This is a genomic window from Deltaproteobacteria bacterium RBG_16_64_85, from assembly GCA_001798885.1.
GTDB lineage: Bacteria > Desulfobacterota > Deferrimicrobia > Deferrimicrobiales > Deferrimicrobiaceae > FEB-35.
Genome location: MGQW01000086.1, coordinates 1 through 88,207 on the forward strand (window position 1 = coordinate 1; position 88,207 = coordinate 88,207).

95 protein-coding genes are annotated in these 88,207 nt (G+C 63.1%); 93 read left to right on the forward strand and 2 right to left on the reverse strand.

Annotation, left to right across the window (positions count from 1 at the left end; translation table 11 throughout):
• Positions 1–131 precede the first annotated feature (131 nt).
• From A2Z13_00615 to A2Z13_00760, 30 genes are all read left to right on the forward strand, one after another.
• Positions 132–440, forward strand: a complete 309-nt coding sequence (locus tag A2Z13_00615) for a 30S ribosomal protein S10 (GenBank protein OGP76429.1) — start codon at positions 132–134, stop codon at positions 438–440.
• Positions 441–484: 44 nt separating this feature from the next.
• Positions 485–1,123: a 50S ribosomal protein L3 gene (locus A2Z13_00620; protein ID OGP76344.1), complete on the forward strand. Its 639-nt coding sequence runs from the start codon at positions 485–487 to the stop codon at positions 1,121–1,123.
• Complete coding sequence (locus A2Z13_00625) at positions 1,123–1,746, forward strand: 50S ribosomal protein L4 (protein ID OGP76345.1); 624 nt, start codon at positions 1,123–1,125, stop codon at positions 1,744–1,746. The genes A2Z13_00620 and A2Z13_00625 overlap by 1 nt, the downstream gene beginning before the upstream one ends.
• Positions 1,743–2,030 carry a 50S ribosomal protein L23 gene (locus tag A2Z13_00630; GenBank protein OGP76346.1) on the forward strand — a complete coding sequence of 96 codons (288 nt, stop codon included), beginning with the start codon at positions 1,743–1,745 and terminating at the stop codon, positions 2,028–2,030. Before A2Z13_00625 ends, A2Z13_00630 begins: the two co-directional genes overlap by 4 nt.
• 28 nt (positions 2,031–2,058) lie before the next feature.
• On the forward strand, positions 2,059–2,880 hold the full coding sequence (locus A2Z13_00635; protein ID OGP76347.1) for a 50S ribosomal protein L2: 822 nt from the start codon (positions 2,059–2,061) through the stop codon (positions 2,878–2,880).
• 21 nt (positions 2,881–2,901) lie between these two features.
• Positions 2,902–3,183, forward strand: coding sequence for a 30S ribosomal protein S19 (locus tag A2Z13_00640; GenBank protein ID OGP76348.1), 282 nt, complete (start codon positions 2,902–2,904; stop codon positions 3,181–3,183).
• A gap of 24 nt (positions 3,184–3,207) precedes the next feature.
• Positions 3,208–3,540: a 50S ribosomal protein L22 gene (locus A2Z13_00645; GenBank protein OGP76349.1), complete on the forward strand. Its 333-nt coding sequence runs from the start codon at positions 3,208–3,210 to the stop codon at positions 3,538–3,540.
• A 19-nt stretch (positions 3,541–3,559) separates the two neighbouring features.
• The gene (locus tag A2Z13_00650; GenBank protein ID OGP76350.1) at positions 3,560–4,213 is read left to right on the forward strand and encodes a 30S ribosomal protein S3; all 654 of its coding nucleotides are present in this window, start codon (positions 3,560–3,562) and stop codon (positions 4,211–4,213) included.
• 18 nt (positions 4,214–4,231) lie between these two features.
• Positions 4,232–4,642 carry a 50S ribosomal protein L16 gene (locus A2Z13_00655; GenBank protein OGP76351.1) on the forward strand — a complete coding sequence of 137 codons (411 nt, stop codon included), beginning with the start codon at positions 4,232–4,234 and terminating at the stop codon, positions 4,640–4,642.
• A gap of 6 nt (positions 4,643–4,648) precedes the next feature.
• Positions 4,649–4,858, forward strand: coding sequence for a 50S ribosomal protein L29 (locus tag A2Z13_00660; GenBank protein OGP76352.1), 210 nt, complete (start codon positions 4,649–4,651; stop codon positions 4,856–4,858).
• A 19-nt stretch (positions 4,859–4,877) separates the two neighbouring features.
• On the forward strand, positions 4,878–5,141 hold the full coding sequence (locus tag A2Z13_00665; protein OGP76430.1) for a 30S ribosomal protein S17: 264 nt from the start codon (positions 4,878–4,880) through the stop codon (positions 5,139–5,141).
• 24 nt (positions 5,142–5,165) lie between these two features.
• Positions 5,166–5,534, forward strand: a complete 369-nt coding sequence (locus tag A2Z13_00670) for a 50S ribosomal protein L14 (GenBank protein OGP76353.1) — start codon at positions 5,166–5,168, stop codon at positions 5,532–5,534.
• A 21-nt stretch (positions 5,535–5,555) separates the two neighbouring features.
• Complete coding sequence (locus A2Z13_00675) at positions 5,556–5,894, forward strand: 50S ribosomal protein L24 (protein ID OGP76354.1); 339 nt, start codon at positions 5,556–5,558, stop codon at positions 5,892–5,894.
• Positions 5,895–5,936: 42 nt separating this feature from the next.
• Positions 5,937–6,476: a 50S ribosomal protein L5 gene (locus A2Z13_00680; GenBank protein OGP76355.1), complete on the forward strand. Its 540-nt coding sequence runs from the start codon at positions 5,937–5,939 to the stop codon at positions 6,474–6,476.
• 18 nt (positions 6,477–6,494) lie between these two features.
• The gene (locus A2Z13_00685) at positions 6,495–6,680 is read left to right on the forward strand and encodes a 30S ribosomal protein S14 type Z (protein ID OGP76356.1); all 186 of its coding nucleotides are present in this window, start codon (positions 6,495–6,497) and stop codon (positions 6,678–6,680) included.
• 10 nt (positions 6,681–6,690) lie between these two features.
• Positions 6,691–7,089 carry a 30S ribosomal protein S8 gene (locus tag A2Z13_00690; protein ID OGP76357.1) on the forward strand — a complete coding sequence of 133 codons (399 nt, stop codon included), beginning with the start codon at positions 6,691–6,693 and terminating at the stop codon, positions 7,087–7,089.
• Positions 7,090–7,122: 33 nt separating this feature from the next.
• Positions 7,123–7,656: a 50S ribosomal protein L6 gene (locus A2Z13_00695; protein OGP76358.1), complete on the forward strand. Its 534-nt coding sequence runs from the start codon at positions 7,123–7,125 to the stop codon at positions 7,654–7,656.
• 49 nt (positions 7,657–7,705) lie between these two features.
• The gene (locus A2Z13_00700; protein ID OGP76359.1) at positions 7,706–8,074 is read left to right on the forward strand and encodes a 50S ribosomal protein L18; all 369 of its coding nucleotides are present in this window, start codon (positions 7,706–7,708) and stop codon (positions 8,072–8,074) included.
• Positions 8,075–8,106: 32 nt separating this feature from the next.
• Positions 8,107–8,607, forward strand: a complete 501-nt coding sequence (locus tag A2Z13_00705) for a 30S ribosomal protein S5 (GenBank protein ID OGP76360.1) — start codon at positions 8,107–8,109, stop codon at positions 8,605–8,607.
• The gene (locus tag A2Z13_00710) at positions 8,604–8,798 is read left to right on the forward strand and encodes a 50S ribosomal protein L30 (protein ID OGP76361.1); all 195 of its coding nucleotides are present in this window, start codon (positions 8,604–8,606) and stop codon (positions 8,796–8,798) included. Before A2Z13_00705 ends, A2Z13_00710 begins: the two co-directional genes overlap by 4 nt.
• Positions 8,795–9,244 carry a 50S ribosomal protein L15 gene (locus A2Z13_00715; GenBank protein ID OGP76362.1) on the forward strand — a complete coding sequence of 150 codons (450 nt, stop codon included), beginning with the start codon at positions 8,795–8,797 and terminating at the stop codon, positions 9,242–9,244. The genes A2Z13_00710 and A2Z13_00715 overlap by 4 nt, the downstream gene beginning before the upstream one ends.
• Positions 9,238–10,545 carry a preprotein translocase subunit SecY gene (locus A2Z13_00720; protein ID OGP76363.1) on the forward strand — a complete coding sequence of 436 codons (1,308 nt, stop codon included), beginning with the start codon at positions 9,238–9,240 and terminating at the stop codon, positions 10,543–10,545. The genes A2Z13_00715 and A2Z13_00720 overlap by 7 nt, the downstream gene beginning before the upstream one ends.
• Positions 10,546–10,552: 7 nt before the next feature.
• Complete coding sequence (locus A2Z13_00725) at positions 10,553–11,200, forward strand: adenylate kinase (GenBank protein ID OGP76431.1); 648 nt, start codon at positions 10,553–10,555, stop codon at positions 11,198–11,200.
• Positions 11,197–11,946 (forward strand): type I methionyl aminopeptidase, encoded by a 750-nt coding sequence (locus tag A2Z13_00730; GenBank protein ID OGP76364.1) that lies wholly within the window; start codon positions 11,197–11,199, stop codon positions 11,944–11,946. Before A2Z13_00725 ends, A2Z13_00730 begins: the two co-directional genes overlap by 4 nt.
• 27 nt (positions 11,947–11,973) lie before the next feature.
• A complete protein-coding gene (locus A2Z13_00735) occupies positions 11,974–12,192 on the forward strand; it encodes a translation initiation factor IF-1 (protein ID OGP76365.1) in 219 nt (72 codons plus the stop codon).
• Positions 12,193–12,354: 162 nt separating this feature from the next.
• A complete protein-coding gene (locus A2Z13_00740) occupies positions 12,355–12,738 on the forward strand; it encodes a 30S ribosomal protein S13 (protein OGP76366.1) in 384 nt (127 codons plus the stop codon).
• Between the two features lie 45 nt (positions 12,739–12,783).
• A complete protein-coding gene (locus A2Z13_00745; GenBank protein OGP76367.1) occupies positions 12,784–13,173 on the forward strand; it encodes a 30S ribosomal protein S11 in 390 nt (129 codons plus the stop codon).
• A gap of 34 nt (positions 13,174–13,207) precedes the next feature.
• On the forward strand, positions 13,208–13,834 hold the full coding sequence (locus A2Z13_00750) for a 30S ribosomal protein S4 (protein OGP76368.1): 627 nt from the start codon (positions 13,208–13,210) through the stop codon (positions 13,832–13,834).
• Between the two features lie 28 nt (positions 13,835–13,862).
• Entirely contained in the window at positions 13,863–14,870 is a 1,008-nt protein-coding gene (locus A2Z13_00755) for a DNA-directed RNA polymerase subunit alpha (GenBank protein OGP76369.1), read from the forward strand.
• A gap of 26 nt (positions 14,871–14,896) precedes the next feature.
• A complete protein-coding gene (locus A2Z13_00760; protein ID OGP76370.1) occupies positions 14,897–15,454 on the forward strand; it encodes a 50S ribosomal protein L17 in 558 nt (185 codons plus the stop codon).
• An 11-nt stretch (positions 15,455–15,465) separates the two neighbouring features.
• Here the strand turns inward: A2Z13_00760 and A2Z13_00765 are convergent, their stop codons facing one another.
• A complete protein-coding gene (locus tag A2Z13_00765; protein OGP76371.1) occupies positions 15,466–16,200 on the reverse strand; it encodes a transposase in 735 nt (244 codons plus the stop codon).
• Between the two features lie 22 nt (positions 16,201–16,222).
• The gene (locus tag A2Z13_00770) at positions 16,223–17,386 is read right to left on the reverse strand and encodes a carboxylate--amine ligase (GenBank protein ID OGP76372.1); all 1,164 of its coding nucleotides are present in this window, start codon (positions 17,384–17,386) and stop codon (positions 16,223–16,225) included.
• 214 nt (positions 17,387–17,600) lie between these two features.
• Between A2Z13_00770 and A2Z13_00775 the strand changes: the two genes are divergently transcribed.
• From A2Z13_00775 to A2Z13_01085, 63 genes are all read left to right on the forward strand, one after another.
• Complete coding sequence (locus A2Z13_00775; GenBank protein ID OGP76432.1) at positions 17,601–17,972, forward strand: hypothetical protein; 372 nt, start codon at positions 17,601–17,603, stop codon at positions 17,970–17,972.
• Positions 17,969–19,948: a ferrous iron transport protein B gene (locus A2Z13_00780; GenBank protein OGP76373.1), complete on the forward strand. Its 1,980-nt coding sequence runs from the start codon at positions 17,969–17,971 to the stop codon at positions 19,946–19,948. Before A2Z13_00775 ends, A2Z13_00780 begins: the two co-directional genes overlap by 4 nt.
• Positions 19,949–20,146: 198 nt before the next feature.
• Positions 20,147–20,794 carry a hypothetical protein gene (locus A2Z13_00785; GenBank protein ID OGP76374.1) on the forward strand — a complete coding sequence of 216 codons (648 nt, stop codon included), beginning with the start codon at positions 20,147–20,149 and terminating at the stop codon, positions 20,792–20,794.
• 142 nt (positions 20,795–20,936) lie between these two features.
• Positions 20,937–22,028, forward strand: coding sequence for a hypothetical protein (locus A2Z13_00790; GenBank protein ID OGP76375.1), 1,092 nt, complete (start codon positions 20,937–20,939; stop codon positions 22,026–22,028).
• Positions 22,029–23,324 (forward strand): hypothetical protein, encoded by a 1,296-nt coding sequence (locus tag A2Z13_00795; GenBank protein OGP76376.1) that lies wholly within the window; start codon positions 22,029–22,031, stop codon positions 23,322–23,324.
• Between the two features lie 4 nt (positions 23,325–23,328).
• Positions 23,329–23,679, forward strand: coding sequence for a hypothetical protein (locus tag A2Z13_00800; GenBank protein OGP76377.1), 351 nt, complete (start codon positions 23,329–23,331; stop codon positions 23,677–23,679).
• Positions 23,633–25,768, forward strand: coding sequence for a hypothetical protein (locus tag A2Z13_00805; protein OGP76378.1), 2,136 nt, complete (start codon positions 23,633–23,635; stop codon positions 25,766–25,768). Before A2Z13_00800 ends, A2Z13_00805 begins: the two co-directional genes overlap by 47 nt.
• A 91-nt stretch (positions 25,769–25,859) precedes the next feature.
• Positions 25,860–26,063, forward strand: coding sequence for a hypothetical protein (locus A2Z13_00810; protein OGP76379.1), 204 nt, complete (start codon positions 25,860–25,862; stop codon positions 26,061–26,063).
• Between the two features lie 106 nt (positions 26,064–26,169).
• Complete coding sequence (locus tag A2Z13_00815; GenBank protein OGP76380.1) at positions 26,170–27,834, forward strand: arginine--tRNA ligase; 1,665 nt, start codon at positions 26,170–26,172, stop codon at positions 27,832–27,834.
• Positions 27,831–28,505 (forward strand): hypothetical protein, encoded by a 675-nt coding sequence (locus tag A2Z13_00820; protein ID OGP76381.1) that lies wholly within the window; start codon positions 27,831–27,833, stop codon positions 28,503–28,505. Before A2Z13_00815 ends, A2Z13_00820 begins: the two co-directional genes overlap by 4 nt.
• Positions 28,506–28,511: 6 nt before the next feature.
• Positions 28,512–30,002, forward strand: coding sequence for an anthranilate synthase component I (locus A2Z13_00825; GenBank protein OGP76382.1), 1,491 nt, complete (start codon positions 28,512–28,514; stop codon positions 30,000–30,002).
• Entirely contained in the window at positions 29,999–31,618 is a 1,620-nt protein-coding gene (locus A2Z13_00830) for an anthranilate phosphoribosyltransferase (protein OGP76383.1), read from the forward strand. The genes A2Z13_00825 and A2Z13_00830 overlap by 4 nt, the downstream gene beginning before the upstream one ends.
• Before the next feature lie 3 nt (positions 31,619–31,621).
• Positions 31,622–32,422 carry a hypothetical protein gene (locus A2Z13_00835; protein ID OGP76384.1) on the forward strand — a complete coding sequence of 267 codons (801 nt, stop codon included), beginning with the start codon at positions 31,622–31,624 and terminating at the stop codon, positions 32,420–32,422.
• 119 nt (positions 32,423–32,541) lie between these two features.
• Positions 32,542–33,180, forward strand: coding sequence for a hypothetical protein (locus tag A2Z13_00840; protein OGP76385.1), 639 nt, complete (start codon positions 32,542–32,544; stop codon positions 33,178–33,180).
• Positions 33,170–34,375 carry a tryptophan synthase subunit beta gene (locus A2Z13_00845; GenBank protein OGP76433.1) on the forward strand — a complete coding sequence of 402 codons (1,206 nt, stop codon included), beginning with the start codon at positions 33,170–33,172 and terminating at the stop codon, positions 34,373–34,375. Before A2Z13_00840 ends, A2Z13_00845 begins: the two co-directional genes overlap by 11 nt.
• Complete coding sequence (locus tag A2Z13_00850; protein ID OGP76386.1) at positions 34,362–35,156, forward strand: tryptophan synthase subunit alpha; 795 nt, start codon at positions 34,362–34,364, stop codon at positions 35,154–35,156. Before A2Z13_00845 ends, A2Z13_00850 begins: the two co-directional genes overlap by 14 nt.
• Positions 35,157–35,168: 12 nt before the next feature.
• Positions 35,169–36,011 (forward strand): acetyl-CoA carboxylase subunit beta, encoded by an 843-nt coding sequence (locus A2Z13_00855; GenBank protein ID OGP76434.1) that lies wholly within the window; start codon positions 35,169–35,171, stop codon positions 36,009–36,011.
• Positions 36,008–37,306 carry a hypothetical protein gene (locus A2Z13_00860; protein OGP76387.1) on the forward strand — a complete coding sequence of 433 codons (1,299 nt, stop codon included), beginning with the start codon at positions 36,008–36,010 and terminating at the stop codon, positions 37,304–37,306. Before A2Z13_00855 ends, A2Z13_00860 begins: the two co-directional genes overlap by 4 nt.
• A complete protein-coding gene (locus A2Z13_00865; protein OGP76388.1) occupies positions 37,303–39,459 on the forward strand; it encodes a hypothetical protein in 2,157 nt (718 codons plus the stop codon). Before A2Z13_00860 ends, A2Z13_00865 begins: the two co-directional genes overlap by 4 nt.
• 17 nt (positions 39,460–39,476) lie before the next feature.
• Positions 39,477–40,331 carry a dTDP-4-dehydrorhamnose reductase gene (locus A2Z13_00870; protein ID OGP76389.1) on the forward strand — a complete coding sequence of 285 codons (855 nt, stop codon included), beginning with the start codon at positions 39,477–39,479 and terminating at the stop codon, positions 40,329–40,331.
• Positions 40,331–41,269, forward strand: coding sequence for a UDP-glucose 4-epimerase (locus A2Z13_00875; protein OGP76390.1), 939 nt, complete (start codon positions 40,331–40,333; stop codon positions 41,267–41,269). The genes A2Z13_00870 and A2Z13_00875 overlap by 1 nt, the downstream gene beginning before the upstream one ends.
• Positions 41,270–41,271: 2 nt before the next feature.
• Positions 41,272–43,071 (forward strand): elongation factor 4, encoded by a 1,800-nt coding sequence (locus A2Z13_00880; protein ID OGP76391.1) that lies wholly within the window; start codon positions 41,272–41,274, stop codon positions 43,069–43,071.
• A 27-nt stretch (positions 43,072–43,098) separates the two neighbouring features.
• Positions 43,099–43,770: a signal peptidase I gene (locus A2Z13_00885; protein OGP76392.1), complete on the forward strand. Its 672-nt coding sequence runs from the start codon at positions 43,099–43,101 to the stop codon at positions 43,768–43,770.
• 188 nt (positions 43,771–43,958) lie between these two features.
• A complete protein-coding gene (locus A2Z13_00890) occupies positions 43,959–44,519 on the forward strand; it encodes a bifunctional pyr operon transcriptional regulator/uracil phosphoribosyltransferase (protein ID OGP76393.1) in 561 nt (186 codons plus the stop codon).
• A gap of 4 nt (positions 44,520–44,523) precedes the next feature.
• Complete coding sequence (locus A2Z13_00895; protein OGP76394.1) at positions 44,524–45,456, forward strand: aspartate carbamoyltransferase; 933 nt, start codon at positions 44,524–44,526, stop codon at positions 45,454–45,456.
• Positions 45,443–46,747 carry a dihydroorotase gene (locus tag A2Z13_00900; protein ID OGP76395.1) on the forward strand — a complete coding sequence of 435 codons (1,305 nt, stop codon included), beginning with the start codon at positions 45,443–45,445 and terminating at the stop codon, positions 46,745–46,747. Before A2Z13_00895 ends, A2Z13_00900 begins: the two co-directional genes overlap by 14 nt.
• Positions 46,740–47,888 carry a carbamoyl phosphate synthase small subunit gene (locus tag A2Z13_00905; protein ID OGP76435.1) on the forward strand — a complete coding sequence of 383 codons (1,149 nt, stop codon included), beginning with the start codon at positions 46,740–46,742 and terminating at the stop codon, positions 47,886–47,888. The genes A2Z13_00900 and A2Z13_00905 overlap by 8 nt, the downstream gene beginning before the upstream one ends.
• A gap of 71 nt (positions 47,889–47,959) precedes the next feature.
• Positions 47,960–48,865, forward strand: coding sequence for a hypothetical protein (locus A2Z13_00910; protein ID OGP76396.1), 906 nt, complete (start codon positions 47,960–47,962; stop codon positions 48,863–48,865).
• Positions 48,865–52,122: a carbamoyl phosphate synthase large subunit gene (locus tag A2Z13_00915; GenBank protein ID OGP76397.1), complete on the forward strand. Its 3,258-nt coding sequence runs from the start codon at positions 48,865–48,867 to the stop codon at positions 52,120–52,122. Before A2Z13_00910 ends, A2Z13_00915 begins: the two co-directional genes overlap by 1 nt.
• Before the next feature lie 6 nt (positions 52,123–52,128).
• A complete protein-coding gene (locus tag A2Z13_00920; GenBank protein OGP76398.1) occupies positions 52,129–54,213 on the forward strand; it encodes an ATP-dependent DNA helicase RecG in 2,085 nt (694 codons plus the stop codon).
• Positions 54,214–54,387: 174 nt separating this feature from the next.
• Positions 54,388–55,593, forward strand: a complete 1,206-nt coding sequence (locus tag A2Z13_00925; GenBank protein OGP76399.1) for an alanine transaminase — start codon at positions 54,388–54,390, stop codon at positions 55,591–55,593.
• Entirely contained in the window at positions 55,590–56,912 is a 1,323-nt protein-coding gene (locus A2Z13_00930; GenBank protein ID OGP76400.1) for a homoserine dehydrogenase, read from the forward strand. The genes A2Z13_00925 and A2Z13_00930 overlap by 4 nt, the downstream gene beginning before the upstream one ends.
• 19 nt (positions 56,913–56,931) lie before the next feature.
• Positions 56,932–57,987 (forward strand): threonine synthase, encoded by a 1,056-nt coding sequence (locus A2Z13_00935; GenBank protein ID OGP76401.1) that lies wholly within the window; start codon positions 56,932–56,934, stop codon positions 57,985–57,987.
• An 11-nt stretch (positions 57,988–57,998) separates the two neighbouring features.
• Entirely contained in the window at positions 57,999–59,234 is a 1,236-nt protein-coding gene (locus A2Z13_00940; GenBank protein OGP76402.1) for a cofactor-independent phosphoglycerate mutase, read from the forward strand.
• 50 nt (positions 59,235–59,284) lie between these two features.
• Entirely contained in the window at positions 59,285–60,241 is a 957-nt protein-coding gene (locus tag A2Z13_00945; protein OGP76403.1) for a fructose-bisphosphatase, class II, read from the forward strand.
• A 3-nt stretch (positions 60,242–60,244) separates the two neighbouring features.
• On the forward strand, positions 60,245–60,457 hold the full coding sequence (locus A2Z13_00950; GenBank protein OGP76404.1) for a 2-oxoacid:acceptor oxidoreductase: 213 nt from the start codon (positions 60,245–60,247) through the stop codon (positions 60,455–60,457).
• A complete protein-coding gene (locus tag A2Z13_00955) occupies positions 60,454–61,530 on the forward strand; it encodes a 3-methyl-2-oxobutanoate dehydrogenase subunit VorB (protein OGP76405.1) in 1,077 nt (358 codons plus the stop codon). Before A2Z13_00950 ends, A2Z13_00955 begins: the two co-directional genes overlap by 4 nt.
• Positions 61,527–62,306, forward strand: coding sequence for a 2-oxoglutarate oxidoreductase (locus tag A2Z13_00960; GenBank protein ID OGP76406.1), 780 nt, complete (start codon positions 61,527–61,529; stop codon positions 62,304–62,306). The genes A2Z13_00955 and A2Z13_00960 overlap by 4 nt, the downstream gene beginning before the upstream one ends.
• Positions 62,303–62,854 (forward strand): 2-oxoacid:ferredoxin oxidoreductase subunit gamma, encoded by a 552-nt coding sequence (locus tag A2Z13_00965; protein ID OGP76407.1) that lies wholly within the window; start codon positions 62,303–62,305, stop codon positions 62,852–62,854. The genes A2Z13_00960 and A2Z13_00965 overlap by 4 nt, the downstream gene beginning before the upstream one ends.
• A 28-nt stretch (positions 62,855–62,882) precedes the next feature.
• Entirely contained in the window at positions 62,883–63,488 is a 606-nt protein-coding gene (locus A2Z13_00970; protein ID OGP76436.1) for a hypothetical protein, read from the forward strand.
• 6 nt (positions 63,489–63,494) lie between these two features.
• Positions 63,495–64,547 carry a hypothetical protein gene (locus A2Z13_00975; GenBank protein OGP76408.1) on the forward strand — a complete coding sequence of 351 codons (1,053 nt, stop codon included), beginning with the start codon at positions 63,495–63,497 and terminating at the stop codon, positions 64,545–64,547.
• An 89-nt stretch (positions 64,548–64,636) separates the two neighbouring features.
• The gene (locus A2Z13_00980; protein OGP76409.1) at positions 64,637–65,035 is read left to right on the forward strand and encodes a hypothetical protein; all 399 of its coding nucleotides are present in this window, start codon (positions 64,637–64,639) and stop codon (positions 65,033–65,035) included.
• 32 nt (positions 65,036–65,067) lie between these two features.
• Positions 65,068–66,246 carry an acetyl-CoA acetyltransferase gene (locus A2Z13_00985; GenBank protein OGP76410.1) on the forward strand — a complete coding sequence of 393 codons (1,179 nt, stop codon included), beginning with the start codon at positions 65,068–65,070 and terminating at the stop codon, positions 66,244–66,246.
• A gap of 119 nt (positions 66,247–66,365) precedes the next feature.
• Complete coding sequence (locus A2Z13_00990) at positions 66,366–67,223, forward strand: 3-hydroxybutyryl-CoA dehydrogenase (protein OGP76411.1); 858 nt, start codon at positions 66,366–66,368, stop codon at positions 67,221–67,223.
• 11 nt (positions 67,224–67,234) lie between these two features.
• Positions 67,235–68,017, forward strand: a complete 783-nt coding sequence (locus A2Z13_00995; GenBank protein ID OGP76412.1) for a crotonase — start codon at positions 67,235–67,237, stop codon at positions 68,015–68,017.
• A 40-nt stretch (positions 68,018–68,057) separates the two neighbouring features.
• On the forward strand, positions 68,058–69,200 hold the full coding sequence (locus A2Z13_01000; protein OGP76413.1) for an acyl-CoA dehydrogenase: 1,143 nt from the start codon (positions 68,058–68,060) through the stop codon (positions 69,198–69,200).
• 5 nt (positions 69,201–69,205) lie between these two features.
• Complete coding sequence (locus tag A2Z13_01005; protein OGP76414.1) at positions 69,206–70,339, forward strand: acyl-CoA dehydrogenase; 1,134 nt, start codon at positions 69,206–69,208, stop codon at positions 70,337–70,339.
• A gap of 7 nt (positions 70,340–70,346) precedes the next feature.
• Positions 70,347–70,886 (forward strand): cob(I)yrinic acid a,c-diamide adenosyltransferase, encoded by a 540-nt coding sequence (locus A2Z13_01010; GenBank protein OGP76415.1) that lies wholly within the window; start codon positions 70,347–70,349, stop codon positions 70,884–70,886.
• A gap of 17 nt (positions 70,887–70,903) precedes the next feature.
• The gene (locus A2Z13_01015) at positions 70,904–72,583 is read left to right on the forward strand and encodes a methylmalonyl-CoA mutase (GenBank protein ID OGP76416.1); all 1,680 of its coding nucleotides are present in this window, start codon (positions 70,904–70,906) and stop codon (positions 72,581–72,583) included.
• 42 nt (positions 72,584–72,625) lie between these two features.
• Positions 72,626–73,054, forward strand: a complete 429-nt coding sequence (locus A2Z13_01020) for a methylmalonyl-CoA mutase (GenBank protein OGP76417.1) — start codon at positions 72,626–72,628, stop codon at positions 73,052–73,054.
• Between the two features lie 27 nt (positions 73,055–73,081).
• Positions 73,082–74,368 (forward strand): acetyl-CoA acetyltransferase, encoded by a 1,287-nt coding sequence (locus A2Z13_01025; protein OGP76418.1) that lies wholly within the window; start codon positions 73,082–73,084, stop codon positions 74,366–74,368.
• 131 nt (positions 74,369–74,499) lie between these two features.
• Positions 74,500–74,931, forward strand: coding sequence for a nucleotide-binding protein (locus tag A2Z13_01030; protein OGP76437.1), 432 nt, complete (start codon positions 74,500–74,502; stop codon positions 74,929–74,931).
• A 9-nt stretch (positions 74,932–74,940) separates the two neighbouring features.
• Positions 74,941–76,086, forward strand: coding sequence for an acyl-CoA dehydrogenase (locus A2Z13_01035; GenBank protein OGP76419.1), 1,146 nt, complete (start codon positions 74,941–74,943; stop codon positions 76,084–76,086).
• Positions 76,087–76,269: 183 nt separating this feature from the next.
• A complete protein-coding gene (locus A2Z13_01040) occupies positions 76,270–77,265 on the forward strand; it encodes a GTPase (GenBank protein OGP76420.1) in 996 nt (331 codons plus the stop codon).
• Between the two features lie 5 nt (positions 77,266–77,270).
• Positions 77,271–78,233 carry a CoA-transferase gene (locus tag A2Z13_01045; GenBank protein OGP76438.1) on the forward strand — a complete coding sequence of 321 codons (963 nt, stop codon included), beginning with the start codon at positions 77,271–77,273 and terminating at the stop codon, positions 78,231–78,233.
• Positions 78,234–78,462: 229 nt separating this feature from the next.
• Positions 78,463–79,269 carry a CoA-transferase gene (locus tag A2Z13_01050; protein ID OGP76421.1) on the forward strand — a complete coding sequence of 269 codons (807 nt, stop codon included), beginning with the start codon at positions 78,463–78,465 and terminating at the stop codon, positions 79,267–79,269.
• Positions 79,270–79,332: 63 nt separating this feature from the next.
• Positions 79,333–80,655, forward strand: coding sequence for a tRNA (N6-isopentenyl adenosine(37)-C2)-methylthiotransferase MiaB (locus A2Z13_01055; GenBank protein OGP76422.1), 1,323 nt, complete (start codon positions 79,333–79,335; stop codon positions 80,653–80,655).
• Between the two features lie 4 nt (positions 80,656–80,659).
• The gene (locus tag A2Z13_01060) at positions 80,660–81,136 is read left to right on the forward strand and encodes a hypothetical protein (protein OGP76423.1); all 477 of its coding nucleotides are present in this window, start codon (positions 80,660–80,662) and stop codon (positions 81,134–81,136) included.
• Positions 81,137–81,213: 77 nt separating this feature from the next.
• On the forward strand, positions 81,214–83,013 hold the full coding sequence (locus A2Z13_01065) for a hypothetical protein (GenBank protein ID OGP76424.1): 1,800 nt from the start codon (positions 81,214–81,216) through the stop codon (positions 83,011–83,013).
• Positions 83,014–83,024: 11 nt separating this feature from the next.
• A complete protein-coding gene (locus tag A2Z13_01070) occupies positions 83,025–84,581 on the forward strand; it encodes a hypothetical protein (GenBank protein OGP76425.1) in 1,557 nt (518 codons plus the stop codon).
• Complete coding sequence (locus A2Z13_01075) at positions 84,578–85,225, forward strand: PHP domain-containing protein (protein OGP76426.1); 648 nt, start codon at positions 84,578–84,580, stop codon at positions 85,223–85,225. The genes A2Z13_01070 and A2Z13_01075 overlap by 4 nt, the downstream gene beginning before the upstream one ends.
• Before the next feature lie 13 nt (positions 85,226–85,238).
• Entirely contained in the window at positions 85,239–85,937 is a 699-nt protein-coding gene (locus A2Z13_01080) for a hypothetical protein (GenBank protein OGP76427.1), read from the forward strand.
• A gap of 46 nt (positions 85,938–85,983) precedes the next feature.
• The coding region (locus tag A2Z13_01085) for a hypothetical protein (protein OGP76428.1) at positions 85,984–88,207 on the forward strand (2,224 nt) is incomplete at its 3' end.

Sequence of the window (88,207 nt, forward strand, 5' to 3'; positions counted from 1 at the left end):
TGATCGTTCCGGTGGCGATGGAGAAGGAGCTTCGGTTCGCGATCCGCGAGGGCGGGCGCACCGTGGGCGCCGGCGTCGTCTCGGAAATCCTGGAATAGTCGGATAGAAAGGAAGGGGGAGAACCCGTGGCGATAGAGCATCAGAAGATCCGCATCCGCCTGAAGGCCTTCGACTACAAACTCCTGGACAAGGCGACGGGGGAGATCGTCGAGAAGGCGAAGCAGACGGGCGCCAAGGTGGCGGGGCCGATCCCCCTGCCCACGAAGATCGAGCGCTTCACCGTGAACCGCTCGCCGCACGTCGACAAGAAGAGCCGGGAGCAGTTTGAGATCCGCACGCACAAGCGGCTGCTGGACATCCACGAGCCGCCCGCGGCGACGATCGACGCGCTGATGAAGCTGGATCTGCCGGCGGGTGTCGAAGTGGAGATCAAGCTCTAGTTTCGCCATCGTAACCCATTGAACGAAACGGCAAGGTGCGAGCCATGACGACCGGGATCTTAGGGAAAAAGCTGGGAATGACCCAGGTCTTCGACGCCGAGGGGAAGGTGATCCCCGTGACGGTGATCGAGGCGGGTCCGTGCACCGTGGTACAGAGGAAAACCGGCCGGAACGACGGGTACGACGCGGTCCAGATCGGGTTCGGGCCGAAAAAAGCGCACCGCGTCAGCAAGCCGATGATCGGCCATTTCCGGAAGGCGGGGAAGGGGGCGTTCGGAATGCTCGGGGAGCTCCGGATCCCCGCGGAATCCCCCCTGGATGCGGGGCAGGAAATCCACGTCGATATCTTCAAGGAAGGCGATTATGTCGACGTCATGGGGCAGACCAAGGGAAGAGGATTCACCGGAGTCATCAAGCGGTGGAACTTCAAGGGGGGACGCGCGACACACGGCTCGATGTTCCATCGCGCCCCCGGCTCGATCGGCGCGTCGGCCTGGCCTTCCCGAGTCATCAAGAACATGAAGATGGCTGGTCACTACGGGAACGAAAGGGTGACGATTCTCAACCTGAAAGTGGTCGGCGTCCAGCTCGAGAAGAACCTGCTGCTGATCCGGGGCGCCGTGCCCGGGGCCAAGAACAGCCTCGTTTTCGTCCGGCATGCGGTAAAGAAAGGAAACACATGATGGCGACGCTGGAGCTGCTCGATAAGGAACGGCAGGTGAAGGGGACGGTGGAGCTGCCGGAAGACGTTTTCGGGGCCGAGGTGAAGACGCATCTCCTCCATCACGCCGTCGTCGCGCAGCTTGCGGCGCGACGTTCCGGGACGGCATCCACGAAAACCAGAAAAGACGTCTCCGGCGGCGGGAAGAAGCCGTTCCGGCAGAAGGGCACCGGGAGAGCCCGCATGGGAAGCACCCGCTCCCCGCTGCTGCGGGGTGGAGGCACCGTGTTCGGGCCCCATCCCCGGGGATATGCAATCAAGGTGAACCGGAAGGTGATGAAGGCGGCGCTGCGCTCCGCACTGAGCGCAAAGGCGAAGGAGAACAAGCTGCTGCTGGTGGACGACCTGGACCTCTCCGCCCCGAAAACGAAGGAGTTCCTCAAGGTGGCGACCGTCCTGGGGATTTCGGATGCGCTGCTGGTGGTCGACGGTCCCCCTGGCAACCTGGGCCTTGGAATCCGGAACCTGCGATCCTTCAAGGCGCTCCCCGTGTCCGCCATCAACGTCTATGACATCCTTTCGTACGACCAGCTGGTGTTCACCCGTTCCGCCCTCGAAAAAATCACGGAGGTGCTCGGGAAATGAATCCCTCCGATATCCTCAAGCGGCCGCTGATCACGGAAAAGGCGACCCTCCTCAAGGGGACCTCGAACGCCGTGTCCTTCGAAGTCGACCGCCGCGCGAAGAAAAAGCAGATCCGGGAGGCCGTGGAGAAGCTGTTCAAGGTGAAGGTCGAGGACGTCCGGACGATGAACGTGACCGGCAAGGTCAAGCGCCGCGGCCGCACCGTGGGGCTGCGACCGGGATGGAAGAAGGCCGTCGTCACCTTGAAGGCGGGCGACAAGATCGAGTTTTTCGAAGGCGTATGACGGACAGCCAGGGAAGGAGCCGATAGCCATGGGAATCAGGAAGTTCAAGCCGACCTCTCCCGGCGTCCGGGCCATGACGGTCCTAACCAACGAGGATCTCACCCCGAAGAAGCCGGAGCGGCAACTCGTCGAGAAGAAACAGAGCACGGGAGGCCGGAACAATCGGGGATCGATTACATGCCGGCATCATGGCGGCGGGCACAAGAGGAAGTACCGGATCGTCGATTTCCGGCGCGAAAAGAAGGACATCCCTGCAAAGGTGGCGGCGATCGAGTACGACCCGAACCGTTCCGCCCGCATCGCGCTCCTGCATTACGCCGACGGCGAAAAACGGTACATTCTCTGCCCGGCGGGGCTTTCCGTCGGCGACACCGTCGTCGCCGGCGCGAACGCCGACATCAAGCCGGGGAACGCGCTTCCGATCCGCAACATCCCCGTGGGAACCCACGTGCACAACGTGGAGCTGAAGATGGGGAAGGGCGGGCAGCTTGCGCGATCCGCCGGGAGCGTCGTCCAGATCCTGGCGAAGGAGGGGCAGTACGCCCACCTGCGGCTTGCGTCGGGGGAGGTCCGGCTCGTCTTCATGGATTGCATGGCCACCGTGGGGCAGGTCGGCAACCTCGACCACGAGCGGGTCTCCCTGGGCAAGGCCGGACGGAGCCGCTGGCTGGGCACGCGTCCGACCGTGCGCGGCGTAGCGATGAACCCCGTGGATCACCCCCTGGGGGGCGGAGAGGGGAAATCCTCCGGCGGCCGGCACCCCTGCACGCCGTGGGGGAAGCCGACGAAAGGCTACAAGACGCGGAAAAACCCGTCGACCGACCGTTACATCGTCAAACGCAGGAAATAACGGACAAGGGGCGAGAGCAAAGTGGCGCGATCCGTCAAGAAGGGACCTTATATCGAGGAAAGCCTGATGCGCAAGGTGCGCCGGGCCGTGGAAACGGGAGAGAGGAAAGTCATCAAGACCTGGTCCCGGCGTTCGACGATCACCCCGGATATGGTGGGGTATACGTTCGCCGTCCACAACGGCCGGAAGTTCATGCCCGTCTTCGTGACCGAGAACATGGTGGGGCACAAGCTCGGCGAGTTCTCCCCCACGAGGACGTTCCACGGCCATTCCGGGGACCGCAAGGCCAAGGTCAAGAAGTAAGGGCGCGTAAAGGAGAAGGAAGCGATGGAAGCCAGAGCGACGGCGAAGTTTATCCGTCTGTCTCCCAGGAAGGCGCGGCTGGTGGTCGACCTGATCCGCGGGAAGAAGATCTCCGAGGCGCAGACGGTCCTCAAGCTCGCGAAGAAGGGGTCCGCAGCGGTCGTGAAGAAGGTGCTCGATTCGGCGGTCGCGAATGCGGGGCAGACGGGGGTCATCGACCTGGACACCCTCTATGTGAAGCAGGCCTACGTCAATCTCGGGGTCTCCACGAAGCGGTTCCGCCCCGCTCCGATGGGGCGGGCGCACAAGTACCGCAGGCGGTCCAGCCACATCACGATCGTAGTAGACGAAGCATAAGTTAAGAGGGGAGGCGATTTTGGGGCAGAAGACGCATCCGTACGGGTTTCGGCTGGGGATCATCAAGACGTGGCGGTCGCGTTGGTATTCCGAGAAGGAATACGCCAACTACTTGCAGGAGGATCTCCGGATCCGGTCCTACGTCAAGAACCGGCTGATCCATGCCGGCGTGTCCGCCGTGGAGATCGAGCGGAAATCCAACCGCGTACACGTTGTCATCCACACCGCCCGCCCCGGGATCGTCATCGGGAAGAAGGGGGCGGAAATCGAGAACCTCAAGAAGGACCTCCTGAAGTTCACGGACCGGGAAGTGTCGATCACGATCCAGGAGATCCGCCGGCCGGAGACCGACGCCCAATTGACGGCGGAGAATGTCGCGATGCAGCTGGAAAGACGGGTCGCCTTCCGGCGCGCGATGAAGAAGACCGTCCTCTCTTCCATGAAGCTGGGCGCGAAGGGGATCAAGATCCAGGTCGCCGGCCGCCTGGGCGGGTCGGAGATGGCCCGGACGGAGTGGTACCGCGAAGGCCGCGTTCCTCTGCATACGCTGCGGGCCGACATCGACTACGGTTTCGCGCAGGCGAGGACCACGTACGGCACGATCGGGGTGAAGGTGTGGATCTACAAGGGGGAGGTTTTACCCTCCGCCGCCCAGGCTCCGAAAACCGATTAGGCAGGAGAGGGTGGATCGATGCTGGCTCCCAAAAGGGTGAAATTCCGCAAGATGCAGAAGGGCCGGCGGCGCGGGAAGGCGCTCGCCGGGAACCTGCTCAACTTCGGCGACTTCGGGGTCAAAGCCTTGACGGCGGGATGGATCACCTCCCGGCAGATCGAGGCCGCGCGGGTCGCCATGACGCGGTTCATCAAGCGGGGGGGCAAGATCTGGATCCGGCTCTTCCCCGACAAGCCGATCACGAAAAAGCCCGCCGAGACCCGGATGGGGAAAGGGAAGGGAGCGCCCGAGGAGTGGGTCTGCGTGGTGAAGCCGGGGCGCGTCCTCTACGAGATCGAAGGGGTCGACGAGGCGACCGCGCGCGAGGCGTTCCGCCTGGCGGACCACAAGCTCCCTATCCAGACGAAGTTCCTGACGAGGGAGGGATAGGCGCCGATGAATCGAAGAGAGTTGGGAGAGCTCGCCGCGGAAGAATTGCGGCACAAGGAGACGGAGCTGCGGGACGAGATTTTTCGCCTCAAGATGAAGCGCGCCGCATCCGCACTGGACAACAAGATGCTGATCCGCAACCACAGGAAGGACCTGGCGCGAGTGATCACGCTTCTCCGCCAGAAAACGCAGACCGTAGAAGGGAAGGCAAAATAAGATGGCTTCGGAGAAAGCGATGGAGAGCCGGGGGAAACGGAAGACCAAGGTCGGAACGGTGGTGAGCGACCGGATGGACAAGACAGTCGTGGTCCGCGTGGAACGGTTGGTCCCCCACCCGGTGTACAAGAAGTACGTGAAGCGCAGGACCACGTACAAGGCCCACGACGGGAAGAGCGAGTACCGGATCGGCGACCGGGTGGAGATCGTCGAGACGCGACCCCTGAGCAAGGAGAAACGGTGGCGGGTGTCCCGGCTGATCGAGCGGCCGGTGGTCCGGTAAAACCAAGAGCGGAGAGCGTACGCCATGATCCAAATGCAAACCATGCTGGACGCGGCCGACAACTCGGGCGCGAAGCGCCTCTGCTGCATCAAGGTCCTGGGCGGGAGCAAGCGCAGGTACGCAGGCGTAGGGGACATCATCGTCGTCAGCGTCAAGGAGGCCATCCCCCACGGCAAGGTGAAGAAGGGAGACGTCTACAAGGCCGTGGTGGTGCGGACGGCCAAGGAAGTCGGACGGGCTGACGGGAGCTACGTCCGGTTCGACCAGAACTCGGCGGTCCTGATCAACCCGCAGATGGAACCGATCGGGACCCGCATCTTCGGGCCGGTGGCGCGGGAGCTCAGGGCCAAAAAGTTCATGAAGATCATATCCCTGGCGCCCGAAGTCCTGTAAGGCCGGGGGAGAGAGGAAGCGATGTCCGAGGCCACTCTGCATATTCGGAAAAACGACATCGTCAAGATCATGGCCGGGAAGGAGAAGGGGAAGGTCGGCCGGGTCCTGAAAGTCGACCGGGAAAAGGGACGCATCTTCATCGAGAAGGTGAACATGGTGAAGCGTCACGTGAAACCCGGGAAAACCCACCCCCAGGGAGGGATCGTCGAGAAGGAGGCCCCGCTGGCGTACTCGAACGTTCTCGTCATGTGCGACAAGTGCAACAAGCCGGCACGCATCGCGATGAGAGTGGACGAATCGGGCGAGAAACACCGCACCTGCAAGCGGTGCGGGGACATTTTCGAGGAAAAGAAAAAATAGCGTGCGTCCGGCCGAAAGCGGGCCGGGCTGGGGTGATCGGACATGCCAAGGCTGAACGAGCTCTACAAGTCGGAAGTCGTCCCAAGGCTCAGGGAGAAGTTCCGGTACAAGAATGCGATGCAGGTACCGAAACTGGAGAAGGTGATCATCAACATGGGGCTCGGCGAGGCGATCGAAAACATCAAGATCCTCGACTCCGCGGCAGAGGAGATCGGCGTCATCACCGGGCAGAAACCCGTGATCACGAAGGCCCGGAAAAGCATTTCGAACTTCAAGCTGCGGGCGGGGGTTCCCATCGGGATCAAGGTCACCCTCCGGCGCGACCGGATGTACTACTTTCTCGACAAGCTGATGGCCGTGGCGCTTCCTCGAGTCCGCGACTTCAAGGGGATCTCGCCCAAGGGATTCGACGGCCGCGGGAACTACACACTAGGGATAAAGGAACAGATTATATTTCCAGAGGTAAATTACGATAAAATAGATAAAATCAAGGGGATGAACATCACCATTGTAACCACCGCCCGCACCGACGAGGAAGGCATGGAACTGCTCCGGCTCCTCGGGATGCCGTTCCGGGCCTAGGGAAGAGGAGGAGAGGAGTTGGCCAAGAAGTCGATCATCGCAAAGTCAAAACGGCCTCCGAAATTCGGCGTCCGGAAGTATAACCGTTGCCCGCGCTGCGGAAGGCCGCGTGCCTTCTACCGCCGGTTCCGGCTCTGCAGGATCTGCCTGAGGGAGCTGGCGCTGAGGGGGGAACTCCCCGGCGTGATCAAGGCAAGCTGGTAGGGGAGGGGCGATGGCCATCAACGACCATATTTCGAACCTGCTTGCGCGGATCCGCAATGCACAGATGGCGCGGTTCGATCAGCTGGAGTTGCCCTCCACCCACGTACTGGAGAACGTCGTCCGGATCCTGAAGGAGGAAGGGTTCATCAAGAATTTCCGGGTTGTCGAGGAGAAGATCCAGCCCTCCCTCAAGATCTTTCTGAAGAGCGTGCCCGAGGCGGGCTATGCGATCAAGGGGATGAAACGGGTGAGCTGCCCCGGACGCAGGGTCTACGTGGGGAAGGACGACATCCCAACCGTGAAGAACGGTTTCGGGGTCGCCATCCTCTCCACCTCCAGGGGAGTCATGACCGGGGAGAAGGCGAAGAAGCTCGCCATCGGCGGGGAGCTGCTCTGCGAAATCTGGTAGGCGGTTCGCGGGTTCCATTTTCGGAGGAATGAAATGTCCAGAATCGGCAAAGTGCCAGTGGTCCTACCTTCCGGGGTGACCGTGCAGGTCCGGAACGGGATCATGATCGTTTCCGGAAAGAAGGGGAAGCTTTCCCGCCCCATCCCCGGTCCGGTGAAGGTGGACATTGCGGAGGGGCGGGTCGTATTGTCGCTCGATTCGGCGGACCGGCGGAACCTGTACGGTATGTACCGGACCTTGGTAGCCAACATGGTCAAGGGCGTGACGGAAGGATTCACGAAAACCCTGGAGATCGTCGGCGTAGGGTACAAGGCGGAAAGCCGGAAGGGAGTTCTTCACCTTTCCCTGGGGTATTCCCACCCCGTCGTTTTTCCCTTGCCGGAAGGGATCGGCGCCGAGGTGGAAGCCAGCACCGTGATCAAGGTCACCGGCATCGACAAGGAGCTGGTCGGGGAAACCGCGGCCAGGATCCGCTTGCTCCGGAAGCCGGACGTCTACAAGCTGAAAGGGATCCGGTACCGCGGAGAGAGGCTGATCAAGAAGGTGGGCAAGGCGGCCGGCAAATAACCCGGACCCACAAGATTTCAAGGAATCCACAGACGGAGCAGCACGAGCCATGAGCCAGACCCATACGCGGGAAGTTGCACGTCAGAAGCGGAAGGCAAGAGTCCGGACAAGGATCTTCGGAACCGAGCAGCGTCCGCGCCTCTCCGTTTTCCGGAGCGCGAAGCACATTTACGCGCAGATCGTGGTCGATTCCACGGGATCGACGATCCTGGCGGCGTCGACGCTCAGCCCGGAAATCCGCGGCGAGATCGAGGGGCTGAAGAAGAGCGAAGCCGCGAAGAAAGTGGGGGAGCTTCTCGGGAGGAAGGCTTCCGAGAAGAATATCCGGAGGGTGATTTTCGACAGGAACGGCTTTCTCTACCACGGGCGGATCAAGGCTCTCGCGGAAGGCGCACGGGAGTCAGGCCTGGAATTCTAACGCGTTCGACGCGAGCGTACAGGGAGGAACGTTTGAAGAGAGTGAATCCGGAAGGTCTGGAGCTGAAGGACCGTGTCGTTCACATCAGCCGTGTGGCCAAGGTGGTCAAGGGCGGCCGGAGGTTCTCTTTCAGCGCCGTGGTCGTCGTGGGCGACGGGAACGGGCACGTCGGGACGGGGTTGGGAAAGGCGAACGAGGTCCCCGACGCCATCCGCAAGGCGGTGCAGAACGCGAAGCGGGTGCTCGTCCAGGTCCCGCTGGTCAACGGCACGATCCCGTATGAAGTCCTGGGAGAGTATGGCGCGAGCCGGGTCGTGATCCGGCCGGCCTCTCCGGGGACCGGCGTCATCGCCGGCGGAGGGGTGCGTGCGGTCATCGAATCCGCGGGGATCTCGAACATTCTCACCAAATCGCTCGGTAGCAACAATCCCCACAATCTCGTGAAAGCGACCATCCAGGGCTTGCGCCAGCTTCGGACTTCCGACCAGATCGCGGGGACGCGCGGACCGAAGGAAGAAGAGGCGTCCGCATGAGCGGGACATTGAAGATCACGCTGACGCGGGGCCTGAGCGGCCGGCCCGAGTCCCATCGCCGGGTGGTCAAGGGCCTGGGGCTGACGCGCGTGAACCGGTCTGTAATCCGCAAGAACACCCCGGAAATCCGCGGAATGGTGGAAAAGGTCAAGTTCCTTCTCCGGGTGGAGGAAACGGGAGAGTCCAGATGAAGCTTTCCGATTTGCGTCCCCCAAAGGGGTCCACGAGCGCGAAGAAGCGGCTCGGCCGCGGGCAGGGGTCCGGCCTGGGGCAAACCTCGGGTAAAGGGCACAAGGGATTGCGCGCCCGCAGCGGAGGCGGCACGAAGCCGGGATATGAAGGCGGGCAGATGCCGCTGCAGAGACGCCTTCCGAAACGGGGGTTCGTCAACGTCTTCCGGAAGGAATACGCCATCATCCACGTGAAGGACCTGAACCGGTTCGACGCCGGGTCGGTTGTGGACGTCGACGCACTCCAGGCCGCCGGCCTTGTCAAGAAGGTCGTGGACGGAGTGAAGCTGCTGGCCGACGGGGACGTTGACCGTCCGTTGTCGGTGAAGGTCGACAAGGCGAGCCGCGCTGCCGCCGGGAAGGTGACCGCCGCGGGCGGGACGCTGGAGGTGACCGTTCCTTGCTGACCGGCTTCCAGAACATCACCAAGGTCCCCGAACTCAAGAAACGGATCCTGGTCACCTGCGCCTTGCTGATCGTGTATCGGATCGGCGTCTACATCCCCACTCCGGGGATCGACAACCAGGCGCTCTCCTCGATCTTCGCGAGCCAGTCGGGAACCCTCTTCGGGCTGATCGACATGTTCTCGGGGGGGGCGCTCAGCCGCTTCTCCATCTTCACCCTCGGGATCATGCCGTACATCAGCGCCTCGATCATCCTTCAACTGCTGACCGTCGTGATCCCCCAGCTGGAAAAGCTGTCCAAGGAGGGGGAGCTCGGGCGGCGGAAGATCACCCAATATACCCGGTACGGAACGATCGTCCTCTCCATCATCCAGGGGACGGGGATCGCTGTGGGGCTCGAGAGCGTCGGATCGGGCGGCGCGTCCGTAGTCTATCAACCCGGCTGGGGGTTCCGGCTGCTCACGGTCATCACGCTGACCTCGGGGACGGCCTTCATCATGTGGCTCGGCGAGCAGATCACCGAGCGGGGGATCGGGAACGGCATCTCCCTCATCATCTTCGCCGGCATCGTCGCGAGGTTCCCCAGCGGGCTCGTCCGGACCATGACGCTGATCCGCACGGGCGAAATGCCATTCTTCATCGGGCTCCTCATCCTCGCTCTTATGGTGGCGGTTGTCGGGCTCATCATCTACTTCGAGCGGGCCCACCGGAGAATCCCAGTGCAATATGCGCGCAGGATTGTCGGCCGGAAGGTTTACGGCGGCCAGAGCACGCACCTGCCGCTGAAGGTGAACACGGCAGGGGTCATTCCGCCGATCTTCGCGTCGTCGATTCTTCTTTTCCCGGCGACCCTGGCCAATTTCATCAACCATCCCGTCACCCAGTCGATTTCCCAGGCGCTGACGCCCGGCAGCTGGGCATACGAGAGCCTTTACGTCGCCTTCATCATTTTTTTCTGCTATTTCTACACTGCCGTCACCTTCAACCCCGTCGACGTCGCCGACAACATGAAGAAATACGGGGGGTTCGTCCCCGGGATCCGGCCCGGGAAGAAGACCGCCGAGTACATCGACCGGATCCTGACGCGCATCACGCTGGGCGGGGCCCTCTACGTGGCGGTCATCTGCGTGCTTCCGAGCATTCTCATCTCGCGTTTCAACGTTCCGTTCTACTTCGGCGGGACGGGGCTGTTGATCGTAGTGGGGGTGGCCATGGACACGATTCAGCAGATCGAATCCCACCTGATCACCCGTCACTATGAGGGATTCCTCAAGAAGGGCCAAATCAAAGGGAGGAGGAGCTAAGCCGATGCTGGGAATCATCCTGCTGGGGCCTCCGGGCGCAGGAAAGGGAACTCAGGCGAAAAGGATCTCCGCGCAGTTCTCGATCCCGCAGATTTCCACGGGCGATATGCTGCGCGAAGCCGTGAAGAACGGGACGGAGATGGGACGGCAGGCCAAGACGTACATGGACCAGGGCGGCCTCGTCCCGGACAAGGTGGTCATCGGGATCGTGAAGGACCGGCTGCAGGCGCAAGACTGCAGGAACGGGTTCATCCTCGACGGTTTTCCACGGACGATCCCGCAGGCCGAAGCCCTCGAACTCGCGACGAAGGACCTGAAAAAGGAGATCCGCGTGGTCCTCTCCCTCGAGGTCGACGAGAAGGAGCTGATGGAGCGGCTGTGCGGACGCAGGACCTGCACGGGATGCGGGGCCATGTATCATATAAAGTTCAACCCGCCGAAGGCCGAGGGGAAGTGCGACAAGTGCGGGACGGCCCTCATTCAGCGAGATGACGACAAGGAAGAGACGATCCTGTCGAGGCTCGTGAACTACAAGAAGATGACCGAGCCGCTGCTCCAGTACTACAAGGGAAGCGGCAAGATCCGTTCCGTCCGGGCCACCGGGGACATCGACGCGATCTACGCGAGCATCGCGAAGATCCTCCAGGTGCCATGATCATCATCAAATCGCCTCAGGAGATCGAGGCGATGCGGCGCGCGGGCGCCATCGTGGGACAGTTCTTTGAAGAAGTGAAATCGATGATCCGGCCGGGGAGCACGACGTTCGCCCTCGAGGAGTTCGCAGAGGAGTTCGTGCAGCGGCACGGTGTCAAGGGGGCCTTCAAGGGATATCTGGGATACCCCGCGATCCTGTGCACCTCCATCAACGAGGAGGTCGTCCACGGGATCCCTTCCAGGAAGAGGATCCTGCGCGAGGGGGACATCGTGAGCATCGATTTCGGGGTCGTGCGGGACGTCTACTGTGGCGATGCAGCGAGAACCTACGCCGTCGGGAGCATCCCTGAAACCTCCATGAAGTTGATGCGAGCGACGGAGGTGGCGCTCGAGAGGGCGATCGAGGCCTCCCACCCGGGGAACCGCGTCGGCGACATTTCGGCTGCCGTCCAGGAAACGGCGGAAGGCGCGGGTTTCTCCGTCGTGCGGGATTTCGTGGGCCACGGGATCGGCCGAATGCTTCACGAGGAGCCCCAGGTTCCCAACTTCGGCGTTCGCGGGACGGGCCCCCGGCTCACCTCCGGAATGGTCCTGGCGATCGAGCCCATGGTGAACGAGGGGGGATACGAGGTCGAGGTTCTCCCGGACGGCTGGACGGTGGTCACCCGGGACCGCAAGCGGTCGGCGCATTTCGAGCACATGGTCGCGGTGACGGAAGAGGGCGGTAAAATCCTGAGCCTCCCCTGAAAACGCGGGAGCGGAGCAAAGGAGAAGATGGCGAAGGAAGAAGCCATTGAAGTCGAGGGAACGGTCATCGAACCGCTTCCGAACGCCATGTTTCGGGTTGAGCTGGACAACAAGATGAAGGTGCTCGCGCACATCTCGGGCAAGATGCGGATGCACTTCATCAAGATCCTGCCCGGCGACCGGGTGACGGTGCAGCTGACGCCGTACGACCTGACGCGCGGAAGGATCGTTTATCGATCCAAGTAGAAGGGGCGAGCGATGAAGGTCAGGCCGTCGGTGCGAAAGATGTGCGCAAAGTGCAAGGTGGTGCGAAGGAAAGGCGTCGTCCGCATTATTTGCGAGAATCCAAAACACAAACAGCGCCAGGGATAGCCGCGGGGCGCCGTCCACGAACGTGAGGAGGAGAAGTTGGCACGCATAGCAGGAGTCGACATTCCGAAGAGCAAGAAGATCGTGGCCGCGCTGACCTACATCTACGGCATCGGCCCGACGACCTCGATGAAGATCCTGGAGGAAGCGCGGGTGTCCCCCGACACGAGGACGAACACCCTGACGGAGGACCAGGTTGCCCGGATCCGCGACGTCATCGACGCGAATTTCCGGGTGGAAGGGGACCTGCGAAAGGAAGTGTCGATGAACATCAAGCGGCTCATGGATCTGGGCACCTACCGGGGGCTGCGGCACCGCAAGGGCCTGCCGGCCCGCGGGCAGCGGACCCACACGAACGCCCGGACACGGAAGGGACCGCGCAAGGGCGCGGTAGCCAGGAAGAAGGAAGCCCCCAAGAAATAAGCAAGGGAACTTTTTCCCGTGGTGACGCGGGAATCCGGAGGAACGATGGCAATCCCGAAGAGAAAAGGGAAGAGGAAGGTCCGGAAAAGCGTTCCGGTGGGCGTGGCCCACATCAAGGCGACCTTCAACAACACGATCATCACGATCACGGACCCGGACGGGAACACCCTCGCGTGGTGCAGCTCGGGGTCGAAGGGATTCAAGGGGTCGAGGAAAAGCACCCCCTTTGCCGCGACGGTCGCTGCGGAGGAAGTGGCCAAGAAGGCGATGGAGTACGGCGTCAACACCGTCTCCGTCCACATCAAGGGGCCCGGTTCCGGAAGGGAAGCCGCGTTGCGGACCCTCCAGGCGGCCGGCCTGAAGATCAACTATATCCGGGACGTGACGCCGATCCCGCACAACGGATGCCGCCCGCCGAAGCGGCGCCGCGTGTGAACCAGGGCGGAACAGAGAAAGAGGAGGACAGGATTTGGCCAGGTATCGCGAGGCGGTATGCCGGCTCTGCCGGAGAGAGGGTATCGAACTCTACCTGAAAGGAGACCGTTGCTTCACCGACAAGTGCGCCATCAAGCGGAGGGGATATCCCCCCGGCCAGCACGGTCAACGACGTCCCAAGCACAGCGATTATGGCGTTCAGCTGCGGGAGAAGCAGAAGGCCAAGCGGATCTACGGGCTCCTGGAAAAGCAGTTCCGGAATGTTTTCGAAAAAGCGGATCGGATGAAGGGCAAGACCGGCGATAATCTGCTGATCCTTCTGGAGCGCCGTCTGGACAACGTCGTCTACAAGCTCGGGTTCGCGGTGACCCGGAGGGAGAGCCGCCAGATGGTCCGGCACGGCCATTTCCTGGTGGGGGGGCGCAAGGTGAATATTCCGTCCTTCCTCGTCCGCCCCGGGGACGGGATCGAGCTCCTGGAAAAGAGCCGCAAGAACCCTTCCGTCAACGAGTCGCTGGATGCGGTGGTCCGCAAGGGGATCCCGCCCTGGCTGGAGCTGGACCGGGAGAACTTCCGCGGTTCGGTCAAGGCGCTCCCCAGCCGGGCGGAGATCAGGGAACCGATCCAGGAACAGTTGATCGTCGAACTTTACTCGAAGTAAAACCTTCCGGACGGAAGAAGGGGGAAGCATGTTCCAGCGGAACTGGAAGCAATTGATCAAGCCGCGCCGCATCGAGATTCAGACCGATTCGGCGACCGCCGAGTACGGAAAATTCGTGGCGGAGCCACTGGAAAGGGGATACGGAACCACCCTGGGGAACGCTCTCCGCAGGATCCTCCTCTCCTCCCTCCAGGGAGCGGCGATTACATCGGTCCGCATCGAGGGGGTCCAGCACGAGTTCTCCACAATCGTGGGAGTGGTGGAGGACGTCACCGACATCGTTCTCAACCTGAAGGAGATCCGTCTTCGGATGCACTCGCCCGAGCCCCGCACGATCACCTTGGGGGCGAAGGGCCCCAAGCGGGTCAAAGCGTCGGATATGCAGGCCGATCCGATGGTCGAAATTCTGAACAAGGACCGCCATATCGCGGAGCTGTCGGAGAACGCGACGCTCAAGATGGAGATCTCCGTGCGGATGGGGAAGGGGTACGTTCCCGCGGAGCGGAACCTCGAGGAAAACGCGCCGATCGGGACCATCCCCATCGACGCCATCTTTTCCCCCATCCGGAAGGTCAATTTCACCGTGACGAACGCGCGCGTCGGTCAGCAGACGGACTACGACCGCCTCCTCCTGGAAGTGTGGACCGACGGATCCGTCCTGCCGGCGGATGCGGTCGCCTATGCGGCGAAGATTCTGAAGGACCAGGCGACCGTGTTCATCAACTTCGACGAAGAGGCCGAAATGCCGGACGAGCCCGCGCACCTGGAAGCGGGGGCCATCAACGAGAATCTCTATAAGCCGGTGGAGGAGCTGGAGCTTTCCGTCCGCGCCTACAACTGTCTGAAGAATGCCGACATCAAGTACATCGGCGAGCTTGTGCAGCGGAGCGAGCAGGAGATGCTCAAGACGAAGAACTTCGGGAAGAAGAGCCTGAACGAGATCAAGGAAGTGCTGCACGGAATGGGGCTCTCCCTGGGGATGAAGGTGGAAAGCTTTGCGCCGGAGAAGTTCAGTCCGCCGAGGGAAGAAGACTAAAACACTCCACGACACGAGGAAGCACCATGCGTCACGCGATCGATCACAGGAAACTGGGCCGGAATCCCTCCCATCGGAAAGCGATGTTGCGGAACCTCATGAATTCCCTGATCCACTCGGAGCGGATCGAGACCACCGTCGCGCGGGCGAAGGAGCTCCGGCGCATCGCGGACCGGCTGATCACTCTCGGGAAGAGGAACACGACACACGCGAGAAGGCACGTATTTTCCCTGCTGAGCGACAAGGAGAACACGGAGAAACTGTTCTCCGGCCTGGCAGGGCGTTTCTCGGATCGCGCGGGCGGTTACACGCGAATCGTCCGCACCGGCTTCCGCAGCGGAGACGGCGCGGAGATGGCCCTTCTGGAGTATCTCCCCGTCGAGGAGAAGAAGGCGGGGGCGCGGAAGGGAAGGAAAAAGAAACCGGTTTTGGGGAAAGAGAAGGCGGCGGCGAAAGGAAAAGCCGTAAAGGCTGCGGCCGGGAAGAAGAAAGCCGCAAAGGCATCGCCCGGGAAACCCGAAGGGGAGGAATCCCCTCGCAGGAAGGCGTCGAAGAAGAAAAAGCCGGAAGCGGAAAACCCGTAAGGCGGCAGGGGTCAGAAGCCGAGGCGGTGGAGGAAGTACGGCATCTGCCGTCGCCACCACGGCCAGTCGTGGTTCACGTCGTGTCCCCAGATGTCCACCCAGCACCAGATCTGTTTTTCGTCAAGAATTTGCTTGAGGGCGAGCGTGTCCGCAAGCATCTCGTCTTCCCACGCCCCTTGTCCTGCGCACACGACGATCCTGCTGTTCCGGTATCGGTCCAGATACCAGGGGTCGGCCAGCCCCGGGAGATAGGCGAGGGGCGTATTGAAATAGATGTTGTCGTCCATGTAGTCGCCGACAAACCGGCGGAGCTGGTAGACGCCGCTCAAGGCGATCAGGGCGTCGAAGAGATCGGGGTGGCGGAAAAAGAAATTCGCCGAATGGTATCCCCCCATGCTGCACCCCGTTGAAAGGAACCGCTTGCGGTGCCCGCGGTCACGGACGAACGGGACGACTTCTTCCACGATGTAGCGGTCGTATTCATTGTGCCGGCGGGCCCGATCCGCCGGATGGGCCTCGAAGTTGAGCCAGGATTGGCGATCCAAGCTATCCACGGCGACCAGGAAGATCTTCCCCGCCTCCACGAAGGGCCTGCAGGCTTCCACCATGCCGAAGTCCTCGTATTCGTAGAAGCGCCCTCCGGCCGAGGGGAACGCGAGGACCGGTTTACCGCCATGGCCGTACACCTTCAGCTCCATATCCTGGCCCAGGTTCCTGCTCCACCATTTGTGGTATTCGACGTTCATGCGGGTTCCTGCGGGATTCGTCTCACTTCGTCTCGTGGATGAAACGGGCAACCTCAAGAATTTCCTCCAGGCTCGCGGAGCGCGCAAGGTAACCGCAATCTCCGATTGCGGCCCGGAAAACGGAGTGGATCTCCTCGTAATGCACGATGCAATGTCCGAACGCGGCAAGGATATCCCCGTGGCTGCGTGTGTAGCTTTTCCCGCGTTTCCTGCCGATATAGCCGCAATGGTAGGGGCGGCTGGCGGTAGCGGTAAATTCGTTGCGCACCACGACGCTTGCCCACTGGTGGTAGATATCGATGTCGTTCGCGTAGTTGAACATGTCCGTGGTCAAACCTCCCGGGGGACGCAGGTTGACCTCCAGGGCGACGATGCGCGCATCCCGGTTTGTCCGGAAGAATTCGAAGTGGAAGAAACGCTCCCGCACGCCGAACGCCTTCAGCACGCACCGGCCGGCCGCCTCCAGGTCCGCGGGGATCTTCCTGAGGGAGTAGTAGTAGAGATGCTCGTCGTTGTTGACCGCTTCCATGACCCCCTGACTGTAAGCGTGGGCAGCGTAGAACACCAGGTTGCCGTCCTTGTCCGTGAGACCGTCGAAGGAGTAGATCCGCCCGTCGATGAACTCCTCCAGGAGGTAGTCCGTCGGCGGTTTCCGTGAGAAGAAACGCTCGAGCTCCGCTTCGCACGTTACCTTGTAGGTCGCGATGGCGCCGACGCCGACGTCGGGCTTGGCGACGATGGGGTAGCCCGTCTCCCTCGCGAACCGTTTTCCTTCTTCCACGGTGCGCGCGATGACGCCGCGTGCGACCGCGACCCCCGCGCTTCGGAACATGGCTTTCATCCGGGATTTCGATTTGACGGAGGCGATGTCCTCCCTCCGGATCCCGAACAGGTTGAAATCCGTGCGGAGACGGGCCTCCGTCTCCAGCCAGTACTCGTTGTGCGAGTCGATCCGGTCGAGTTTCCCGTGCCTCTGGGTGAAGTAGCCGCAGCCCCGGAGGAGCTGGTCGTAATTGTGCAGGTCGTCCACCCGGTAGTAATCGCACAGGGCCTCTCTCAACTCGGGGCGCAGCGAGTCGTGCGGCGGATCCGCAAGCCCCAGCACGTTGGCGCCGAGGCGGCGAAGGTGGACGCAGAAGAGGTAATAATTTGGGGGAAAATGGGGGGATAGATAGATAAAATTCATCGTTTTATGAAAGGTAACCCCGCAGTTTTCATCCGTCAAGTCAAGCCCACGATGGACAGATTCCGCTTGACGCTCGGGGAATGCGTCCCTATAATGAAAATGAAAATCATATTCAATATGGAGTCCATCCCTTCCCTTGGAACGTCTTTTACGGCGTATCGATAAGGAGATTGTGGCTGCGGGCGGAAAGAGAAGCAAGAGCCGCGCTCTGATCATGGAAATCTTCTTCCGGTCCGGGAGGCATCTGACTGTCGAGGAACTGGCCAGAAAAGTCCGCGCCCGGAACCGGGACATCGGCCCGGCCACGATCTACCGGACGCTCAAGCTCCTCGCGAGGCTCGGGTATGCCAAGGAACTCGATTTCGGCGAAGGAGCGAAGCGTTACGAGACCAGCCTGACGTCTCACCATGACCACTTTGTCTGCACGGAGTGCGGGAAGGTGTCGGAATTCGAGGAGCCGCGGATCGAGTCCCTCCAGGAAGAAGTGGCCAGGCAGCATGGTTTTTCTCCCACGATGCACCGGCTCGCCATCTACGGATATTGCCCCCGGTGCCTCCCCCAGGAAGGGAGGGAGTCGGGCGAATGAAGCTCCACGACGTTGCGGCGACCGCCGCGCGGATGCCCGACAAGGTCATCCTCGTGGGGAACCCCAATGTGGGGAAGAGCGTCGTTTTCGGGTACCTGACGGGACGGTATGTGACCGTCTCCAATTACCCGGGGACGACGGTCGAGGTCACGCGGGGAAAAGCTTCGGCGCGGGGCAGCACCGTCGAGGTCATCGACACGCCGGGCGTCAACTCGCTTCTTCCCATGTCCGAGGACGAGCGGGTGACGCGCGACATCCTGATTTCCGAGCCCGGGGCCCGGGTCATCCAGGTCTGCGACGCCAAGAACATGCGGCGTTCCCTTATGATCACCCTGCAGCTCGCGGAGATGGCCGTTCCTCTCGTGCTTGCAGTGAACATGGCCGACGAAGCCCGGGACCGCGGCGTCATGCCGAGATTGGAGGAGCTGGAAGTCCGGATCGGCGTCCCGGCGATTCCCACGGTCGCGGTGCGAAAGAAGGGGATCGACCGGCTCCTGGGGCTGGTCGAGCATTCCACGCCGGCCCGCGTCGAGGTCTCCTACGGGGACCGGATCGAATCCGCCATCGCCCACATGGAGACGCTCCTTCCTCCATCCGTTCTCGTTGGGAAGCGCGCTCTCGCCCTCATGCTGCTGTGCGGAGACGATTCCCTCACCCCCTGGCTCGCGGAGAACCTCCGCGGCGAACGGATACGGGAGATGAACGGAGTCCGCAACCGACTGGTGGAGGAGGTTGGTGAGGACATCGCCTACCGCGTCAACCAGATCCGCCTCCAGTGGATCGATTCCCTCCTGGACGGGATGGGAGAGGAATCCACTGACGCCCGGAGGACCGATTGGTCCCATGCATTCGGGCGGTACGCGATGGATCCTTTCTATGGAGTGCCGATCCTCCTCGCCGTCCTTTTTTTGGCGTACGAGTTCGTCGGCGTCTTCGGGGCGAAGTTCCTCGTGGACTTCCTCGAGGCCAACGTGTTTGGAAAGGGGATCCTCCCGGCGACCGCCTGGGTCGTGGAGCGCACGATCCCGTGGCCTATTATCCGGGAGTTCCTGGTCGGCCCGTACGGGATGATCTCGATGGCGCTGTCCTATGCCGTCGCCATCGTGCTGCCGATCGTGGGCACCTTCTTCCTCGGTTTCGGGATCCTCGAGGATTCCGGATACCTTCCCCGGCTGGCAGTGATGGTCGACCGGATCTTCAAGAAGATCGGGTGCAACGGGAAGGCGGTGCTGCCGATGATCCTGGGGCTGGGCTGCGACACCATGGCTACCTTGACGACACGGATCCTGGAGACCCGGAAGGAGCGCATCATCGTAACGCTGCTGCTCGCCCTGGGAATTCCCTGCTCCGCGCAACTCGGCGTAATCCTGGGGATGCTGGGCAACGTGGGACTGGCGGCTACCGTGACGTGGCTGCTGATCCTCGTCGGCATCATCCTTGCGGTCGGTTACCTCGCCTCCAAGGTGATCCCCGGGGAGTCCTCCGATTTCATCCTGGAGATACCGCCCATCCGCCTTCCCCGGATCGGAAACCTCTCCGTAAAGACGATGGCGCGGATCGAGTGGTATCTCCGCGAAGCCGTCCCGCTCTTTCTCCTCGGGACGTTCTTCCTTTTCGCGGCCGACCGGATGGGGTGGCTCCTGTGGCTGCAGAAGGCGTCGGAACCGCTGGTCGTCGGGCTGCTGGACCTGCCGCCGAAAACCTCCGAAGCTTTTCTGATCGGGTTCCTGCGTCGGGATTACGGCGCGGCGGGGCTGTTCGACATGGCACGGGCCGGCCTTCTCACGAATCTCCAGGTCGTGGTGAGCCTCGTCACGATCACCCTGTTCATTCCCTGTCTGGCGAATTTCCTCGTCATCGTCAAGGAACAGGGATCCAAAGTGGCCGCCGGAATGGCGCTGTTCATCTTTCCGTTCGCGATCCTGGTCGGCGCGCTCGTGAACCTGGCCGCCCGGAAAATGGGAATTACCTTCTGACGCAAGAGGACCCTTGAAAATACGCTGCCCACTTTGCCAATATGAGATGGACTCGGACGACAAGGGGTGCAGGACCGGCTGCCCGTTGGGGAAGAGCTGTTCACTCCTCTGTTGCCCCCGGTGCCATTATTCGTTTCCCGTTCCGGAGTCCAAGGTCGTGAACTTTTTCAAATCGCTGTTTTCGAGAGGAGCCCGTCGATGACCGAATTCGGGCAGGATGAAACCCTGGAGCTGATCTGGACGCTGCGGGAAGAGGGATGCCTTACCCGGATGCGTTTGATGGAAAAATCGGAAGAGGATCGACCCGAAGTGCTCTTGGGAGAGCTCGTGACGGACGGCCTGGTGGAGACATCGGGCGACGAGCTGCATCTGACGCTCACGGGCGAGGAACGGGCGCGCGGGATCATTCGGCGTCATCGACTTGCGGAGGTCCTGCTTCGGAATCTGTTCGAACTCGACTCCAACCAGATGGAGAGCAGCGCCTGCAAGTTCGAGCACATCCTGACCACGCCCGTCACGGACAGCGTCTGCACCTTCCTCGGGCATCCTCCCGTCTGCCCCCACGGGAGGACGATCCCTCGCGGAGATTGCTGCGATCGCATCCGGACGGAGATCCAGCCGCTGGTCACGCGCCTTTCCGAAGCGGTACTGGGAGACTCCGTCCGCATCGTTTTCATCACGCCGAAGTCCAGGAAGAGACTGGAGAAGCTGAGTTCCCTCGGGATCGTTCCGGGGAGCCGCCTGTGCCTTCTCCAGCGGAACCCCTCCTACGTCCTGCAGATCGGCGAGACCACCATCGCGGTGGACCGGGATATCACGGATGAGATCTACGTCAAGCGCGCGTAGGGCGCTTGCCCTTCTCCTTTGTCTCGCCCTGACAACGGAAGGATCAGGGGGAGCGCTGGCGCTGGCGGCGACGGAGTCTCCCGTCGAGCCTTGCCTCCTGCTGAAATATATCGCGCCCTCCGTCCCCGAAGCTTCCGCGCGTTTGCTGCTGGCGACGATCCCTTCACTCTTGCAGCGGGATCTGGGCGTCCGGTGGGTGGCGCCCCCTGCCGCAGCGCAGGGTCTCACGGACCAGAAGGACCTCTTTCCCGAGGCCGATGACGCCTCGCTCGAGCGAATCTCCGGAAAAATGGCGGAGGTTCTTCGGAGCATGGACCGGATGGAAACCCGGAAGGCCGCTGTCCTCCTCCTGGATGCGGAAGGAGAGGCGAGGAAGTTTCGATTAGGCGATGCGACCCGCCCGTTCTTCGCCGAGATCTTCCTGAGACGGGGCCTGCTTCATCTCTGGGAGGGGGACCGCGGCAAAGCGGAGGAGATGTTTGCCCGTGCCAGGGTCCTGCGACCCGACTTTTCGCCGGACCCGGGCCTGTTCTCGCCGACGTTTCGCGACGCCTGGACACGGGCGGGGGAGCGGCCCCCTCCCGAAGCGGATCTGCTGGTGCAGTCCATCCCCCCGGGCGCTTCCGTATTCCTCGACGGGAAACCGGTGGGCACGACCCCCGGACGGGTCAAGGTTTCCTCCTCCAGGCCGGTGCGAGTCCGCCTTTCGCTTGCGGGCTATCTGGACGTGGAGAAGGCGGGACAGTGGCTTCCCGGGGATTCCGCGGACATCCAGAGCGTTCTTGTCCGCGACCGCGTTGCAACCTTGGGCGAATTGTTGACGGCGTCGCCGGAAGGAAAGGGGGGCGGCGCGCTGATCGCCGAGCTGGCGGCAGGTGCGGGAGCCTTGCGGGTAGCCCTTATGGTCCTGGGAGAGCGGGAAGGGCAGCCCGTCGTCCGCGTATTTACATCGGGGAAGGGGAATTCGGACCCGGTGTTCCTGGGACAATTCGAGTGGCCTGCGGGGGACGAAGGGGCGGCGGAAGCTGCCGACAGGACGGCGAAATTACTCAGGAACGCGGGATGGCCCGCAGCGAAGGGATCCCCGAAGGATGCGGAGTCCCCGTGGATTCAGCGGTGGTGGGTCTGGCTGTTGATCGGGGCGGTCGCAATCGGCGTCGCGGCAGGCGCGGGAGGCGGGGGCGGGGGGGGAAGCTCCGGAAGTTCCACAGGTGCGATCGGCGTGACGTTTTAGATGGAATCCTCTAAGACAACCCTCCCGGATCAGGCCTCCGTCGGCGTCATCGGCGCCGGCCCCGCGGGAACCTTCTTTGCCCTCCACCTCTTGTCCCTTCTCCGTGCGAAAGGCCGAACGGCGAGTGTCACCCTGATCGACCGCAAGACGTTTTCCCACTCCGGCCCGTCGGGCTGCAACATGTGCGCCGGGGCGATCGGGCCCGCCATGGTGAGGAAGATCGGCGACTTTTCGCTGTCTCTCGATGCTCGCGTGATCCGCCGGATCGCCGACGGATACGAAATCCACGGCAGGGACGTGTCGGTCACGGTCCGGCATCCGGAGCGGAGAGAGATCTACACCGTCTTCCGCGGAGGCGGACCGGTGTTCTCCAAGGAGGAAACGAAGAGTTTCGATCAGTTCCTGCTGGACGCGGCGATCGCCCGTGGCGCGGAGTTTCTCCACGAGCGCGTTGAAAGCATCGAGAAGACGCACACGGGGTATCGTCTCGCGTTCCCCGGAGGGGCGAAGCGGAATTTCGATTTTCTCGTGGGGGCGTTCGGGGTCAATACCTCTTTGTCGTGGAAGCTCCCCTTCGATTACCGCCCTCCGAAGACCTGGCACACGGTTCAGACCGAGATTCCGGCCGGCAATGAATTCATCGAGCAGCGGCTCAGGAACCGGATTCACATTATTCCCGCGTGGGGCAAGGCCATCCGCTTTCTGGCGATCACGCCAAAAGACAATTTTCTGACGCTTACCGGGATCGGGGAGCACGTGAAGATCGCGGACCTCGAAGCCGAGAGGTCGCGGAATCACGCGCTGGCGTCCCTCCTCCCTTCGGGCGCGAAGGTCCTTTGTCACTGCCATCCCCAATTGCCCATCGGCGTCGCCGAACGTCCGTTTTCCGACCGGATGGCGATCATCGGGGATGCATTCATCTCGCGCCATCTGAAAAACGGCATCGAATCTTCCCACGACACCGCGGGCATTCTGGCAAGGGCGATTACCGCCGAGGGAATATCCGAACCGGCTCTCCGGGATCATTTCTATCGTCCCTGCCTCCGGTTGTTCCGTTATGATAATGTCTGGGGAAGAGCGTTGTTCGGAATCTACGAGAGCGTGCTTCGGAAAGGGCGTCTCTCGGATGCCTATCTCCGGTCGGTGAATCGGGAGTCGGCCGAGGCGAGATTCACCCAGGCTCGCATCCTCTGGGCCGTGTTCGCGGGAGACGCTCCCTATCGGGAAATCGCCCGGGATGCGTTTGCTCCCCGCTCGCTCTGGAAGTTGGCGCGAAACCTGTTGGGAGGAAGATGACGGGATGGGATTGGAGCCGGGATCCCGATGGAAACCGAAGCTTCCCCTGCTGGTCGCGGGCGGAATCGCCGTTCTGCTCCTTCTCTTCTCCCTCTTCCGGGAAATGGGGATCATTGGCACCTGGAAGCTTTACCGAACTCACAAGCAAGTCCTCGAGGAGAACGTAAAACTGCGCGTCGAGAATCGGCGGCTCCAGGAGGAGGTTGAGAAGTTGAGGACCAACCCCTCCTATATCGAGGAAATCGCCCGAAAGGAACTCGGCTTGATCGGCGAGAAGGAGAATGTCATCGTCCTCGACCGGAAAAAGGATGTACCCGTTTCCCCTCCTGCAAGGAAAGGATCGGGTCGTCCGTAGGTATTCCGTTCCCGCCCTTTCGCTCGTCCATCTCCTGCTGTTCCTGAATTTCCGGCGCGGGGGAGGCTGGACCGGCTGGTCCGCTCCATGGGCGGCCACCGCATTCGGCGTCCTCGCCTTCCTGTTGTTCCGGGATCTCCTCACCTCCCGGCGACGGGATCGACTGATGGACGTTCCCTCCACGCTGGCGTGGGGAGCCGCTGGCCTCATGGAACTCCACTCCCTTTATCCGATAGTGGCGGAATCCCGCCTTGTGCCGGCCATTCTGTTTCCGTCCATCGCCTTCCTTCTCCCCGCCTTCCCGGCGGCGGTCTATGCCGCAGCGGCGTTCACGTGGTTTCTTTTTTCCCCCGAAGGTCGATGGCCGGCCGAAGGCTTCCTGGCGTCGATCGGCGGATTGGGAGGGCTTGGCATTCTTGCGGGACGGGTGATACGGGACAAATTTCGGGATTCCGGGTCCGGCAGGGACATGGTTCAGGAAGCGATCAACGAAAGCCGGATGCTCGTGTTCCCCTGGGAAAACCCTGCAGCGGCGACGGAGCGGGATTTTCCCGAGGAGGTCGAGCGGTTGGGATTGCTGCGCTCCCGGGATGATCTCATGGATGGAATCCGGCGTATCCTCGAGGGGATTCTCCCCATCACGGGAGCCGACCGCATCCTGTATATCTCCCCTTCCCCTGGGCAGGGTCGGGCATTCCGGGCAGGCGCCTCTGCGTGCCGCGGAGGAGATTCCGGCGGCGTGGACCTGGCGATTCCGGACGACTACATGCCCGTGCGCGAAGCGATGCTGTTCCGCCGTACGTTCCTTTTTGAGGGGGAAGATTTCGGGAATTGGGCCATCGGCAAGGAGAGCGGAAGGGAAGGCCGCCCCACGGGCGTCGCCGCGGCGCCGGTGAGCATCGAGGGAAATGTCGAGGGGGCGATCCTCGCCCTTCGATTCGCGGAGGGAAAGTGGAGCGAGCCCATCGGGCAGGCGCTGGAGACGGCGGCGTTCCTGGCGGCGAGGGAGCTTGCGTGGGCGAAACAGCGGTACCGGGCACACCTGTACCTGGCGAGACAGGAGGGATTTCACCGGCTGATCCGGAGGATCGCCGAAGTTTCGGAGCGGGCGAGCGGCGAAAGGGGCGAGACCGTTTCCCCGCGGCGGGAGGTCTACCGGGCCACGGCGGAACAGGTTCGGCAGCATCTCGATATCGCCAGAGCCATCCTCATAGAGGCGAAAAAGGGGGGGAAGCGCGGGCGAATCGCGTGGGAGTCGGCGGGGAAAGCGTCAGGGGACCGGGAAGAGTTGGTTTCCCTGGAAGGGACGTATGTCGAGTGGGTGCTCCGGCAGGGCGTTCACCGGATCTTCTCCGGCGGGCAGGCGGACGGCGGACGGTTCCCCGTGCTCCCGGCGAGCTGGACCGGTCCACCCGGGGGAGGGTTTCTCCTTGTCCCCGTGCCCGATACCAGCGGGTTTCGCGGCGTCCTCGTCTGCGAATCCGGTGAAGGGCGCAACTTCGAGGGGCAGGACGTCCAGGCGGCAAAGGACATCCTTGCCATCATGCGGATGGGGATCTCGCACACGCTTCGCCTGGAAAATCTGGTGAAAGAGGCCAGGAACGACGGACTTACGGGGCTTCTGAACCGGAAGACATTTTGCGAGCGTCTGGAGAACGTTCTCGCCCGACTGGACGGTCGATACCCCTGCGCCGTCATCATGCTCGACCTCGATCACTTCAAGAACATCAACGATACGCATGGCCACCCGGCAGGAGACGAGGTCTTGAGAAAGGTTTCCAACGTCATCCGGAAAACCGTCAGAAAGGTCGATATGGCCGGGCGTTACGGGGGGGAAGAATTCGCCATCTACCTCCACAGCACGGACCAGACCCATGCGCGCCAAGTGGCCGAACGTTTGCGGCTGATGATCCGGCAAACATGGTTTGTCTTCAACGAGCGGGAGTTAGTTGTCACCGCCTCGCTGGGGATCGCCTGTTATCCCGAGCACGGAAAGACCGGCGAGGAACTGCTCCTGCACGCCGATGTTGCCCTCTACAGTTCCAAGCGGGACGGAAGGGACAGGACGACGGTGTATAGAAAACAGTAATTTAATTCATGTTCTTTAAAAGCAAGGGCTTATTGACAGTCTGCGACACCTTGTGAACCCTCATTCTCACATCTTTGATGGGGGTCTTGCGATGAAGCGTATCGGCAAAGTGAAGTGGTTCAACGAAACGAAGGAATACAGGTTCATTGAGCAAACCGGAGACCGGGATGTTTTCGTACAGTATTCTCCGATCCGGATGGAGGGGTACAGAACGCCGGGGGAAGGGCAGGAAGTGGAGTTCGAAGCGCTCGCAACGCCGAAGGGGCTGCAGGTTTCCGAGGTGTGCTTCAGGTAGCGGCGGCCGTTCCGCCGGGAATTACCGGGTCGTCGTTGTTGACTTCCCCCCTGTTGAATTATAAAGTATTTACTTTCTTGCCTTTTCCGCGATTTCGAGGAGCCGCGTGGACGTTCGTAAGGTCACGGAATCCCTTCTTCTTGCCGGAATAAAACGGAAATTGGCGGAATGGGGGGTGGTTTTGGAAGTCTCCGTTTCCGTGGAGATACCCCGACAGGAGGAACACGGGGATTTCTCGACGAACGCCGCCATGCAACTGGCCCGGCCCCTTGGGAAAAAGCCGCGGGAAGTTGCGGGAGAACTGACGGAGGCGATCCGCCGGGAAGACGACAGGGGCTGGATCGCCTCGCTCTCGGTCGCCGGCCCGGGATTCATTAATATCGTGCTGTCCAACGATGCTTGGAGGGAGGTCGTTGCGATTTCCCTCCGCAAGGGGGACCGGTTCGGTTCTTCCGACCAGGGAAAAGGGCAGAAGGTGCTGATCGAATTCGTGTCGGCCAATCCAACCGGCCCTCTCCACGTCGGGCATGGCAGGGGAGCAGCGGTTGGGGATGCGCTCGCGCGGATCCTGTCCTTCGAAGGGTACGAAGTCGCCACCGAGTATTACGTGAACGACGTCGGCAACCAGATGGACAACCTGGGCCTGTCGCTCTACTCGAGATATCTCCAGGAGTGCGGTGTGGACGCGCAGCTCCCGGAGGACGGGTATCGCGGGGATTACCTGGTCGAGCTTGCGCGCGAATTCCACGGGGAGGTGGGCGACCGCTACAAGGCGACCCCCCCTACGCTGGCGCTGCCCGTGTTTCGCAAGGTTGCTTGCGAACGGATCCTCAACGGCATCCGGAAGGACCTGGAAGACTTCCGGGTGCGCTTCGATCGATGGTTCCGCGAGGAAACCCTCCACCGGGCCGGCGAGGTGATGGGCGCCATCGAGAAACTGCGGAGCCGGGGGCTCCTCTACGAGTCCGAGGGAGCCGTTTTTTTCAAGAGCGAGGCACACGGAGACGAGAAGGACCGCGTTCTCGTCCGGGCGGACGGGAGGACGACCTATTTTGCCGCCGATATTGCGTACCACCGGCACAAGTTTCTGAAGGGATACGCGCGCGTGATCGACCTCTGGGGGGCGGATCACCACGGGTACGCACCGAGGCTGATGGCGGCGATGCGGGGACTGGGCGAGGACGAACTGCGCCTGGAGATCCTGCTGGTCCAGTTCGTGACCCTTCTCCGGGAGGGGAAAGCCATCCAGATGTCGACCCGTTCCGGCGAATTCACGACGCTCCGGGAAGTGCTGGACGAAGTGGGACCGGACGCGGCGAGGTTTTTCTATCTCCTGCGGAGTTTTCACTCGCACCTGGATTTCGATCTGACCCTCGCCAAGACGCAGTCCAGCGAAAACCCCGTATACTACATCCAGTATGTCCATGCCAGGATCTGCAGCATCTTCCGGGAAGCGGCAGCACGGCAAACCCCGTTGTCCGACCACCCCTCCCTTTCCTCCCTCACGCTGCCGGATGAACTCGCCCTGATGAAAAAGGTGGCGCGCTTCCCGGACGTCGTGTCGGAGGCGGCGCACCTGCGGGAGCCCCACCGGATCCCCTTCTACCTGCTCGAACTGTCGAGGGAGTTCCACGCGTTCTACCAGAACCACCGGTTTCTGGGGGAGACGCCGGAACGGACCCAGGGGCGGCTGGCGCTGGCGAAGGCGGTGAAGACCGTCGTCGGCATCGGTCTCTCACTCATCGGAGTTTCCGCACCGGAGCGGATGTGAAAAGCCTGTACAATAAAAAAGGGCAACGGCGGGGGGAGGGGGAAAGAAACCCGTTCGCCTTTTTCGCGATCGGCGCAATCGTCGTCCTTGCCGCGGTGTTCGTCATCGGGCTCCAGGTCGGGAGAGTCATCGAGAAGAGCTCTGCCGCCCCCGATGCCCAAGGGGGGAAGAACGCACCCTCCCCGGGGAGCCAGGGAGCGCCCCCCGTGGTCGCAAGCGACATCCGGAAGGACCTCGGCGCCTATTCGGAGGAAGCAGTCAAGGTTCCCATTGTCCCGCCGCCGGACGCAAAGAGCACCGTGAACGAGGTCGAGAAGAAGCTCACGTTCCAGGAAACGCTGGCGAAAAAGGAACCCACGCCGGTTCCTCTCGTACGGGCGGCGCAGAAGGACAATACCGCCTCACCGGGAGGCGAGGCGGCGAGTGCCTCCGGCGCCAGGAAATACGTCGTGCAGGCAGGAGCTTTCCGGGAGAAGAGGACGGCGGAAGCGTACCGGAAGCGGCTGGACAAGGCGGGGTATGCCGTCCGGGTGGTCCAGGCGGCGAGGAAAAACGGGGAGAAGTATTACCGCGTGCTGGTGGGGCCGTTCCCCGACATCGAGGCGGCGAAAAAAGCGGTGCGGAGGCTCAAGGACGAGATGAAGATCGACGCCTACATGATCCAGGGGTGAAGAGGGATGAGGATCTGTCCGACGAAAGAGGAGTTTCAATCCCACGCAAGGACGTTCTCCGTCATCCCCGTCTGGCAGGAGTTTCACGCCGATCTCGACACTCCGGTCTCCGCCTATCTGAAGATCTCGGCGAGGTTCCCGGACGACCACTTCCTCCTGGAGAGCGTCGAAGGCGGCGAGAAGTGGGCGAGGTACTCCTTCATCGGGTTTGATCCTTACCTTCGGGTTCGCGCGGACGGGAACAGGGTGGCGATCCGGAAGGGGGAGGTCGAGAGCGTTCGGGCGCTGGACGGGGATCCCCTGAAGGAATTGGCGGGGATCCTCTCCGGGATCCGGTACCAGCAGGCGACAGGTCTGCCGAGGCTTTCGGGAGGAGCGGTGGGCTTCATTGGCTATGACTACGTCCGGCACATCGAGAAGATCCCCGACACCCACCCCGCCGAAGGGGCGCCTGACGCGCTTTTCCTCTTCCCTTCCCGGCTGGTCATCTTCGACAACGTGAAGCACACGATCCTCATCGTCGCGCACGGCGAAGTGACGGAAACGGGGAGAGAGGAGGAAGCCTACGAACGCTGCTGCCTCTCCATCGAGGAGGTGCGCCGCATCCTGCAGGGGCCGCTCCCCTGGTCGGAGATCCCCCGCGGGCGCGATACGGGGAACCCCGTCTTCGACGTCCCACGCGATGCGTTCCTCTCGTGCGTTCGGAAGGCGAAGGAGTATATCCGGGACGGGGAGATCATCCAGGTCGTGCTCTCCAACCGGGCGCGCATGCGGACGGACCGCTCACCCTCGGAGGTCTATCGGGTGCTCCGCGCGCTGAATCCGTCGCCCTACATGTACCTGCTGAAGACAGGGGATTTGTCCATCGTCGGCTCCTCGCCGGAAATCCTCGTCCGCCTGGAAGGGGACCTGGTCCAGCTGCGGCCGATCGCGGGGACCCGCCCCCGGGGGGCCACGCCCGAGGAAGACCGGCGCCTGGAAACGGATCTTTTGTCCGACCCCAAGGAGATCGCCGAGCACGTGATGCTCGTAGACCTGGGCCGCAACGACGTCGGGCGCGTGGCGGAATGGGGAACGGTGAAGGTGGACGAGATGATGGCGGTGGAGAGGTATTCCCATGTAATGCACATCGTCTCGAACGTGGTCGGCCGGTTACGAAAGGGACTTTCCGCCTTCGACGTCCTCCGCGCCGCCTTCCCCGCCGGGACGGTGACCGGCGCCCCCAAAGTGCGGGCCATGGAAATCATCGAGGAGCTGGAGCCGTTCCGAAGGGGTATCTATGCGGGCGCGGTGGGGTATTTCGACCTCCAGGGGAGCATGGACTTCTGCATCACGATTCGCACCATCGTGATGTGGGGCGGCGAGGCCGTGATCCAGGCCGGCGCCGGGATCGTCGCCGATTCGGACCCGGAAAAGGAGTGGGAGGAGATCCGGAGCAAGGCGCGGGTCCTCTTCCGCGCGATCGGGGTCGACGAGGAGGGGAGGGGACGCGCGTGATCGCCGTCATCGACAATTACGATTCGTTCACCTACAACCTCGTGCAGTACCTGTGCGAGCTGGGAGCGGAGGTCAACGTTTTCCGCAACGACGCGATTTCCGTCCCGGACCTTGCCGCGAGGAACCCCGCCGGGATCGTCATTTCCCCCGGCCCGGGAGGCCCGGACGACGCAGGAATCTCTCTCGACGCGATCCGCGCTTTCTCGGACCGCGTTCCCATCCTCGGGGTCTGCCTCGGCCACCAGTGCATCGGGCAGGCCTTCGGGGGGAAGGTCGTCCATGCACAGGCGCTCATGCACGGCAAGACCTCCCGGATCCATCACAACGGGAAGGGGATCTTCTCCCTGCTCGAAAACCCGTTGACCGCGACGCGTTACCACTCGCTCGCGCTGGAGAGGGCTTCGCTGCCGCCCGAACTGGAGGTCAGCGCGGAGTCCTCGGACGGCGAGGTCATGGGAGTGCGCCACGTTTCGCGCCCGATCTTCGGGGTCCAGTTCCACCCCGAGTCGATCCTCACGCAGTACGGCATGCGGATCCTCGAGAATTTCCTCTCCCTCATCGACCCGCAGCAGCCGGTTCTCCGGTGCTTCCGCAACATCCGAGAGGCGATCTCGGAGACGGCGGCGGGAAAGGATCTCTCCTCCGACGGCATGCGCGACGCCATGCGGATGATCATGGAAGGGGAGGCGACACCCTCGCAGATCGCCTCCTTCCTCTCGGTACTCTCGATGAAGGGGGAAACGACCACGGAGATCGCAGCGGCCACCGACGTCATGCGGCAGAAGGCGATTCGCATCCACTCCCCTCCGGGGGAAGATGTCCTGGACACCTGCGGGACCGGCGGGGACCGCGCCGGGACCTTCAACATTTCCACGACGGTGGCGTTCGTCGCCGCGGGGGCCGGGATACGCGTGGCCAAGCACGGCAACCGGTCCGTGACCAGCAGGGCGGGGAGCGCCGACGTCCTGGAGGCCCTGGGAATGGACCTCTCCGCGTCCGTGCCCGACGTGCAGAAGGCGCTCGACGAGGCCGGGATCACCTTCATGTTCGCACCGAAATTCCACGCCGCCATGAAATACGCCATCGGACCGCGCCGCGAGATCGGAATCCGGACGATTTTCAACATCCTGGGACCTTTGAGCAACCCCGCCGGGGTGAACTGCCAGATGGTGGGGGTGTTCAGCGAGGAACTGGGGGAGACGTACGCACGCGTCCTGGCGGAGTTGGGACACCGGCGTGCATTTGTCGTCCACGGGACCGACGGGATGGACGAGGTCACCCTGTCCGCCCCCACGATCGTATGGGATGTCCGGAAGGGAGTCGTGAAGCGGTATTTATTCGACCCGAGGTCGGTCGGATTCGAATACGCCTCCCTCCAGGACTTGAAGGGGGGAGACGCGGCCACGAACGCAGGAATCCTCAAAGGGATCCTTTCGGGAGCGAAGGGGCCTGGACGCCAGGCGACTCTTCTCAACGCGGCGTTTGCCATCGTCGCCGGCGGGAAAGCCGAGGACGTCCGGGAAGGCATCGAGAAATCGGCCCTGTCGATCGACTCGGGGGCGGCGATGTCCCGGCTGAATGCGTTTCTCGATATCCTCGGGACCAAAGCGGCGTAGCGCGTGACTAGGATTTCCTTTCTGGAAAGAATCCTCAAGGGTGTCCGGGAGGAGCTGGAAGGGAGGAAAGCCGCCGCCCCGTTTGCCGACGTGGCGGAGCGCGCCCGGCGGAACGTCCGGAGACGCGACCTCCGTGAGAGGTTGAAGGATGCCCCGGGAATCATCGCGGAGATCAAGCGTGCCTCACCATCGAAGGGGTGGATCCGGAAGGACCTCGACGCGGCTGAGACGGCGCGGGCGTACGCGCGCGGAGGGGCGTGCGCCGTTTCCGTCCTGACGGAGGGCCGTTTCTTCAGGGGGTCGCTCGCGGACCTGTCGTCGGCGAGCGACGCATGCGGAACCGTCCCGGCGCTCCGGAAAGACTTCCTTCTCGACGAATACATGATCGCGGAATCCCGGGCACACGGGGCCGACCTCGTCCTGCTGATCGTGGCCGTCCTCGGGAAAGAGACCGAAAGAATGATCCGGGCTGCGGCCAAGTACGGCATGGAGGCCCTCGTCGAGGTGCACAACGAGAAGGAAATGGCGCTGGCGGCAGGCGCAGGCGCCACGATCATCGGGATCAATAACCGGGACCTTTCGACCCTGCGTGTCGATCTGGATACTTCAAGACGCCTGCTTCCCCTGGCGCCGAGGAACACCGTGAAGGTGGTGGAGAGCGGGATCTCCTCTCCCTCCGATGTGCGACGGTTTCATGCGCTGGGCGCGGACGCGTTACTGATCGGGGAAACGCTGGTCCGGTCCGGTGACCCGGGGGAAGCGGTGCAGACGATCAAGGGAATAACCAGCCGCCACTCGGCCTGAAAAGGAGCGGTTCGATGGAAACGAAGATCCTCCCCAACCTTCTGGCACCGGAATCGGCGCACGCCATCCACAGCGAGGCGCTCGGGCGCCTTCCGAAGGTGGAGGCGTAGGATTTCCCCATGTTCCGGATCAAGATCTGCGGCATCACCTCGGAAGAGGACGCGGCGATGGCGGCTTCCTTCGGGGCCGACGCCATCGGGATCAATTTCTACAAAGGGTCCCGCCGCCATGTTCCGATGTCCGAAGCGGCGCCGATGGTCGCCGCGGTGCGGGGAAAGGCCATTCCCGTGGGTGTGTTCGTGAACGAGCTCCCGGAGGTCATCGAGGAGGTGTGCCGGACGTTACGGATCGAGGTCGTCCAGCTCTCCGGACACGAGCCTCCCGCTGTCGCGCAGCGTCTGTCGTTTCAGCGGATCAAGGCGGTCCATGTGCGGGATGGCTCGGAGCTGGCCGCATACGGGAGCTACCCCTGCGAGGCCTTCCTGCTGGATGCGGCAGTGAAGGGCGAATTCGGAGGCACGGGGAAGGCTCTTGATTGGGGAAAGATCGGGGGGATCCACCCCGGGAAGCCATGGATCCTTGCGGGGGGTCTCACTGCCGGGAATGTCGCCGCCGCGATCCGCGCCTCCCGTCCCGATGCCGTCGACGTCGCCAGCGGGGTGGAAACCATCCCCGGGAAAAAGGACCCGATGAAGGTAAAGTATTTCATTAAGAACGCAACGGAAGAGTTTGATATTGCGGGAAAACATAAAATATAAATATCCGGATAGCCTCGGGCACTTCGGCCCGTTCGGCGGCCGTTATGTCGCGGAAACGCTCATGACGGCGCTTATCGAGCTGGAGGCGGCCTACCGGAAGGCCGCACGGGACCGCCGGTTCGCCGCGGAGCTTGCCGGCCTGCTGCGGGATTACGCGGGGCGTCCGACGCCGCTTTACTACGCAAAGCGCCTGACGGAAAAAGCGAAGGGCGCAAGGATCTTCCTCAAGCGCGAGGACCTCGCGCACACCGGCGCCCACAAGATCAACAACACCCTCGGGCAGGGGCTTCTCGCCCTGCGCATGGGGAAACTGCGGATCATCGCCGAGACGGGGGCGGGGCAGCATGGGGTCGCGACCGCCACCGTCTGCGCGAAGATGGGCGTCGCCTGCGCGGTGTACATGGGCACGGAGGACATCCGTCGCCAGGAGCTGAACGTGTTCCGGATGCGCCTTCTGGGCGCGGAGGTGATTCCGGTCGAATCCGGGAGCAGGACGCTCAAGGACGCGATGAACGAGGCGCTCCGGGACTGGGTGACCAACGTCCGGACGACCCACTATCTCATCGGATCGACGGCCGGGCCGCACCCGTACCCGATGATGGTCCGCGACTTCCAGACCGTGATCGGCAAGGAGGCGAAGCGGCAGTTCCGTAGGGCCGCAGGCGGACTTCCTTCCGCCGTGGTCGCGTGCGTCGGCGGGGGGAGCAACGCCATGGGCATCTTCACCCCCTTCATTTCCGATAAAAACGTCCGCCTGGTGGGCGTCGAGGCGGCAGGCCTCGGCCTGTCCTCCGGCCGGCACGGCGCGACCCTTTGCCGGGGACAGGTCGGCGTTCTCCACGGCAGCAAGTCCTTCGTGATCCAGGACGAGGACGGCCAGATCCGGGAGGCGCACTCCATCTCCGCGGGGCTCGATTACCCGGGCGTGGGCCCCGAGCACGCTTTCCTGAAAACCACGGGAAGGGCCGAATACGTCGCCGTGACGGACGATCAGGCGCTGGAAGGATTCGATCTCCTTTCGCGTTACGAGGGGATCTTGCCCGCCCTGGAATCCTCCCACGCAGTCGCTTTCGGGTTCCGTCTTGCACGCCGAATGCGGCGGTCCCAGACGATCGTCATCAACCTCTCGGGGAGGGGAGACAAGGACATCGGGATCATCGCCGGGCGATCGGGGGGGAAACGTGTCGCGAATTGACGGGACCTTCGCCTCCCTCAAGGAGCGCGGAGAAAAGGGACTGGTCGTCTACCTGACGGCGGGGGACCCGGACGGGCGCAACTCCCTTTCCTACTTCCGCGCCGCCGCCGACGGGGGAGCGGACCTCATCGAGGTGGGGATCCCCTTTTCCGACCCGATGGCCGACGGACCCACGATCCAGGCCGCCGCCCGGCGCGCCCTGAACGCGGGGATGACCACGGCGCGCGCCCTTTCCCTGATTTCCGGGTTCCGCGGGACGCACCCCACGCCGGTGGTCATCTTCGGGTATTACAACCCGTTCTTCCGGTACGGCGCCAGGCGGTTCTGCCGGGACGCGCGCGCCGCTGGAGCGGACGGGATCCTCGTCGTCGACCTGCCGACCGAGGAATCCCAGGAAATGCTGCCGGAGATCCGGCGGGCGGGTCTGGACTGGGTTCCTCTGGTTTCCCCGACGAGCGGCCCCGACCGGATCCGCCGGGCGGTCGCATTAGGTTCCGGATTCCTGTACCTTATATCTTTGACCGGCATCACGGGGGCGCGGAAGGCGCTTCCGCCGGGAATCTCCGCGTGGGCAAGAGCGGTGAAGGAGCAGACCTCCCTTCCCATTGCGGTGGGATTCGGCATCTCCACGCCCGGGATGGCAAGGGCGGCGGCGCGAACCGCCGACGCCGCGGTTGTCGGAAGTGCCTGCGTCAAGGTCGTGGAGACGCGCGGCGCGTCACGGACCGGGCCGGACGCTCTGCGGCGGTTCGTGCGATCCCTCAAAAACGAATTGAGGTGACCAAAGATGCCCATCCGGCTGTTCCGCAGAAAGGAAGAAGGGGAAAAGAAGACCAAGATCCCGGAAGGGATGTGGATCAAGTGCAACGCCTGCCTCGAGATCATCTACAAACCCGAGGTCGAGCGGAACCTGAATGTCTGCCCGAAGTGCAACTACCATTTCCGCATCCCGGCGATGGAGCGGATCCGTGCGGTGACCGACGAAGGGACCTTCCAGGAATTCGGCGAGGACCTCGAATCCGTCGACATGCTTTCCTTTACCGATACCAAGAAGTACACGGACCGGCTCAAGGAGGCCAAGAAGAAGACGGGAAGGAAGGAAGCGGTCATCACCGGAGCGGCGAAAATCAACGGGATCGACATCGTCCTCGCCGTCCTCGACTTCGAGTTCCTCGGAGGGTCCATGGGATGCGTGGTGGGGGAGAAGGTCGCCGTCGCCGCGGAGGCCGCGAAGGAACTTTCCCGCCCCCTCATCATTTTCAGCGCGTCCGGCGGGGCGAGGATGCAGGAGGGGACGCTCTCCCTCATGCAGATGGCCAAGACCAGCGCCGCCCTGGCCAAGCTCTCCGACGCCCGCATTCCGTTCCTCAGCGTCCTGACGGACCCGACCACCGGGGGAGTCGCGGCGAGCTTCGCCATGCTGGGGGACATCATCATCTCGGAACCGGGGGCCCTCATCGGGTTCGCCGGGCCGCGGGTCATCGAGCAGACGATCAAGCAGAAACTGCCGGAGGGGTTCCAGCGTGCCGAGTTCCTTCTCGAGCACGGGATGATCGACATCATCGTGGAGCGGACACGGCTCAAGCCCACGCTCACCCAGGTTCTCCGGTTCCTGACGGCGCCTCCCGGGAAATGACGGGAAGGATAGGTCCCGGGCGGCCGGAAGCGATCCAGCCGGGTCTCGAGCGGATTCTCGCGGCGTTCGAGAGGTCGGGGCATCCCGAACGCGCCTTCCGGATTCTTCACATCGCAGGCACGAACGGGAAGGGTTCGACGGCCTCTTTCCTCGAGGCGATCCTCCGGCGGCTGCCTGCGGGACCGGTTGGGCTGTATACTTCCCCCCATCTCCTTTCCCCCGAGGAGAGGATCCGCATCGACGGCGAGAACATCCCCGCCGAATCGCTGCACCATGCGCTCCGGAGGGCATCGGTGCTGTCGCGCGAGGTGGCGGAAGCCTGCGGCGGCATGCTTTCCTATTTCGAGGAGATGACCTGGGCGGCGTGCGACTGGTTCCGGAGGAGAAAGGCGCCCCTGGTGGTCATGGAAGCGGGGCTTGGGGGCCGTTGGGACGCAACGAATGCCTGCGTGCCGGAGATTTCCGTCATCACGACCGTGGGAATCGACCACAGGGAGTGGCTCGGGAAAACGATCCGGGAAATCACCGCCGAGAAGACGGGGATCTTTCGACCCGGGGTCCCGGTCCTCTTGGGCCGGCTGGCGTCCGCCGCGCGCGGTGTCGCCGTCCGAAAGGCGGAGGAGATAGGAGCACCGGTCTGGGAATTGGGGCGTCATTTCCGTTGGGAAGATTGCGGCAATAGGCGCATCCGCATCCATCTGCCCGGGCTCACGATCCCCGAAAATCGTCCAGGAATGGACGGCGATTTTCAACGCGACAACGCGGCGCTTGCCTGCGCCGCTGCTTGGCGATGGGCTTCGAATAGAGGGATGTCGGTGGAAGACTTCCGGCACGCGGCGAGAGAGGGGATCGCCTGCGCCCGCTGGCCCGGACGGTTCTCCCCGTTGCCGGGGAGAAAAAACCGTAGAGTATGGACGGACGGAGCGCACAACCCCCAGGCCGCCCGGGCCCTGGCGCGCGAACTGGTGAAGATGAAGTCGAGCGGAAAGTTCACCGGGATCATCGCGCTCTGGAGCATGCTCGGGGACAAGGATCTGTCCGGGTTCCTGCGGGAGCTATCCGGAGTCGTGGATGGATGGGTCGTTTATCCCATGGAACACGAACGTGCGGCTGCGCTGGGGGAACTTGCCGCCGCCTGCAGGAAAAGGAAGTTCCAGGCGCGGCAAGGATCCGGTTTCCGGGAGGGGTGGGAGATCGCCCGGCAGTGGGCTGGCCCCGGTGGGATGGTGATCGTTTGCGGTTCTCTGGCCGCGGTGGGGGAGGCGTTCCGGGCCCGCGTCGGGGGATTACCGTGAACATCGGTTCGGTACGCGCGGCTGCAATCCTCCTTCTTTTCCTTCCATTCGCAGTTCCCGCGTCCGCGGCGACCGCCATCCCCGGAGGGATGCTTACCAAAGCGCGCACCGGCTCCGAAGTCCTGCTCGGCGGGCCCGTGACCCTGAACGCGGACTCGCTTGCATACGACGACAATACGGGGGTCGCCTACGCCGAGGGAAACGTCGAGATCGGATTCGGCAACCGGAGCATCCGTGCGGACCGCATCCGATACGATTCCCGAAGCGGCGAGGCGGAGCTGATCGGGCGGGTTCATTACAAGGACGCCGGAGACGAGTTCTCCTTCGACCGTATCGTCCTGAACATCGATACCGAGCTCGGGGTCCTGTACAACGGAACCATACTCCTTAGCAACAACAATTATCAGATCTCCAGCGAAAGGTTCGAGAAGACCGGGGGAAGAACCTTCCGGATTCAGAAAGGGACCCTCACGACCTGCCCCTGCGACCCGGAGCCCGACTGGAAGTTCGAAGTGAGGCGATCGCAGGTCACCATGGACGGCTACGCCGTCGGAAAGGACGTGACGTTCAAGGTCCGCGGAGTCCCCGTCCTCTGGCTGCCGTGGGCGGCGTTTCCCGTAAAGCTTAGCCGACAGAGCGGTTTCCTGATGCCGAGCTTTTCCAGCAGCGGGACGAAGGGAACCTCCTTCCAGCTGCCGTACTACTGGGCGATCAACCGGTGGAGCGACGCGACCCTCACGATCGAGGACATGAGCCGGCGGGGTTTTCGGCCGGAAGTCGAGTACCGGTATATCCTGAATCCCACCTCGGAGGGCAAGGCGTACGCATCGTTCTTTCATGACAAGAAGGCGGATCACGACCGGTACCGGCTCAACGGGATCAGTACGTACCGGGACGGAGGAAGCTTCACCTCGAACGTCAAGTGGGACCTGGCTTCCGACGACCTGTATTACGTCAACCTGGTCGATGACGACATCCTGAGGACGGGAAGGCACGTTCCTTCCAGGGGGTTCCTCGCTTACGGATCCGAGCAGAGCGTGGCGGCGATGTCCGCGGTCTATGTCAACGACGTGCAGGGAACACCCGACGACAACACGGTTCAGCGACTGCCCGAATTTTCATTGACCTTCCTTCCCCGGACGTTTGGCAAGACGGCGATCGAAGCCAGTGGGGAGATGAGCGCGACCTACTTCTATCGACGTGTCGGGGATCGCGAGCTGCGAGGAAGGGGGTACGCGGAAATCTCGCGAACCTATACCTTATACCCATCGGTCACGTTCACTCCCTACCTTTCCGTCGACATGCTGGGCTCGTACCCCGCATCGAGCGAAACCGGCGCCGAGAAGGAAGGGAGGGTTCTTCCCGGCGGTGGGGGAAAGCTGGAAGCCGATTTCCGAAGGAATTTCGAGGGGGTCGCCGGGACCCGGCTGATCCACGCGGTTCAAACGACCACCTCGTTCCACTGGATCCCGGCGGTTGACCAGAAAGCCATCCCCCTCACGGACGAATGGTCCCGCGTCGGCGAACAGCAGCAGTTCACTTTTTCCGTGACCCAGAGGCTCCTGCGGGTCGACAATGTAACGGGACCACATGAGATTGCTTTCCTCTCGGTGGAGTGGGCGCTGGACGTGGGAGAGAGAAAACCCACGGGGTCTCCTTATATCGACCCCTTGGCGCCCTTCGTCAGGTCGCTGCGGGACCAGATCGACCTCGCTGCGGGACGGTCGACGGGCCGGCAAGCGGCCTCCGACATCTATACCCGGTTCCAGGTGCGGCCCGCCCCGAAATGGATCGTCTCTGGAGAGACGTTGTTCGACGCGGGTCCGGGAAAATTCACCACCGCGGCGATCGGAGGGGAGTGGAAGCAGACGGAGGAAAGCCGGGCACTCCTCGAATACCGGAAATCGCGAGATCTTGCCGAGGATGTCAACGGCCTCTTTGCGGTGCGGCTGCACAGGGTTCTAGGATTGAAGACCAACGTGAATTATTCTATGAAGAATAAGGAGTTGACCGAAGGCAAGGCCACGCTCACCCTTTACCCGCGCAGCGATTGCTGGAGCGTCGGGCTGGAAGCCGGCCGCAAGACGAGGCCCGACGAAAGCAGCTACAAGCTCCTCTTCTCTCTGAAGGGGATCGGGACGATCGGGAACTAGGAAAGTTGAAGCGAAGGATGCTCATCACCGGCGCGAACGGCCTGCTGGGGAGGGAATTGTTCGACCTCTTCCACAAGGAGCACGAGGTGCGCCCAACCGACGAAAGGGAGTGCGACGTCACGAGTCCCATGGAGTGCAGAAGGGCCGTCGGGGGGTTCCGCCCCCATGTCGTCCTGCATTGCGCAGCGTACACGGCGGTCGACAGGGCGGAAAGCGAGGAGGCGAGGGCCCTTGCCGTGAACCGCGACGGCACCCGGAACGTGGCCCGCGAGTGCCGCGAGCACGGCGCCTTCCTGGTGACCTTCGGAACCGATTATGTTTTCGACGGGAACTCCTCCCGCCCGTACGCGGAGGACGATGTCGCGCGCCCCCTGTCCGCCTACGGAAGGAGCAAGTGGGCGGCTGAAGAGGCGTTGAGGACGGAGATGCCGGAACACCTGCTCATCCGTTCGCAGTGGCTGTACGGCCCGCACGGCGGGAATTTCGTCTTCGCCATCCTGGACAAGGCGAGACGAGGGGAGCCGCTCCGCGTCGTCTCCGACCAGAAAGGGTGCCCGACCTTTGCGCGCGACCTGGCGGCGGCCACGAAGCGGTTGCTGGACGCCGGCGCACGGGGGACCTTTCACTTCTCGAACGAAGGAGAGACCACGTGGTATGAATTTGCCGCGTTCCTTCTTGCGCATGCCTGCCCGGAGCCGGTTTCCATTACCCCCGTCCCTGCCGCGGAGCTGCTGTACCCCGCACCTCGCCCGGCCTATTCCGTTCTCAATAAGGAGAAATATCGCACCGTCACGGGAGACACCCCGAGGCGCTGGGAGGATGCCGTGACGGAATTCCTGAAAAATACCTACGAAGGGGGGATCGCCGGGTAATGCGCATCCTGATCACAGGGGGAGCAGGGTTCATCGGATCCCATGTCGCTGACGCTTGTGTCGCACGCGGACACGAAGTGATGGTGATCGACAACCTCTCCTCGGGGAAAAAGGAATATGCCCCCGCCTCCGCCCGGTTCGTCCTCTGCGACGTGACCTCGGACACCGCCGTGGAGGCGGTACGGACCTTCCGCCCCGAGATCATCAACCACCACGCGGCGCAGATCAACGTGCGGGCTTCCGTTGCGGACCCGCAGTTCGACGCCCAGGTCAACATCCTCGGCTCGATCCGCCTCCTGGAGGCGGCGAGGCAGCATGGCGTCCGGAAATTTCTCTTCGCCTCTTCGGGGGGCGCCGGATACGGAGAACAGGAACAGTTTCCCGCAGAGGAGAGCCATCCGATCCGTCCCGTCAGCCCTTACGGCGCTGCCAAGATGTCCGTGGAGCTGTACCTGAACTATTACCGCGTCCAGTACGGTCTCGAGTACACCGCGCTTCGCTACTCCAACGTGTACGGCCCGCGACAGGATCCCCACGGGGAGGCCGGCGTCGTCGCCATCTTCGCCGAGCGGCTGCTGCGGGGGCAGATGGCCGTCGTGAACGGCGACGGGGAGCAGACGCGGGATTTCGTCTACGTCGGCGACGTGGTCCGAGCGAACCTGGCGGCCCTGGAACGCGGTGACGGGCTCTCCGTGAACATCGGGACCGGCGTCGAGACGAACGTCAACACGGTCTTCCGCATCCTCCGGGATCTTGCGGGCAGCCGGCAGGAGGAGGTCCACGGCACGGCCATGCCGGGGGAGCAGCGGCGCTCCTGTCTGGAAAACAGGATGGCGGCCTACGAACTGGGATGGTATCCTGAAGTGTCGTTGGAGGAAGGACTCGCCTCTACGCTGGATTTCTTCCGCGAAAAAATCCGAAACACCGGCACGTGGTAAGCATGCGCATCGAGCACATCCGCAATTTTTCCGTCATCGCCCACATCGACCACGGGAAATCCACCTTGGCCGACCGCCTGATGGAGGCTACGGGCACGCTCTCCGAGCGCGAGAGGGTGGACCAGTTCCTGGACAAGATGGACATTGAGCGGGAGCGCGGGATCACCATCAAGGCCCAGACCGTCCGCATGCGATACGTCACACGGGACGGGAGGGAATACGTCCTGAACCTGATCGACACGCCGGGTCACGTCGATTTCTCCTACGAAGTTTCCCGAAGCCTGTGCGCCTGCGAGGGGGCGATCCTGGTCGTGGACGCCTCGCAGGGGGTGGAGGCCCAGACGCTTGCCAACGTCTACATGGCGTTGGAGCAGAACCTGGAGATCCTCCTGGTCCTGAACAAGATCGACCTTCCGAACGCCGAGCCGGACCGGGTGAAGCGGGAGATCGAGGACGTGATCGGGCTGGACACGAAGGACATCATCGCCGCAAGCGCCAAAAAGGGAGTGGGCATCGAGGAGATCCTGGAGCGCGTGGTCCTGCGGATCCCTCCTCCCACGGGCGACCCGGACGCCCCTTCCAAGGGGCTCATCGTCGACTCGTGGTTCGACAACTATCAGGGGGTGATCGTCCTCGTCCGAATGTTCGACGGGATCCTGCGGACGGCGCAAAAGATCATTCTCATGTCCACGGGGAACGTCTTCGAGGTCCAGAAGGTCGGGGTCTTCTGCCCTCACCCGAAGGAGGTCGAGTCCCTCGGGCCCGGCGAGGTGGGATTCGTCATCGCCAACATCAAGGACCTCAAGGAGACCAAGGTCGGCGACACGATCACCGACGCGCGGAAACGCGCCGCGGTCCCCCTGCCGGGATTCAAGGTCGTGAGGCCGATGGTCTTTGCCGGCGTCTATCCCGTGGTCTCCGACGAATACGGCCAGCTGCGGACCGCCATTGAAAAGCTTCGGCTGAACGACGCCTCGTTCACCGCCGAGCCGGAAACCTCCGTGGCGCTGGGGTTCGGTTTCCGGTGCGGGTTCCTTGGGCTGCTCCACATGGAAATCATCCAGGAGCGGCTCGAGCGCGAGTACGGGGTCGAGCTCATCACCACCGCCCCTACCGTCGGGTACCGGGCCGTGAAGAAGGATGGGTCGGTGGAAGAGGTGGACAGTCCTGCGAGGCTGCCCGAGCCGCTGGATCTCGACTACATCGAGGAGCCGCTCATCCTGGCGACCCTCCATCTGCCGTCGGAGTTCCTGGGAGCGATTATCAAGCTGTGCGAAGAGCGCCGGGGCGTGCAGCGCCAGATGAAGTTCGCTTCCTCCAGCCGGGTCATCCTCGAGTACGAGCTCCCTCTCAACGAGATCGTCCTCGATTTCTACGACAGGCTCAAGACCGCCTCCCGGGGCTACGCCTCCATGGACTACGAGTTCCTCGTGTTCCGGCGGGCCGACCTTGTCCGCCTCGATATCCTCCTGAACGGGGAGAAGGTGGACGCCCTCTCCCTGATCGTTCACCGGGAGAATGCCTACCCGAAGGGAAGGGACGTGACCGAGCGGCTCCGGAGGCTGATTCCGCGCCAGATGTTCGAGGTGGTCATCCAGGCCGCGATCGGGTCGAAGGTGATCGCGCGGGAATCCATCAAGGCGATCCGGAAGAACGTGATCTCGAAATGCTACGGCGGCGACATCACCCGGAAGAGAAAGCTCCTCGAGAAGCAGAAGGAAGGGAAGAAACGGATGAAACAGGTGGGTACGGTGGAGATCCCGCAAGAGGCCTTCCTTTCCATCCTCAAGGTCAGGGAATAAGATGGAAACCAGGAGTCGAAAACATCCATGAAACCAACGCACCACCCGGAAGGCAGTGCGGACCGGAAAGGGAAGGTTCGCGAGTACATCGAGGCGTTCACCGTCGCCTTGTTGATCGCGCTCATCGTGCGCACACTGGTGATCCAGGCGTTCAAGATCCCCTCCAGTTCCATGGAGGACACGCTGCTGATCGGGGACCACATCTTCGTGAACAAGTTTCTCTACGGCTACCACATCCCGTTCACGAAGGGGCGAGTCCTACGGTTCCGCGCCCCCCGGCGGGGGGACATCCTCGTTTTCGTTTTCCCCGAGGACAAGAGCAAGGATTTCATCAAGCGGGCCATCGGGGTGCCGGGAGACACGGTAGAGGTCCGGGAGAAACGGGTGTTCGTCAACGGGCAGCTCTTGGAGGAAAACTACGTACGGTTTGCCGACGGGGACACGATCGACGGATTCATCCGGGCGAGGGACAACCTTCCGCCCGTCAAAGTGCCGTCGGGCAAGCTGTTCGTCATGGGGGACAACCGCGATCGGTCCTATGACTCGCGGTTCTGGGGGTTCGTCGACATGGATGCGGTGATCGGGAAGGCGATGTTCATCTACTTTTCCGTCGACTGGAACCGCGACGTCCGCTGGACCGAGGTCTGGCGCTACCCCGAGATCGTGCGGTGGGGCCGCATCGGACACCTGCTGCACTGAGGCCCTCGAAACCTGTTGACGGGGAGGCGGGACCGGGGTTATATTCGGATAGGCCTTTTAAGCTAATCCCGTGAGGTTAGCAAAGGATGTACAATCGTTGACGACCACGCCGCCTCCCCTCTCTTGCGGGGAGGTTTTTTTTTGCCCATAAAAACCCGATTACGGCCAAATTCGGAGGGACCATCGCGATGAAAAAAGCAAGCAAGAAGGTCATCCTGGACGCCAAGGGAATGGAGCGGGTCCTCTCCCGCCTGACCCACGAGATCCTGGAGAAAAACAAGGGAGCCGAGGATCTCGTTCTGGTCGGCATCATGTCCGGCGGTGTGCCGCTGTCGAAGTTCATCCGGGAGAAAGTCCGGGCCATCGAGGGGCTGGAGGTTCCTGCCGGCTACGTGGACATCACGCTCTACCGGGACGACCTGTCGCGCGCAGGATACCAACCGCGGCTGAAACGCACGGAAATCCCGTTTTCGATCGACGAGAAGAAAGTCGTCCTCGTGGACGACGTGCTGTTCACGGGACGTACGATACGGGCGGCGATGGACGCCCTGATCGACTTCGGCCGCCCCAAGAATATCCAGCTGGCGGTTCTGATCGATCGTGGGCACCGGGAGCTTCCCATCCGCGCGGATTATGTCGGCCGGAACGTCCCCACCTCCCGGAACGAGACCGTCGACGTAATGGTCCAGGGGAACCGGGAGGACTGGAAGGTCCTGCTCAACGAATCCGCACCGGCAAGGGGGGGGTGACGCCATGGATTGGAAACGCCGGCACGTGCTGGGCCTTGCCGATTTTCGCGTCGAGGAGATGGAATTCGTCATCGACACGGCCCGCTCGATGGAGGAGGTGCTGACCCGGGACATCAAGAAGGTCCCGGCGCTTCGCGGCAAGACCGCGGTGAACCTCTTTTTCGAGGCCAGCACGCGGACGCGGACCTCGTTCGAGATTGCGGGGAAGCGGTTGTCCGCCGACGTAATCAATTTCAGCTCGGCGACCTCGAGCGTCTCCAAGGGCGAGACGCTCCTGGACACCGCGAAAAACATCGAGGCGATGAAGCCGAACATCCTCATTATTCGCCACCCCGCTTCGGGAGCCGCTCATTTTCTGTCCCGCTTCGTCTCCTGCTCGATCATCAATGCCGGCGACGGGGCCAACGAGCATCCCTCCCAAGGGCTTCTGGACCTTTACACTATACTTAAGGCAAAAGGTAAAGTACTTGGTCTTAAAATTTCAATAATAGGAGATATATTGCACAGCAGGGTTGTGCGTTCGAATCTGCATTCGCTGGGGAGGATGGGCGCGAAACTGTGGCTCTGCGGACCGCCCACCATGGTCCCGAAAGAGATGGAGCGGACCGGGGCAAGGGTCACTTATGACATCCGGGAGGCGGTAAAGGACGCCGACGTCGTGATGATGCTGCGGATCCAACTGGAACGGCAAAAGACCGCATATTTCCCATCCCTCCGGGAATATTCGAGGATGTTCGGATTGAACCGGAGCCTGTTTTCCCTCGCAAAGGGCGATGCGGTGATCCTGCACCCCGGACCCATCAACCGGGGGGTGGAACTTTCCGACGAACTGGCCGACAGCGCGCAATCCAGGATCCTGAACCAGGTGGAGTCGGGCGTCGCCGTCCGGATGGCGCTCCTCTACCTTCTTGCGGGAGGGCACGATGCTTCTCATTAAGGGCGGACGGGTCATCGATCCGGCCGGCAAGCGCGACGAGACCGGGAGCATCGTCCTCGAGAACGGCAAGGTGAAGGACTTCATCCCGGGAGACCAGACTCCGAAGGGGTTCAAGGGAAGCGTGATCGACGCCTCGGGGAAGTGGGTGGTCCCGGGGTTGATCGACATGCACGTCCACCTGAGGGACCCGGGGTATGAGTGGAAGGAGGACATCCGCACGGGCACGAAAGCCGCGGCAGCGGGAGGGTTCTCCTCCGTTGCCTGCATGGCGAACACGAAGCCGGTCAACGACCATCCCGAGGTCACCCGGTACATCCGGGAAACGGCGGAGAGGAATGGCGCGGCCGACGTTTTCCCGGTGGCCGCCGTTACGAGGGGGATGGGAGGAAAGGAGATGTCCGACTTCGCAGAGCTTGCCGATGCGGGGGCGGTGGCGTTTTCCGACGACGGGAAGCCGGTCGAGAGCGCGCTGTTGATGCGGCGGGCGCTCGAGTACGCAAAGGCGTTCGATCTTTTGATCCTTTCTCACGCCGAAGACGCCGAGCTCTGCAGGGACGGCGCGGCGCACGAGGGGTGGATGGCCCACAAGCTGGGCATCCCGGGCATCCCCTCGGCCGCCGAGGAGGTGGCCATCGCGAGGGACATCCTCCTGGCGCGGCAGACCGGGGGAAAACTCCATATCCAGCACATCAGCACGAAGATGGGAGTGGACCTGCTCCGCATGGGCAAGAGGGCGGGGGTTGCGGTAACGGGGGAAACCGCTCCCCACTACTTCACGCTGACCGACGCTTCGCTCGAAGGGTACAACACGAACGCCAAGATGAACCCGCCGTTGCGCGGGGAAGAGGACCGGATGGCCGTCCTTTCCGGGCTCATCGACGGGACGATCGATGTCATCGCCAGCGACCACGCCCCCCACGAGGACTATGTGAAGCGATGCGAATTCATCGCAGCCGCCAACGGGATCATCGGGCTGGAGACGGCCCTCCCTCTTTCCCTCGGCCTCCTTGCGGGCGGCAAGATGACGCCGGCCCGGATCGTCGAGCTGTTGTGCTCCAATCCCGCGCGGATCCTCAAGCTCTCCGGGAAGGGATCCTTGCGGAAGGGGGCGGACGCCGACGTCACGGTCATCGATCCGGACGTGGAATGGGAATACAGGGAAGCCGACGTCCGCTCGAAATCCAGGAACAGCCCGTTCTTCGGGTGGAAGCTCCGGGGACGGGCGGTCGCCACGGTCCATGGAGGACGCGTTACCCACTCCCTTCTCGCAGAAGTTGCCGCAGATGTCTGAGAAGAAGGCGATCCTCGCCCTGGCCGACGGAACCGTCTTCCGGGGAGGAACCTTCGGGTTCGAAGGGGAGTGCGGCGGGGAAGTGGTCTTCAACACCGCGATGACCGGGTACCAGGAGGTGCTCACCGATCCCTCCTACAAGGGCCAGATCGTCACGATGACCTACCCGGAAATCGGTAACACCGGCATCAACCCGGAAGACGTCGAATCGAACCGCCCCTGGGTGGAGGGGTTCATCGTCCGGGAAGCCTGGCGGCTCCCCTCGAACTGGCGCCACGTGGAGACCCTCGACGGGTACCTGCGCCGGTACCACATCTGCGGGATCGCGGGGATCGACACCCGGGCGCTGACCCGGCTCCTGCGGGACCGCGGCTCCCAGATGGGGGTTATCTCCTCCATCGACCAGGACGAGCGGCGGCTTGTGCAAAAAGCCAGGGACCTCCCCTCGATCGTCGGGCGCGACCTCGTCAAGGAAGTCACCACGGACCGGGAGGTGCATTGGGACACGGGGGACTGGGACCTGGAAAAAGGATACCTCCCCGCTTCCGAGTACCGCAGCCGGTTCGGATGGATCCCCAGGATCGTCGCAGTCGATTACGGTATCAAGCAGAATATCCTGCGGATGTTGGTTTCCCACGGGTTCGACGTGACGGTGGTTCCCGCGACCGCGACCGCGGAGCAGATCCTTGCAAGGAAACCCGACGGGATCTTCCTCTCCAATGGCCCGGGCGATCCGGAGGGGGTTCCCTACGCGATCGAAGCGGTTCGCGGGCTCCTCGGCAAACTCCCGATGTTCGGCATCTGCCTCGGCCACCAGATCATGGGGCTGGCCCTGGGGGGTAGGACCTTCAAGCTGAAGTTCGGCCATCACGGCTGCAACCAGCCGGTGTCGGACCTTGCCACGGGCAGGGTCGAGATCACCAGCCAGAACCACAACTTTTCTGTGGATCCCGGCTCCCTTGGGACCACGGCCAGAATCACCCACGTCAATTTGAACGATCAGACGGTGGAGGGTCTCGCCGTCCCGTCGCGCCGCTGTTTCTCCGTGCAGTATCACCCCGAGGCCTCCCCCGGGCCCCACGACTCCCGGTATCTGTTCACGCGGTTCTACCGCACCCTGACGGGAGAAGAGGATCTCTGAAGCGCCGCCACTGCGGAAGGCCCACGCCGCGGGCAAGTCCGGCATAGCCGAAGGGGGGTACGGAAGAGGGAGTGCGAAGAGCATTGAAAACCCGAATTTCAGAACTCCGTGCGCGATGCGAGCAGTCGTTCGAGTCGCTCCGGAGCTGCCGGCTCTGCCCGCGGGTCTGCGGTGTCGACCGTTTGGCCGGGGAGGTCGGGTTCTGCGGTGCGGACGGCGGCGCCACGGTGGCCGCCGTCTCCGTGCACCACGGCGAGGAGCCCCCGATCTCGGGCGTCCGGGGCTCGGGCACGGTGTTCTTCAGTCACTGCAACATGACGTGCCTCTTCTGCCAGAACTATCCGATCAGCCAAATGGGCGTGGGAAAGCGGATGACAACAGGGGAACTCGGTGACCGCCTCCTGTTGCTGGAGAGGAAAGGGGTTCACAACGTCAACTTCGTGACGCCGACACCCCACGTGCCGCAGCTCATCGGCGCGATCCTGGCCGCCAGGGAAAAGGGATTCTCGCTTCCCGTCGTCTACAACACCGGCGGCTACGATTCGATGGAGGCGCTCTCCCTCCTGGATGGGGTCGTCGACATCTACCTGCCGGACATGAAGTACCGGTCGGAGGAGCTGTCGGGCCGGGCGTCCGGGGCACCCGATTACGGGATCCACAATCTCCGGGCCATCGCGGAAATGCTGCGCCAGGTCGGTCCCCTGCAAAAAGGCAGGAACGGGTTCGCAAGCCAGGGCGTGCTCATCCGGCACCTGGTCCTTCCGGAGAGGGGGGAAGAGACGGAGCGGGTACTGGCGTTTCTCCGCAGGGAATACGGAAGGCGCATCCCGATCTCCCTGATGGGGCAGTATTTCCCGGCCCACCGTGCAAAGGGCGTGGCGGGCTTCGGACGAAAACTTTCGGTGGACGAATACGGACGCGCCATCGAGGCCGCGCAGCGGCTGGACCTCACCAACGTGTTCATCCAGGAGATCTAGTGCCCAAACGGACGGACATCCGGAAGATCATGCTGATCGGCTCCGGGCCGATCATCATCGGCCAGGCCTGCGAGTTCGACTATTCCGGGACGCAGGCGTGCAAGGCCCTCAAGGAGGAAGGGTACACGGTCGTGCTCGTGAACAGCAACCCGGCGACGATCATGACCGACATGGAATTCGCCGACCGCACCTACATCGAGCCGATCACCCCCGAAATGGTCGGGAAGATCATCGCGCGCGAGCGGCCGGACGCCCTCCTGCCGACGATCGGCGGGCAGACGGGCCTGAACATCGCCGTGTCTCTCCATGAAATGGGGATCCTGCAGAAATACGGCGTCGATCTCATCGGCGCGAGCTTCGATGCGATCCAGAAGGCCGAGGATCGCGACCAGTTCCGGAGGGCGATGGAGAAGCTCGGTTTGATCGTGCCGCGCTCGGGATACGTCAAGTCGCTGGAGGAGGCGCTCAAGATCATTCCGGAAATCGGCTACCCGGCCATCCTTCGTCCTTCCTTTACCCTCGGAGGGACGGGCGCCGGCATCGCATACAACCGGGAGGAGTACGAGGACGCGATCCGCTGGGCACTGGACGCATCCCCGAAGCGCACGGTCCTGGTCGAGCAGTCCGTCATCGGCTGGAAGGAGTTCGAGCTCGAGGTGATGCGCGACCTCAAGGACAACGTGGTCATCATCTGCTCGATCGAGAACCTCGACCCGATGGGCGTTCATACCGGGGACTCCATCACCGTGGCCCCCGCGCAGACGCTGACCGACAAGGAGTACCAGTTGATGCGAAACGCTGCGCTGCGCATCATCCGGGAGATCGGCGTCGACACGGGGGGGAGCAACATCCAGTTCGCCGTCCATCCCGACACGGGAGAGATGGTGGTGATCGAGATGAACCCGCGCGTGTCCCGCTCCTCGGCCCTGGCCTCCAAGGCGACCGGGTTCCCGATCGCCAAGATCGCCGCGAAACTCGCCGTCGGCTATTCCCTCGACGAGATCCGCAACGACATCACGAGGGAGACGCCGGCCTCCTTCGAGCCGACGATCGACTACGTGGTGACGAAGATTCCGCGCTTCACCTTCGAGAAGTTTCCCCAGACGCAGGACCTCCTGGGCACGCAAATGAAGTCGGTGGGGGAGGTGATGGCGATCGGGCGGACCTTCAAGGAGTCGCTCCAGAAAGCGCTCCGATCTCTCGAGATCGGCGTGTACGGGTTCGAGGAGGTACTTCCCACCGACGCAACGAGCGCTTCCTCCCGCCGGAAGATCATCGAGGAGAAGCTTCGGAAGCCCAATTCGCAGCGGCTCCTCTACATCGGGGAAGCGATCCGGGAAGGCCGGAAGGTCGAGGAAATCTCCCGGATCACCGGGATCGACGTCTGGTTTCTCGAAAACATCCGGCAGATCATCGCAGCGGAGAGCGAACTCCGCGGCGATGCCGCAGAGCTGCGCTCCGCGGCGGGCCGGACAGACGTCCCCCCGGAGGCCGGGTCGCTGTTGGCGCGAGCCAAGTCGTTCGGATTTTCCGACCGGCGCCTGGGAAAACTCGCGGGGATCGGCGAGGACGCGGTCCGGAGGCTACGCCTGCGCGCGGGTTTGAAGCCGGCATTCAAAAGGGTCGACACCTGCGGCGCGGAGTTCGAGGCCTTCACGCCTTATCTCTATTCGTCCTATGACGCGGAGGACGAGGCGCGGCCCACCGGCAGGAAGAAGATCGTCATCCTGGGGGGCGGCCCCAACCGGATCGGCCAGGGGATCGAATTTGACTACTGCTGCGTGCACGGTTCCTTTGCGCTCCGGGAAGAGGGGTTCGAGACGATCATGGTCAACTGCAACCCCGAGACCGTCTCCACCGACTACGACACCTCCGACCGCCTCTACTTCGAGCCGCTCACCAAGGAGGACGTCCTCGCCATCATCGAGGAGGAGAAACCGGAAGGCGTCATCGTCCAGTTCGGCGGGCAGACCCCCTTAAAACTCGCGGTTCCCCTGGAAAAGGAAGGAGTGCCGATCCTGGGGACCTCCCCGGACAGCATCGACCGTGCCGAGGACCGGGAACGGTTCAAGGATCTGCTGGACCTCCTCAAGCTTCGGCAGCCCCCGAACGGGATCGCCCGCTCCATGGTGGCGGCGGTGGGGATCGCGTCGAGGATCGGCTACCCGGTGCTCCTCCGTCCGTCGTACGTCCTGGGCGGCAGGGCGATGGAGATCGTCCACGACGAAGAGGGGCTGCGGAAATACCTCACCCATGCGGTGCGAGCGTCCGAGGAACGGCCGGTCCTCATCGACAAGTTCCTGGAGGACGCCATCGAGATCGACGTCGACTCGATCGCGGACGGGGACACGGTGGTCATCGGGGGGATCATGGAGCACATCGAGGAGGCGGGGGTCCACTCGGGGGATTCCGCCTGCTCCCTGCCGCCGCACTCCATCTCCGGGGAGGCTGTTCGGGAGATCGCTCGACAGACGAAGGCGCTCGCGAAGGAGCTCCGCGTCGTGGGGCTGATGAACGTCCAGTTCGCCATCCAGAAAGGGGAGATTTACATCCTGGAGGTGAACCCCCGCGCTTCGCGCACCATCCCGTTCGTCAGCAAGGCGATCGGGGTGCCGCTGGCCAAGCTCGCGGCGAAGGTGATGGCGGGGAGGAAGCTCGAGGATCTGGGATTCACGGAAGACGTGACCCCGCTGCACATCAGCGTCAAGGAATCGGTGTTCCCCTTCATCAAGTTCCCCGACGTGGACACGATCCTGGGCCCCGAGATGAAATCGACGGGCGAGGTGATGGGGATCGACACGAATTTCGGCAAGGCGTTCGCGAAGGCACAGATTGCCGCGGGGATGATGCTCCCCCGGGCCGGCAAGGCGTTCATCAGCGTGAGGGACGAAGACAAGAACGGGGTCCTTCCGGCAGCTCGGATGCTTCACGAGGCGGGTTTCAACATCGTTGCGACGGGCGGAACGGCGGAATTTCTGACCCGTAACGCCATCCCCGCGGAAACCGTCCTCAAGATCAACGAAGGGCGTCCCCACGTCGCCGACCTGATCAAGAACGGGGAGATCGCACTGGTGATCAACACGCCGCTCGGCGCGCAGTCCAAGGCCGACTCGTTCTACATCCGGCGCACGGCACTCGTTTACAACATCCCGTACTTCACGACGCTTGCCGCTGCGCGGGCGGTGGCACACGCCATCTCTCACCTCATCCGGGAAGACCTCTCCGTCCGCAGCCTGCAAGAGTACCACGGCCGATAAACGACAGTGACGGACATCCCCTCCATCCAGTTCGTAAAAGGAGTGGGCCCCAGGTTTGCGGAGAGGCTGGCGTCCCGCGGGATCCGCACCCCCCAGGACGCCCTCTTTTTCTTTCCCAAAGGCTACGAGGACCGGCGGCAGCTCCTCCCGCTGCGGGCGCTCAAACCGGGCATGACCGTGCCGGTGAAGGGGACTGTCGTCGGGGTTCATGGGGGCCATCGGAAATTCGGGGGGGCAAAGGTTTTCGAGGTCGTCCTTTCCGACGGTACCGGCCGTCTTTCCGCCAAGTGGTTCCATTACCACCCCTCGCTGAAGGAAAGGTTCAAAGTCGGGGAAACCGTTATCTTCTGCGGGACCGTCCGGTTCTTCCAGTTCCAGCCCGAAATGCATCACCCGGAGATTCTCGGGAAGGCAGAAGAGCACGACCCCGTCCACATCGGGCGGATCGTTCCAGTGTACCCGGAGGTGGAAGGGCTCCCCCCGCGCGTCCTCCGCAGGATCCAATGGGAAGTGGTCCAGCATTACGCTTCGGCCGTCAAGGAGTTCTTCCCCCGGTGGATGCTCGAGGAAGCAGGTGTCCCGCCGATCCACGAATCGCTGGCCACCCTGCATTTCCCTCCTCCCGGCGCCGACGCTTCGACGCTCCTCTCCTTCTCGTCGCCCGCGCAGCAGCGGCTCATTTTCGGGGAGCTGTTCTACATCCAGTGGGCGATGGCGAAGCGGCGGGCCGGGGTGATGAAGGAGGCGGCCATCCCCCTCCATTGGGACAAGGAGATCGTCGACGAGATCAAGCGCCGGCTCCCGTTCACGCTCACCGGCGCGCAGAGGCGGGTGGTGAACGAAATCCTGAAGGATCTGTCCAACTCCTGCCCGATGCACCGGCTCCTGCAGGGAGATGTGGGAAGCGGCAAGACGATCGTCGCGTGGATTGCCGCGCTGGTCGCCTGGAGGAAAGGCGCTCAAACCGCGCTCATGGCACCCACCGAGATTCTCGCCGAACAACACTGCCGGCGGTTCCTCACCCTTTGCCGCGGGCTGCCGGTCCGTATCGTCCTTCTCACCTCCTTCCTCACGGGGAAGCGGCGGGAAAGCCTCCGAAAGGAGATCCGGGAAGGGGAAGCGCACATCGTCATCGGAACGCATGCTCTCATCCAGGAGGGGGTCGAGTTCCACCGGCTGGGCCTCGGCATTGTGGACGAGCAGCACCGTTTCGGGGTGTTGCAGCGAGCGGCGCTCCGGGGGAAGGCGAAGACGGCGCCGCATCTCCTTGTCATGACGGCCACGCCCATCCCCCGGACCCTGGCGATGACCCTGTACGGCGACCTCGACGTCTCCGTCATCGACGAGATGCCTCCCGGCAGGACGGCGGTCGAGACGAAGGTCGTCGGGGAGGAAAATCGGAAATCCGCCTGGGCGAGGGTCCGGAAAGAGCTGGCCGAGGGGGGGAGAGTCTACATCGTCCTGCCGCTGGTGGAGGAGTCGGAGAAGCTGACACTGCGGGACGCCACAAGGACCGCCGAGCGCGTCCGGGAGGCGTTCCCCGAGATCGGCGTCGGGCTGCTGCACGGCCGGATGAAGGCAGAGGAAAAGGACGCGGAGATGCGCCGGTTCCAGGAGGGGGAGATCCGGATCCTGGTCTCCACCACGGTCGTGGAGGTGGGGATCGACGTACCCGAGGCAACCGTAATGATGATCGAGCACGCGGAGCGGTTCGGGCTTTCCCAGCTGCACCAGCTCCGCGGCAGGGTGGGGCGGGGGACCCGACCTTCCGTCTGTTTCCTCTTCGTCGAGGGGCCTCAAGGCGAAGACGCCGTTGCGCGTCTGTCGGTGATGGAGAAGACCACGGACGGCTTCAAGATCGCGGAGGAGGACTTGAAAATCCGGGGGCCGGGCGATTTCGCCGGCGTCCGCCAGTCCGGAATCCCCGACCTCGTCTTCTCCGACATCGTCCGGGACGCTCGGATGCTCTCCCGTTCCCGGGAGATCGCCAATGCGCTCCTGGTGCGCGACCCCGGCCTGTCGCATCCCGAGCACGCCGCCCTGGCCCGCTGGATCGCCTCGAAAGAGGCCGCGGTTCCCACCATCGGGTAGCGGTCCCCTTCCGCACGGAGGTCGCTGCGCTTTCCGTGCGGTCGGCACGCTCCGAGCCGGGCCCGGCGGCGCAGCCGGCAACGGTTTCGCAGGATATGGTCGCGGGAGGCCGAAATTGACTTAACCGCCGCGATTTATTAGGATATCTTCTTTAATCTTTCCGGGAGAAGCCGAATGGAAGAGTTCCCAAGGATCAAGCGTCTGCCACCCTACGTTTTTGCGGTGGTCACCGAGCTCAAATCGAAAATGCGCCGCGCGGGGGAGGACGTCATCGACCTCGGGATGGGGAATCCCGACCTGGCCACTCCCAAGCACATCGTGGACAAGCTCATCGAGGCGGCAAGAAACCCCCGCAACCACCGGTATTCCCTCTCGCGGGGGATCCCGAAGCTGCGGCAGGCCATCTGCGCGTGGTACAAGCGGAAGTACGACGTCGACCTCGACCCGGATACCGAGGCGATCGCCACGATCGGCGCCAAGGAAGGGATTTCCCACCTCATGATGGCGATCATGGGGCCCGGGGACATCGCGATGGTGCCGAACCCCACCTATCCCATCCACGCGTATTCGGTGATCATCGCGGGGGCCGACGTGCGCTACATATCGCTTACGAGCGGAGAGGGCGATTTCATGGACCGCGCCCAGCGCGCCATGAAGACTCTCTGGCCGAAACCGAAGGTGATGATCATCTCGTTCCCCCACAACCCGACGACGGAGGTGGTCGACCTGTCCTTTTTTAAACGTGTTGTGGCATTCACCAAGGAGCACGGGATGCTCGTGGTCCACGACCTGGCCTACGCGGACCTGGTGTTCGACGGGTACAAGGCCCCCTCCATCCTCCAGGTTCCGGGAGCGAAGGACGTGGCGGTGGAGATGTACTCGATGTCCAAGGGGTACTCCATGCCCGGCTGGCGCGTCGGGTTCGTGGTCGGGAACAAGCGGATGGTATCGGCGCTCACCCGGCTCAAGAGCTATCTCGATTACGGCATGTTCCAGGCGATCCAGGTGGCGGCCACGGTCGCGCTTAACGGACCCCACCGCGTGGTCGATGAAGCCGTCGAGGTCTACCGGAAGCGGCGCGACTGCCTGGTGGACGGCTTCGCCCGCATCGGCTGGGAATTCCCCAAGCCGAAGGGGACGATGTTCGTCTGGGCGCCCGTGCCCGAGCCGTTCGCGGCAATTGGGTCGCTCGAATTTTCCAAGCTCCTGCTGACCAAGGCCAAGGTAGCCGTCTCGCCCGGGGTGGGGTTCGGCGAGCACGGGGAGGGATTCGTCCGGTTCGCTCTCGTGGAGAACGAGCACCGGATCCGGCAGGCGATCCGCGGCGTGAAGGCTCTCCTGCAGCAGGCTCCTGCTCACGCAAAGGTCAAGGCCAAATGATCGAAAGGCCCAAGGAAATCGGCATCGGCATCATCGGGTTCGGGACCATAGGGACCGGGACGGTGAAGCTGCTGCAGGGGAACGCGGAGCATCTGCGCCGGCGCGTGGGCGCGCCCCTCCGCATCCGGCGGATCGCCGACCTCGACATGACCCGGGACCGGGGAGTGGCGGTGCCGGAGGGGGTGCTGACCACCGACGGGTTCCAGGTCGCCCGCGACCCGGAGGTCCAGATCGTCATCGAGCTCGTCGGCGGGACCGGCGCCGCCAAGGATTTCCTCCTCGAGGCGATCCGGAACGGCAAGTCCGTCGTGACGGCAAACAAGTCGCTCCTCGCCGAGCACGGGCCCGAGATCGGCCGGGCGGCGCAGGCCGCCGGCGTGGACATGGGGTTCGAGGCGAGCGTGGGGGGCGGGATCCCCATCATCCGGGCGATGCGGGAGGGGCTGGCCGCGAACCGCATCCGGGAGATCTACGGGATCATCAACGGGACCTGCAACTACATCCTGAGCCGGATGACCAACGAGGGGAAGGAATACGCAGGAGTCCTGGCCGAGGCGCAGAAGATCGGACTGGCGGAAGCGGACCCTTCGTTCGACGTGGACGGCATCGACTCCGCGCACAAACTCTCCATTCTGGTGTGGCTCGCCACCGGCATGTACGTGTCGCCGAAGGAGATCTTCGTCGAGGGGATCCGCGACGTCCCGGCACTGGACATCGCCTTCGCGCGCGAATTCGGGTACGTGATCAAGCTGCTGGCAATCGCCAAGGAGAAGGGGGACGGCGTCGAGGTGCGGGTCCACCCCACGATGATCCCGTCCGATCACCTTCTGGCCACCGTCGGCGGCGCCAACAACGCGATCTACGTGAAGGGCGACTTCATCGGCTCCGCGCTGTTCTACGGCCAGGGGGCGGGGATGTATCCCACGGCCTCCGCGGTGGTGAGCGACGTCATCGAGATCGCGCGCAACCTGCGCGGAGGAGGGGTCGGCCGGATCCCCCCCAGCGGGTTCTTCCTGCACGACCCGGGGGAGAGGGCCGCGGTGTCTCCCTTCACCGACGTGCGATCCGAGTATTACCTGCGGTTCCAGGTCGTGGACAAGCCCGGCGTATTGTCCAAAATCGCCGGTGCGCTAGGGAGCCACTCCATCAGCATCTCGTCGGTCATCCAGAAGGGGAGGAAGGAAGAGAGCGCCGTTCCGATCGTCATCGTGACCCACCACGCCAGGGAAAGCGACATGCGCGCGGCGCTGACGGAGACCGACCGGCTCCCCGTCGTCCTCGACCGCACCCGCATGATCCGGATCGAAAACAACCTTTAAGGAAAAGGACGCCCACGCGATGCACTGGGAAGGGGTCATCCGCCACTATTCCGCCTTTCTTCCGCAAGTCCCGGACGACTGCGTGGTGACGCTGCTGGAAGGCAACACCCCGTTGGTGCCGGCGCCAGGCCTGGCGAGCCAGATTGCCCCCGGAACGGAGATCTTCCTGAAGTACGAGGGGCTGAATCCCACCGGGTCCTTCAAGGACCGGGGGATGACGATGGCGGTGTCGAAGGCCAAAGCCGCCGGGTCCGACTCGGTGATCTGCGCCTCCACCGGGAACACCTCGGCTTCCGCGGCGGCCTACGCGGCGCGGGCGGGGATGAAGGCGTTCGTGCTGATCCCGGAAGGACGGATCGCCCTGGGGAAGCTGTCGCAGGCGATGATCCACGGGGCGCGGGTGATCCAGATCCTGGGGAATTTCGACCAGGCTCTGACGCTGGTGAGGGAGATCTCGGGGAAGTACCCCGTGACCCTGGTCAACTCGCTCAATCCCTACCGGATCGAGGGACAGAAGAGCGCCGCGTTCGAGATCTGCGACGCTTTGGGCGACGCCCCCGATTACCATGTGCTCCCCGTCGGGAACGCGGGAAACATCACCGCATATTGGGCGGGCTACAAGGCCTACCGGGAGGCGGGCAGGATCGGAAAGCTCCCGAAGATGCTGGGATGGCAGGCGGAAGGCGCCGCGCCGATCGTGCGGGGCTACCCCGTCGAAAAGCCCGAAACGGTGGCCACCGCGATCCGGATCGGCAACCCGGCCTCCTGGAAGAAGGCGGAAGCCGCGCGGGACGAGTCCGGAGGGCTTATCCGGATGGTGAGCGACGCCGAAATCCTGGAGGCCTACAAGCTCGTCGCCGAGACGGAAGGAATCTTTTGCGAGCCGGCGTCGGCGGCCTCCATCGCCGGTGTGATAAAATCATCCAAGGAGTCGTTTTTCCTGAGCGGCGACCGTATCGTATGCACGCTCACCGGGCACGGTCTGAAGGACCCGGACAACGCGATCGCGCAGTCCGTGGCCCCGGTGACCATCCCCCCCGTGATGGACGAAGTCATGAAAGTTCTTGGTTTTTAAGGAGAACCACCATGCGGCGTAAGTATCTCATCCTCATCGGGGACGGCATGTCCGACTGGCCCATCGCCTCCCTCGGAAACCGGACGCCCCTGGAAGCTGCGGAAATCCCCAACCTGGATTACATGGCTTCCCACGGCGCGCTGGGGATGGTCCAGGTCGTGCCGAAGGAGATGTACCCGGGCAGCGATGTGTCGAACCTGAGCATCGTCGGCTACGATCCCCGCGAGGTATACACGGGCCGGTCCCCTCTGGAGGCCGCTTCGATGGGGATCGAACTCGGCAAGGACGACGTGGCGGTCCGCTGCAACGTCGTCGCGCTGAAGAACAACGGCGCGGATACCGAGATGGAGGATTTTTCCGCCGGCCATATCTCGTCGGCGGAGTCGGCGGAACTCCTGAAAGTTCTCCAGGAGAAGATCGGCGGTTCGTTCCCATCGGGGGGAGGGGACGCCGGCGTCCGCTTCTTTCCGGGCGTGAGCTACCGGAACCTGATGATCTGGCCGAACGGCAACGACGCCGTGGAGACGACCCCCCCGCACGACATCCACGGGAAGAAGATCACGGAGTACCTCCCCAGGGGGGAAGGGGCGGAAATGCTCCTCGACCTGATGGCGATTTCGCGGGAGGTGTTCGAGGACCACCCCGTCAACCGGAAGCGCCGCGCGGAGGGGAAGCTTCCGGGGAACTCCATCTGGCTCTGGGGGCAGGGGAAGGCGCCTCGGATCACCCCCTTTACGGAAAAATACGGACTCTCGGGCTCGGTGGTCGCCGCCGTCGACCTCATCAAGGGGATCGGGATCTATTGCGGCCTGTCGGTCATCCAGGTGCCGGGCGCCACGGGATACGTGGACACCAATTTCCGAGGGAAAGCCGAGTACGCCCTCAAGGCGCTGGAGGAGAAGGACTTCGTGCTCATCCACGTGGAAGCTCCCGACGAGGCGGGGCACAACGGAAGCGCCCCCGACAAGGTGCGCGCGATCGAGCGGATCGACAAGGAAATGCTTTCCCTGATTCTTCCCCGCGCAAGGGACGGTGGGGACCTGGTCCTCCTCGTGCTTCCTGACCACCCCACGCCGGTCGCCATCCGGACCCACGCCCAGGAGCCGGTCCCCTTCGTATTCTATCCGGCCCCGGAAGGGATGGCCACATTCCCGGGCAAACGGTACACGGAGGCCGACGCGAGGGAAACCGGGAATTTCGTGGAGATCGGGACACGCCTGATCGGCTACCTCCTCGGCCGCGAATGAGTGCACGGTAGAGAAATCGGTGGATCAATCCGTGGAGAAAGGGGAATAGCGTGGACCGAAATCTGGCGCTGGAAGTGGTCCGGGTAACGGAAGCGGCGGCGCTGGCGGCCGCCCGGTTGATGGGACGGGGAGACAACGTCGCAGCGGACGAGGCGGCGGTGACCGCCATGAGGAAGGCCTTGAACTTCGTCCAGTTCAAGGGGCGCGTGGTGATCGGGGAAGGGGAGCGCGACGAGGCTCCCATGCTCTACATCGGCGAGGAGGTCGGGGCCTCCGACTCCCCCCGCGTCGACATCGCGGTGGACCCCCTGGAGGGGACGAGCATCGTCGCCACGGGCGGCAACAACGCCCTTGCCGTCATCGCGATCGCGGAAGAGGGCGGGTTCCTCCACGCCCCGGACACCTACATGCAGAAAATAGCGGTCGGTCCGAAGGCAAAGGGCTCCATCGACATCCTGGCTTCTCCCACGGAGAACCTCCGCAGCATCGCCAAGGCGCTCCGGAAATACGTGGAGGACCTCTGCGTCATCATCCTCGATCGGCCCCGCCACCAGGAGCTCATCCGGGAGTGCCGGGAATCCGGCGCGCGGATCAAGCTGATCGGCGACGGCGACGTGGCGGGCGCCATCGCAACGGCGAAGGAAGAATCGGGGGTCGACGTGCTGATGGGAATCGGCGGAGCGCCGGAAGGCGTGCTCGCGGCAGCCGCGCTGAAATGCATCGACGGGGACTTCCAGGGGATCCTCAAGTTCCGCAACAAGGAGGAGGCCGAGCGGGCGAAGGCGATGGGCGTGGACGACCCGAACCGGGTCTACCGGATGGACGAACTCGCCCGTACCGAAGTGATGTTCGCCGCAACCGGGGTGACCTTCGGGGATTTCCTGAAAGGCGTCCGGTTCTTCAGCGGGGGGGCGCACACGCAATCGATCGTGATGCGCTCTAAATCGAAGACCCTCCGGACCATCGATACGACCCACTTCTTCGAACTCAAGCCGAAGTACGATTGATCGATGGACGCTACGGGGCGCATTGAAATCGACTTCAAGCGGTGCAAGGCCTGCGAGCTGTGCGTGCCCGCCTGCCCGACGAACTGCATCGAGATCGGCGTGAAGATCAACCCGCAGGGCTACGCGGCCGCGGTCTTCGCAAGGCCAGAGGACTGCACGGGGTGCGTGATCTGCGCGGAGGCCTGCCCGGACGTGTGCATCGAGGTTTGGCGATGAGCCTGGCGACGGCCGCCGCGCACCGCCTCCTGATGAAAGGGAACGAGGCGATCTGCGTCGGCGCAATCGCCGCGGGGTGCCGGTTCTACTACGGCTATCCGATCACCCCGCAGAACGACATCCCCGAATATATGTCCGCCCACCTGCCGCCGATCGGGGGGACCTTCCTCCAGGCGGAGAGCGAGATCGCCACGATCAACTTCATCCTGGGGACCTCGGCTTCGGGAAAGCGGGTGATGACCTCTTCTTCGGGGCCCGGGATTTCGCTGATGCAGGAGGGGCTCTCCTACATGGCCGGATCGGAGCTGCCCGCCGTCATCGTCAATATCTCGCGGTCCGGACCCGGGCTGGGCGGGATCGCCCCGTCGCAGGGCGACTACTTCCAGGCGGTCAAGTGCGGCGGCCACGGGGGGTACCGGATGCCCGTCCTGGCGCCGCATTCGGTCCAGGAGATGTACTCCCTGACGATGCTCGCCTTCGACCTCGCCGACAAGTACCGGAATCCCGCCATGATCCTCGGGGACGCGATCGTGGGACAGATGAAGGAGCCTTTCGAGACGATCCCGTACGTACCGGGCGTTTCCCTGGAGAAGCCCTGGGCGTTGACCGGTTGCGAGGGCCGTCCGAGGAAGCACCTCAAATCGCTGTATCTCAAGGACAACGCGATCGAGATCCACAACTGGAAGCTCCACCGGAAATACCTGCGGATGCAGGAAGAGGAGGTTCGCTACGAGGACTACCGCCTCGACGGAGCGAAGATCGCGATCGTCGCCTTCGGGACCGCTGCGCGGGTGAGCAAGACCGCCATCCAGTGGGCCCGGAAGGAAGGGATCGCGGTCGGCATGCTGCGGCCGGTCACCCTGTTTCCCTTCCCCTCCGCCCGGGTCGATGCGGTCGCCAGGCTCGCGGACGTCGTGCTGGTGATCGAGATGAACACCGGGCAGATGCTGGAAGACGTGAAGGTCAGTACGACGTTTCACGACAAGGTCCGGTTCCTCGGAAAGCCCTGCGCAATGCCTACTCCCGAGGAGATCCACGGGGAGATCCGGAGACTGGCGGGAAGGGCGGCATGACGACGGAAGGCAAGGATCGCTTCGAGAAGCAGGTGTTCTCCCGGCCGAAGAGCCTGGTAAACGTGAAAACCCACTTCTGCCCCGGCTGCCACCACGGGATCGCGCACCGGATCGTGGCCGCGACAATCGACCATTTCGGGCTGCGGGAAAAAACGATCGGCGTTGCCTGCGTTGGGTGCTCGGTGTTTTTGTACGACTACATCGACGTCGACGTGGCGGAAGCCCCCCACGGACGCGCGCCGGCGGTGGCCACGGGCGTCAAGCGGGCCCAGCCGGACAAGTTCGTCTTCACCTACCAGGGGGACGGCGATCTCGCAGCCATCGGGACCTCCGAGGTCATCCATGCCGCGAACCGCGGGGAGAACATCACCGTCATCTTCGTCAACAACACGACATACGGGATGACGGGCGGACAGATGGCCCCAACGACGATGCTCGGCCAGAAGACATCCACTTCCCCCTACGGGCGTGACTTCCGGAAAGACGGCTATCCGATCAAGATGGCCGAGCTGCTGGCCCCCCTGGAAGGGACGGCCTACTCGGCGCGGGTGGCGACCAGCACGCCGGCGCAGATCCGCAAGGCCAAGGAGGCGGTGAAAAAAGCGTTCGACATGCAGCTCAAGGAGATGGGGTTCTCGATCGTGGAGTTCCTCTCCACCTGCCCGACGAACTGGGGAATGAAGCCCGTCGACGCCCAGAAGCGGGTCCTCGGGGAGATGTCGGAATATTTCCCGCTGGGCGTGTTCAAGGAACGCAAGCAGGCGGATTTCGTATGAACACCGACGTCATCATGGCGGGGTTCGGAGGCCAGGGGATTCTCATGATCGGGAATCTCCTGTCCATCGCGGCGATGGAGGAGGGGAAGCACGTCACCTATTTCCCCGCCTACGGGGTCGAGATGCGCGGGGGGACCGCCAATTGCACGGTCGTCATCTCCGACGAGGAGATCGGGTCCCCCGTGGTGGGGCGCCCGAAAGCATGCGTCATCATGAACGGCCCGTCGCTGGAGAAGTATCTCCCGATGCTCCAGGAGGGAGGCGACCTGGTGATCAACCGATCGCTGGTCGATCCGGCGAAGGTCGGCCGCGGCGACCTGCGGCTGCTGTCGATCCCGGCCAACGACATCGCGCGGGAGGTCGTCGGGAGCCAGCAGCTGGCCTCGATGGTGGCCTTGGGGGCCTACGTGACGGTCGCCGGTGTGGTCCGGATGCAGACGCTGTTCGACTGCCTCCCAAAGGTCATCTCGAAAAAATACGAGAAGTTCATCCCGCTCAACGTCAACGCCCTGAAGGAGGGAGAATCCTTTGCCCGACATCACCCGTGACGAATCGTTGGACGACCTGCTTTCCAAGATCGCAGAGGAGTCGGGTGACTGGGGACCGGCCGCCGGGGATCCGGAGGTACAGGTAGGCGACCACATCCGGGAGTTCCGGGAATCCAGGGGCCTCTCCCTCCAGCAGCTGGCGGAAAAGACGGGGTTCTCGACGGCGTTGCTGTCGCAGATCGAGAACCGCATGACCTCCCCCCCTCTGGGAACGCTGGTGAAAATCGCCAATGCCCTCGACACCTACGTTTCCTCCTTCATCGGCAAGGAGGAGCGGGAATTCTCGATCGTCCGGAAACAGGACCGGACGACCGTCTCCCGGGTGGGGTTGAAGGATGGAGGCCAATCGGCCTACACCTACGAGGCGCTCGGCGCCGGGAAGGCCGGCCGGAAGATGGAGCCGTTCCTGGTACGCCTGAAACCGCTGATCGACCGGAACGTGGTGCGGAACTCCCACGAAGGGGAGGAGTTCCTCTACGTCCTTTCCGGACGGGTGGAGGTCTTCCTGGACAAATATTCCGACCTGCTCGGCGAGGGGGACTGCATCTACTACAATTCCACGATCCCGCACCACGTCCACTCGGCCGAGGAGAAGGAAGCGCTGATCCTCGCGGTTCTCTACCAGGGCAAGTGAGGGGCCGTGGGCGCGGCGGACGGCGCGCTCCGATTTGCGAGACGGACCTCAGAGGACCCCGCGCGCGCGGCATCCCGCTGGAAAGCCCTGACTGGGCGCAAGGCCGTCGGCTGTCTCCCTCTTTTTATCCCGGAAGAGATCCTTCACGCCGCGGGGATGCTCCCCGTAACGGTCTGGGGGGATGAATACGGAGATTCTCCCGCCTCCTGGGAAGTTCTCGACGGCTGGGTCTTCCCTCCCGTTCCGGGCCTCCCTGCGGAGCCCGAAAGATTCCTGACCGAGATGGCTTCCGGACAGCCGCAGGTTTCCCTTCGCTTCACACCCAGGAGCATGAAAGTCCCTTCGACGGAGGAGACGCTCGATCAGGTCGAGCGGCTTCGCGAGTGGGCCGGTGAAATCTCGGGAAGGCCGGCCTCCGACGGGGCGCTTTCGAAGTCCATCTCCATCTTCAACGAAAACCGGGGGTTCATCTCCTTGCTGGAAGGAAGGCTGGCGGCATCTCCAGGAGCCTATTCGGCCCTCGAGGTTTTCTGGTTGCTGCGCTCCGCGATGGCGCTGCCCAGGGAGGCGCACACCTTGCTGCTTCGGGCCGCGCTTTCCCGCGATCCGGCGCCGGCGCGGCATTTTCGGGCCAGGCTCTTCCTGGGAGGAAGGATGGCACCCCGGCCCGTCATGGAGGCCATCGACAGTGCGGGGGGGGTCCTGGTTGGAGATGACCTCGACGCGGGGCACCGAAACAATGAAGCGATGGCCGATGAAAGGGGGGATCCTCTGCTTTCGCTTTCACGCCGCTTGAGGGCCCAAATTCTCGGGAAGACGGAGACGGAAGTGGAGCCTTCGTGGGCTGTCCGCGTGCTTACGCGAATCGAGGCATCCGGAGCGGACCGGTTCCTTTACCTCGCGACAGGCTCGGCCGCTTTCCCGGAAGAGGCCGGGAAGCTTGCCGCGGAGGCCGGGAAGCGGGGTATCCCGTTTCTCTCACTGGAACTGGATTCTTCTTCGCGATTTTCGGAACGGGAAAAAGAAAAGGTCTCATCGTTCATCGCGTCGAGCGGGTAGAGGAGTCTCCTGCCGAACGGGAAAATTGGGATTGACACGTTTCGGGGATTTTGGATACGATCTTTGCCAGTTAACGTAAGGTGGTAAATATGGGGTCCGCCGAGAGCATACCGACCTATACGATCGGCGAACTGAGCCGGATGGTGAACCTCACCCAGAGGACCATCCGGTATTACGAAGAGATCGGCCTCCTGCACAGCGTCCGCCGGATCGAGAACGGGAAGCGCGTCTACACGGACGACGACGTCCGGCGGCTGAAATTCATCAACCGGCTCAAGATGCTGGGACTGTCCCTCGCGGAGATGATCGAGCTGGAGAAGATCTACCGGGAGCAGCGCAACAACCGGGAAATCATCCCCAAGCTGATCGTCCTCCTGGACCAGCGGGCCGCCCAGATCGACGATCGGATCAACCAGCTGATCGCGCTCAAGAAGGAGATCCGGGAATACCAGGTGCGGCTGCGCGGGAAGCTGCCGCAGGAAACGTGAACCCCGGCGAACGTTCGCCCAAGGAGAACGCCATGAAGGAAGTGGTCATCACCGGAGCGGCAAGGACGGCAATCGGAAGCCTCAACGGGACGATCGGGGACATTCCGGCCCCCAGGCTCGGCGCGATCTCGATTGCGGAGGCGATTACCCGCAGCGGGATCAAGAAGGAAGACGTGGACCAGGTCATCATGGGAAATGTCCTTCCCGCCGGAGCCGGGCAGGCCCCCGCACGACAGGCCGGCATCTACGCCGGGGTCCCGGTCTCCGCCGGCGCCATGACGATCAACAAGATGTGCGGCTCGGGCCTGAAATCCGTCATGCTGGCGGAGCAGGCGGTCGCGACCGACGAGTTCGAAGTGATCGTCGCGGGCGGCATGGAGTCGATGACCCAGGCCCCCTACCTGCTGAAGAAAGCCCGATCGGGATACCGGCTGGGAAACGACACGATCTACGACCACATGATCATCGACGGGCTGTGGGACGTCTACAACAACCTCCACATGGGAAATTGCGCGGAGCTGCTGGCCAAGGAGCACCGCATCACCCGCGAGGAACAGGACGAGTTCGCGGCATCCTCCTATAACCGGGCGCTTGCGGCGATCCGGGAAGGGAAATTCGAGAAGGAGATCGTCGGCGTCGAAATTCCGCAGCGGAAAGGCGACCCCCTGGTGTTCAAGGTGGACGAGGAGCCTGGCCGCGGGAACGTCTCCAAGCTCTCCTCGCTGAAGCCGGTGTTCCAGAAGGACGGCACCGTCACGGCGGGGAACGCCTCGACGATCAATGACGGCGCGGCGGCGGTGGTGGTGATGTCGGCGGAGAACGCGAAACGCCGCGGAATCCGGCCGCTCGCCAGGATCCTCGGCTATTCCACGGCCTCCATGGAACCGGTGTGGTTCACCGTGGCCCCGATCGACGCCATCCGGAAGCTCCTGCAGAAGACCGGGGTCGACAAGGACAAGGTGGGGCTCTACGAGATCAACGAAGCGTTCTCCGGCGTCGCCATCGCCGCGATCCGGGGGTTGAAGCTCGACCCGGGCCGGGTCAACGTGAACGGCGGCGCGGTGTCGTTGGGACACCCGATCGGCGCATCGGGCGCACGGATCCTGACGACGCTTCTCTACGCGATGGAAGACCGGAACGAAAAGCTCGGAATCGCGTCGCTGTGCATCGGCGGCGGCGAAGCGGTCGCGATGCTGGTCGAGCGGATCTGACGAATGCGCGGGGCTACGGCTCCACTTCGGCGTCAATCGGTTGTTTACCGCTGGATTCCTCGCGGGGGGCTTCCTCTCCGCTGCGGAATCCCGCGGTAAGCAATATAAAGGAGGAAGATGTGGAGCTGAAGACCATCGGAGTAGTTGGAGCGGGGCAGATGGGCGGCGGGATCGCCCAGGTAGCCCTCATGAGCGGGTTCAAGGTTCTGCTGAACGACGTATCCGACGCGTTCCTCTCGAGAGGGCGCGCCGGCATCGAGAAGGGTCTGGAGATCCTCGTCCGAAAGGAGAAGATCACCGCGGCGGACCGGGAGAAAATGCTGGGGAACCTTGTCGCCACGACGAACCTTTCCGACTTCTCCGCCTGCGACTTCGCGATCGAAGCGGCGACCGAGCGAGTCGATTTGAAACACACGCTGTTCCGGAAGCTGGACGAAGTCGTCCCCGCGGGGAAGATCCTGGCCACCAACACATCGTCGATCTCCATCACGGGGATCGCCTCGGTGACCCGGCGGCCGGAGAAGGTCGTCGGGATGCACTTCATGAACCCCGTGCCGCTGATGAAACTGATCGAGGTCATCCGGGGCCTGCAGACGTCCCAGGAGACGTTCGACGCGACGATGGACCTCTCCCGCCGCCTCGGGAAGGAGCCGGTACCCGCCAACGACTACCCGGGGTTCGTCGCCAACCGGATCCTGATGCCGATGATCAACGAGGCCGTCTACGCGCTCATGGAAGGGGTGGGAAAACCCGAGGACATCGACGCCATCATGCGGATGGGGGCGAACCACCCGATGGGCCCCCTGGCGCTCGCCGACCTCATCGGGCTGGACACCTGCCTGGAGGTCCTGAAGGTGCTGCAGGAGGGGTTAGGGGATCCCAAGTACCGCCCCTGCCCGCTGCTCAAGAAGCACGTGGAGGCCGGCTACCTGGGGAAGAAGACCGGGCGCGGCTTCTATTCCTATCCGAAGGGATAAGGGAGGCAGAGATGGAATACGCGAACCTCCTCGTTGCCGTATCCGACAAGATCGCGACGATCACCGTCAACCGTCCCAAGTCGCTGAACGCGCTGAACCCCGCCACGATGCGGGAGCTATCGGCCGCCTTCGAGGAGCTCGCCGCCCGGGAGGACGCAGGGGTCGTGCTGCTCACGGGCGCGGGGGAAAAGGCGTTCGTGGCGGGCGCCGATATCTCCGAGATGCGACACTTCACCCCTGTCCAGGCCCTGGAGTTCGCGCTTTTCGGGCAGGGGGTCCTCGAGCGCATCGAGCGGCTCCCGCAGCCGGTCATCGGCGTGATCAACGGCTATGCGCTGGGAGGAGGGTGCGAGCTCGCAATGGCGTGCGACCTCCTGATCGCGGCCGACACCGCGAAGTTCGGGCAGCCCGAGGTCGGTCTCGGCATCATCCCCGGGTACGGCGGCACGCAGCGGCTCCCCCGCCTCGTGGGGCGGAACCTCGCGAAGGAGCTCGTCCTGACGGGGGAAATGATCACCGCACAGCGGGCCTATGAAATCGGCCTGGTGAACCGGGTCGTCCGGCAGCCCGAACTGATGAACGCCGCCCGCGAGGCGGCCGCGAAGATCCTCTCCAAGGGACCGGTCGCCGTTCGCGCCGCGAAGATGGCAATGAACCGGGGCCTGGACCTCGACCTATCCAACGCGTGCGCGCTGGAGGCGAACGCCTTCGCCGTGGGCTTCTCCACCGCGGACAGCGCCGAGGGGATGACCGCCTTCCTTGCGAAGCGGAAAGCCGTCTTCACGGGCAAGTAGAGAAGAGAGCGCAACCAAATACCCACAGGGAGATCGCGAGATGGTGTTCGACTTGACGGAAGAGCAGCGGATGATCCAGGAGATGGCGCGGAACTTCGCGCAGAAGGAGGTCCTGCCCAAGGCCGCGGAGCTGGACGAGACGGGGCGCTATCCCGGGGAGCTCGTGCGGCAGATGGCGGAGCTCGGCCTGATGGGGGTCGCCGTTCCCGAGGAGTACGGCGGCTCCGGGATGGACAACATCTGCTACGCGATCGCGATGGAAGAGATCGCGCGGGCGTGCGCCTCCACGGCGGTCATCCTGTCGGTGAACAATTCGCTGGTCTGCGATCCGCTCCTGAAGTTCGGAACGGAGGAGCAGAAGACGAAGTACCTCGTGCCGCTGGCTTCCGGGAAAAAGCTCGGGTGTTTCGGGCTGACCGAGCCGGGGGCGGGTTCCGACGCAGGCTCCCAGAAGACCACTGCCGTCCGGAACAGCGACCACTACGTCGTCAACGGGACGAAGAATTTCATCACCAACGCCCCCGAGGCAGACACCTGCATCCTCTTCGCGATGACGGACAAGGAGAAGAAGCACAAGGGGATAACAGCCTTCATCCTTGACATGAAGTTATCAGGCGTATCTATTGGTAAACATGAAAAGAAAATGGGGATAAAAGCTTCTCCTACCGCTTCCGTAATCCTGGAGGATGTAAAGATCCCTGCGGCGGACCGGCTGGGGAACGAAGGGGAAGGTTTCAAAATCGCCATGAACACGCTGGACGGGGGACGGATCGGCATCGCCGCGCAGGCCATCGGGATCGCCCGGGCATCGCTGGAGGATGCGCTTGCCTATGCGAAGGAGCGGAAGCAGTTCGGCCAGCCGATCGCCGAATTCCAGGCGATCCAGTGGATGCTGGCGGACATGGCGACCGAGATCGACGCGGCGAGGCTCCTGGCCTACCGGGCGGCGTGGCTCAAGGACCGGAAAAGCCGGCACTCCAAGGAGTCCGCGATGGCGAAGCTGTACGCTTCGGAAACCGCCATGCGCGCCGGCGTGAAGGGGATCCAGATCCACGGAGGCTACGGGTACATCAAGGAATACCCGGCCGAGCGGCACTTCCGGGACGCGAAGATCACCGAGATCTACGAAGGAACATCGGAAATCCAGCGTCTGGTCATTGCCTCCGCGCTTCTCAAGGATTGAACGGAATGCGCTTCGATCTGACGGACGAACAGCAGCAAGTCCTCGATATGGTCCGGTCGCTCGCGCGGAAGTCTTTCGCGCCCAAAGCGGCGGAGATCGACGAAGCGGCCCGCTATCCGGAAGAGAACATGCGGCAGCTGGCCGAGCTGGGACTCCTCGGGATGCTCTACCCGGCGGCCTACGGAGGATCGGAGGCGGGCGCGCTGGCCTATAACGTCGCCCTCCGGGAGGTCGCCGGAGGATGCGCTTCCACGGCGGTCGGGATGGGCGTGACCAATATGGTCGGCGAGACCATCTGGCGGTTCGGAAACGAGGAGCAGCGAAGGAAATTCCTCCCCGGACTGGCGTCGTACGACATCCTGCTGGGGGCGTATGCTCTCACGGAGCCCTCGGCGGGATCCGATGCGGGAAGCCTGAAAACCGCCGCCGTCGAGGACGGCGACCACTACGTTCTCTCCGGGAACAAGGTCTTCGTTACCAACGGCGCCTACGCCGGGGTGACGATTGTCATGGCGGTGACGCAGAGGGAGCCGAGGAGGATCGGCGCTTTCCTCGTGGAGCCGGGGATGCCCGGTTTTTCGGTCGGCAAAGCCGAGCACAAGATGGGGCTTACGGGATCCCACACCGTTTCCCTGACGTTCGACGAATGCCGGGTCCCGAAGCGAAACCTGCTGGGAAGCGCCGGAGACGGGTTCAAGATCGCGATGGCGGCGCTGGACGGGGGCCGCATCGGCATCGCGTCCTTGTCGATCGGGATCGCCCGGGCAGCCATTGAAACGGCAACGGTCTACGCGAAAGACAGGAAACAGTTCGACCAGCCGATCGCAGAATTCCAGGCGGTCCAGTGGATGCTGGCCGACGCCGCAACGGAGCTGGACGCCGCGCAGCTCCTCGCCTATCGGGCCGCGTTCCTCAAGGAGCAGGGAAGGCCGTATACACGCGATGCGTCGATGGCGAAGATGTTCGCCTCGGAAGCGGCAAACCGGGCCTGCCATAAAGCGGTCCAGATCCTGGGCGGGTACGGCTACATCCGGGAGTACCCCGTGGAACGACACCTGCGCGACGTCAAGGTCAGCACGATCTTCGAGGGGACGTCCGAGATCCAGCGGATCGTCGTCTCTCGGGCGCTCCTGCGGTAGGCGGATCATGAAACCGGGCAACCTCGGACAGGGATACATCCAGGTCTACACCGGCAACGGCAAGGGGAAGACGACGGCCGCCCTCGGGCTGGCGGTCCGCGCGGCAGGGCACGGCCTTCACACCGTGATCGTCCAGTTCATGAAGGGATGGATCGACTACGGGGAGCTCCAGGGAGCGAGGATGCTGGCCCCTTACGTGGAAATCCACCAGGCCGGCAGGGACACCTTCGTGAACCGGAAGAACCCCGATCCGGAGGACATCCGGCTGGCGTTGGACGGGTGGCGGCTGGCGAAAGGAATCCTCTTGGACGGGAAGGCGGACATCCTGGTCCTCGACGAGATCAACTGCGCGATGGACTTCGGCCTGATCCCCTGCGAGGAGGTCGTCGAGGTCCTGAGGAACAAACCGGCCGGAATGGAGGTCGTCCTCACCGGCAGGGGGGCGCCGGCGGCGGTGATCGAAATCGCGGACCTGGTGACGGAGATGAAGGAAGTCAAACATTATTACGCGAAGGGCGTCGACGCGCGAGTCGGGGTGGAGCGGTAACGCGAGGGAGGTGAACCGTGTACGACAGGAAAAAGACCCGGAAGATCTCGGAAGAAAAGAAGCGTTGGGAAAAAACGACCCTGAACCGGGTCCTTTCCCGTTCCCCGGAGCGTCTCTCCCGGTTCTCCACGGTGTCGGACGAGGAGATTGCCGCGCTCTATACGCCGGACCTTCTGGAATCGTTCGATTACGGCAGGGAGCTCTCCTTTCCCGGCGATTATCCTTATACACGCGGCGTCCAGCCGTCGATGTACCGGGGGCGGATGTGGACGATGCGGCAGTTCGCGGGCTACGGATCGGCGGAGGACACGAACGCCCGGTTCAAGTTCCTCCTGGCCCAGGGGCAGACCGGACTGTCGACCGCCTTCCACTTCCCGACCCTGATGGGGTACGACTCGGACTCGCCGCGCGCCAAGGGGGAGGTGGGGAAGTGCGGGGTGGCGGTCGACTCCCTGAAGGACATGGAGATCCTGTTCGACGGCATCCCGCTGGACAAGGTCACCACCTCGATGACGATCAACGGCCCGGCGGCGATGATCTTCGCCATGTACCTGGGCGTCGCCGAAAAGCAGGGGGTCTCCTTCGACAGGCTCGGCGGGACGATCCAGAACGACATCCTCAAGGAGTACATCGCCCAGCACGCGTGGGTATTCCCCCCCGATCCGTCGATGCGGATCATCACCGATATCCTAGGGTACTGCTCCGATCTCGTGCCGAAGTGGAACACCATCAGCATCAGCGGCTACCACATCCGGGAGGCGGGATCGACGGCCGTCCAAGAGCTGGCGTTCACCATCGCCGACGGGATCGCCTACGTACAGGCGGGGGTCGACGCGGGGATCCCGGTGGATAAGTTCGCCCCGCGCTTGTCGTACTTCTTCAATGCCCACGTCGACTTCTTCGAGGAGATCGCCAAGTATCGCGCCGCCCGGCGCATGTGGGCCCGCATCATGAAGGACCGGTTCAAGGCGAAGGACGAGAATTCCTGGAAGCTCCGGTTCCACACACAGACGGCCGGCTGCACCCTGACCGCGCAGCAGCCGGTGAACAACGTGGTGCGCGTCGCCCTCCAGGCGCTTTCCGCCGTCCTTGGGGGGACCCAGTCGCTGCACACGAATTCGATGGACGAGACGCTGGCGCTCCCGACCGAGCATGCCGCCACCATCGCGCTCCGCACCCAGCAGATCATCGCGGAGGAGTCCGGGGTGGCCAACTCCATCGACCCCTTGGGCGGGTCGTTTTTCCTCGAGAAACTGACCAACGAGATGGAAGAAAAGGCCTTGAACTACATCCAGAAGATCGACGAGATGGGAGGAATGGTCAAGGCGGTCAAGCGGGGATACCCGCAGCGGGAGATCGCGGACGCGGCGTTCCACTACCAGCGGCTGGTGGATGCCGGCGAGAAGAGAATCGTCGGCGTCAACTGCTATACAAAGCAGGAGGAGATCCCGATCCCGCTCCTGAAGATCGACGAGCGCGTGGAAAAGAGGCAGATCGAGAGGACCCGGGAGGTCCGCCGGAAGCGCAGCGCGAAGCGGGTGAAGTCCCGCATCGATGCGCTGAAGGACGCGTCGTTGTCGAACACGAATCTCATGCCGCTCCTCCTCGACGCCGTAAAAGAATACGCGACGCTTGGGGAGATCTGCGACGCCTTGCGCGAGACGATGGGCACCTACACCGATCCGGCGATGTTTTAACCCAACGACAAGGGGGACGAGATGGCGAGCGCAGCGGCAAGAATGCAGGAAACGGCGAGAGGGAGAAAACCGGAGCGCAAGGTGCGCATCCTGGTCGGCAAGCCGGGGCTGGACGGTCACGACCGGGGAGCGAAGATCATCGCCCGGGCGTTGCGGGACGCCGGGTTCGAGGTCATCTACACCGGCCTCCACCAGACCCCGGAGATGATCGTGAGCGCCGCGGCACAGGAGGACGTCGACGGGATCGGGCTTTCGATCCTCTCCGGCGCGCACAATTACCTTCTGCCGCGGATCGTGGAGATGCTCCGCGAAAAGAAGATGAACGACGTCGTGGTCTTCGGCGGCGGGATCATCCCGGACGACGACATCCCGAAGCTCAAGAAAAAGGGGGTCGACCGGATGTTCACGCCCGGGACGACGCTCCAGGAGATCGTCAACTACGTACGCGAACGGGTCAAACCCAGGAAATAGAGTCAATTCCCATCAGGAGGGGAGCACGTGAGACCTGTCTATATGGTATCCGGGGGGGTCAGCAAGTTCGAGAAGGCCCGGCCCGACGCGACGTTCCAGAAAATGGTGAAAGAGGCGTTCGACTACACGATGGGCGACGTTCCCCGGCTGAAACCCTCGATGATCGAGGGGTCGGTGGGGTCCTACTTCTCGGACCACTTCACCCGGCAGCTGATGGCGGGGATCATGGCCACGGACTACCTGGGCATGTGCCCCAAGCCGAACAAGCGGATCGAGGGGGGCGGGGCCACCGGGGGTCTGTGCTTTCAGGCGGCGTGGGAATCCGTCGCCTCGGGAAGGATGGACGTCTGCCTCGCGTTCGGCTTCGAGACGATGTCCCACGTCCAGACGTGGAAAGGGAACGAGTTCATCGCGCTGGCGTCCGACGTGAACTTCGACTATCCCGTCGGGGGCTTCTACTCGGGGTACTACGCGATGATGGTCAACCGGCATATCCACGAGTTCGGGACCACCGTCGAGCAGATGGCGATGGTATCGGTGAAAAACCATATGAATGCCTACAACAACCCGTATGCCCAGAAGCGGAAAAGGCTCACGATCCAGGACGTCCGCAACTCCGAGATGGTGGCCTATCCCCTGACGCTTCTGGACATCTGCGTCATGTCGGACGGTGCGGCGGCCTGCATCCTGGCCAGCGAGGAGGCGGCGTTCCGGCTTACGGACCGGCCGGTGAAGATCACCGGGGTCGGGACAGGTACGGACATGATGCGGATGGCCGACCGGCCGCACGGGGAGGTGATCCTCGCCCCCAATGAAAAGAAGAGCGACTACAAGAAGCTGAAGTACCCGGGCGTCCACTCCTTCCGGGCGGGCCGTTCCGCCGGGCTTCAGGCCTACAAGATGGCGGGGATCACGGACCCGGTCCGGGAGATCGACTTCGTGGAGCTGCACGACGCCTACACCTCGTCGGAGATCCAGACGTACGAGGACCTGGCCCTCTGCAAGTACGGCGAAGGCGGGAAGTTCGTCGAGGAGGGGCACCCCTTCATGCCTCAGATCGAATACGGACTGAAGCTCAAGACGAAGGGGACGATCCCCGTCAATCCCTCGGGGGGTCTGATCGCGTGCGGCCACCCGGTCGGTGCGACGGGCCTCATGCAGGCGGTCTTCGCCTTCTGGCAGATCCAGGGGACCATCAAGAAGCACTACGGGTCGCCGGAGCTCCAGTTGAAGAAGGCCAATCGCGGACTCATCCACAGCCACGCCGGCACGGGCACCTATGTCACCGTGTCGATCCTGGAACGGGGGTGGTAATCATGGCGAAGAACGATCCCAAGGCGAAAAACCCCCCGCGTCGCAACCCTGCGGCCAAGCTCGAAGAGGTGATGACGGGGACCACGGTCTTCAACATTCCGTTCCCGAAGGACCTGAATACCCTGAAGTCGATGTCCCCCATCGTCATCAAGCACCCCTACTACGTCGAATACATCCACTCCTACGGACAGGACTCGCCGTTTTTCGCGGGGCTGGCGAACAGGAAGCTCCTGGGGACCCGCTGCGGGAGGTGCGACTACACCTATGCCACTCCGCGGCTGCACTGCACGCGATGCGGCAAGGAGACCAAGTGGGTGGAGCTTCCCCAGGAGGGCCGGGTGCACACGTTCACCACGTGCTACTTCGGCAGCGAGGAGTTCCTGAAGGAAACCCCGTTCCACCTGGTCCTCGTGGAGTTCGACGGCGTGGACACGCTGCTCCTGGCGCGGCTGATCGGCGTCGAAGGGCCGGAAGACATCCGGATCGGGATGAAGATCCGGGCGAAGTTCCGCCGCAACTCGCAGCTCAAGCCCACCGACGTCTACTTCGTGCCGGTCGGTTAGGGGGGCCCGATGGATTTCCGGCTCAAGCCGGAGCACATTGCCTTGCGAGACATGCTCCGATCCTTCGTCGAGAAGGAGGTCCGTCCCCACGCGCGGCAGTGGGATGAAGAAGGGAAGTTTCCTTTTGAGACCGTTGCGAAACTTGGCGAGCTGGGCATCCTGGGCGCCATGGTCCCCGAGGAGTATGGAGGCTCGGGGATGGATACCATCGGCTACGCGATTGCCGTGGAAGAGATCGGGAAAGGAGACGGCTCCCTGGGGCTCACCGTGGCCTCCCACAATTCCCTCTGCACGGCCCACATCCTGGCGTTCGGATCGGAGGCGATCCGGAGGAAGTACCTCCCGGAGCTGGCCTCCGGCAGGATGCTCGGGGCCTGGGCCCTGACGGAGCCCGGGTCGGGCTCCGATTCTCTCAACATGCGAACGAAGGCGGAGTGGAAGGGAGACCGCTGGGTGATCAACGGCAGCAAGATGTTCATCACCCAGGGGAGCGTGGCCTCCGTATTCGTAATCCTCGCGGTGACCGACAAGGAGAAGGGGAGGGACGGGGTGACTGCCTTCCTCGTCGAGGCGGGGTCAAAAGGGCTGTCCGTCGGCAAGAAGCTCGACAAGCTGGGGATGCGATCTTCCGACACGGCGGAGCTGGTGTTCGAGGATCTCGAGGTCCGGCCCGGGAGCGTCATCGGCGCAGTCCATTCCGGTTTCCGGGACACGATGCGGAATCTGGCGGGGGGGCGCATCTCGATCGCCGCCCTCTCGGCGGGCATCGGGCTCGGCGCCATGGAGGAGGCCATCGCGTATGCGAAGGAGCGCCGGCAGTTCGGCCAGGCGATCGCGGAGTTCCAGGCGATCCAGTGGATGTTCGCGGACATGGGAACGGAGCTCGAGGCGGGGGAACTCCTCACCCTGCGGGCCGCGTACCTCAAGGACGCGGGGAAGCCGTACGTCCAGGAGGCCGCCATGGCCAAGCTCTTCGCCTCCGAGGCCGCGATGCGGGCCACGATCAAGACGGTGCAGATCCTGGGCGGCTACGGGTACATCCAGGAATACCCCGTGGAGCGGTTCATGCGGGACGCCAAACTGTGCGAGATCGGGGAAGGCACTTCCGAAATCCAGCGCCTGATCATCGCCAGGCGGCTGGTCCGGGGAGCTTGAACCCAACCGGCAGAGTACATACCGAGGGTTCAAGCTCCGAGCCCGCCGACGACGAAGAGGGGAAAAGCCCGCAGAGATTCGGGCGACAGGCGGGCGAGGCGGGCAATGCGCGGACGCGATGTCCGAGCGGGAGCAGTGCCTCTCTTCGGCGTGAGATAACGACGCAAGGAGCGGCTTTATTCGATGACGGTATCGTTAAAGGACATTCTCGCCGGTGACGTACGCGTCGCGGCGAGACTCATGCGGGACCTGGACGATGAGATCCCGGCCGCGCACCGGGTGCTGAAGCGGCTCTACAAGCACACCGGGCGGGCCTACATCCTGGGGATCACCGGGGCTCCCGGCGCGGGGAAGTCGACCCTCGCCGACGGCCTCATCGATCTTCTGCGAAAGCAGGGAAAGACGGTGGGGATCGTCGCCGTCGACCCGACCAGTCCGTTCACCGGCGGGGCGATCCTCGGCGACCGGATCCGCATGCAGAAGCACACCCTCGACGAGGGCGTTTTCATCCGCAGCCTCGCCACCCGGGGGCACCTGGGCGGCCTCTCCAAGTCGACCATCGACATCGTCAATGTGATGGACGCCATGGGGAAGGACGTCGTGATCATCGAGACCGTCGGGGTCGGGCAGGACGAGGTGGAGATCGTCAAGGTGGCCCACACCAACCTCGTCGTCGTCGTGCCGGGGCTGGGGGACGACATCCAGGCCATCAAGGCCGGGATCCTCGAGATCGCCGACATCTTCGTCGTCAACAAGTCGGACCGCGAGGGGGCGGACAAGACCCGCCGGGAGCTGGAGACGATGGTGTCGATGAACGAATACGGGGAAGGGGACTGGATCCCTCTCGTCCTTCCGGCGGTCGCCCAGAACGGATCCGGGCTCCCCGATCTCCTGGAGGCGATCGACCGGCACCGCCAGTTCATTTACCGGGAGGAGAACCTCGGCCGATACCGGACGGGAAAGGCGCGGGTGGAGCTGCTGGAGATCTTGAAGAAAAAACTGCTCGAGAAAGCGGTGGACGACCTCGAGCGGCACAACCTCCTGGACCCGCTGATCGACGAGATCGTCCGGAAACGGAGAGACCCCTATTCCGTCGTGGAGAAGGTCGTCGACCATAGTTACGCGTTCCACCTCGTGGAGGGGGAGCGGCGCAACGCGGGGAAGGGGAAGAAGAAGTGAGCCGGATCCGCCAGGAAGGGAAGGTCGAGTACCGGTTCGAGCACCCGGACGAATTCCGGGAGTTCGTTCGCGACAAGAAGAGCCGGAAGCCTGCGGACAAGCTCTGCGAAGCCAAGGATGCCGTTTCCCGGTTCGTCAGAGACGGGGACTACATCGTTTACGATTTTTCCAGCCTGACGCGCGGTCCGCAGGCGCTGATCCGGGAGGTCATCCGGCAGAAGAAGAAGGACCTCTGGATCGGCGCGGAGTTCACTCTTCACGAGTCGGCGCTGCTGACGGGCGCGGGGTGCGCCACCCGGATCGACGTGGGGTTCCTGGGATACGGCAACTACATCGGCCAGGCGGTATGCGACGGGCGCGTCAAGGTATACGAGTGGACCAACGGAGGGCTGGCGCTCCGCATCCTGGCCGGGGCTCGCGGCGTTCCCTTCCTTCCCACACGGGATCTTCTGGGGTCGGACAACCTGGCCGTTTCGGCGGCGAAGGTGATCGAGGATCCGTACACCAAGCTGCCGATATGCCTGGTGCCGGCCCTCAACCCGGACGTCGCATTCATCCACGTCCACCAGGTGGACATCCACGGAGACGCCCGGATCTTCGGCACGAACCTTTTCGCCCTCGAGGCGGCCTTGGCCTCCCATCGCGTCATCGTGTCGGCGGAGGAGATCGTCACCCCGGACGAGTTCCGCAAGGACCCGATGCGGACGACGATCCCGTACTTCCTCGTCGACGCGGTGGTCCACGCCCCTTTCGGCGCCTACCCGGGGGCCATGCCGGCCCGGTACGAGATCGACCTCGAGCACGTGGACCGGCTGAACGCGATCCGGAACGACGAGCAGATGAAGAACTACCTCGACGAGAACATCTACAGCGTGGCCGACCACGAGGAGTTCCTCGACAATCGCGTCGGCGCCGCCAGGATGAAGGAGCTCCGCGGACGAGCCACGATCATCGAGGGGTACCGATGAATCTTCACGTACGACTCCATTCCATCGCGCAGCGTGCGCCGGACCCCTCTTCGGCTGCGCCGCCTCGGAAGGGGACTCCGTTCGTGGCTCGCCGTGTGGTGGACCCGCACGGCTGCGCTTTACCTCACTTCGCCCCCCTCCTGCGGCGGCTCCGCCGGACCCTCCTGCGGCATGCGCCATCCGTTTGGGGCGCTTACAGCAGCCGCTTGCGGCAAAATGGAGGAGAACGATGTCGCGGACGGTAGAGTTCACCGACACGGAGTTCATGATCGCCCAGGGAGCGCGCCTGCTCGAGGACGGCAAGACCTTCTTCGTGGGGTGGGGGATCCCTCAGATCGTGGCCATCCTCGCGCAGAAGCTCTACGTTCCCAACGTCGTCCAGCTCTTCGAGTTCGGTGCCGTTGGGCCGCAGTCGATCCTCCCGTTCGTCCGGGGAACGATGGGAGGACCGCAGAACACCTACCGGTCGCTGCAGTGGCTCAACATGAACTGGGCGTTCGCCTATTCCGCCTCAGGATATATGGATTACGGGATGCTCGGCGCGCTGCAGATCGACCCGTACGGGAACATCAACTCCACCTACCTCGGGGGGACCTTCGAGAAGCCCGAGCGGCGGTTTGCCGGAAGCGGCGGGGGGAATCAGGTCGCCTCCCACTGCTGGAGGACGGTCATCATCATCAGGCACGAGGGGCGCCGCTTCGTGCCGAAAGTGGAATTCCTCACCTCCCCCGGATTCCTGACGGGGCCCGGGGCCCGCGAGAAGGCGGGCCTGCCGAAAGACACCGGGCCCTACCGGGTCGTGACGTCGAAAGCGCTCTTCGGCTTCGACGATCGCAACAGGGAGATGACCCTCCTGTCGGTTCTGCGCGGGCTGAACCCCGAGGACGTGGTCAAGGAAATGGCCTTCCGGCCCCTCGTCGCGAAGACCGTCACCGAAATTCACCCACCCACCGAGGACGAACTGCGCCTCCTGCGGGAAGAGATCGACCCCTCCCGAATCATCATCCGCGGGGAACGGATGTCGGCGATCGCCTGAACCGATTCGACCCCACCAGCGCCGTCGTTGAATAGCCCCTCCCGGATGCTATAATAAAATGCTATGCCAAAGCTCGTTTACATCGAGACGTTCGGCTGCCAGATGAACGAGGTGGATTCGGCGCGGATGGTTTCCCTCCTTGAATCGGTGGATTACCGCCCGGCGTCCTCTCTTGCGGAGGCGGACCTGGTCCTCCTCAACACCTGCAGCGTCCGCGAGAAAGCGGATCAGAAGATCCGCAGCGCCCTCGGAGGGCTGCGACGGTGGAAGAGTGCCCGCAAGGGGCGGATTGTGGCCGTTGGGGGGTGCCTGGCGCAGCAGGAGGGGCTGCGGCTTGCCGAAAGGGCGCCCCACGTGGATATCGTCTTCGGGACCCACAACATCGCGCGCCTTCCCGACCTCGTCCGAAGGGCGGAAAAGACGAAACCCTCAATAGAAATCGATTTCTCGGGGGACACGAGTCACTGGGAAGTGACCCCCTACCTTCCCGTCGGTGCGGCCAGCGCGATGGTAACGATCATGCAGGGATGCGACAACTACTGCTCCTACTGCATCGTCCCCTATGTGCGGGGGAGGGAGATCAGCCGTCCCTCGAAGGAAATCCTGGGAGAGGTCCGGAGGCTTGCGGACCGCGGGGTGGCCGAAGTGATCCTGTTAGGGCAGAACGTGAATTCCTACGGAAGAAAGGAGGGGGAAATCCCATTCCCCGAGCTGCTCCGGCGGATCGCCCGCATTCCCGGAATCGCGCGGATCCGGTTCCTCACCGCCCATCCGAAGGACCTCGATCCGGAAACCATCGGCCTTTTCGGCGAAATCGAGGCGCTTTGTTCGCACCTCCATCTTCCCATCCAGTCGGGCTCCGACCGGATCCTGTCGGCCATGGGGCGGGGGTACTCGCGCAAAGAGTACCTGGAGAAGGTCGATCCATTGCGGAGGGCGAGGCCCGGGATCGGCTTCTCGTCCGATTTCATCGTCGGTTTCCCGGGCGAGACGGAAGCCGATTTCGATGAGACCCTCTCCATCATGGAAGAGGTCCGCTACGATTTCGCTTTCTCCTTCAAGTTTTCTCCCCGGCCTGGAACCCTCGCCGCGACCCTCCCGGGCGCCATCCCGACGGATGTTGCCGCCCGGCGGCTCCACCGTCTCCAATCCCTGCAGGACGCGCACACGCGCGAGCGTCTCACGGCCTGCGTCGGAAAAGAAATGGAGATCCTCATCGAGGGGAGAAGCGCAAGAGACGACGGGCAATTGTGCGGGCGCACCTCTTGTCACAAAGTCGTGAACTTTTCACCAAAAGAAACCCTGACAGGGCCTTTCCGGAAGGTCTTCATACGGTCCGCCGGAGCCCATTCCCTCTCGGGTGCGGAAGGAGACTCTCGTGGTTAAGGAAATGCAGGTCGTGGGAATCACGATCGACCCGGCGACCCAGTCGCCGATTGTCATCCTTCGGGACATGAACAATCAGAACATTCTCCCCATCTGGATCGGCATTCTCGAAGCCAACGCCATCGCGGTGGGACTGGAGAAGGTTCAGCTCCCACGCCCGATGACCCATGACCTCTTCAAGAGCGTCATGGACCAGCTGGGCATACGCCTGCTGAAAATCGAGATCACCGACATCAAGGAAAACACCTACTACGCCGCGCTCCATCTCGAGGTCGGCGGGAAGACGCTGGTGATCGATTCCCGCCCCAGCGACGCGCTCGCCATTGCGATCCGTCTGGGAGCCCCCATTCTCGTCCACGAGCCGGTCATCGAGAAGGCCGTCCGCATAGAGGCGGGAGCGGGTACCGGGCAGGAAAAGGACAAGTGGGCCGAGCTGCTGGAGAAGATGGACCCCGAAGACTTCAGCAAGTACAAGATGTAGCCTGCCGCGAGCTCATGAGCGTCACGCGCATACTGGTGGTTCAGGAGGATGCCGGCGCAGCTCGCGAAATACGTCTTGTGGTCCGGGAGCACCCGGTGGAATTCGAATTCCTCCCTCCCTCCCAGCTGAACGGTGGAGGGATGGACCTGTCCGCCTACAGCGCCGTCGCCGCGTCGATCGAGTGTGCCCGCCCCGAGATCCTGGAAGTTTTCCGGCGGGAAGGGAAAAGTGCCCCCCCCGTTCTCTTTTTCCGGGGAGAACCGCCGCTTCGCGAAGTCGCACGCTGGGTCCTCTGGACCGATTTTCCGGAAGACGGGGGGCCCACGATGGAGCGGCAACTCCTTGCGGAAAGCCTCGAGTATTATTCGCTCGCCTCGCTGTACCAGCAATGTCTGAAGATCATGACCTCGCTGGACAAGGAGAAACTGCTGGCGCAGATCACCGATACCTTCGTCCGCGAACTGGGCGCCGAGAGCTGCATCATCTGGCTGGCCTCCCCACCCGACTCCGACGAGATGATGATCGCCTCGGTGAGGGGAGTCATCAGCATCGACCGGGAAGGGTCGCGATTCTTCCTCTCCCAGACGGAGTGGGCCGAATCGATCTGGAAGGGGATGCCGTTTCTCGCACCTTCGGCGGCAAACCGTCCGGACCCTCCCAACCGGGAGCGTGCGACGTCGCTGTACGTACCCCTCGTCTTCCAGGAAAAGGCGATCGGTCTGGTCAAGCTGGGCGAGCGGGTCGACCGCAAGCCGTTCAGCGAGAGCGACCGGTACATCGCCCGGATCATCGGCGATTACGCCGCGTCTTCCCTGAAGACCGTCGACCGGCTGGTCCGCATCGAGAAGATCTCCCTCCGCGATCCGGAGACGCGCGCCTATTCCGCGGCATTCCTGGCGGACTACTTCGAGAAGGAGCGCTACAAGGCAACCCGGTTCCGGCGGCCGCTTTCCCTGATCTTCCTGGCAATTGAAAACTTCGCCTTCCTGATGGAGCAGACCCGGGAAAGCCTCGTTGCCGGCGCGCTCGCGAGGACGGTCGAGGCGGTCCGAAAGGTGCTCCGCGACTCCGACCTCATTGCACGCGTCGATCCCGGCCGCTTCTGCATCGTCCTCCCCGAGACGGACTACTTCGGGTCGATGCTGGCATTGCGGAGGCTGCGGAAGGCTGTCCGCGACGTCGGGGGGATCCGGTTCCTCGGGGGGGAATTCGCCCTCCATCCCTTCTTCGTTTCCGCCACATACCCGCGCGACGGGAATGACTTCCAGGAACTCTCCCGTCTCTCGGAAGACAAGTATCTCCGGCAGCAGATGAGCCCGCTCCACCGGCTGCGCCTCGTGGAGAAATCGTTCTGGGATGCGTTCGACGTCCTGGTCGGCAAGCCCGAATACTACGACCTGCTCCGAAAGGGTGAGGAGGTCCCCTACTTCACCCGCATCCGGCAGGACCTCGGTCGAAACGGCCATTTCTCCCTTCCTCGGGAGATGTTCTTCCGGATCGTCGAATCGGTCGCGCAAGACGTGGCTTCCGGCGGAGAGGCGAGGGGGATCGTGATCGCCGCCGGCCCGCGGCCGGAGATCTTCAAGCAGATCTTTCTCTCCTACGGAACCGAGGCGCCGCCCGGCCGCAACATCTACATCGTCGGGCAGTCCGGAAGCACACGGTTCGACGCGAAGAACCTGATGTACATGGCCGCCGACGACGAACGTTTAATGGAAAAGGAGATCGTCCTCTACCTGAAAGAGAACGGCGCCTACGGGCTCTTTGCCGCCGGCCGGCAGGAGGAGGTGTGTGGCTTCAACACTGCCGACGAGTGGCTTGTGGAGGCGATGATGGAGAAGGTCCAGGAGATGTACCTCCTGCAGGGAAACTTCTAGGCGAGGGAGCCATGCCGGCAACCACCACGGCGAAAAAAGTCCTGATCGCGGATCCTTCCGAGAAGTCCCGCCAGGCCCTGAGCCACTTTCTGAGGGAGAAGGGGATGGAGGTGATCGAGGCCGTCGACGGCAGCAAGGCCCTTGCCGAGGCCCTTCTCAAGCGTCCCGACATCCTGCTGCTCGACCTCTCGGTCGGAGTGCTGGGGCCGGAGAGGCTGGTCCAGATCCTGCGCACCAACCCGAACACGAATGCGATCCCGATCTTCTTCCTGAGCGACAAGGAGCAAAGCGTCTCCGGATTCCGGGCTGGGGACGACGAGTTCATCCGCAGGCCGTTCCACGAGGAAGAGATCCTCCTCCGGATCCAGCGGACGCTGTTCCGGGACTCCCTCTCGGAGGTGTTTTCCGGGGATTCCGAGATCGGCGGGAACCTTGCACAGGTCTTCCTTCCCGACCTCTGGCAGATGCTGTCACTGAACCAGAAGAGCGGGATCATCCAGGTGGAAGGGGACGGGATCTCGGGCTCGATCTACATCGAGAGGGGAGAGATCGTCTCCGCCGTCACCCAGAACATCGTCGGCGAGAAGGCGCTCTTCCGCATAATCCCGCTCCGGCAAGGGAAGTTCCGGTTCATCCCCGGCAAGGTGGGGGTCCGCCGCACGATCCACGCACCGAGCGAGCGCATGGTCATGGAGGGGATGCGGCAGTACGACGAGCTCGAGAAGCTCGGCAGCCGGAAACCCGCCGTGAACGAGTCCGTCGTGATCGCGAAGGACGTTCGGTCCGTCGCGGGCGCGGGGGGCGCGGTACGGGAGATTCTCCTGCTGGCGGAGTTCTGCAACCGCGTGGAGGACATCGTTAACAATTGCAGTTCTCCCGATCTTCTGGTCTACGAGACGCTTCTGCAGCTAAAGAGCCGCGGAATCCTGAAGATCGGGGTGTTCGAAACCCTTTCCACGAAAAGCGAATTTCTCCCTCCCGAGGAACTTGCCCGCATGCGCAGCCGGATGGAGGAGCGAAGCGGGTACACCGACGGAACCATGGGGCAGATCGCTTTTTTCCTCCCGGACTCCTCGCTCCTGGAAGGCATCGTCCTGGCACTGGGCCAGTTCCGCGAGTTCGAGGTGGACAGCGCGTTCTTCGCCCTCCGGCGCAAGGAAGGATTCCCCATTGGAATGTTCGGGAGGATCCGCGTCGGGCAGGGGAACTCCCTGATGCTCTATGCTTTTCCCTACCTGCGGTCGACCTCTCCCGTATGGTACGCGATCGCTCCCCGTCCCGTAGGGATCATCGCCTTCCTGAAGGACGAAGTATCGAGCTCCCTCGAGGGGCTGCTTGCCGTATCCGACTACACACGCGGGGTGGACGCCAGGGTCGTTCTCGCGGTGATGGGGAAGACCTTCACCAACTTCGGCCTGGGGGAGAACACGCTCCGCCTGTTCCAGAACCGCATCGAGAAGCTCGGGGGCTCCCTCAAGGTTCAGGAGATGGAGCGGTTGTCGCCGGAGGAGATCCGGGACGCGCTCGCGCGCGTCGTGCGGCAATACCTCGAAGGAGAGAAAGGATGATCGACCTCCACATGCATTCGACCTTCAGCGACGGGGAGCTGATCCCCTCCGAAGTCGTTTCGCGGGCGCTCTTCGCCGGTTACACCCACCTCGCGATCACCGACCACGCCGATCCTTCGAACCTGGAGTATGTACTGGAGCGGATCTCGCACTTCTGCGGGGAGTTGCGCGGAAAGGTCGCCGCGAAGGTCTTTCCCGGGGTGGAAATCACCCACGTTCCTCCCCGGATGATCGCTTCCCTCGTGGCGCTGGCGCGGGAGAGGGGTGCGAAGGTCGTCACCGTGCACGGGGAGACCATCGTGGAGCCGGTGCCCGGGGGGACCAACCTGGCGGCCATCCAGGCCGGGGCCGACATCCTCGCGCATCCCGGTTTGATCACGGAAGCGGAAGTCCTGCTGGCAAAGAAGAACGGTGTCTTGCTGGAAATCTCGGCGCGTCATGGCCATTCCCTGACCAACGGCCACGTCGCCCGCCTGGCGGTGAAATGCGGTGCCCGCCTGGTGTACAATAGCGATTCGCATTCACCGGGGGATTTCACCCCGTGGGAGACCGCGATCCGGATCATCCGCGGGGCAGGCCTCTCGGATCGGGACGCGGCACGGATGCAGGAAAACGCCAGGGAACTGGTGGAAGGCAAACGATAAACAGGGAGAACCTGTGGCGGAAAAGATCAGGTACACCCGCAAGGACCTGAAAGGCCCGGACGAATTCATCTCGGCCTTCAGCAGGGCGGTGGCATGGGTCCTGGAAAACCGCTCGAAGATGCTGTCCGCCGGCGGGGGGTTGCTGCTTCTGCTCGTGGGTGTCTTCGGCGCGCAGACGTACTTCCGCTGGGAAGAAAACAAGGCAAGCCGTGACCTTTGGCCGCACCTGAACCGCGCGAGGGAGGTTCTGCAGGCCCCGTCCATGGCGGACGACGAAAAGCTTGCCCGTTTGGAGCAGTTCCTGTCCACGCACGTCAACCAGCATCCCGGAACCATCGCCGCTGCCTACGCAAGGTATTACCTCGGCAGCATCGCCTTCCTTCGCGGGAAATACGACGTGAGCGTTACGCAGTTCCGCGCGGCGAGTAAGGAAAGCAAAATGGACGAGGTCATGCCGTTCCTCCTCCGCACGGGACTGGCGCATGCGCTAGAGGCGAAGGGCGACTTTGGAGCTGCCTCGGAGGCTTATCGGGAGGCGGCCGAAGCCGCCGGCGGCGAATTGCGAGCGCAGGCGCAGATGGGACAGGCCAGGGCGATGGCGCTCTCGGGGCGAAAGCAGGAAGCGGCCGCGTTATACCGGCAGATTCTCGTTGAAACAGCCGACCCGCGAACGAAGGAGCTGATCGAGATCAAGCTCGCCCAGGCGGAGTAGAGGGAGCGGGCGCCGGATGAAAATTTCTCTCTGTTTTCTCTGGCACATGCACCAGCCTTACTACAAGGACCCGGAAACGGGAACCTACATTCTCCCCTGGGTCCGTCTCCACGCCATCAAGGATTACGCCGCCCTTCCCCGCATCTTCCGGGAGTTCCCGGCGGTCAGGCACACCTTCAACCTCGTCCCCTCCCTGTTGATCCAGCTCCAGGACTACGTGGAGAACGGGGCGGAGGACATCTTCCTGACCTTGTCGCGGAAGAACGCCCTCGACCTGACGCGCGACGAGGAGGAGTTCCTCCTGCGGAATTTCTTCTCCGCCTTCCCTCCGACCATGATCCTGCCCCAGCCACGATACGCCGATCTCTACATGCGCCAGGAAACCGCTCGGCGGGCGGTCGGGAAGCAGGGCATCCGTGGCGGATTCGGCGCGTCCGAATACACCGATCTCATGACCCTCTTCAACCTGACGTGGTTTCACCCGTTGCTCCGGGAGGAGGACGACGAACTTTCCCGTTTGTGGAGAAAGGGGAGGGGATACACGGAACGGGAGAAGGCCTACATCCTGAACCGGCAGGTCGAAGTCATGGCGACGGTAATACCGGAGTACCGGAAACTGCTGGAAGGGGACGAGGGAGAGCTCTCCACCACACCGATGTACCATCCGATCCTTCCGCTTCTCATCGATACCCGCGCGGCCCAAGACGCCCTGCCGGGCGCCCCTTTGCCCAAGGTGCCCTTCGCCTACCCCGCGGACGCCCTGGAACAGATGGTCACAGGACGCGAGACGTTCCATTCCCTGTTCGGTTCGTACCCCGACGGGATGTGGCCCTCCGAGGGATCGATCAGCCCTGCGACGATGGAACTCGCCGCTCGCGCGGGCTTCCGCTGGGCCGCCACGGATGAAGGGCTTCTCTCCAAGGTATTGGGAGGGAAGCCGGTCCTCCGGGACGCCGAAGGCGTGCCCGCGGATCCGGATTGGCTCTACAGACCCTACCGGGCAAATACACCCTCCGGATCCATCCATCTCTTTTTCCGCGACCATTACCTCTCCGACCTCATCGGCTTTGAATACTCCCGGTGGGATGCCGTCGAAGCAGCCAATAATTTCGTTCATAAAATCAATGAGATAGGTAGTAAATTATCATCTTTGCCATCAAAACTTAAAAAAGAATCCTACGTTATTCCGGTGATACTGGACGGAGAAAACGCTTGGGAATATTTCTACGACTCCGGACGTTTGTTTCTCCAAACACTCATGGACAGATTGGGAAAACTTTCCCCGGAAATCTCCTGTGTTACATTATCTGAATCACTTCATATGGGTAATTATATAGAAGATTTGCCATCGATTCCTACGGGCTCCTGGATCGACGGGACCTTTAACATCTGGATCGGGCATGAGGAGGATCGCACGGCGTGGTCGATGTTGTCCCGTGCAAGAGCCTTGTGGCAGTTGCGACACGACCAGGCCGTCAAGACAGGAAAAACCTTGTTGCCATCCATGGAACGCTCCCGTGAACACCTGTTCGTCGCGGAAGGCTCCGATTGGTGCTGGTGGTATGGTGACGACCATTTCACTCCGCATGGCCCGGAGTTCGATCGTTTATTCCGCAACCACCTCAAGGCGGCATATCGGGAAATGACTGAAACCGCGCCGGATTCCCTTGACATCCCCATTATCCGTCTCGACCGGATGCCGGAAGGGACCAGCCTCCTTTCCAGCCCAAGGGCGTATATTCACCCCAAGATCAACGGGAACATCAGCTCCTATTTCGAATGGAGCGCCGCTGCCCGGTACATCCCCAACCCCGGATTCGGCACCATGCACAGGGCAGGGCACGGGGTCCTTTCATGTCTATATTACGGCTTCGATGAATCCCGCATCTTCTTGAGGGCCGATTTCGTGCCTCTTGTTCAAGAGAGTTGTCCTTCGATCGAGGTGGAGTTCCTGTTCCCTGCAAAAAACCGAAAGTTTTCACTGGTGATTGGCATTTCCGACCGGACGATGGCCTTCACATCGGGGTCGATCGGGGAAACCTCTCACGAAAAAGAATCCGTCTCCAGGCCGGAAACGATCGTCGCCGCGTTCGACAAGATTCTTGAGATGGGGATCCCGTTCGCCGAACTGGGATGCGAACGTGACGAAAGGATTGAATTCTTCATGACGCTTTCGGCACCGGGAATGATCGGGGAGCGATGGCCGATGTACGGTACCTTCACGGCCGAATTGCCGGGAAAGGATTTCGAAGGGCGGATGTGGGAGGTTT

Bases quoted from the DNA above. Each gene is read 5' to 3' on its own strand.
- A2Z13_00890 (OGP76393.1), top strand. From the start codon at position 43,959: ATGAAAAAAGCAAGCAAGAAGGTCATCCTGGACGCCAAGGGAATGGAG.
- A2Z13_00800 (OGP76377.1), top strand. From the start codon at position 23,329: ATGGGATTGGAGCCGGGATCCCGATGGAAACCGAAGCTTCCCCTGCTG.
- A2Z13_00955 (OGP76405.1), top strand. From the start codon at position 60,454: ATGAGCCTGGCGACGGCCGCCGCGCACCGCCTCCTGATGAAAGGGAAC.
- A2Z13_00885 (OGP76392.1), top strand. From the start codon at position 43,099: ATGAAACCAACGCACCACCCGGAAGGCAGTGCGGACCGGAAAGGGAAG.
- A2Z13_00805 (OGP76378.1), top strand. From the start codon at position 23,633: ATGTACCCGTTTCCCCTCCTGCAAGGAAAGGATCGGGTCGTCCGTAGG.
- A2Z13_00675 (OGP76354.1), top strand. From the start codon at position 5,556: ATGTCCGAGGCCACTCTGCATATTCGGAAAAACGACATCGTCAAGATC.
- A2Z13_00695 (OGP76358.1), top strand. From the start codon at position 7,123: ATGTCCAGAATCGGCAAAGTGCCAGTGGTCCTACCTTCCGGGGTGACC.
- A2Z13_00645 (OGP76349.1), top strand. From the start codon at position 3,208: ATGGAAGCCAGAGCGACGGCGAAGTTTATCCGTCTGTCTCCCAGGAAG.
- A2Z13_01070 (OGP76425.1), top strand. From the start codon at position 83,025: ATGCCGGCAACCACCACGGCGAAAAAAGTCCTGATCGCGGATCCTTCC.
- A2Z13_00785 (OGP76374.1), top strand. From the start codon at position 20,147: ATGACCGAATTCGGGCAGGATGAAACCCTGGAGCTGATCTGGACGCTG.
- A2Z13_00995 (OGP76412.1), top strand. From the start codon at position 67,235: ATGGAATACGCGAACCTCCTCGTTGCCGTATCCGACAAGATCGCGACG.
- A2Z13_00980 (OGP76409.1), top strand. From the start codon at position 64,637: ATGGGGTCCGCCGAGAGCATACCGACCTATACGATCGGCGAACTGAGC.
- A2Z13_00625 (OGP76345.1), top strand. From the start codon at position 1,123: ATGGCGACGCTGGAGCTGCTCGATAAGGAACGGCAGGTGAAGGGGACG.
- A2Z13_00925 (OGP76399.1), top strand. From the start codon at position 54,388: ATGGAAGAGTTCCCAAGGATCAAGCGTCTGCCACCCTACGTTTTTGCG.
- A2Z13_00900 (OGP76395.1), top strand. From the start codon at position 45,443: ATGCTTCTCATTAAGGGCGGACGGGTCATCGATCCGGCCGGCAAGCGC.
- A2Z13_00665 (OGP76430.1), top strand. From the start codon at position 4,878: ATGGAGAGCCGGGGGAAACGGAAGACCAAGGTCGGAACGGTGGTGAGC.
- A2Z13_01000 (OGP76413.1), top strand. From the start codon at position 68,058: ATGGTGTTCGACTTGACGGAAGAGCAGCGGATGATCCAGGAGATGGCG.
- A2Z13_00700 (OGP76359.1), top strand. From the start codon at position 7,706: ATGAGCCAGACCCATACGCGGGAAGTTGCACGTCAGAAGCGGAAGGCA.
- A2Z13_01030 (OGP76437.1), top strand. From the start codon at position 74,500: ATGTCCCCCATCGTCATCAAGCACCCCTACTACGTCGAATACATCCAC.
- A2Z13_00930 (OGP76400.1), top strand. From the start codon at position 55,590: ATGATCGAAAGGCCCAAGGAAATCGGCATCGGCATCATCGGGTTCGGG.
- A2Z13_00620 (OGP76344.1), top strand. From the start codon at position 485: ATGACGACCGGGATCTTAGGGAAAAAGCTGGGAATGACCCAGGTCTTC.
- A2Z13_00960 (OGP76406.1), top strand. From the start codon at position 61,527: ATGACGACGGAAGGCAAGGATCGCTTCGAGAAGCAGGTGTTCTCCCGG.
- A2Z13_01050 (OGP76421.1), top strand. From the start codon at position 78,463: ATGTCGCGGACGGTAGAGTTCACCGACACGGAGTTCATGATCGCCCAG.
- A2Z13_01060 (OGP76423.1), top strand. From the start codon at position 80,660: ATGCAGGTCGTGGGAATCACGATCGACCCGGCGACCCAGTCGCCGATT.
- A2Z13_00860 (OGP76387.1), top strand. From the start codon at position 36,008: ATGACGGGAAGGATAGGTCCCGGGCGGCCGGAAGCGATCCAGCCGGGT.
- A2Z13_00770 (OGP76372.1), bottom strand. From the start codon at position 17,386: ATGAATTTTATCTATCTATCCCCCCATTTTCCCCCAAATTATTACCTC.
- A2Z13_00690 (OGP76357.1), top strand. From the start codon at position 6,691: ATGGCCATCAACGACCATATTTCGAACCTGCTTGCGCGGATCCGCAAT.
- A2Z13_00880 (OGP76391.1), top strand. From the start codon at position 41,272: ATGCGCATCGAGCACATCCGCAATTTTTCCGTCATCGCCCACATCGAC.
- A2Z13_00780 (OGP76373.1), top strand. From the start codon at position 17,969: ATGAAGCTCCACGACGTTGCGGCGACCGCCGCGCGGATGCCCGACAAG.
- A2Z13_00630 (OGP76346.1), top strand. From the start codon at position 1,743: ATGAATCCCTCCGATATCCTCAAGCGGCCGCTGATCACGGAAAAGGCG.
- A2Z13_00715 (OGP76362.1), top strand. From the start codon at position 8,795: ATGAAGCTTTCCGATTTGCGTCCCCCAAAGGGGTCCACGAGCGCGAAG.
- A2Z13_01040 (OGP76420.1), top strand. From the start codon at position 76,270: ATGACGGTATCGTTAAAGGACATTCTCGCCGGTGACGTACGCGTCGCG.
- A2Z13_00660 (OGP76352.1), top strand. From the start codon at position 4,649: ATGAATCGAAGAGAGTTGGGAGAGCTCGCCGCGGAAGAATTGCGGCAC.
- A2Z13_00840 (OGP76385.1), top strand. From the start codon at position 32,542: ATGTTCCGGATCAAGATCTGCGGCATCACCTCGGAAGAGGACGCGGCG.
- A2Z13_01010 (OGP76415.1), top strand. From the start codon at position 70,347: ATGAAACCGGGCAACCTCGGACAGGGATACATCCAGGTCTACACCGGC.
- A2Z13_01020 (OGP76417.1), top strand. From the start codon at position 72,626: ATGCAGGAAACGGCGAGAGGGAGAAAACCGGAGCGCAAGGTGCGCATC.
- A2Z13_00810 (OGP76379.1), top strand. From the start codon at position 25,860: ATGAAGCGTATCGGCAAAGTGAAGTGGTTCAACGAAACGAAGGAATAC.
- A2Z13_00745 (OGP76367.1), top strand. From the start codon at position 12,784: ATGGCAATCCCGAAGAGAAAAGGGAAGAGGAAGGTCCGGAAAAGCGTT.
- A2Z13_01005 (OGP76414.1), top strand. From the start codon at position 69,206: ATGCGCTTCGATCTGACGGACGAACAGCAGCAAGTCCTCGATATGGTC.
- A2Z13_01055 (OGP76422.1), top strand. From the start codon at position 79,333: ATGCCAAAGCTCGTTTACATCGAGACGTTCGGCTGCCAGATGAACGAG.
- A2Z13_00985 (OGP76410.1), top strand. From the start codon at position 65,068: ATGAAGGAAGTGGTCATCACCGGAGCGGCAAGGACGGCAATCGGAAGC.
- A2Z13_00965 (OGP76407.1), top strand. From the start codon at position 62,303: ATGAACACCGACGTCATCATGGCGGGGTTCGGAGGCCAGGGGATTCTC.
- A2Z13_00935 (OGP76401.1), top strand. From the start codon at position 56,932: ATGCACTGGGAAGGGGTCATCCGCCACTATTCCGCCTTTCTTCCGCAA.
- A2Z13_00730 (OGP76364.1), top strand. From the start codon at position 11,197: ATGATCATCATCAAATCGCCTCAGGAGATCGAGGCGATGCGGCGCGCG.
- A2Z13_00755 (OGP76369.1), top strand. From the start codon at position 13,863: ATGTTCCAGCGGAACTGGAAGCAATTGATCAAGCCGCGCCGCATCGAG.
- A2Z13_00905 (OGP76435.1), top strand. From the start codon at position 46,740: ATGTCTGAGAAGAAGGCGATCCTCGCCCTGGCCGACGGAACCGTCTTC.
- A2Z13_00795 (OGP76376.1), top strand. From the start codon at position 22,029: ATGGAATCCTCTAAGACAACCCTCCCGGATCAGGCCTCCGTCGGCGTC.
- A2Z13_00760 (OGP76370.1), top strand. From the start codon at position 14,897: ATGCGTCACGCGATCGATCACAGGAAACTGGGCCGGAATCCCTCCCAT.
- A2Z13_00875 (OGP76390.1), top strand. From the start codon at position 40,331: ATGCGCATCCTGATCACAGGGGGAGCAGGGTTCATCGGATCCCATGTC.
- A2Z13_00870 (OGP76389.1), top strand. From the start codon at position 39,477: ATGCTCATCACCGGCGCGAACGGCCTGCTGGGGAGGGAATTGTTCGAC.
- A2Z13_00775 (OGP76432.1), top strand. From the start codon at position 17,601: ATGGAAATCTTCTTCCGGTCCGGGAGGCATCTGACTGTCGAGGAACTG.
- A2Z13_00950 (OGP76404.1), top strand. From the start codon at position 60,245: ATGGACGCTACGGGGCGCATTGAAATCGACTTCAAGCGGTGCAAGGCC.
- A2Z13_00710 (OGP76361.1), top strand. From the start codon at position 8,604: ATGAGCGGGACATTGAAGATCACGCTGACGCGGGGCCTGAGCGGCCGG.
- A2Z13_01075 (OGP76426.1), top strand. From the start codon at position 84,578: ATGATCGACCTCCACATGCATTCGACCTTCAGCGACGGGGAGCTGATC.
- A2Z13_00940 (OGP76402.1), top strand. From the start codon at position 57,999: ATGCGGCGTAAGTATCTCATCCTCATCGGGGACGGCATGTCCGACTGG.
- A2Z13_00895 (OGP76394.1), top strand. From the start codon at position 44,524: ATGGATTGGAAACGCCGGCACGTGCTGGGCCTTGCCGATTTTCGCGTC.
- A2Z13_00825 (OGP76382.1), top strand. From the start codon at position 28,512: ATGAGGATCTGTCCGACGAAAGAGGAGTTTCAATCCCACGCAAGGACG.
- A2Z13_00765 (OGP76371.1), bottom strand. From the start codon at position 16,200: ATGAACGTCGAATACCACAAATGGTGGAGCAGGAACCTGGGCCAGGAT.
- A2Z13_01035 (OGP76419.1), top strand. From the start codon at position 74,941: ATGGATTTCCGGCTCAAGCCGGAGCACATTGCCTTGCGAGACATGCTC.
- A2Z13_00635 (OGP76347.1), top strand. From the start codon at position 2,059: ATGGGAATCAGGAAGTTCAAGCCGACCTCTCCCGGCGTCCGGGCCATG.
- A2Z13_00670 (OGP76353.1), top strand. From the start codon at position 5,166: ATGATCCAAATGCAAACCATGCTGGACGCGGCCGACAACTCGGGCGCG.
- A2Z13_00655 (OGP76351.1), top strand. From the start codon at position 4,232: ATGCTGGCTCCCAAAAGGGTGAAATTCCGCAAGATGCAGAAGGGCCGG.
- A2Z13_00735 (OGP76365.1), top strand. From the start codon at position 11,974: ATGGCGAAGGAAGAAGCCATTGAAGTCGAGGGAACGGTCATCGAACCG.
- A2Z13_00680 (OGP76355.1), top strand. From the start codon at position 5,937: ATGCCAAGGCTGAACGAGCTCTACAAGTCGGAAGTCGTCCCAAGGCTC.